94 protein-coding genes, 2 other RNA genes and 1 pseudogene are annotated in these 94655 nt (G+C 43.0%); 34 read left to right on the top strand and 63 right to left on the bottom strand.

All coding sequences use genetic code 11. The features are described from left to right. Window positions 1-375 precede the first annotated feature (375 nt). The 18 genes from murI to Q4486_RS13290 form a co-directional block, all read right to left on the bottom strand. Window positions 376-1221 (bottom strand): glutamate racemase, encoded by an 846-nt coding sequence (murI, locus tag Q4486_RS13375; protein ID WP_303519759.1) that lies wholly within the window; start codon window positions 1219-1221, stop codon window positions 376-378. Then, the gene (der, locus tag Q4486_RS13370) at window positions 1218-2654 is read right to left on the bottom strand and encodes a ribosome biogenesis GTPase Der (RefSeq protein ID WP_303418798.1); all 1437 of its coding nucleotides are present in this window, start codon (window positions 2652-2654) and stop codon (window positions 1218-1220) included. The genes murI and der overlap by 4 nt, the downstream gene beginning before the upstream one ends. A gap of 84 nt (window positions 2655-2738) precedes the next feature. Then, the gene (bamB, locus tag Q4486_RS13365; RefSeq protein WP_303418801.1) at window positions 2739-3890 is read right to left on the bottom strand and encodes an outer membrane protein assembly factor BamB; all 1152 of its coding nucleotides are present in this window, start codon (window positions 3888-3890) and stop codon (window positions 2739-2741) included. Then, window positions 3891-4547, bottom strand: a complete 657-nt coding sequence (locus Q4486_RS13360) for a tetratricopeptide repeat protein (protein ID WP_303418804.1) — start codon at window positions 4545-4547, stop codon at window positions 3891-3893. It lies immediately after the preceding gene. A gap of 41 nt (window positions 4548-4588) precedes the next feature. After that, window positions 4589-5830, bottom strand: coding sequence for a histidine--tRNA ligase (hisS, locus tag Q4486_RS13355; protein ID WP_303519761.1), 1242 nt, complete (start codon window positions 5828-5830; stop codon window positions 4589-4591). A 51-nt stretch (window positions 5831-5881) separates the two neighbouring features. After that, window positions 5882-6838: a RodZ domain-containing protein gene (locus tag Q4486_RS13350; protein WP_303418806.1), complete on the bottom strand. Its 957-nt coding sequence runs from the start codon at window positions 6836-6838 to the stop codon at window positions 5882-5884. Continuing rightward, on the bottom strand, window positions 6835-7602 hold the full coding sequence (pilW, locus tag Q4486_RS13345) for a type IV pilus biogenesis/stability protein PilW (RefSeq protein WP_303519757.1): 768 nt from the start codon (window positions 7600-7602) through the stop codon (window positions 6835-6837). Before pilW ends, Q4486_RS13350 begins: the two co-directional genes overlap by 4 nt. 33 nt (window positions 7603-7635) lie before the next feature. Continuing rightward, window positions 7636-8751 carry a 23S rRNA (adenine(2503)-C(2))-methyltransferase RlmN gene (gene rlmN, locus Q4486_RS13340; protein WP_303418812.1) on the bottom strand — a complete coding sequence of 372 codons (1116 nt, stop codon included), beginning with the start codon at window positions 8749-8751 and terminating at the stop codon, window positions 7636-7638. 74 nt (window positions 8752-8825) lie between these two features. Then, entirely contained in the window at window positions 8826-9233 is a 408-nt protein-coding gene (ndk, locus tag Q4486_RS13335) for a nucleoside-diphosphate kinase (protein ID WP_303519755.1), read from the bottom strand. A gap of 228 nt (window positions 9234-9461) precedes the next feature. Then, a complete protein-coding gene (iscX, locus tag Q4486_RS13330) occupies window positions 9462-9662 on the bottom strand; it encodes a Fe-S cluster assembly protein IscX (protein WP_303418814.1) in 201 nt (66 codons plus the stop codon). 10 nt (window positions 9663-9672) lie between these two features. After that, complete coding sequence (gene fdx, locus Q4486_RS13325; RefSeq protein ID WP_067869926.1) at window positions 9673-10011, bottom strand: ISC system 2Fe-2S type ferredoxin; 339 nt, start codon at window positions 10009-10011, stop codon at window positions 9673-9675. Further along, the gene (gene hscA / locus Q4486_RS13320; RefSeq protein ID WP_303519753.1) at window positions 10011-11888 is read right to left on the bottom strand and encodes a Fe-S protein assembly chaperone HscA; all 1878 of its coding nucleotides are present in this window, start codon (window positions 11886-11888) and stop codon (window positions 10011-10013) included. The genes fdx and hscA overlap by 1 nt, the downstream gene beginning before the upstream one ends. Before the next feature lie 9 nt (window positions 11889-11897). Beyond that, window positions 11898-12425 carry a Fe-S protein assembly co-chaperone HscB gene (gene hscB, locus Q4486_RS13315; RefSeq protein ID WP_303418820.1) on the bottom strand — a complete coding sequence of 176 codons (528 nt, stop codon included), beginning with the start codon at window positions 12423-12425 and terminating at the stop codon, window positions 11898-11900. A 20-nt stretch (window positions 12426-12445) separates the two neighbouring features. Beyond that, a complete protein-coding gene (gene iscA / locus Q4486_RS13310; RefSeq protein WP_303418823.1) occupies window positions 12446-12772 on the bottom strand; it encodes an iron-sulfur cluster assembly protein IscA in 327 nt (108 codons plus the stop codon). Window positions 12773-12807: 35 nt separating this feature from the next. After that, window positions 12808-13191 (bottom strand): Fe-S cluster assembly scaffold IscU, encoded by a 384-nt coding sequence (gene iscU / locus Q4486_RS13305; protein WP_303418826.1) that lies wholly within the window; start codon window positions 13189-13191, stop codon window positions 12808-12810. A gap of 30 nt (window positions 13192-13221) precedes the next feature. Beyond that, on the bottom strand, window positions 13222-14436 hold the full coding sequence (locus tag Q4486_RS13300) for an IscS subfamily cysteine desulfurase (protein WP_303519752.1): 1215 nt from the start codon (window positions 14434-14436) through the stop codon (window positions 13222-13224). A 19-nt stretch (window positions 14437-14455) separates the two neighbouring features. Further along, the gene (gene iscR / locus Q4486_RS13295; RefSeq protein ID WP_067869944.1) at window positions 14456-14953 is read right to left on the bottom strand and encodes a Fe-S cluster assembly transcriptional regulator IscR; all 498 of its coding nucleotides are present in this window, start codon (window positions 14951-14953) and stop codon (window positions 14456-14458) included. Window positions 14954-15108: 155 nt separating this feature from the next. After that, window positions 15109-15849, bottom strand: coding sequence for an RNA methyltransferase (locus Q4486_RS13290; RefSeq protein WP_303519751.1), 741 nt, complete (start codon window positions 15847-15849; stop codon window positions 15109-15111). A 169-nt stretch (window positions 15850-16018) separates the two neighbouring features. Between Q4486_RS13290 and Q4486_RS13285 the strand changes: the two genes are divergently transcribed. Continuing rightward, window positions 16019-16831 (top strand): inositol monophosphatase family protein, encoded by an 813-nt coding sequence (locus Q4486_RS13285; RefSeq protein WP_303519749.1) that lies wholly within the window; start codon window positions 16019-16021, stop codon window positions 16829-16831. A 59-nt stretch (window positions 16832-16890) separates the two neighbouring features. Here Q4486_RS13285 and Q4486_RS13280 read toward each other — a convergent pair whose 3' ends face one another. From Q4486_RS13280 to Q4486_RS13225, 12 genes are all read right to left on the bottom strand, one after another. Continuing rightward, a complete protein-coding gene (locus tag Q4486_RS13280; RefSeq protein ID WP_303418839.1) occupies window positions 16891-18186 on the bottom strand; it encodes an adenylosuccinate synthase in 1296 nt (431 codons plus the stop codon). Between the two features lie 39 nt (window positions 18187-18225). Further along, a complete protein-coding gene (locus tag Q4486_RS13275; RefSeq protein WP_303418842.1) occupies window positions 18226-19401 on the bottom strand; it encodes an ATP phosphoribosyltransferase regulatory subunit in 1176 nt (391 codons plus the stop codon). Window positions 19402-19465: 64 nt separating this feature from the next. After that, window positions 19466-19663, bottom strand: a complete 198-nt coding sequence (locus Q4486_RS13270; RefSeq protein WP_303418845.1) for a DUF2065 domain-containing protein — start codon at window positions 19661-19663, stop codon at window positions 19466-19468. Window positions 19664-19790: 127 nt separating this feature from the next. Next, the gene (hflC, locus tag Q4486_RS13265; RefSeq protein WP_303418847.1) at window positions 19791-20663 is read right to left on the bottom strand and encodes a protease modulator HflC; all 873 of its coding nucleotides are present in this window, start codon (window positions 20661-20663) and stop codon (window positions 19791-19793) included. After that, window positions 20663-21856 carry an FtsH protease activity modulator HflK gene (gene hflK, locus Q4486_RS13260; protein WP_303519747.1) on the bottom strand — a complete coding sequence of 398 codons (1194 nt, stop codon included), beginning with the start codon at window positions 21854-21856 and terminating at the stop codon, window positions 20663-20665. Before hflK ends, hflC begins: the two co-directional genes overlap by 1 nt. Window positions 21857-21988: 132 nt before the next feature. Then, window positions 21989-23293 (bottom strand): ribosome rescue GTPase HflX, encoded by a 1305-nt coding sequence (gene hflX, locus Q4486_RS13255; RefSeq protein ID WP_303519746.1) that lies wholly within the window; start codon window positions 23291-23293, stop codon window positions 21989-21991. 6 nt (window positions 23294-23299) lie between these two features. Beyond that, entirely contained in the window at window positions 23300-23542 is a 243-nt protein-coding gene (hfq, locus tag Q4486_RS13250; protein WP_067865939.1) for an RNA chaperone Hfq, read from the bottom strand. Between the two features lie 125 nt (window positions 23543-23667). Continuing rightward, entirely contained in the window at window positions 23668-24600 is a 933-nt protein-coding gene (miaA, locus tag Q4486_RS13245) for a tRNA (adenosine(37)-N6)-dimethylallyltransferase MiaA (RefSeq protein ID WP_368389443.1), read from the bottom strand. Between the two features lie 11 nt (window positions 24601-24611). After that, window positions 24612-26492 carry a DNA mismatch repair endonuclease MutL gene (mutL, locus tag Q4486_RS13240; protein WP_303519745.1) on the bottom strand — a complete coding sequence of 627 codons (1881 nt, stop codon included), beginning with the start codon at window positions 26490-26492 and terminating at the stop codon, window positions 24612-24614. A gap of 10 nt (window positions 26493-26502) precedes the next feature. Next, window positions 26503-27831: an N-acetylmuramoyl-L-alanine amidase gene (locus Q4486_RS13235; RefSeq protein ID WP_303418861.1), complete on the bottom strand. Its 1329-nt coding sequence runs from the start codon at window positions 27829-27831 to the stop codon at window positions 26503-26505. Between the two features lie 70 nt (window positions 27832-27901). Further along, window positions 27902-28366, bottom strand: coding sequence for a tRNA (adenosine(37)-N6)-threonylcarbamoyltransferase complex ATPase subunit type 1 TsaE (tsaE, locus tag Q4486_RS13230; RefSeq protein ID WP_303519744.1), 465 nt, complete (start codon window positions 28364-28366; stop codon window positions 27902-27904). Beyond that, a complete protein-coding gene (locus tag Q4486_RS13225; RefSeq protein ID WP_303519743.1) occupies window positions 28359-29888 on the bottom strand; it encodes an NAD(P)H-hydrate dehydratase in 1530 nt (509 codons plus the stop codon). The genes tsaE and Q4486_RS13225 overlap by 8 nt, the downstream gene beginning before the upstream one ends. Before the next feature lie 81 nt (window positions 29889-29969). Between Q4486_RS13225 and queG the strand changes: the two genes are divergently transcribed. Further along, a complete protein-coding gene (queG, locus tag Q4486_RS13220) occupies window positions 29970-31094 on the top strand; it encodes a tRNA epoxyqueuosine(34) reductase QueG (protein ID WP_303519741.1) in 1125 nt (374 codons plus the stop codon). A gap of 10 nt (window positions 31095-31104) precedes the next feature. Here the strand turns inward: queG and orn are convergent, their stop codons facing one another. Next, the gene (orn, locus tag Q4486_RS13215) at window positions 31105-31647 is read right to left on the bottom strand and encodes an oligoribonuclease (RefSeq protein WP_303418868.1); all 543 of its coding nucleotides are present in this window, start codon (window positions 31645-31647) and stop codon (window positions 31105-31107) included. 171 nt (window positions 31648-31818) lie between these two features. On the opposite strand from orn, the gene rsgA reads away from it, so the two are divergent. From rsgA to Q4486_RS13185, 6 genes are all read left to right on the top strand, one after another. Then, on the top strand, window positions 31819-32847 hold the full coding sequence (gene rsgA, locus Q4486_RS13210; RefSeq protein ID WP_303418871.1) for a small ribosomal subunit biogenesis GTPase RsgA: 1029 nt from the start codon (window positions 31819-31821) through the stop codon (window positions 32845-32847). Between the two features lie 46 nt (window positions 32848-32893). Then, the gene (locus Q4486_RS13205) at window positions 32894-34510 is read left to right on the top strand and encodes an HDOD domain-containing protein (protein WP_303519740.1); all 1617 of its coding nucleotides are present in this window, start codon (window positions 32894-32896) and stop codon (window positions 34508-34510) included. A gap of 112 nt (window positions 34511-34622) precedes the next feature. Continuing rightward, complete coding sequence (locus Q4486_RS13200) at window positions 34623-35435, top strand: sulfurtransferase (RefSeq protein WP_303519738.1); 813 nt, start codon at window positions 34623-34625, stop codon at window positions 35433-35435. Then, a complete protein-coding gene (asd, locus tag Q4486_RS13195; RefSeq protein ID WP_303418879.1) occupies window positions 35435-36322 on the top strand; it encodes an archaetidylserine decarboxylase in 888 nt (295 codons plus the stop codon). The genes Q4486_RS13200 and asd overlap by 1 nt, the downstream gene beginning before the upstream one ends. 88 nt (window positions 36323-36410) lie before the next feature. Continuing rightward, entirely contained in the window at window positions 36411-37427 is a 1017-nt protein-coding gene (locus Q4486_RS13190; protein ID WP_303519736.1) for a folate-binding protein YgfZ, read from the top strand. Window positions 37428-37522: 95 nt separating this feature from the next. Then, entirely contained in the window at window positions 37523-38770 is a 1248-nt protein-coding gene (locus tag Q4486_RS13185; RefSeq protein WP_303519733.1) for a GGDEF domain-containing protein, read from the top strand. On the opposite strand, the gene ung is transcribed toward Q4486_RS13185, so the two are convergent. From ung to prfB, 4 genes are all read right to left on the bottom strand, one after another. Further along, window positions 38739-39422: a uracil-DNA glycosylase gene (gene ung / locus Q4486_RS13180; protein ID WP_303519731.1), complete on the bottom strand. Its 684-nt coding sequence runs from the start codon at window positions 39420-39422 to the stop codon at window positions 38739-38741. The genes Q4486_RS13185 and ung overlap by 32 nt on opposite strands. A gap of 6 nt (window positions 39423-39428) precedes the next feature. Further along, window positions 39429-39872 (bottom strand): hypothetical protein, encoded by a 444-nt coding sequence (locus Q4486_RS13175; protein ID WP_303418889.1) that lies wholly within the window; start codon window positions 39870-39872, stop codon window positions 39429-39431. Window positions 39873-39962: 90 nt separating this feature from the next. Next, window positions 39963-41465: a lysine--tRNA ligase gene (gene lysS / locus Q4486_RS13170; protein WP_303418892.1), complete on the bottom strand. Its 1503-nt coding sequence runs from the start codon at window positions 41463-41465 to the stop codon at window positions 39963-39965. A 120-nt stretch (window positions 41466-41585) separates the two neighbouring features. Continuing rightward, on the bottom strand, window positions 41586-42680 hold the full coding sequence (prfB, locus tag Q4486_RS13165) for a peptide chain release factor 2 (RefSeq protein WP_303418894.1): 1095 nt from the start codon (window positions 42678-42680) through the stop codon (window positions 41586-41588). Between the two features lie 183 nt (window positions 42681-42863). Between prfB and nhaD the strand changes: the two genes are divergently transcribed. Next, window positions 42864-44315 carry a sodium:proton antiporter NhaD gene (nhaD, locus tag Q4486_RS13160; RefSeq protein ID WP_303519730.1) on the top strand — a complete coding sequence of 484 codons (1452 nt, stop codon included), beginning with the start codon at window positions 42864-42866 and terminating at the stop codon, window positions 44313-44315. A gap of 29 nt (window positions 44316-44344) precedes the next feature. Here the strand turns inward: nhaD and fldB are convergent, their stop codons facing one another. After that, complete coding sequence (gene fldB / locus Q4486_RS13155; protein ID WP_303418900.1) at window positions 44345-44866, bottom strand: flavodoxin FldB; 522 nt, start codon at window positions 44864-44866, stop codon at window positions 44345-44347. A gap of 64 nt (window positions 44867-44930) precedes the next feature. After that, entirely contained in the window at window positions 44931-45254 is a 324-nt protein-coding gene (locus tag Q4486_RS13150) for a phasin family protein (RefSeq protein WP_303519729.1), read from the bottom strand. Window positions 45255-45428: 174 nt separating this feature from the next. Here Q4486_RS13150 and gloA point away from each other — a divergent pair, with 174 nt between their 5' ends. The 4 genes from gloA to Q4486_RS13130 all read left to right on the top strand — a co-directional run bounded on the left by gloA (window position 45429) and on the right by Q4486_RS13130 (window position 48973). Next, window positions 45429-45821, top strand: coding sequence for a lactoylglutathione lyase (gene gloA / locus Q4486_RS13145; RefSeq protein WP_067865885.1), 393 nt, complete (start codon window positions 45429-45431; stop codon window positions 45819-45821). Between the two features lie 388 nt (window positions 45822-46209). Next, window positions 46210-47007, top strand: coding sequence for a tetratricopeptide repeat protein (locus Q4486_RS13140; RefSeq protein WP_303418907.1), 798 nt, complete (start codon window positions 46210-46212; stop codon window positions 47005-47007). Window positions 47008-47225: 218 nt separating this feature from the next. Then, a complete protein-coding gene (locus Q4486_RS13135) occupies window positions 47226-48470 on the top strand; it encodes a YeeE/YedE family protein (RefSeq protein ID WP_303519728.1) in 1245 nt (414 codons plus the stop codon). 44 nt (window positions 48471-48514) lie between these two features. After that, window positions 48515-48973 carry an RDD family protein gene (locus Q4486_RS13130; protein ID WP_303519726.1) on the top strand — a complete coding sequence of 153 codons (459 nt, stop codon included), beginning with the start codon at window positions 48515-48517 and terminating at the stop codon, window positions 48971-48973. Between the two features lie 49 nt (window positions 48974-49022). Here the strand turns inward: Q4486_RS13130 and lptG are convergent, their stop codons facing one another. Beyond that, window positions 49023-50111, bottom strand: a complete 1089-nt coding sequence (gene lptG / locus Q4486_RS13125) for an LPS export ABC transporter permease LptG (RefSeq protein ID WP_303519724.1) — start codon at window positions 50109-50111, stop codon at window positions 49023-49025. Then, entirely contained in the window at window positions 50108-51226 is a 1119-nt protein-coding gene (gene lptF / locus Q4486_RS13120) for an LPS export ABC transporter permease LptF (protein ID WP_303418917.1), read from the bottom strand. The genes lptG and lptF overlap by 4 nt, the downstream gene beginning before the upstream one ends. A gap of 226 nt (window positions 51227-51452) precedes the next feature. On the opposite strand from lptF, the gene Q4486_RS13115 reads away from it, so the two are divergent. From Q4486_RS13115 to Q4486_RS13105, 3 genes are all read left to right on the top strand, one after another. Next, window positions 51453-52949: a leucyl aminopeptidase gene (locus Q4486_RS13115; protein WP_303418920.1), complete on the top strand. Its 1497-nt coding sequence runs from the start codon at window positions 51453-51455 to the stop codon at window positions 52947-52949. Window positions 52950-52967: 18 nt separating this feature from the next. Then, a complete protein-coding gene (locus Q4486_RS13110; RefSeq protein ID WP_303418923.1) occupies window positions 52968-53402 on the top strand; it encodes a DNA polymerase III subunit chi in 435 nt (144 codons plus the stop codon). A gap of 267 nt (window positions 53403-53669) precedes the next feature. Further along, a complete protein-coding gene (locus Q4486_RS13105) occupies window positions 53670-56534 on the top strand; it encodes a valine--tRNA ligase (RefSeq protein ID WP_303519723.1) in 2865 nt (954 codons plus the stop codon). A 125-nt stretch (window positions 56535-56659) separates the two neighbouring features. On the opposite strand, the gene Q4486_RS13100 is transcribed toward Q4486_RS13105, so the two are convergent. After that, window positions 56660-57121, bottom strand: coding sequence for a hypothetical protein (locus Q4486_RS13100; RefSeq protein WP_303418928.1), 462 nt, complete (start codon window positions 57119-57121; stop codon window positions 56660-56662). A 704-nt stretch (window positions 57122-57825) separates the two neighbouring features. Between Q4486_RS13100 and Q4486_RS13095 the strand changes: the two genes are divergently transcribed. The 3 genes and pseudogenes from Q4486_RS13095 (at window position 57826) to Q4486_RS13080 (ending at window position 59793) form a co-directional block, all read left to right on the top strand. After that, window positions 57826-58482, top strand: coding sequence for a nitroreductase family protein (locus tag Q4486_RS13095; protein ID WP_303519721.1), 657 nt, complete (start codon window positions 57826-57828; stop codon window positions 58480-58482). A gap of 579 nt (window positions 58483-59061) precedes the next feature. Then, window positions 59062-59483: pseudogene (locus Q4486_RS15770) on the top strand (lysozyme inhibitor LprI family protein). 73 nt (window positions 59484-59556) lie between these two features. Next, window positions 59557-59793: a hypothetical protein gene (locus Q4486_RS13080; RefSeq protein ID WP_303519716.1), complete on the top strand. Its 237-nt coding sequence runs from the start codon at window positions 59557-59559 to the stop codon at window positions 59791-59793. A gap of 43 nt (window positions 59794-59836) precedes the next feature. Here Q4486_RS13080 and Q4486_RS13075 read toward each other — a convergent pair whose 3' ends face one another. Then, complete coding sequence (locus Q4486_RS13075; RefSeq protein ID WP_303519715.1) at window positions 59837-60817, bottom strand: DUF6635 family protein; 981 nt, start codon at window positions 60815-60817, stop codon at window positions 59837-59839. 188 nt (window positions 60818-61005) lie between these two features. Next, window positions 61006-61473 (bottom strand): DUF302 domain-containing protein, encoded by a 468-nt coding sequence (locus Q4486_RS13070; protein ID WP_303519714.1) that lies wholly within the window; start codon window positions 61471-61473, stop codon window positions 61006-61008. 274 nt (window positions 61474-61747) lie between these two features. Between Q4486_RS13070 and Q4486_RS13065 the strand changes: the two genes are divergently transcribed. Together Q4486_RS13065 and Q4486_RS13060 are read left to right on the top strand one after the other, a co-directional pair. Continuing rightward, entirely contained in the window at window positions 61748-64804 is a 3057-nt protein-coding gene (locus Q4486_RS13065) for an EAL domain-containing protein (RefSeq protein ID WP_303519713.1), read from the top strand. 435 nt (window positions 64805-65239) lie between these two features. After that, complete coding sequence (locus Q4486_RS13060) at window positions 65240-65863, top strand: LysE family translocator (RefSeq protein WP_303418944.1); 624 nt, start codon at window positions 65240-65242, stop codon at window positions 65861-65863. A 146-nt stretch (window positions 65864-66009) separates the two neighbouring features. On the opposite strand, the gene Q4486_RS13055 is transcribed toward Q4486_RS13060, so the two are convergent. The 7 genes from Q4486_RS13055 to Q4486_RS13025 all read right to left on the bottom strand — a co-directional run bounded on the left by Q4486_RS13055 (window position 66010) and on the right by Q4486_RS13025 (window position 71316). After that, window positions 66010-67158 (bottom strand): S8 family serine peptidase, encoded by a 1149-nt coding sequence (locus Q4486_RS13055; RefSeq protein ID WP_303519712.1) that lies wholly within the window; start codon window positions 67156-67158, stop codon window positions 66010-66012. A gap of 47 nt (window positions 67159-67205) precedes the next feature. Next, entirely contained in the window at window positions 67206-67607 is a 402-nt protein-coding gene (locus Q4486_RS13050) for a hypothetical protein (protein ID WP_303519710.1), read from the bottom strand. Window positions 67608-67924: 317 nt separating this feature from the next. Continuing rightward, window positions 67925-68485: a DUF2726 domain-containing protein gene (locus Q4486_RS13045; RefSeq protein WP_303519709.1), complete on the bottom strand. Its 561-nt coding sequence runs from the start codon at window positions 68483-68485 to the stop codon at window positions 67925-67927. A gap of 257 nt (window positions 68486-68742) precedes the next feature. Then, window positions 68743-69237 (bottom strand): M48 family metallopeptidase, encoded by a 495-nt coding sequence (locus tag Q4486_RS13040; protein WP_303418952.1) that lies wholly within the window; start codon window positions 69235-69237, stop codon window positions 68743-68745. Between the two features lie 54 nt (window positions 69238-69291). Continuing rightward, window positions 69292-69741 (bottom strand): NfeD family protein, encoded by a 450-nt coding sequence (locus Q4486_RS13035; RefSeq protein WP_303519708.1) that lies wholly within the window; start codon window positions 69739-69741, stop codon window positions 69292-69294. Next, window positions 69742-70659 carry an SPFH domain-containing protein gene (locus Q4486_RS13030; RefSeq protein WP_303418958.1) on the bottom strand — a complete coding sequence of 306 codons (918 nt, stop codon included), beginning with the start codon at window positions 70657-70659 and terminating at the stop codon, window positions 69742-69744. A 477-nt stretch (window positions 70660-71136) separates the two neighbouring features. Further along, window positions 71137-71316: a hypothetical protein gene (locus Q4486_RS13025; protein ID WP_303418960.1), complete on the bottom strand. Its 180-nt coding sequence runs from the start codon at window positions 71314-71316 to the stop codon at window positions 71137-71139. Window positions 71317-71594: 278 nt separating this feature from the next. Here Q4486_RS13025 and Q4486_RS13020 point away from each other — a divergent pair, with 278 nt between their 5' ends. Then, window positions 71595-72725, top strand: coding sequence for a methyltransferase (locus Q4486_RS13020; RefSeq protein ID WP_303519707.1), 1131 nt, complete (start codon window positions 71595-71597; stop codon window positions 72723-72725). Window positions 72726-72776: 51 nt separating this feature from the next. Here the strand turns inward: Q4486_RS13020 and Q4486_RS13015 are convergent, their stop codons facing one another. Next, window positions 72777-72971, bottom strand: a complete 195-nt coding sequence (locus tag Q4486_RS13015) for a hypothetical protein (RefSeq protein WP_156473682.1) — start codon at window positions 72969-72971, stop codon at window positions 72777-72779. Window positions 72972-73316: 345 nt separating this feature from the next. Next, complete coding sequence (locus Q4486_RS13010) at window positions 73317-73442, bottom strand: hypothetical protein (protein WP_269454615.1); 126 nt, start codon at window positions 73440-73442, stop codon at window positions 73317-73319. 578 nt (window positions 73443-74020) lie between these two features. On the opposite strand from Q4486_RS13010, the gene Q4486_RS13005 reads away from it, so the two are divergent. Beyond that, on the top strand, window positions 74021-74281 hold the full coding sequence (locus Q4486_RS13005) for a hypothetical protein (protein ID WP_067865815.1): 261 nt from the start codon (window positions 74021-74023) through the stop codon (window positions 74279-74281). Window positions 74282-74344: 63 nt separating this feature from the next. Here Q4486_RS13005 and Q4486_RS13000 read toward each other — a convergent pair whose 3' ends face one another. From Q4486_RS13000 to pdxH, 4 genes are all read right to left on the bottom strand, one after another. Beyond that, complete coding sequence (locus Q4486_RS13000) at window positions 74345-74533, bottom strand: YqaE/Pmp3 family membrane protein (RefSeq protein WP_303418968.1); 189 nt, start codon at window positions 74531-74533, stop codon at window positions 74345-74347. An 84-nt stretch (window positions 74534-74617) separates the two neighbouring features. Continuing rightward, the gene (locus Q4486_RS12995; protein WP_303418970.1) at window positions 74618-75085 is read right to left on the bottom strand and encodes a peptidylprolyl isomerase; all 468 of its coding nucleotides are present in this window, start codon (window positions 75083-75085) and stop codon (window positions 74618-74620) included. Between the two features lie 12 nt (window positions 75086-75097). Continuing rightward, entirely contained in the window at window positions 75098-75775 is a 678-nt protein-coding gene (locus Q4486_RS12990; protein WP_303519706.1) for an alpha/beta hydrolase, read from the bottom strand. Beyond that, window positions 75772-76419 (bottom strand): pyridoxamine 5'-phosphate oxidase, encoded by a 648-nt coding sequence (gene pdxH / locus Q4486_RS12985; RefSeq protein WP_067865802.1) that lies wholly within the window; start codon window positions 76417-76419, stop codon window positions 75772-75774. Before pdxH ends, Q4486_RS12990 begins: the two co-directional genes overlap by 4 nt. A 299-nt stretch (window positions 76420-76718) precedes the next feature. Between pdxH and Q4486_RS12980 the strand changes: the two genes are divergently transcribed. Continuing rightward, on the top strand, window positions 76719-77405 hold the full coding sequence (locus Q4486_RS12980; RefSeq protein ID WP_303418977.1) for a hypothetical protein: 687 nt from the start codon (window positions 76719-76721) through the stop codon (window positions 77403-77405). A gap of 87 nt (window positions 77406-77492) precedes the next feature. Here the strand turns inward: Q4486_RS12980 and Q4486_RS12975 are convergent, their stop codons facing one another. Then, window positions 77493-78512, bottom strand: a complete 1020-nt coding sequence (locus tag Q4486_RS12975) for a hypothetical protein (RefSeq protein WP_303418979.1) — start codon at window positions 78510-78512, stop codon at window positions 77493-77495. A gap of 42 nt (window positions 78513-78554) precedes the next feature. Further along, window positions 78555-79406 (bottom strand): alpha/beta fold hydrolase, encoded by an 852-nt coding sequence (locus Q4486_RS12970; protein ID WP_303519705.1) that lies wholly within the window; start codon window positions 79404-79406, stop codon window positions 78555-78557. Between the two features lie 233 nt (window positions 79407-79639). On the opposite strand from Q4486_RS12970, the gene Q4486_RS12965 reads away from it, so the two are divergent. Next, window positions 79640-80926, top strand: coding sequence for an efflux RND transporter periplasmic adaptor subunit (locus Q4486_RS12965; protein WP_303519704.1), 1287 nt, complete (start codon window positions 79640-79642; stop codon window positions 80924-80926). Further along, on the top strand, window positions 80919-84083 hold the full coding sequence (locus tag Q4486_RS12960; RefSeq protein ID WP_303519703.1) for an efflux RND transporter permease subunit: 3165 nt from the start codon (window positions 80919-80921) through the stop codon (window positions 84081-84083). Before Q4486_RS12965 ends, Q4486_RS12960 begins: the two co-directional genes overlap by 8 nt. A gap of 76 nt (window positions 84084-84159) precedes the next feature. Here Q4486_RS12960 and Q4486_RS12955 read toward each other — a convergent pair whose 3' ends face one another. Then, on the bottom strand, window positions 84160-84441 hold the full coding sequence (locus Q4486_RS12955) for a PilZ domain-containing protein (protein WP_303519701.1): 282 nt from the start codon (window positions 84439-84441) through the stop codon (window positions 84160-84162). A 349-nt stretch (window positions 84442-84790) separates the two neighbouring features. On the opposite strand from Q4486_RS12955, the gene dapC reads away from it, so the two are divergent. From dapC to Q4486_RS12920, 7 genes are all read left to right on the top strand, one after another. After that, window positions 84791-85987, top strand: coding sequence for a succinyldiaminopimelate transaminase (gene dapC / locus Q4486_RS12950; RefSeq protein ID WP_303519699.1), 1197 nt, complete (start codon window positions 84791-84793; stop codon window positions 85985-85987). Window positions 85988-86001: 14 nt separating this feature from the next. Beyond that, window positions 86002-86349: an ArsC family reductase gene (locus Q4486_RS12945; RefSeq protein WP_303519698.1), complete on the top strand. Its 348-nt coding sequence runs from the start codon at window positions 86002-86004 to the stop codon at window positions 86347-86349. Window positions 86350-86395: 46 nt separating this feature from the next. After that, entirely contained in the window at window positions 86396-87427 is a 1032-nt protein-coding gene (gene dapD / locus Q4486_RS12940; RefSeq protein WP_303519696.1) for a 2,3,4,5-tetrahydropyridine-2,6-dicarboxylate N-succinyltransferase, read from the top strand. Window positions 87428-87570: 143 nt separating this feature from the next. Further along, window positions 87571-88716 carry a succinyl-diaminopimelate desuccinylase gene (gene dapE / locus Q4486_RS12935; RefSeq protein ID WP_303419001.1) on the top strand — a complete coding sequence of 382 codons (1146 nt, stop codon included), beginning with the start codon at window positions 87571-87573 and terminating at the stop codon, window positions 88714-88716. A 13-nt stretch (window positions 88717-88729) separates the two neighbouring features. Continuing rightward, a complete protein-coding gene (locus Q4486_RS12930; protein ID WP_303519695.1) occupies window positions 88730-89560 on the top strand; it encodes a putative RNA methyltransferase in 831 nt (276 codons plus the stop codon). Further along, the gene (locus Q4486_RS12925; protein WP_303419008.1) at window positions 89557-89829 is read left to right on the top strand and encodes a hypothetical protein; all 273 of its coding nucleotides are present in this window, start codon (window positions 89557-89559) and stop codon (window positions 89827-89829) included. Before Q4486_RS12930 ends, Q4486_RS12925 begins: the two co-directional genes overlap by 4 nt. Then, window positions 89822-90205, top strand: a complete 384-nt coding sequence (locus Q4486_RS12920) for a hypothetical protein (RefSeq protein WP_303419011.1) — start codon at window positions 89822-89824, stop codon at window positions 90203-90205. The genes Q4486_RS12925 and Q4486_RS12920 overlap by 8 nt, the downstream gene beginning before the upstream one ends. A gap of 43 nt (window positions 90206-90248) precedes the next feature. On the opposite strand, the gene Q4486_RS12915 is transcribed toward Q4486_RS12920, so the two are convergent. Both Q4486_RS12915 and Q4486_RS12910 read right to left on the bottom strand, forming a co-directional pair. Then, entirely contained in the window at window positions 90249-91757 is a 1509-nt protein-coding gene (locus tag Q4486_RS12915) for a GGDEF domain-containing protein (protein ID WP_303519693.1), read from the bottom strand. Between the two features lie 248 nt (window positions 91758-92005). Then, window positions 92006-92434 (bottom strand): hypothetical protein, encoded by a 429-nt coding sequence (locus tag Q4486_RS12910; protein ID WP_303519692.1) that lies wholly within the window; start codon window positions 92432-92434, stop codon window positions 92006-92008. Window positions 92435-92538: 104 nt separating this feature from the next. Between Q4486_RS12910 and greB the strand changes: the two genes are divergently transcribed. Next, window positions 92539-93048, top strand: coding sequence for a transcription elongation factor GreB (greB, locus tag Q4486_RS12905; protein ID WP_303519690.1), 510 nt, complete (start codon window positions 92539-92541; stop codon window positions 93046-93048). A gap of 7 nt (window positions 93049-93055) precedes the next feature. On the opposite strand, the gene Q4486_RS12900 is transcribed toward greB, so the two are convergent. The 3 genes from Q4486_RS12900 to Q4486_RS12890 all read right to left on the bottom strand — a co-directional run bounded on the left by Q4486_RS12900 (window position 93056) and on the right by Q4486_RS12890 (window position 94514). Then, complete coding sequence (locus Q4486_RS12900; RefSeq protein WP_303419022.1) at window positions 93056-93991, bottom strand: sensor domain-containing diguanylate cyclase; 936 nt, start codon at window positions 93989-93991, stop codon at window positions 93056-93058. Between the two features lie 235 nt (window positions 93992-94226). After that, window positions 94227-94350, bottom strand: a non-coding RNA gene (locus tag Q4486_RS12895) — RtT sRNA. 40 nt (window positions 94351-94390) lie between these two features. Then, a non-coding RNA gene (locus Q4486_RS12890) (RtT sRNA) lies at window positions 94391-94514 on the bottom strand. Window positions 94515-94655: the final 141 nt, after the last annotated feature.

The raw sequence follows: 94655 nt of genomic DNA, 5'->3' as shown, positions 1-94655 counted from the left end.
CGTTATTTTGTGTTTTTCTGAATTAATTCTCAATCAATTCCAACACAACAATCAACTCTAAAACTTTCAAACTAACACCAACAAAACCAAAGATTTTCAAGGAGTTAATTCAACCTTTACTTAGGTCATTCAGCGCCGCTTGGCGGGCCTCCCTTAGCAAGGACGGCGAATTATAGACACTTCCTAAACAAGGTCAACAGGCAAAACTAAAAAACTGCAAAATAAAGACAAAAAAGCGACATTAAGCGGAAATCGGGGCGGAATTGGTTATGGAGTAATCAATCTAAGATCAGAACGCCCCAGAGACGGAGAAAAAGCAACCAAACATTACATAAAGCGGGAGACTAGAAGCACCATCAACACGATAAACACAACTTAATGAGCAAAGTGCTGTATATCGACTAATTGTATTTCTGAGGCAGGAATAGGATCAGAGAAAAAATGCTGCGCGACACGCGCAAAACGGGTAGGCCCATCAGTTACGAGGAATTGCACATCCCCTTTAAGCGCTTTCATATTTAATAGCTGGCCTGCCTCTAATCTGCTCGCCACCGCATTTGCTGTCGTCTCTGCAGAATCAACCAGACTTACCGTATCACCCATCACGTCTGCAATTACATTTTTCAATGCAGGGAAATGTGTACATCCAAGAACAAGCGTATCGATCAAAGAGTGGTCTTCACGCTTGAACGGCTCAAGGCAGGTCTCTACTATTTGCTTGACCAGATCACCTGTGTGCCAACCTTCTTCAGCCAGAGCAACAAACAATGAACAAGGATGAGCAACAACAGAAGCACTAGGGAGGCGTTTCAATATTGCATTTTGGTACGCTTGATTATTAACAGTACCTTCGGTAGCAATAACACCTATATGTTGACTCTGTGTAGCATCACAGCTAGCCTCCGCACCCGGCCCCACAACCCCGATAACAGGGATATCTGGATATAGATATTGAAGAGGTTCAATAGCCACCGCGGATGCAGTATTACAAGCAATAACTAGCATCTTTATTTTACGCTCAATTAAAGCCTTAGCTGCCTGCTCCGCATAACGCGTCACAGACGAGGCACTTTTTGTGCCATAAGGAACTCGAGCAGTATCACCTAGGTAGATAAGGTTCTCATTAGGTAAACGCTGACGAATAGCATTGAGAACTGTTAATCCGCCCACACCCGAATCAAAAACACCTATAGGTAAATGGGCATTATGCACTAAACTCATCGTTTAGCTTTTTTCTTCTTATTCATTTTTTTCAACTGCTTAACGTGATCCCTGAAGCGTTCCTTCTTCGCAAGCTGTCGCGAACTTAATGGGTTCACTTTACCCTCAAATGGGTTATCACTCGATTTAAACTCAAATCGAATAGGTGTACCTTTAATCCCTAATACTTTAATAAACTTATTTTCTAAATAACGCTTATAAGAACCAGGAAGTGATTTCGTCTGATTACCATGAATAACAATAATCGGAGGGTTTGAACCGCCCTGATGAGCATAACGTAGTTTAATACGTCGGTTATTAATGGCCGGTGGTTGATGATCCGCAACTATATCTTCTAAAAGGCGTGTCAACTTACTGGTCGACCACTTAGCCATTGCGCAATCATAAGCCTCTTCCACAGAGTCATACATATTGCCAACGCCACTACCATGAAGCGCTGAAATGAAGTGCATACGAGCAAATTCTGCGAACTCTAATTTACGCTCAATCTGTTCCTTAACTTCTTCTTTCTCATCAGCACTCATACCATCCCATTTATTCAACGCGATAACTAATGAGCGCCCAGTATCGATAACAAAACTAAGCATATGCATATCTTGCTCAGTGATACCATCTCGAGCATCAATCACCATAACAACCACATGGGCATCTTTAACCGCTTGCAGCGTTTTAACTATAGAGAATTTTTCTACCGCCTCACGAATATTCTTACGACGGCGTATACCTGCCGTATCAATTAGTGTGTAGTTTCGACCATCTCTCTCATAAGGTATATAAACACTGTCGCGTGTAGTCCCCGCTTTATCAAAAACGACTACACGCTCCTCTCCTAGCAAGCGATTCACTAAGGTTGATTTACCAACATTTGGCCGACCAACTACAGCAATTTTGATCCCTTTTTGTACTTGAGCCATCATCTCCAACGACTCTTCAGTCAACTCAGGAAGCTCTTCTAGTACATACTCAATCAAAGAGGTAACGCCACGACCATGCGCAGCTGCAATCGCTAACGGATGACCTAAACCTATAGAAAAGAAATCACCAATAACAACATCCGGATTCAAACCATCTGTTTTATTAACAACCAAATGACATGGTTTATCTATTTTTCGTAAATAGTTAGCAATAACTTCATCCGCAGGATTCAAACCGGCACGACCATCTACCAAGAACAAGACTATATCGGCCTCATCAATAGCTTGAAGAGATTGTTTAGCCATCTCATAATCGATACCTTGCTCATCACCTGTGATGCCACCTGTATCGATCACGATGTAATCTTGATCTTCGCCTAGCTGGCCCTCGCCATATTTTCGATCACGCGTCAGTCCTGGCAAATCAGCCACTAACGCATCTCTTGATTTAGTTAGACGATTAAACAATGTAGATTTGCCGACATTCGGTCGACCAACGAGAGCAATTACCGGAAGCATGAACCCTACTCCTGCACTATGCAGGTAAAAACAAAACGACGGCTAAATGCAAAGCAAGTAGCCGCCCGAATCGAACAATTTAAATTACTGTATGCTCAACGCAGCCAAGCGGCCACTGTTTGTCAGCACATACAAAACATCGTCTTTGACGATCATATCGCCATAAACACCAGAAGAATCTACTTTATGCCTTGCCACAAAATGCCCATCGGTCTGGGACATAAAATGCAGATAGCCTTCGAAATCAGCCACTACAACTTCATTACCTACAGTTGCCGGCGCAGTAATACCTCTATTAGCCAGTTCAGCTTGACGCCAAACACTCGCACTACTTGCACGATCGAAGGCCTGTACAGCATCATCAGCCTCACTGACGTAGATATTACCAAAACCTGCCGCCAATGAATGATAGCTCGATACATCTTGAGCCCAAACAACCTGAGCACGGAATGGATTGATCGCAACCAAACGCCCTTGATAACTAGATACGTAAAGCATACGGTCAACTAACAATGGACGCCCATCAATATCCACCATACGCTCTAATTCTGAGCGACCCTGCGGTAAAGCCACTCGGCTTTCCCAGATCGCTACACCTTTAGCATTATCGATAGCAACAAGCTTACCGCTGGCAAAACCAGCAAAAGTAACATCACTCGCAACAATAGGTGAACTTGTACCGCGTAAGGTTAAACGGGGAATTTGACTATCATACAACCAGCGCTGCTCGCCTGTTGAAATATCAAACGCGATAACCTTGCCATTAATTAGCTGAAATACGGCTAACTCTTCATTGAACTGGGCTGCTGCACTCACTTCAGAGTTGACATTAGCACGCCACAATTCAGCACCATCATCACCAGAAAGGACAACAACTTCGCCCTCATCATTAGCAACAGCAACTCGACCAAAACCAGCGCCGACACCGCCAATCACTGTAGTCTCTAATTCAACTTCCCAAACCTTCTTACCCGTTTCCAGATCAAAGGCAAAAACAGAACCATCTTTGTCGGCAGCAAATATATGCTCTCCATCGATCACAGGCCTAACTTGATGATATTTTTCACCTAACCCGGAACCTACGGAAGCAGACCACAAAACAGATACTTTCTTTTCAGCATCAAAAGACACCAAAGGATTTGCTTCAACCTCTTCGCCATCATCGCCCCAAAAGCCACAACCAGCGATAAGAATAGATGCGATACTAACTGCAGCTAGACGACATAGACTTTTCATTTAACTCTCCTGTGCAGCGAGATCATTCAACTTCATCTCTAACAACGGACGGCTGTTTGCAGCGGAAGCACTCAATGCCGCTTCATACGCTGCTTTAGCTTTAGCTATATCGCCTTTAGAGAGATAAAGATCGCCTTTCAACTCATTCAAACTGACATCATAACCCGCCGTTGGAATGCTATCGATTATGCTAATTGCTTTGTCAGCATCGCCCTGATCAGCAATAACACGCGCCTTGCGCATACTAGCTAACACATACATTGATTCTGTTGGCTGATGAGCTAAAACCCAATCTAGCTCTTCGACCGCTTTATCTAACTGACTTTGCTCAACAGCAACACGAGCCATGATAAGAGCAGCATAATTAGCATATGCAGTGCTATCGTATTCTGACTTAAGCTGACCACTGAGATGATTAGCTGTTGCTAGCTTTGCTTCATCCTGCTGAGGCCCTATTGCACCGACAACAGAGTCTAAAAGATTCTGATATAGAATAGATGCGTTTTCAGCCTGAACAGCTTCTTGCTGCTGCCAACCTTTCCAGCCAAGAACGGCCGCTAACGCTACTGCAATCCCTAGAATCAAGGATTTCCCATTCTCATCCCACCACGACTTTAGCGCCTGGACTTGTTCTTCTTCGGTGCGTAGCTCTGCCACCTTAAACTCCTGTGCCTATGTTCAAATTCAATAAATTAAGATTATGCGCTATGGCATTTAATAATCGTTTCTAGCATTTGAGATTCAGTTAGATCAAACACTGGTTCTTCTTGGTGCCAGATTGTACCGCAAAGCTGCTGATTATCAGACTCTTTTACTAACAGAACAATAGGCGCACCTGATTGTTGTGCTTTCTGCTTAATATTTTTCAATCCACCACAGTGGACCCGCACCCTTAAACTTGGGCACTGATCGCGTAAGCGATCAGCTAAAAGTACAACCTGAGACTGCAACCCTTTCTCTTCTGCTGCCACATAAAGATCAAACGGCAAGCGCACCTTTTCAGGTATAAGTTCCAATGTCTCAAGTAATAAAATTAGGCGTTCAACACCCATAGCAAAACCAACAGCAGGCGTTGGTCTACCACCCAACTGCTTCACTAGGCCATCATAACGACCGCCAGCACACACTGTACCTTGGGCACCTAATTTATCAGTCACCCACTCAAATACAGTTTTGCAATAATAATCCAGCCCACGCACTAAACGAGGATTAACCTCATACGCAATACCCGCCGCATCTAATATCGACGTTAATTCCTGAAAATGTTCTCGTGACTCAGCATCCAAATAATCACTTAATACGGGTGCATCATTCAAAAGCGCCTGCGTCTGAGGCGCCTTACTATCAAGAATACGTAGTGGATTAGAATCTAAGCGACGAAGGCTGTCTTCATCTAACTGATCTTTGTGCGCACTAAGAAATACAACCAATGCCTCTTTATATTCAGCACGCGCCTCATTACTCCCCAACGAATTCAATTGAAGAGTAACCGAGTCCAATAAACCTAGCTCTTTCCATAAGCGCGCACTTAACAAAATCACTTCGGCATCTATATCTGCATGAGGCATACCGAACGTTTCAACACCAATCTGATGAAACTGCCTATATCGACCTTTTTGAGGTCGCTCATAACGAAACATAGGACCTTGATACCAGAAACGCTGCATCTGATTAAATAGCAGACCATGCTCTTCCGCTGCACGTACACAACTGGCAGTTCCTTCTGGACGAAGCGTTAAACTCTCTCCGTTTCGATCCTCAAAGGTATACATCTCTTTTTCAACAATATCAGTCACTTCACCTATAGAGCGCTTAAACAAACTCGTTTGCTCAACAATAGGCATACGAACTTCACTATAAGCATAAGCGGAAAGTACATTTTTAACGGTGCTTTCAAGATACTGCCACACTGGCGACTGATCAGGCAGGATATCATTCATCCCACGAATGGCTTTAATTTTGGCCAAAACAACAACTCACACGACTATAATTTATTCAGAAACAGGAAGATTCACACGAACTACATTTTTATTACTATAGGGCGTTAGATCAAACGACTTACCATTGTAGGTGAAGTTACCTACCGCATCGGCTGCACCGATAAGAACGCTCAGAGGAGGCTTACCGGTCACATTAACACTCTGACCTTTACCCCTTAAGTTATTAAATAACTTTTTACCGTCGCCATCTTGTATAGATACCCAACACTCCGCAACAAAATCAGCAGAGACTGTAATTTCAGCATTGCTATCAGCGCTTTCAACACTCGCCTCAGTAGAGGCTTTATTTTCATCTATAGCTTGCTGCAGTTTCTCTTGCTCCTCTGCAGAAAGCTCTGGCTGAGTTTCCCCATCCTGCGCTGCACTAGGCTTGTTATCTACGCTTTCATCTAAAGGTCTATCATCTAACATAGGTAACGCTAATGTAGCCGTACCATCTTCCAGCACAGTGACATCACCCGCCTGTGAAGAGGAATCCGTCATTTCTGTCGTTTCACTTTCTGTAGATGATGTTAAGTCTAACGAGCCACCATATTGGGTCTGCCACCACCAAAAAGAGACACCTAAGATAGCCAAGACAAAAACCCATGTGAAGAGTTTCATCAAAGGGTCGCCCATTTTAACCTGCTGACGAACACGACTAACAGGACGAATAGCCCCTTTACTCGAACCTTCCCCATGAATCGCGACAAACTCTGCAACTCGCGCATCTATATCTTCCATGCCAAGCATTTTGAGATAAGCACGAATATAACCTTTAGCAAACACCATGCTTGGTAAGCCTTTTAAACTCCCAGCTTCGATGCAGCGAAGATAATCGGCAGGCAAGTTCAAATCTGCAGCCGCTTGCTCTATAGAAACAGAACGAGATTCACGAGCAGATGTCAGGCGCGCACCCCACTCTTCTGCCAGTAATTCAGGTTGACACTCTTGTTCTTCACTGTTCAACGCGCAGACTCCTCATACTGACGATACTCTTCTGAATTCGGATAAAGGTTTTTAAGGATTAAAGCAAAAGTCGCCGCACGGGTTGCCTCTCTATTATGACGAGCCAAACGAATACCCACCCAAAGACTTTTTGCATAATGATCAACACGTCGATTCTCTACTAAAGTAAGAAATCGATCAAAGTAATTTTCAGCTTCTAAGTAATTACCTTCAAGCAGATACAGCTCTGATAGCTCAACTAAGGATACCGGCCGATTTGCTGTGACTTGAAGGGCACGCTTAAACGCATGAACAGAGGCTTCTTTGCGATCTAACAGACGATAACAACGGCCTAAATTCTCAAACGCTTGAGATCGTAAGTTATAGAAAGGATCTTCAGTCGCTCTTGCTAACTCTTCACAGGCTTCAGCGTAACGCTCATTCGAAAAGAGAAAAGCACCAAAATTATTATGAACCATAGCCGAATCTGGCGCGACAGCAATGGCTTTGCGGAAATATGTCTCGGCCAGCTCACTATCACCTTCTAACTGGAAGGTCAGAGCTAATCCATTATATGCTTCAGCGTAACCACCATTAAGCTCTATAGCACGCTGAAATGATTGTTTTGCAGTTACCGTATCGCCATTTTGAAGGTACTGAAATCCCAATCGAGAATAAGCTTCATGAGCAACCGTATTATTACTCTCTGGTTGGGAACCTTTTGTCGTACAACCTACGACGACTAGCACCATAAATAGAGCGAGTACCAGTTTGATTCCTCTCACGCTTTTCTTCCCTCTTATTGTTATCGATGACGCTTACTCACGCCCTTCTTGCACTACAGGTATATATTTCTGGCTACGCCGCGTTCTATCTACAACTTGACCGACTAATTGACCACAAGCAGCATCAATTTCATCACCACGTGTGCGTCTTACCGTTGTAACAATGCCACCATGAACGATTATCTCTTTAAATGCCAGAATTCTTTCTTCTGTTGGGCGCTCATAGCCTGAATTTGGGAATGGGTTAAACGGTATAATATTTAACTTCGATGGCATACGGCGCAAAACTTTCAACAATTGCTTAGCATGCTCCGGTTTATCGTTCACACCATTAATCAATGTATATTCAACAGTGATAACCCTTTTATCACTAAGTTTACCTAAATAACGATTACATGCATCAACCAAATCATTAATAGGATAACGCTTATTAATAGGCACGAGAATATCACGTAAATCATCATTCGGCGCATGTATAGAAACAGCTAAAGAAACATCAGTCACTTCAGCCAGCTTATCTATTGCGGGAACAACGCCTGCGGTTGACAAAGTAACACGTCTTTTCGATAAGCAGTAAGCATTATCCTCCATCATCAACGTCATAGCATCAACTACGTTGTCAAAGTTCATTAGAGGTTCGCCCATACCCATCATAACCACGTTAGACACAACACGCTGAGACGTAGTGTTGTAATCGCCGTATGACCGAATAGCTATACGCAGCTGCCCAATAATTTCTGCAGCGGTGAGGTTACTATTAAACCCCTGCTTACCCGTCGAGCAGAAACTACAATCTAAGGAACAACCAACTTGAGATGATACACAAAGTGTTTTTCGCTCACCATCGGGTATTAATACTGCCTCGACACTAGAGCCACTTTCTGTACGGATGATCCATTTTTTAGTGCCATCTTTCGAAACTTTTTCTAACAAAACTTCAGGCTCACGAATTTCCGCTACTTCTTCAAGCTTGATGCGCAAAGCCTTGCTGATATTAGTCATCTCTTCAAAGCTAGACGCTCCAAGCTGATGAATCCATTTAATCACTTGAGTTGCACGGAATTTTTTCTCGCCTATTTCTTCAAAAAAAGCTTCCAGCTTTGCAGGTGACATGCCCAGTAAATTAACTTTTTTGGTGGATTCAGTCATAGATGACAGTGCTCATAATTGGGGTAGATCAATAGACCGCTCATATCCAAAGGCATAAGCGGCCTGGACGGTAATTACTTACCGAAGAAGTAAGCGATTTCGCGCTCAGCAGACGCTGGAGAATCAGAACCATGTACCGCATTTGCATCAATAGACTGTGCAAAATCACGACGAATAGTACCTTCAGCAGCTTCTTGAGGGTTAGTAGCACCCATAAGCTCACGATTTAATGCAATTGCATTGTCGCCTTCAAGAACCTGAACAACAACAGGACCTGAAGTCATAAATTCAACAAGATCACCAAAGAAAGGACGCTCTTTATGCTCTGCATAAAAACCTTCAGCTTCTTCTTTAGAAAGCTGCTTTAGTTGCATTTCAACAATTTTAAGACCGTTAGACTCGAAACGAGAAACGATTTTGCCAATAACATTCTTAGCAACTGCATCCGGCTTAATAATTGAAAACGTACGTTCAAGTGCCATGTTTAAAGCTCCAAAATAAAATAAAACAAAAAGAATTATCTGAAAACCCTTACAGTTCTGTTACACCGCATAGTTAACCGATATAAAACAATCGACAAACTGCAATAAGGCTTTCGGATGACCCCTACAAAAATCCAGCGCGCAATTATACGCTAGAGCGGCGCCAGAAAACAGCCATTAAAAAACAAGAAAACCCGGCATAACCGGGTTTTCACAATAAGTTGGAAATTAATCCATCTCTTCTATCCAGGCCATTTGTATCCCTTCTAGAATTTTCTCTCCACAACGATCAGGATCATCATCAAAATCTTCAAGATCCATTACCTTCTGATAAAGGTCAGGAAAGCCAATTGCCATAGGGTCTTGCTCAGGATATTTCTCTGATAATTCAATCGCGATATCTAATACATCTACCCACTTAAGACTCATATCAATCCCTTTAGTGACGTTCAGAAACCTGATTAATTGTATACTTAGGAATTTCGACCACTAAGTCTTCATCAGCTACAACCGCTTGGCAACTTAAACGAGACTCAGGCTCTAACCCCCAAGCTTTATCTAGCATGTCATCCTCAAGCTCATCAGATTCCTCTAAGGAATCAAACCCCTCACGCACAATCACGTGACAAGTTGTACAAGCACAAGACTTTTCACAAGCGTGCTCAATCTCAATTCCATGAGCAAGCGCAGCATCACAGACCGTAACCCCTGGCTCAGCGTCAATCACCTTACCTTCAGGACATAATTCATCGTGTGGCAGAAAGATAATCTGCGGCATCACTCACTCTCCCCAAGTTCATCAATACTGTGTCCTTGCAACGCTTTTTGAATGCTATGATCCATACGACGCGAGGCATATTCATCCGAAGCTTTTGACAAGGCAGCAACACCTCGCTCAATAGCCACCAGATCACTACCATTACGTAGCTCAATTAACTTTTCAATTTCACTTTCTAGTAACTTGTATTCATCAGGACTTAATAACTGCTTGCCATCTGCTACTAACGCATCCTGAAGAGAAACAATTAACCGATCTGCATCCACCTGCTGTTCACGCAATGCACGCATATCTTTATCTTCAGCTGCATTCAAATAAGACGCTTTTAACATCTCAGCAATTTCAACATCGCCTAAACCATAAGAAGGCTTAACCTGAATACTACTTTCAACACCTGAGGTAAGCTCTTTAGCATGCACACCCAACAAACCATCGGCATCCACTTGATAAGTAACACGAATCTTAGCAGCACCTGCTGCCATCGGCGGTATACCCCGCAAAACAAACCGCGCTAAAGAACGACAATCCGATACCAACTCACGCTCACCCTGAACAACATGAATCGCCATAGCCGTCTGGCCATCTTGATACGTGGTAAACTCTTGAGCGCGCGCAACAGGAATAGATGTATTCCTATGTATAATCTTTTCCGTTAACCCCCCCATAGTCTCAATACCTAGAGAGAGAGGAATAACATCCAGCAACAACATACCGCTATCAGGCTTATTACCTGCCAGCACATCTGCTTGAATAGACGCACCAACCGCAACAACGCAGTCTGGATCTATTTTTATATGAGGTTCACGTGCAAAAAACTGCTTTACCTCTTCCCGCACCAATGGCACACGAGTTGAGCCGCCCACCATCACAACCTCAAGCACATCTTCAGCTTCAACCGATGCATCTTTCAACGCCCTACGGCAAGCACGGATAGTACGCTTAACCAGAGGCGAGACCAATTCATCAAACTTTGCTCTCGTCACGGTAATGGACTGCTTACGCCCTTTAATTTCAAGATCAATGGTCGCTTCGTCAGTGCCACTTAACACCTCTTTCGCTTGTTTTGATTTTTCCATCAAATAGCGAGATACCGAGTTACCATCAATATCTATATCTAACTGTTGCGCTATCCAGTCGGCCAAAGCCAAATCAAGATCATCTCCACCCAGTGCACTATCACCACCGGTCGACAACACTTCAAACACGCCCTTATTTAGACGAAGTATAGATATATCAAAGGTACCACCACCAAGGTCATAAACGGCAATAACGCCTTCCTTTCCTTGATCTAAACCATAAGCAACAGCCGCAGCCGTAGGCTCATTTAACAAGCGAAGCACTTTAATATTCGCTAAGGTAGCCGCATCTTTAGTCGCTTGCCTCTGTGCATCATCAAAATAGGCTGGCACCGTAATAACAGCACCGGTCAGCTCGCCGCCTAATGCTTCTTCTGCACGCGCCACCAACGTTTTCAATATATCAGCAGAGACCTGAACAGGGCTTTTATTTCCAGCCGCTGTTTTAATGTAAGGCATACCACCATCATTAACATCAAACTGGTAAGGCGCTTCATCTCCAAGCGTCTTAAGATCACTAACCCCACGCCCCATTAATCGCTTAACAGAGATAATCGTGTTATCAGGATCAGAAGCAGCATAAGTACGAGCCTCAGCACCTACTAAATGATTCCCGCAGGGCATATATCGCACAACGGAAGGCAATAAATGCTGACCATCAATATCGGGGATAGTAACAGCTTCGCCACTTTTAACTGATGCGACAAGAGAATTGGTTGTCCCTAAATCGATACCCACTGCCAATTTATGCTGATGCGGAGCCTCGCTCTGCCCCGGTTCTGCTATCTGTAATAGCGCCATAGTATTGCGTTAACCATCCAGCCTGTCTTCAAGACGTTCTATCTCAACAACAAGCTTTTCTAAAAATTGCATTTTACGCACAGCTTCAGTAGCAGCAGTTAATGCTCCTTCCCGATAATCCTGTGCAAACTGTTCGCGCAAAGTCTTTAACATACCCTCAACTTCAGCTAGTAGATCTTCTAGCTCTGCATAAGGGTCATCCTGATCAGGAATCTCCTCAAGTCGCTCTCTCAACTCCATCTGCTGCATCAAAAACATCGGCGCAATAGGTGTAGAAGATTCACTTTCCGTATCGATTCCCTGCAACAACAAAAGATATTGCGCTCGCAACAGCGGTGATCGCAGCGTTGCCACGCCCTCATTAAGGAAGGACATATACTGCACAGACATACGCTGTTCACGATCAGATAGGTGAGCATAACGATCAGGATGAAGTGTTTTTTGTAATTCGCGAGAACGATCAGCCAATTCTGACTGATCTATATCGAAAGATACCGGCAGACCGATAAACTCAAAGAAATTTTTACTGATATCCATCATTCTGCCGACAAGAGAGTTTAGACGTTGAAGCTTTCACCGCAACCACATTCGCTAGAAACATTAGGATTATTGAATTTAAAACCTTCATTTAATCCCTCCTTAACGAAATCTAATTCAGTGCCATCCAAGTACAACAAGCTTTTCGGATCAATAACAATTCGAACATCTTGCGGACCATCAAACACTTCATCTTCATCCTGAACTTCATCTACAAATTCAAGGACATAAGCCATACCAGAACAGCCAGAGGTACGCACACCTAAACGAATACCCGCACCGTGGCCACGCTTCTCAATATAACGCGCAACATGTTCTGCTGCTGCATCAGTCATGGTAATTGCCATAAACGCCTACTTCTCCCGAACAAATAACTAAACAGCTACTTGCTCTTTTTTTCTTTATAGTCAGCCACTGCTGCTTTAATAGCATCTTCAGCTAAAACAGAGCAGTGAATCTTCACTGGTGGCAGAGCCAACTCTTCAGCAATAGCAGTGTTTTTCAATTCTGACGCTTCTTCTAAGGACATCCCTTTGACCCACTCAGTGATCAAAGAACTAGAAGCGATAGCAGAACCGCAACCATAAGTTTTAAATTTAGCATCTTCAATAATGCCATCATCGCTTACTTTAATTTGTAAGCGCATAACATCGCCACAAGCAGGTGCTCCAACCATACCTGTACCAACGTTTGCATCTTTATCATTCATTTTGCCAACATTACGAGGGTTCTCGTAATGATCAATAACTTTCTCACTATAAGCCATGACGACCTCCAAAAAACTTTCAGCGTTGAATTAGTGATGAACCCATTCAACTTTGCTCAAATCAACACCGTCTTGAAACATATCCCACAACGGTGAAAGCTCACGTAATTTGCTCACTGCTTCTTCAATCTGTGCCGCTGCATAGTCCACTTCCTCTTCTGTCGTAAAACGACCGAATGAGAAACGAATAGAACTGTGCGCCAACTCATCATTTAAACCTAAAGCACGAAGCACATAGGAAGGCTCTAAACTTGCAGATGTACAAGCAGAACCAGACGAAACAGCTAGATCTTTTAATGACATCAGTAATGATTCACCCTCAACAAAAGCAAAGCTAATGTTAAGGTTACCTGGAATGCGCTGCTCTTTAGAGCCATTCAGGTAAACCTCTTCCATACCGTCAATACCGGCTAGAAAGCGGTCACGTAGTGCAATAATTGCTTTAGTATCTGCCGCTAGCTCTTCTTTACAGATACGAGCAGCTTCACCCATACCAACAATCTGATGGGTAGGCAATGTGCCTGAACGCATGCCACGCTCATGACCACCACCATGAATTTGTGCTTCTAAACGAACACGCGGTTTACGGCGTACAAATAGAGCACCGATCCCTTTTGGCCCATACATTTTATGCGCAGAGAACGACATTAGATCAACTTTTGCTTTAGCTAAATCAATCTCAATTTTTCCTGCACTCTGAGCCGCATCTACATGAAAGATAATGCCCTTAGCACGTGTTAGCTCGCCAATAGCTTCTATATCAGTAATAGTGCCGATTTCGTTATTTACATGCATCAGAGATACTAGAATTGTATCTTCACGAATAGCATCTGCAACCGCTTGCGGCTCAATTAAACCATCAGAATTAGGCGTCAAATAGGTTACTTCAAACCCTTCACGCTCAAGCTGACGGCAAGGATCTAACACAGCTTTATGTTCAATTTTCGAGGTAATAATGTGCTTACCTTTCTTTTGATAAAAGTGTGCTGCGCCTTTTATAGCTAAGTTATCAGATTCTGTAGCACCCGAAGTCCACACAATTTCACGCGGATCAGCATTAATCAGATCAGCAACTTGACGACGTGCAATCTCAACAGCTTCTTCTGCTTTCCAACCAAAAAGGTGTGAGCGAGAAGCCGGATTCCCAAAGTTACCATCTACAGTCAAACACTCGATCATTTTATTCGCGACGCGTTGATCCACAGGTGTTGTAGCTGAATAGTCCAGATAAATCGGTGTTTTCATTTATTCTCTCCGAGCCTACTTATACAGACGCTTTATCTGAAAGCGCCAGAGTATCTGATCCCGTCATAATCTGATCTAAATTGACTCGATTCTGACGTTCTGAAATATTTTGCACATCTTTTCTAGCCACTAAATCAGCCAAAGATATACTTCTTAAAAAACCATGAATTTGGTCACTTAAATCGCACCACAAATGGTGGGTGAGGCAAATCTCGCCATTCTGACAATCGCCATGACGCTGACAGCCTGTCGCATCAACCGATTCATTTACTGCGTCGATAACTTCAGCAACATTAATAATCGATTGTTCACGATTAAGCTGATAGCCGCCACCCGGGCCTCGTACACTACGCACTAATTCATTTCTACGCAGTTTTGCAAATAACTGCTCTAGATATGACAAAGAGATTCCCTGCCTTTCTGATATATCAGCCAAGCTAATAGGCCCTTTACCTTCATGAAGAGCCAAATCAAGCATTGCTGTCACAGCATAGCGCCCTTTAGTCGTCAGTCGCATATTCTTTACCCCGATGCGAGTTAGCATTTGAGTTCATTATGCAATACCCGACTAAAAAGGTCAATTAAATAACCAACCTCTTTGGTAGGGCTTTACCTACTTTGTGCGCAAATTCTAACACGAATAGCGAACAACCCCACGCCCCAAATCAAAGATTACTTTTTAAGCTGCTTCTGAGTCGCTGTTAAAATACCACGCAACACATTCACCTCAACCTTATCCATTAAAGAGCGAAGATAAAGTCGACGAAGCCTAGGCATTAATTGACGCGGACGTTCCGGATCTAAAAATTCTATATCAATCAACGTCTGCTCCATATGCTCAAACAACCGTTCTAAATCAGCACTTTCTGCCAAATCCATATCCCACTCTGTACCCCATTGGGGCTTATGCGCTTTATTTTGCTCAGCATACAAAGAAGCCATACGTAACTCATAAGTGATAACTTGAACTGCAGCCGCAAGATTTAAGGAGCTAAACGCCTCATTAGATGGGATATGCACATGATGATGACATAAGTGCAACTCCTCATTAGTCAAGCCTCGATCCTCTCTACCAAAAACAATCGCGACTTTTTTATCTGTCATTATAGGAGAGACGATTGACGCCAATTCACGAGGATCAACAACAGGCCAAGGAATATGACGCCCTCGCGCACTTGTCCCAACTACCAACTGACAATCAGCAATCGCATCTTCTAAGGTTTCATGAATAACAGCACGCTCTAAAAGATCAGTAGCACCCGAAGCGCGAGCATCAGCATTAGGATGAGGAAACTTTTTAGGGGCAACAAGATGCAGCTCTTCAAACTTCATATTTTTCATTGCACGTGCCACCCCACCAATATTTCCAGGATGGGTCGTATTAACAAGCACGATACGAACATTAACTGACATCAAATTAACCTTAAAAGTAGGAAATACTCTATTTTAACAGACCTAGCGATATCAATTCAGCTATTAAGCACATCTAATCGACGACTTAATACAAGCTTTTATTCACGACACCCTCATCCTCAGGTATAATGCTCGCTTCAATTTTGTACAGTCTTTAGGTCCCCATCAGATGCAACCTATGGTTAACATTGCACTGCGCGCTGCTCGCGTCGCAGGAGAACAGATTACCCGCGCCGTCGAACGCTTAGATCTTGTAAAATCAGAACAAGCGGATGCAGCAAAATTAATCAGCGAAACATGTAAAAAAGCTGAATTAAGCATTACTCAGGCGATTCATAAAGCTTACCCAAATCACAAAGTGATCGGGGAGTATACGGGGGAGCATGCACCTATCGGCGAAGGCCCTGAATTTACTTGGACTATAAACCCAATTGATAGCCTATCCAATTTCTCCAATGGCTTGCCTACTTTTGCGCTTTGCATTGCGGGCCAACAAAATAACCGCATCGAACATGCGCTTATTTTGAATCCAATCACAAATGAAGAGTTCACCGCAAGCCGAGGCCACGGTGCTCAGCTAAACGGTAAGCGATTACGCGTAAGCAACCATAAAGGCATAGAAAATGCCTTGATTAGCACAGGTTTCTTTAATCGCAAAAGCGACAAAGACCACCTAGACACTTACTTAAATATCTTTCGTGACATCACCTCTACTGGCGGCACCATCTATAACGGCGGTTCCCCAGCACTTAATTTGGCTTATATCGCTGCTGGCCGAATCGATGGCTACTATCAAATTGGCCTAAACTACAGTGAAATTGAAGCAGGCCTACTCCTTATCCAAGAAGCTGGCGGACTTGTAGGCGATTTCAAAGGCAGCAATGATTTCCGCAAGAACGGCAATCTAATTGCGGGCAACCCGAAAATGTTTAAAGCCCTAATCAAAGCACTTCAACCATCACTGACTGATGATTTGAAATAAGCTTTTTTAGATACAAAAAAAACCGGCTAATGCCGGTTTTTTTGTATCTAAACGAACCCTTACACTTCGTAAGGGTTGCGTAAAATAATCGTTTCAATACGATCAGGCCCAGTAGAGATGATATCTACAGGTGCCTCAACCAGAACTTCAATACGCTTAATATAAGCGACAGCAGCTGCTGGCAGCTCATCAATTGATTGAGCACCAACCGTACTTTCACTCCAACCCGACATAGTTTCGTAAACAGGCTCTACTACTTCGTAGTCTTCACTACCACTTAGAGAAGTAACCAAATTACCTTCAGAGTCCTTATAACCTACACAGATATTAATCTCATCCATGCTGTCCAGAACATCTAACTTAGTCAAACAAAGACCCGATACAGAGTTGATTTGAATCGCATGCTTTAGAGCAACCGCATCAAACCAACCACAACGACGCGCACGCCCTGTAGTCGAACCAAATTCATGACCACGTTCTGCAAGACCTTCGCCTACATTGCAATGCAACTCAGTCGGAAACGGTCCACCACCCACACGCGTAGTGTAGGCCTTAGTGATACCTAAGATATAATCCAGATATAACGGCCCAAAACCACTACCTGTAGACGCACCGCCCGCCGTAGTATTAGAAGAGGTAACATATGGATAAGTGCCGTGATCAATATCTAATAACGATCCTTGAGCACCTTCAAACATAATATTCTTACCTGCTTTTCTCAGGTCATGAAGCATTGCTGTTACATCAGCAACCATAGGCGCAATCTGCTCACCCATCGCTAACGCTTCATCAAGAACGGTTTGGTAATCAACCGGCTCAACTTTGTAATAATGCTCAAGCTGGAAATTGTGATACTCCACAACCTCTTTTAGCTTAATCGCAAAGCGCTCTTTATCCATAAGGTCAGCCAAACGCAAACCTCGACGAGCAACTTTATCTTCATACGCAGGACCTATACCACGACCTGTTGTACCAATTTTTGCCTCACCACGCGCAAGCTCTCGCGCCTGGTCTAATGCAACATGATAAGGAAGAATAAGAGGACAAGCAGGGCTTAAGCGCAAACGCTCACGTACAGGAACCCCTGCATCTTCAAGACCTTTAATCTCTTTCAACAGCGCTTCCGGCGAAAGCACTACACCATTACCAATCATACACACGACATTGTCGCGTAATATCCCCGATGGAATCAGGTGCAAAACAGTTTTTTCACCGTCTATAACCAACGTATGCCCAGCATTATGTCCGCCTTGAAAGCGAGCGACTGCTGATGCTTGGTCTGTTAGCAAATCAACGATTTTGCCTTTACCTTCATCACCCCATTGGGTACCCAGAACGACTACGTTTTTGCCCATTGCTGCCTACTTGAGATTACTTAATAAATTTAATACAAGTTACAGATCGCTAACGATCCATTCACCATTACACCGCACTAACTGAGCGGTACACTTTGCTGCCGATTCAACACCAGACAACGCATAAATCACACAAACACCCTCGGAACGAAGCTGTTTCACTTTATCTAAAAGCGAAGCATCCTCCTCAGCTGGCGCCAAAACTACTTCAAGACTTGGAGCGACCTCTTTAGAGAGCTCAACCAGTCTATGCAAATCCGCACTAAAACCCGTTGCAGGACGTGCACGACCAAAATCTCGGCCAATTTCATCATAACGGCCGCCTTTAGCAATCGCTTGCCCAAACGCAGGAGTATATGCAGCAAAAACAACACCCGTATGATAGTTATAACCACGTAATTCACTCAGATCAAAATACTGATCCAAATCAGGGAAACGTAACGCAATGCGATCAGCTAATTGCTGCAAATACTCAATTGCATCGAGTACACGCTTCGGCGCTTCAGCAAATAATGTACGAGCACGAGACAGTACTTCAACACCACCGTTTAAACGTGGTAACGCTAATAAACACTGAGCAATGATAGGCTGCGCATCTAAGGAGGCTACAAACACTTCTAATTCTGGCAAAGCCTTACGGCTTAATATATCTAGATACTGATCTTGCTGCTGGTCAGTCAGCTCAGCTATTTCCATCAACCCAGTAAACACACCAACATGACCTAAATCTATACTCAACTCATGCTCAAGGCCTACCATTTGCATGGTCTCAACCATCAGAGAGATAACCTCTACATCACTCTCAATACCTGAGTGACCATAAAGTTCAGCACCAATTTGCAGAGGATTACGTGAAGCTAAAGGCTGTGCCGGCATAGCATGAACAACAGGACCGGCATAACAAAGACGTGTTACCCCCGATTCACGCAAACGGTGAGCATCTATACGTGCAACTTGAGGCGTAATATCTGCACGTACACCGATCAAATGACCACTCATCTGATCCGTAGCTTTAACCGTATTGAGTTCTAAATCACGACCAACACCGGTAAGCAGAGATTCTAGATGTTCAAACAAAGGCGGCATAACGAGCTCATAACCCCAATGTTCGTACAGATCCAATAGACGCCTACGTAAAATTTCAACGCGACGGGCTTGCGAAGGAAGAAGTTCTTGCACACCTTCCGGTAGCAGCCAACGATCTGCCAATGCCATGTGGTACTCCGTATATCTCAAAAAAACATCACACCGGGCAAAAACCCGATACTTCAATAAATCTTTAATGAACTACGTAGAGAAGAAAAACCCCTAGTAGCATACTGCCAAGGCCGATAAAACGTAGAGACCGGTCACTGACAAGCGCAAGCTGCTGAACAAGATTGCGCCAACGCTGTGGATAGAGGAATGGAATAATACCTTCGAGTATAAGCATCAAGCAGAAACCAATCACCAAACCATCAACTAATTCAGATGACACTACTTAATATCCCCAATCTTATCACACAAAAAAACCGGGCTTTAACCCGGCTGCCGTATTCTATCACGGAATCAGGGGAATGCCTTCCCCTGAACCGTTTTTTTGTGCATTTTCACATCAACATTTCTTAACGTACACCAGGTTGCCCCATGTACTTAAAGAAATCGCTGTCAGGCTTTAAGACTAGCACATCGCCACTTTGAGAAAATGACTCGCGGTACGCCTGCAAACTACGGTAAAACGAGTAGAACTCAGGGTTAGCAGAATAGGCTTTAGCATAATTATTTGCTGCAACCGCATCACCTTCACCACGAAGCTCTTCAGATTCACGATAAGCTTCAGCCTCAATAACCGTTCTCTGACGATCGGCATCCGCACGAATACCTTCCGCTAACTCTTTACCGCGAGAACGAAGTTCACGGGCTTCAAGCTCACGCTCTGAACGCATACGTCCATAAACAGATTCAGATACCTCTTGCGGTAGATCAATACGCTTAACACGCACATCAACCACTTCAACACCGAACTCTTGGATCGCAATTGCACTTAGCTTATTAGTCAGCTCACGCATCAATTCTTCACGCTCACCTGACACAACTTCAGTAACAGTACGTTCACCAAATTGATTACGTAAACCCGTGTCAACACGGTCAGATAACAATTGAGCGGCCTTCAGTGCATCACCCGAGGTAGCCGTATAGAACTTTTGCACATCTGATACACGCCATTTCACAAAAGAATCAACGATCAAACGCTTTTTCTCTAGTGTCAAATAAGCTTGCGGACGCGTATCCAACGTCAAAATACGAGAATCAAACTTTCGTACTTTGTTCATAACCGGAATTTTAAAATGCAATCCCGGTGCAACATCAGCCTCAGAAACCTCACCAAACTTCAGCAATACAGCACGTTCAGTTTCTTTCACTATATAAAGAGAGCTTTGAGCCAACAAAACAACAACAGCCAGTAAAGCTAGGCCTACCATAGATTTAGATTGCATTATCGACCCTCCCTACGCGTACTCTGTCTTATACGAAGCTCATTCACCACCTGATCAGTCACTTCTCTCAAGCTTTGACTATCTAAACGAACTGGCGAATTAGCATCTGCCGATACCGGACGGTTCTGCATGATTTTATCAAGCGGTAAATACATCATGTTATTACCACCCTCAACATCTACAAGAACTTTAGGGTTAGCAGCAAGCACTTCCTGCATTGTATCTAAGTACAAACGTTCACGAGTAACATCAGGAGCCTTTTCATACTCAGTCAACAGTGCCGTAAAACGCTTAGCATCACCTTCAGAGCGGGCAACAACCTGCTCCTTATAGGCACTCGCCTCTTCTAGCACACGCTGCGCCTGACCACGGGCCTCTGGAATAATACCATTAGCATAAGATTCAGCTTCGTTTTTAACTCGCTGCTCATCTTCTCGCGCCTTGATCACATCATCGAATGCATCTTGAACCTGGTTAGGTGCTTTAGCCTCTTTAATATTGACCTTAGATATACGCAGACCTGTACCATAATCAGTCATATAACCCTGCAAGCGTTCCTGCACTTGAATAGACAGCTGCTCACGACCTTGGGTTAAGATTGAATGCATATTGGTAGAACCAACTACATGACGAAGTGCAGATTCTGCAGCATTAGAAAGACTCGCTTCAGGATCTCTAACGGTTAGCACAAACCCTTTGGCATCAGTAATAACGTACTGAACCGTCATTTCAACATCCACAATATTTTCATCTTTAGTCAACATAAGTGCACGATGATCACGCGTGCGTACACGCGTTACGTTTACTTTTTCAACCAGATCAATTAACGGCGGATTCCACTGTAAACCAGGGCCAACAGTATCGTTATACTTACCTAAACGTAGCACTACACCTCGTTCTTGCTGATCGACGGTATATACCCCCATACCAGCCCAAATCACGATAGCAATAAGCGCAATAATCCAGAACAAGCCAGCACCACCAGAGGATGTACTTGAACCACCGCCATTTCCGGCATTATTTTTACCGGAACCACCGAATATGCCACTCAGCTTATCCTGCAATTTCCGCAATGCCTCATCTAAGTCCGGCGGTCCTTGATCACCACCCCCTTTATTTCCCCCTCGGTTATTATTACCACTACCCCAAGGATCTTTATTATCACCATTACCACCAGGCTCATTCCAAGCCATATGCCACTCCGTATAAACAACTAGTTAGCTAGATTAAAACACACAAATTCAATAAGTATTATTCGATTGATATTACTCAGCCCCTCGCAATACCCGAAGTATTCACAAAACAGCTCCAGCAATCAAATTAAATCAATAAGGATTGACCTCCATTGGGAAACAACGTTCCCGAGACATACCCAACCGACTCAAAATTTGTAACATATCTTTCTTTTGTATACGCACTTCAAGAACAATAGACCCTTTATCATCCATTTGCTCCGAAAGCACCGCACCACTTTCATATAACTTTGCTCTAAACTGCCCTTCGTCTGGCTGTAAAGAGACACGATCATGATAAACATCATCCGCAAGCAACTCATTCACAGCCTGAAATAACAGGTCATGACCTACGCCTGCAACAGCAGAAAGCCACACACGAATAGGCTTACCCTCTTCGTTACGATCGATTCTTGCTTCACGCCCCTCAAGCAGGTCTATTTTGTTATAAACCTCAAGCACAGGAACTTCATCGGCCCCGATTTCACTTAAAACGTGCTCAACTTCAGTTATATGCTCATGCCTGTCATCATCATGACAATCAATAACATGTAACAACAACGTTGCTTCAATCGTTTCTTGCAATGTTGCTCTAAATGCTTCAACTAACTTATGCGGAAGGTGACGAATAAAACCAACAGTATCAGCTAATATCGCAGACCCAACATCTTCAATTTCTATACGGCGCAATGTAGGATCAAGCGTCGCAAAAAGCTGATCAGCCGCATAAACCTCAGAGGCTGTAAGAGAATTAAACAGTGTGGACTTACCAGCATTGGTATAGCCAACCAGCGAGAGCGTTGGAACTTCGGCACGTTTTCTTGAGCGCCGCCCTTGATCTCGCTGTTTACGTACTTTTTCTAAGCGCTTATGAATAGACTTCATACGTGCCCGAAGCAAACGCCGGTCAGTCTCAAGCTGTGTTTCACCTGGACCTCGCAGACCTATACCACCTTTTTGTCTTTCTAGGTGGGTCCAGCCTCGAACCAAGCGAGTCGACATATGATCTAACTGCGCTAACTCAACCTGCAACTTACCCTCATGAGTACGCGCACGCTGAGCAAATATATCCAATATCAGCCCTGTACGATCAAGCACTCTACATTGAATTTCATGTTCAATGTTTCGTTCCTGAGCAGGGCTCAAAGCATGATTAAAGATCACAACTTCAGAGTTGTGATGATCAACCAATACTTTTAGCTCTTCAAGCTTGCCTTGACCAATAAAGAACTTAGGGTTCGGATGCCCAAGAGACCCGGTAAGAAATTCAACCGGATCTGCACCAGCTGATAATGCCAGCTCTTCGAGTTCCTTTGGACTTTCTTGGTCAGCAGCAGCTGCCAAATTCATGTGTACTAATATGGCGCATTCGCCACTCTTCGGTCGCTCAAAGAACAATTATTATCAGTCCTCAGCTTTCATTTCGTCAGCCGCCGGTAGTTTTACAGGGCGCGCAGGTACAACTGTAGAAATTGCATGCTTGTAAACCATCTGACTAACTGTGTTTTTTAACAGAATGACAAACTGATCAAACGATTCAATCTGTCCCTGCAACTTAATACCATTTACCAAAAAAATAGAGACCGGAATGCGTTCCTTACGTAACGCATTTAAATAAGGGTCTTGTAACGATTGCCCTTTTGACATTTTGCAAACTCCTTCCCAAGAAATATTTTATATTTTGTCGTTATAGTATTGCTGACGGCGCACAATTCGCCTCACTGTAGCCGAATTACAACTAATATACGGCATTTTTTCAGTCCAGCATGACATTATATAATGCCACCATCCACTAATTTCAAGGCATTAGATAATAGTTTTGAGTCATGGCTGTCCATCCAAGTAAGATTTTCCCAACTTCTTAGCCAAGTAACCTGTCTTTTTGCTAGCTGGCGCGTAGCTACTACACTTTTGAATTTCATAGTTTCAAAATCCCAAGTTCCAGCAAAATACTCCCACACCTGTCTATAGCCAACACAGCGTACGGCGGGCATTTGCAGCGTTAAATCACCACGATCCCACAACCCCCTAACCTCATCTATAAAGCCTTGATCCAGCATAATATCAAAGCGTTTTTCTATACGTTCATGTAGTTCAGAACGATCTTTAGGCATTACTGCCATAGGAATAATAGAAAAATCAGGTTGTTGTGCTTTTTGTTCTGCCCAGAGTTCACTCATAGGCCGACCAGTGATCTCATACACCTCAAGGGCACGCTGTAAACGCTGCGAATCATTTTTATTTAAGCGAGCTGCAGATTCTGGATCGACTTCAGCTAAACGACTATGAATACTCTCCCAGCCATTCAATTCAGCCTCTTTAAGAATTCGCTCCCGCACATCTGCATCAGCCTTCGGTAACGTGGCCAACCCATTCTTTAAGGCATGAAAGTACAGCATAGTTCCCCCAGTCAAAAGAGGAATTTTTCCCGCTGATCGAATTTCTTCAATTTGTGCCAAAGCATCACAACGAAATTCAGCCGCTGAGTACGCATCAAGGGGATCGCATATATCAATCAATTTATGAGGATAACGCGCCAACGTGGCAGCATCAGGCTTTGCCGTGCCTATATCCATTCCTTGATAAATCATCGCAGAATCAACACTGACTATTTCACAAGGCATATTATCGTAAAGCTGCATGGCAAGATCAGTTTTGCCTGAAGCTGTAGGCCCCATTAAAAAAACAACCGGTAAATTACTCAAATCACCCTCAACTACTGTCCACGCATAAATAATTTATCAAGGTCGCTCATCGTCATTTGACTCCACGTAGGCCGCCCATGATTACACTGCCCACTACGCTCTGTATTTTCCATATCACGTAGCAGCGCATTCATCTCTGGTATTGTTAGCTGCCGATTCGCTCTCACTGCACCATGACAAGCCATAGTTCCAAGTAACTCGTTAATATGCTGCTCTATTCGCTTACTTTCACCATAGACGAGCATATCTGATAATACATCTCGAATAAGCTGCTCAACATTACCTTTAGCTAAAGAAACCGGCACTTGGCGTACAACGATTGTCTCTTCACCCATACGTGCTAATTCAAAACCTAAACGCTTAAATGTATCTGCATACTCTTCAGAACAATCCGCTTCACGCTCGCTTACAGCAAGGCTCAAAGGCACCAACAAGGGCTGTGAGCGCACAACATCTTCTTCGTAAGACTGTTTCATACGCTCATACACAATACGTTCATGGGCCGCGTGCATATCTACGACAATTAAACCTTGTGCATTCTCTGCAAGAATATAAACCCCATGCAACTGAGCAACGGCATACCCCATCGGAGGGCATTGCTCTTGAGCATCATCATTTTCAGCGGCCTGCTGAGTATTATCAGGATGCAACGCAGCATAGCCGGTCAACTGATCATTAACCTGCCCCTGCGATGGTGGCTGTGGATAACTCGATCTATACCCAGAAAGAGATGCGGCGCCCTCCCCATAACGAACCGCAGATCGCTGAGTAAACGCCATTCTCCCCTGCTCATGCAACGGCTCTTGAACAGCTGAAACGGGTTGCAATCCCTGCTCAAAACCTACATTTTCAGCCGTTCGTTCACCACCCAGCTGATCTTGTGGCCGCATATCTGCAATTAATCTATGTAAAGTTCTAAATAAAAAATCGTGAACTAAGCGACTTTCACGAAACCGAACCTCATGCTTGGTTGGATGAACATTCACATCAACTAAGGAAGGATCAAGCTCTAAATAGAGAACATACGCAGGAAAACGACCATGATAAAGAACATCAGCGTAAGCCTGCCTCACAGCATGAGTAACCACTTTGTCTCTAATCATTCGGCCATTAACAAAGAAATACTGCAGATCCGCCTGACTACGTGAGAAGGTAGGTAAGCCAACCCAACCCCACAACCTTAGTCCTGAAGCCTCTGCAACAACATCAACATTTAAAGCGTTATCAATGAAGGCTGAACCACAAATATTAGCAACTCGCCGCTCTTGCTCTAACTGGCTATCTGCCTGCCGAAGTTGATGGATCACCTTTCCGTTATGTCGTAACTGAAAAGCCACATCAAAACGACTTAACGCAAGGCGCTTAACCACTTCATCTAGATGGCGAAATTCTGTTTTCTCTGTTTTAAGGAATTTACGACGGGCAGGTGTATTAAAAAAAAGATCCTTAACTTCAACCGTTGTCCCTTCAGGATGGGCTGCAGGCTCCATTGTAGCCTCCATATCACGCCCTTCTGTCTGTACCTGCCAAGCACTCTCTTGCGAGGCCTGCCGGGAGGTCAATGATAAGCGAGAAACGGAACTAATACTGGCTAAAGCCTCGCCGCGAAAGCCTAAACTTCCCACCGCCTCTAAATCTTCCAGCACCTGTATTTTCGATGTTGCATGCCGACTAAGCGCTAATGGTAGATCCTCTTTATCTATACCGGAGCCATTATCCCGGACACGCATTAACTTAACACCGCCCTGCTCTACCTCCACATCGACCTTATTAGCGCCGGCATCAAGGCTGTTTTCTAAGATCTCTTTTATAACTGAAGCAGGACGTTCAACAACCTCCCCCGCTGCTATCTGGTTAGCTAAACGCGGTGATAGCAAATGAATACGTGACATTAAAAATCCTTTAACTTGCGGGAATTCTTAGAACTTGACCAATTTTGATCGTATCATTTTTAAGGCTATTAACCTTACGAAGCGATGCCAATGAGACACCATTTTTTGAAGCAATAACGGAGAGGGTATCACCTCGTACAACTTTGTAGCTACGAGTATCCTTTGCTTTACGCTGTGCTATAAGCGTTAGAGCCGGCGGCTTCCGTTCAAAATGTTGCACAATACCTTTATAGATCGCATCAGCCATCTTCTTTTGATAACTTCTGGTTTTTAAGTTCGCAGCTTCACCCGGATTGGAGATAAACCCCGTCTCAACCAAAATGGAAGGAATGTCCGGTGATTTAAGCACTACAAACCCAGCCTGCTCTACATGGGACTTATGCATACGCGCAAAGCGCTTAATATTAGTATGAATGCCTTTCGCTATAGAGCGACTATCTTCTCGACTGGCCGTCATCGACATATCAAGCAGCACACTCGCTAATACATTATCTTTATCATCTAAGCTGACACTGCCCACACCACCAATCAAATCGGCACTATTCTCTTTGCTTGCCAACCATCGACCCATTTCACTACTCGCCCCTCTCGAAGAAAGTACCCAAACAGAAGCTCCTCTAGCTCGAGGGTCTTTGAACGCATCCGCATGAATTGAGACAAAAAGATCTGCATTATATTTTCGTGCCGCCGACGTTCGACCACGCAAGCTAACGTAGTAATCACCTGTTCGTGTCATCTGACCTTTGTAGCCAGGCGTTTGATCTAAACGTAGCTTCAACTCTTTTGCCATCGCAAGTACGACATCTTTTTCCCTAACTCGCCCACTCCCTATAGCACCCGGATCATCGCCCCCATGTCCCGCGTCAATAGCGATCACAATATCTCGGCCAGCTATCGCCTGCGGCTCAGCAGTTTTAGTCGCTTTAACTAAGGATTCTTTTTCATAAAGATCCAAGACCAAACGGTGGCCATATTTTTGATTAGGTTTAAGCTCAAAGCTCTTCGGACGCACCGCATGTTTAAGGTCTAATACCAATCTAAGTGTTTTACCGTTTTTACCGGAACGAATACGCTCAACCGGACTTTTTTCGAGACCTAGGCGCTCTAAATCTGCCGTTAACGTCGTATTCTCAATATCCAAAACGATACGTTCAGGGTTATTTAATGTAAAAACCTTATGCGTAGCAGGCCCCGAAAGATCAAAAACCAAACGAGCATGATCCGGTGCAAGCCAGATACGCACCTTTTCGACTTCCGCCCCTTGAACAAAAAAACTGCCAAGCGACAGGGCCGTACAAAACAACCAACTGACAACCCGCTTATACTTCGTTATTCGCATAAAGCCTAAAAAAACCCCTTCACAAAAAGCAAAACACCCTAACCCAACTTATGACCCAACATCTAATCTTTTAATCAACAAGCTTATCGGCCATGATCTGGCCTAGTTCAGTCTGCGGCGTCCAGCTTAACTGCCGACCATACCCCAATAACTCTATCTGCAACACTAAATCGGCCTTCGGCAACATACCACGACCTTTGTCTGGCCATTCAACTAAACACAGCGCATCCTCATCAAAATAATCACGAATACCAAGGTACTCTAACTCTTCAGGATCCGATAAACGGTACAGATCGAAATGATAGATATGTTTACCATTAATTTCATAAGGCTCCACCAGCGTATAGGTAGGACTCTTAACCGAGCCTTGATGACCGGCCCCTCTAATAACACCACGACTTAAGGTGGTCTTACCCATACCCAAATCACCTAATAAAAAAACAACTCCCCCATTTTCTGTAGCTTGGGCTATTTTGTAACCAAAGGCGACCATGGAATCTTCATCAGGCAGCTCAATCCGATACTCTTTACTCATATTGACCATTTATCACTTTAGGAATCGTTAAAAAAAGATCGGACGCCAACATCCCAACCTCCCCTTGAGACTGAGCAATATAATCAGCGGCTGTCGCATGCACATAAACAGCGATACGGGCTGCATTTTCAGGGCTCATCTTTTGCGCCATAAATGCCCCGCAAATACCCGATAATACATCACCCATTCCGCCAACAGACATCCCTGGATTACCAGCAGAACACAAATAGCTCGCATCACCCGCCGACACCAGCGAACCAGCACCTTTTAAAACTACAGTGCCACCACAAACAGTCTGCAACCTTTCAACCGCATCAAAACGGTCCTGTTCTATATCATTCACGGTTTCACCCAGTAAGCGTGCAGCTTCGCCCGGATGGGGTGTACATAGCCATTTATTACGCTGCTTAAGCTCAAATTTACTAAATAAATTCTTACTTACCATCAAATTCAACGCATCCGCATCTAGCACCATAGGCTTACCAGCCTCTAACGCGGTTAAGAGCATCTGCTCAGCCCAAGCGTTCTGACCAAGCCCTGGTCCGACAACAATAACATCTACTTTATCGAGTAAAGGTTGCAGCTGGGCGCTTGAATCAACCCCTTTAACCATAATCTCTGGACAGCGACTTAACGAAGCCAGCACATGTTCAGAACGTGTAGCCAGTGTGACTAAACCAGCCCCACTTCGCATAGCGGCTTCTGAAGCTAATAGAGCAGCCCCGCCCATACCATGGTCTCCACCAACAACTAATAAGTGACCAAATCGTCCCTTATGGGATGACTTTGATCGAGGCGGCAAACACTCACCGAGATCCTCTTCTGTTGTTCTAAAAAGATTAACAGGAACCGCTTCATAAACCTCATCAGGTACCTTGAGATCATCAAACAACAGTGTTCCACAGTAATCAACCGCTTGTCCCGTCAACAGGCCCCGCTTCATGCCAATAAAGCTTATGGTTATATCAGCATGGACCGCCACACCCAAAACCCGTCCAGTGTCAGCACAAAGCCCTGAAGGAGTATCAACTGAAATAACAGCTTTAGAGGAAGCGTTAAACTGCTCAATCGCAGTGTAAAATAAACCACGAACCTTACCAGAAAGCCCTGTGCCTAACATAGCATCAACTAATAGGCCGCCACGAAAGCTCATACCTGGCCTATAAAGTTCATAGCTAGGATAGATCGCTTGCAGTTGCTCCCACGCAGATAACGCCTCACCTTTAAGCGCTAAAGGAAAGCGTTCATCTCCTACGCAAACCAGTTGGACATCAAGCCCTTTCTGTTTAGCGAGCAAGGCAACAACAAAACCATCCCCTCCATTATTACCAGCACCACAGACTATTGTAATTGCAGTTACATTTGGGAAACGATCTAGCATTTCAGCAAAAACAGCATGACCCGCCCGCTGCATAAGGCGGATACCCGGAATACCAAACTCATTGATTGCCGTACTATCCAGCACACGAGTTTGTTCCGCTGTGTATAATGTCGCCGGAAGAACCGCTCTGTTAACAGACATCGCTCGAACCAATTATTTATGTAACGTTATGTTTTTAGAACATTATGAGGAATCTTCCCCGTAAAGGGCAAGCCTGAATATATGCCAGATAAACCATCACATACACTAGCAACGCTCGCACAGAAGATAAAAAGCTGGGCAAAAGAGCTAGGTTTCCAACAATGCGGTATTACCGATTGCGATCTGAGTGCGGAAAGAGCCCATTATGAACAGTGGATCGAAGCGGGATATCACGGTGAGATGGGGTACCTCAACAATCATTTAGACAAACGATTCTCAGCTGATAGTTTACTCCCTGGAACGCAACGCATTATCTGCGTACGCATGGATTACCTTCCACCTGATACTGCAGCCGTAGACCTGCTTGATGATGGTAAACATGCTTATATCTCTCGTTACACTTTAGGTCGAGACTATCACAAGCTCATTCGTAAGCGTCTAACTCAGCTTGGTAAAAAAATAGATGATGAAGTAGGTGAAACAGTCTTTCGAGCCTTTGTTGACAGCGCCCCTCTATTGGAACGCCCTTTAGCTGAGAAAGCGGGTCTCGGCTGGCGTGGAAAACATACACTTATCCTTAACCGCGAAGCGGGTTCCATGTTTTTCTTGGGCGAACTTCTGATCGATCTTCCTCTTCCTATAGATCAACCCAGTACGGAAGAGCATTGCGGGAAATGCACGGCTTGTTTAGATGTATGCCCAACACAAGCCTTTCCCCAACCGCATCTGCTTGACGCACGAAAATGCATCTCTTATTTAACAATTGAGCTAAGCGGATCTATTCCAGAAGAACTCCGCCCCAAAATGGGTAATCGCATCTTTGGTTGTGATGATTGTCAATTGATCTGTCCTTGGAATCGATTTGCCGATTTCACTCACGAACAAGACTTCCATCCTCGACAAAAGTTAGACAAAAGCGAATTAATTGAGCTCTTCAACTGGGATGAACCCACATTCCTGAAAAAAACTGAAGGCTCCGCTATCCGTCGAACAGGCCATATTGGCTGGCTAAGAAACATTGCTGTTGCTTTAGGTAATAGTGATGGCGGGGAGAATGTTATTAACGCACTGAAAGCAAAGCTATCCCATAGTTCAGAGATCGTACAAGAACATAGCTTATGGGCTCTCAACAGGTTAGCGACTAAAAGGACTGAAGGGGCATTGCCAATCCACACCCACTCCCGTCGAAATAAGATCAAATTCTAAGAAAATAAATTTACAGCTTAATAAAGTGCTCTCGGTAATACTTCAGCTCATCAATAGAATCACGAATATCGTCTAAAGCTAAGTGAGAGCCTTTTTTAACAACACCAGCAGCAACTTCAGGTTTCCAGCGTTTAGCTAACTCTTTCAGCGAGCTGACATCCAAATTACGGTAATGGAAAAAAGCCTCTAATTCAGGCATATATTTATCAAGGAAACGGCGATCCTGACCTATACTATTACCGCACATGGGAGACTCACCCGCAGCCACATACTGCTTCAAGAATGCAATAGTTTCTTGTTCAGCCTGAGCCTCAGTGACAGAGCTATCTTTTACTCTCTGGGTTAATCCAGACTTACCATGCTGATTAGTGCACCACTCATCCATACCATCTAATAGTTGATCACTTTGATGAATAGCCAGCATAGGACCTTCAGCCAAAATATTCAGATCTGAATCCGTCACTACAGTCGCAATTTCAATAATTACATCATTTTTAGGATCCAAACCGGTCATTTCTAGATCAATCCAGATCAAATTGCCCTTATTTTCCATTAAAAACCTCCAAAGTTGACGCAGGCACTGCACTTTCCCTTAGAATACCTTACCTTGGGCAGGTAAACAGGCCTTATTATTCTATTAAAATCATAAAATCGGGGATATTTAGTGATTCAGCCGCTACTCTTTAAGAACATACAGCAACTAAAGGCGTGTCACTAACAGCCTATGACAAAACGTAAACTTACCCGCCGTCAAAGCTGGCGCATTCAAAAGATCCAAGACGAACGTACTGCTCGTGCGTCCAAAAAAGACTCCACAATTGAGCAACAGCTCGATAGTAGCGAGCTAGGCCCAGAACAACATGGGCTTATTATTTCCCACTTTGGCCGTACTGTAGATGTAGAAGCGTCTGAAGGTGAGCATAAGGGCGACATAATCCGCTGCCATATGCGTACAAATTTAGGCCAGCTCGTTACTGGCGATCGCGTTATCTGGCGTCAAGGTAAAGATACCGGAGTCGTCGTTGCCAAACTAGAGAGAAAGAGCGAACTACTTCGTCCTAACCCATACGGAGAGATGAAGCCTGTAGCCGCAAATATTGATTTTATCGTTATTACTGTAGCCGTAGAGCCAACGCCCCATGCAAATTTAATTGATCGCTACCTCGTTGCCGCAGAATTAAGTGGTATAGAACCGGTTATCTTGCTTAATAAAACCGATCTTCTTAATACTGAAAATCGAGATAAAATTGAAGCTATGCTGCAACGCTACCGAGATATAGGCTACGAAGTATTACTTGCGTCCACCTCAAAAGAGCAAGGGCTTGCAGAACTTAAAGCTAAACTTGACCAGAGAATCAGTGTATTCGTGGGCCAGTCAGGTGTAGGTAAATCCTCACTAATTAACGCACTCCTACCCGGTATAGACCTAAAAGTCGGCGATCTATCAGAACAAACCAAAAAAGGTCGACACACGACAACCACCGCCCGCTTATTTCACTTTCCCGATGGTGGCGACCTAATAGATTCCCCAGGCATCAGGGAATTTGGTTTATGGCACATTGAGTTAGATGACGTTATAAGTGGCTTCAGGGAGTTAAAACCACTTGCAGGTCTATGTAAATTCCGTGATTGTAATCACGAAAAAGAACCTGGGTGTGCGCTGAAAAGTGCGGTCGAAGATGGCACAATTAGCGAGCAACGCTGGAAAAGTTACAAATATATTCTTTGCTCTATTGAGGAGCAAAACAGTTAAATGCAGTTAGAATTATAAATAATCAGCGAACAAAGGCGTAGTATAAATGTCGAATTCTCCATACGGTGCAGAGTCTTGGGTTAGCTACCTAAAAGACCGTCCTTTGCCTGTAAGAAACAGTGTACTTCGCCGACTAAAACGCAAATTATGTGATGCTTCAGCCCCCTTACAAGACCTAAAAAAAATAATAAAGTCAGACCCTGTCCTCTCTTTACACATGGTACGCAAAGCCGCTGAACTCCATGATAAGGTCGACTCAAAAGTCACGAGCCTTGACCATGCGATTAACTCATTGGGGCTCGACAATATTTCAACGGTTTCCGAAACAATCACCCCGCTAAGGCTAAATCCTTCAAGCGTGGCGCAAAAAATGTACTTCCGTTACATATCTGTTAGCCACCATGCAGCCTCTCAAGCTCAAGCTTGGTTAGCGCGGAAAAGTACATTGTTTGCAGAAGAAACCTATCTGGCTTCTCTCTTTTATGGCGTAGGGCATTGGTTTCTCTGGCAACATGCTGCCTTACATATGAGCCAAATTCAGATAAAGATACGAGAGGAACAGATTGACGTAGTCTTGGCTGAAACCGACATTCTCGGCTGCACTGTGCAAGAGATATCCCGCGGTCTCATTGAGAGCTGGGGGATTTCAGAATTAGCTGTCACCAGCTTAGAGCATGAAACGTCACCCAATAAGAAAACCTTGGCACAACTCCATCAAAGAGCATTAGGCGATCCACGTTTAAGCGCAGAGAGCCTTCGCGAAATCAACCATCTAGTACAAGAGAAGTTTTTCCCTGTAAAACTATCCAACTGGATAGCATTAACGACAAGTTTCGGCTGGAACAGCACCAAATCAATGAAAATAATCGACATTATTAATGATTATTTAAAAGCTGAAATTGCAGAAACGATCAATAGTTTACATATTACCTGCGCCCATTCATCACGCACATTCCATGTAGCAGGTACTATGGCTCTCGCTGCAGAGATGCTATTACTTCCATCAAACGAAACGATCAACTACCACATATCGTCTAAAGAAGAAAAGCTACTTTGTAGTTTAATGCCAACCACCAGCCCCACTATTATCGAGCCTTCCCTTCCCAAAAAACTCAACACTTCAGTACCTAACACAACAACAAAACCCGAATTTTTAGACAAATTTCTTTATGACCAAATATCTGAACGGTTTTCAAAAGGGTACGATGCCTATACTCAACCTAAGCACATTCTACGCGCACTTACTCAGGGGTTAAGCAAAGGGCTAGGATTTAATCGTGTGGCTCTATTACTCATAAACCATAGAACTCACTCTCTCAAGACAGCACTTAGCGTTGGCTTTACCGATGAGCACCCTATCCATAACTTTAAATATGATCTTGAAGTCCCGAGTCTTTTTAAAAAGCTAAGAGATAAGCCTGCCTGCATCTGGATAAAGCCAACCAACAAAGAACAGCTGCTGCCGATGCTACCGGAAACTTATCACAACTGGGGAAGTCCCAACGGTTTCTTGCTCATGTCCATATTCTCCAACAAAGCACCACTCGCTATTATCCATGCAGATTATGATATGGCAGGCACCGAAATATCTGAATTTCATTATGAGCTATTCAAACACTTATGCTCTGCGGCAACCGCCAACTTACAAAAAATAAAAACCTAATTTCAATAATTACATCAGGTTGGTTTGTTATAAATATCCATATAACCCGCTTTCCAGCGCTAAACCAACCCAGTATTATCCTTTTTTCTAATCAGTTTTTGGAGCGACCACAATGACACTGCCCCTATTGATTGAGGCTTCTGAACTACATCAACACCTCAATAATCCAGATCTATTAATTGTCGATCTCTCTAGTGAAGAGAATTATTTAAAAGGGCACATTCCAAACGCTATTAATCTATCACCCTCCTCTTTACTCTCTGGACAGCCTCCCGTTCCGAACAAGCTGCCATCTAACGACCAACTCCAACAATTATGTAAGGCAATAGGCTTAACAGAGAAAAGCCTTGTAGTCGCATATGACGATCAGAAAGGAGCTTTGGCAGGCAGATTCATATGGAGTTTAAATGTTATTGGCCACAACAACTGCTCAATGCTTAATGGGCAGATAACAAGCTGGACAACAGAAGCATTTCCGCTTGAAACAACAGCAAATCAAGCAAAAGCATCTACTTACAAAATTAGTATCAACCCAAAACTAATCGCTGACGTCGAGTTTATAACCCAACATCTACAAGACCCGAATCTAGCTATATGGGATGCCCGAAGTTACCCAGAATATACTGGTGAAAAGGTGATCAATGCCGCAAAAGGAGGGCATATTCCAGGAGCACACCACTTTGAATGGACAGATTGCCTTATTAGCGAAGATAATCTTCGGATTAAATCGGCTAATACATTATTATCTGCACTTAAAGAACAGGGCATAACCCCAGAGAAAACAATCATTACACACTGCCAAACACATCGCCGCTCTGGCTTAACCTATTTCGTGGCACGCTACTTAGGTTTCAACGATGTTCGCTGCTACGATGGCTCATGGTTTGAATGGGGCAATCTACCTGAAACACCTGTGGAGAAATAATGAAAAAGCTAAAAGAGACGCTGTTTATTCTTTTTCAGCATATTGTACCTCAGCACCTTTTATCTAGGCTGGTCGGAAAAATCGCTGACAGTACAACCCCTTGGATAAAAAACAGCTTTATAAAGTGGTTTTGTAATAACTACCAGATCAATATGACGGAAGCTCAGGAAGAGATTGCCACAAACTACCCTAGTTTTAACGCTTTCTTTACCCGAGCGTTAAAAGATGATGTTCGACCTATTGACCAAACACCGGGGGTTATTACAAGTCCTGCCGATGGCGCATTTAGCCAATTAGGTAAAATCGAACATGGACGAATCTTTCAAGCTAAAGGACACGCTTACGGCTTAACCACCCTTTTAGGTGGTGACCACGAGATAGCCGCTCCTTTTATCGATGGCGAGTTTGCCACTATTTACCTCTCTCCACGGGACTACCACCGTGTACACATGCCTATTGCTGGCACACTAACCCACACAACCTATGTCCCTGGTGATCTATTCTCAGTAAACCAAACAACGGCGGCAGGGGTAGAACAGCTATTTGCTCGCAACGAAAGGCTGATTGCTCATTTTGAGACCGAACATGGCCCTATGGCAATGGTATTAGTAGGTGCAATGATTGTAGCTGGAATAGAGACGGTATGGTCAGGCCAAGAAGCACCCCGCCTAAAAGCGCCTGAACACAGATCATTCAAGAATGAAACAATCCCACCTATCAAGCTTGAGAAAGGCGCAGAAATGGGCCGTTTTAAACTAGGTTCAACGGTTATATTATTATTCGGTAAAGACAAAATCAGCTGGCAAACAGGTTTAGATGCAAACAGCCCCATAAAGCTGGGCGAAGCTATAGGTTCACAAAACAGCGAATCAAAGAATCTGAATTAAATAACCTTAAAATATGTCTGCTGTTCTCAACTATTTTTTGGCGTAGACTGAGCACCTTAAACGATTACCTACAGGTATAAGAGTTACAATGAACAACCTACTAACCTTACTTGAAGAGAAAAAGATTCAACTTAACGCCGATAAAACTCGCGTATTAAGTAGTAGCGGTAAAAAAACGCAGGTTGTTCCTCTTATCCACCAACGCGTCCTTTCCATTAAAGGTCCTGAGACTGAAAAATTCTTACAAGGGCAACTGAGCTGTGACGTTAACAACGCTTTCAAGACAGGCAGCTCACTAGGCTCACACTGCAACATCAAAGGGCATATGTTAAGCCTATTTCGTCTACTTAAAGCAGGCAGTGAAGAAGCCTGGCTACGTATGAGCCAGGATATTTTTGAAAGCGCGACGGCGAACCTGAAAAAATATATGATTTTTTCCAAAGCTGAAGCTCAAGAAATTAGTCATACAATCTCAGGAATAGGCTTAGTCGGCCCAGGCGCTCAAACACTCATAGAACGCTGGTTTGGAAATAGCCCAAGTGAAACAAATAGTATCATCTCATTAAGTAACGGCCTTATTGTACGTGTTCCTGGAGATCGTTTTGAAATATGGATGGACGATGATGCAGTAACAGAGATAGTACGTCAGTTACCGGAAGAGGTTGGGATTGGCTCAACTAATGACTGGATCCTCAGTGAGATAGATGCTGGTATCCCTGATCTTAGAGCTGAAACCCAAGAAGCCTTTATTCCTCAAATGACAAATTTCCAAGTTTTCGCTGGGATTAGCTTCACTAAAGGCTGCTATACAGGCCAAGAGATCATTACTCGCCTACAACATCGCGGACAGCTAAAAAAGCCTATGTATCTTGCAGAAGTATCGACTGATCAAGAGCCGCAAGTAGGAGAATCAATCTCAGCGCCCAATAAACCTAATGCGGGACGCGTTGTACTTTCCGCTCAATGCGGTGAAAATAGATACAGAATATTAGCCGTTATCGTGAAAAGTTTAGCTGAAGAGAGCGCTTTATCACTGCACAACCAAGCAGTAGAGTTAAAAACACTCCCTTACACATTAGATCCCAAGCTTTTTCTCCCCAAATAAAAGTGCTCAATTAAATACCAACAGTTGACCTTGCCGTCAAATAGCGAGACACTTCTCAGCATGGGATTAAACAACGCAAAGGGAGATGCGCGGGGATGAAGCGTACAACGAACACCCCGACCATACCATTACTACTTATCGGTATGACCGCGATACTTAGTATTCTGCTGCTTCTCTATATTCATGTCATCTCAAAAAGCACCAGCCAAAAATATGTTCCTTGGGTTGATGCCTCCATTGAAATAAAACTAGAAACCGCCCTAGCCCACCTTTGGTTCGAAGAGATTCTATCAGGTGATAGCGTTCGCTCCATCGACTCAGTCTATCATCACATCACTATGGCTAAGTGGTATGCCACAGCCATACTCGATGGTGGCAAAAATGATCAAGGCACCTATTACCCACTAAAAAATACAGAGCTAAGAGCCAAAGTTAATAAGCTACTCTACTCTTTACAAAAATTTCATAATACAACAACCGTTCGCTACCAATTTCCTGACAAAAATTCAAAATCAGATCAGCAATTCGATGCTCTATTTATTCAGATTATGGAAGACGCAGACCTGCTTGAAATCGAATTAAAACAACATATCGCATCTGAAAACCATTCACAAAATGCACTTTTATTTATGTTATTTATTGCGATATGCACTATGTGCTTTATTTCTGCTTATTCAGTTTGGCGCTTTACCGATAACAGAACACGTTATCTCAAACAATTATCCTCCGCCCATAATCAGATATCAGAACAATATACCCAGTTAAAAACCCTTGCCCATACAGACCAACTGACGGGAATCCCTAATAGAAAAATGCTAGAAACATTTGCTAATCAAGCGCTTAGCAAAGTAAACAGAGGGGATAAATGGCTCTCCGTAACCTTCATAGATTTAGACTTTTTCAAACCGATTAACGATCAGTTTGGTCACAATGTAGGCGATAAAGTTCTTGTTAACTTTACTAAGGCCATCAAAGCTCAATTAAGAGAGGGAGATATTTTATCTCGCTTAGCGGGCGATGAATTTATTCTTCTTATCGAAGCAGACAGTGAAACTCAGCTTCACGAATCACTAAATCGCATAATTTCACGTGTGCAACAGCAATTATTACAACCGATTTTAACAACACCAGTAGATATACATGTTAGATATAGTGCAGGATCCGCCGTCGCTCCAACAAACTCCACTGATTTTGAAACCCTAGTTCATTATGCTGACATTGCCATGTATGACAGCAAGAAAAATGGCCGCGGGCAGCATCATTACTACAGTGAGACAAACAGCTACCAAGAAGAGTTAGCACTTGAGATTACTAAACCTGAGGCGGGAGCTGCCAGGTTATAATCGAACGCTTATGCAGCCTAAGATATTCATTCGCTTGACTAAAGTGCCTGCAACCAAAAAAACCTCGGTAAGAAGAGAGCGGCGATGGATGCGGCGCCTTAAGCACTAAATGTCGATCTGTATCAATACAGCCCCCCTTCTTTTGCGCATAACTTCCCCACAAAAGAAAAACAACATGTTCACATCTATCATTGATAACTTGGATGATTTTATCAGTGAAATGCTCCCAGCCCTTGCCTTGATGAGAACCGGCTGCACCCTGCTCTACCGTCAGCACACTATTCAGCAACAGAACACCCTGCTTAGCCCAATTTTCTAGATAGCCATGGGAAACAGGCTCAACACCCAAATCGCTCTTTAACTCTTTATAAATATTTACCAATGAGGGAGGTATTTTCACCCCCGGCTGTACGGAAAAACACAAACCATGGGCCTGTCCAGGCTGATGGTAAGGGTCCTGCCCTAAAATAACGACTTTCACATCATCAAGCGGCGTTGATTCCAAAGCATGGAACCAATTAGACGAATGGGGATAGATCACCTTATGCAGGTCTTTCTGCTCTTGTAAAAACTGTTTCAACTTCTGCATATAGGGCTGATCGAACTCATCAGACAATACATTCTGCCAGCTTTTTGCACGCTCTAAGACCATAACCACCTATCCCCCACAATCTGTAAGTTGCTTACCTTTACGCATAGACGAATCCATAACCACACGGCCATGCCAAACCGAAAAATACCTGACTTTACCGGGCGCATGGGATACTACACCAGAAATAATAATGACCAAAAAATATATACTAGAATTCGGCTGTTCAAACCACCAAATCATCGTAGATAGCAAAAACAGCTTAATACCTATAGCCGTACCCCTAAGCTGTAAAAGCCAGATGCCATCGGTATAAATCTCCAAACCGCTCATCACCAGACCACTCACAACGGTGAGATAGAGAAACAACTGCCAAGACTCTATAGGCTGATGATACAAATAAGCGCCCGCCAATCCACAAACACCAACCAGATGCAAAGTACGGCTAAGAATACTTATCCAGCGTTTTCCAGGGATGATCCGTTTTTTTATAGGAAAGAGCCAAGCCATCATATCCCTCATTAAATAAAACAAAAGGCGGCAAACAACCACAAAAAAGCCCTCAACGAGGGCTTTTTAATCTTTTAAATAACAGACTTTAAATTATGTCCGTGGGCGCATGGCCGGAAACAGAATCACATCGCGAATTGAAGGCGAATCAGTAAATAGCATGACCAAACGGTCAATACCAATACCTTCCCCCGCAGTCGGTGGTAAGCCATATTCTAAAGCATTGATGTAGTCATCATCATAATGCATTGCTTCATCATCACCTGCATCTTTTTCTGCCACTTGAGCACTAAAGCGCTCTGCTTGATCTTCTGAGTCATTTAACTCGGAGAAACCATTAGCAAGCTCACGGCCGGCAACAAAGAACTCAAAGCGATCTGTTACAAATGGGTTATCATCGCTACGACGCGCAAGCGGTGAGACCTCAGTTGGGTATTCAGTAATAAAGGTCGGTTGCTGAAGGCGATGTTCAACCGTTTTCTCAAAGATTTCGATCTGAACTTTACCTAAGCCCCAACTATCTTTAACTGCAATATCTAAACGCTCAGCTATTTGACGCGCTGCATGATCATCAGCCAAAGCTTCAGCAGTAATATCTTCATTAAAATGCAAGATAGAATCAAACACACTTAAACGCTGAAACGGCTTAGCCATATCGTATTCAAAGGTTTCAAGGACTTCACCTTCATCATTACGAACCGTATTGATGATTGTTGTTGTACCTAACACCTCTTGTGCCACAGTGCGCAGCATATTTTCGGTTAGGTCCATCAGATCATGATAGTCGGCATAAGCCTGATAGAACTCAATCATAGTGAATTCTGGGTTATGACGCGTTGATAGACCTTCGTTACGGAAGTTACGGTTGATCTCAAAAACACGCTCAAAACCGCCCACAACCAAACGTTTCAAATAAAGCTCAGGCGCAATACGAAGATACATATCACGATCTAACGCGTTATGGTGGGTAATAAATGGGCGTGCCGTCGCTCCACCTGGAATAACCTGAAGCATTGGTGTTTCTGCTTCAATAAAACGACGTTCGGTAAGGAAGTTACGAATACCGGATACAATTTTAGAACGCATTTCAAACACGTTACGTGAATCTTGATTAGTAATCAGATCAACATAACGCTGACGGTAACGAATTTCGGTATCCTGCAAACCTTTATGTTTATCCGGTAGCGGACGTAGGTTTTTAGTTAATAACTGGTATTCACCCATATCTACATAAAGATCACCTTTACCTGACTTATGTAGTACACCCGTAACACCAATAATATCACCAAGATCTAAACGCTTAGCAAACTTACGCGCTTCTTTATTGACATAAAACTGCACACGGCCAGTCATATCTTGAATCACGCCAAATGCGCCACGATTAAGCATTACACGACCAGCAATACTAACGGTAATCGCTGCTTCTTCTAGCTCTTCCTTAGTCTTATCGCCATACTGATCTTGCAAATCCTGAGCGTAAGAATCACGACGGAAGTTATTTGGAAATGCATTCCCCTCTTCACGAAGCGCATTTAGTTTTTCTCGGCGCTCTGCAATCAGGCGGTTCTCATCTTGCTTCTGATTATTGTCAGACATCGGTGGTAAACCTTTAAATTTGTTAACTAATAGCCCTACCCGAAAGGAAGAACTTAGCGGTTACAGTTTAAGGCGCAAAACCTATCCCTGTAACAAACGCTATAACCTCAAGAGATCTGTTTACAAACCAGCTTTTAAACTCGCTTCAATAAATAGATCTAGATCGCCATCCAGTACCTTGTCACAGTTGGAACTCTGCACATTGGTACGTAGATCCTTGATACGCTGATCATCTAAAACGTAAGAACGAATCTGGCTACCCCAGCCAATATCCGCTTTTGAGTCTTCTAATTCTTGCGCTGCTTCACTGCGTTTTAACATCTCCATCTCATAGAGTTTTGCACGCAGCTGCTTCATACAAGTATCTTTGTTCTGGTGCTGTGAACGCTGGCTCTGACTCTGCACAACAATACCTGATGGTTCATGGGTAATACGTACAGCAGATTCCGTTCTGTTTACATGCTGTCCACCTGCACCCGAGGCACGGTAAACATCAACACGTAGATCAGCAGGGTTAATATCGATCTCTACGTTATCGTCAATCTCCGGCGAAACAAATACCGAAGAAAAGGAAGTATGACGGCGGCCACCAGAATCAAAAGGTGATTTACGTACTAAACGGTGTACACCCGTTTCTGTACGAAGCCAACCAAATGCATATTCACCTTGAAAGCGAATCGTAGCAGATTTAATCCCTGCCACATCACCCGCTGAGCACTCTAACAATTCAGTTTTAAAGCCTTTATCTTCGCCCCAGCGAAGATACATTCGCAACATCATCTCAGCCCAGTCTTGAGCTTCTGTGCCACCAGAACCTGACTGAATATCCAGAAAGGCATTATTAGGATCCGCTTCACCAGAAAACATACGACGAAATTCAAGTTTCTGTAGACGTTCCATCATGGCCGCCACATCATTTTCGACTTCACCGACCGTATCTTCATCATCTTCTTCGACGGCCATATCCAGCAGGTCACGGGTATCTTCAACACCCGCAGTCAGATCGTCAATTGTTTCAACAACCATCTCAAGTGCTGAACGTTCTTTACCAAGCTGTTGAGCATTTTCTGGATTATCCCAAATAGCGGGATCTTCTAGCTCACGAGTCACCTCTTCTAGGCGCTCTTTTTTACCTTCATAATCAAGAAAACCGCGCAATTCGTTCGCGCGTTCGCTAATATCTTTTAAGGCATTGAGAATCGGGTTAATTTCCATGATAAAAATCGTAGACGGCCGTTTGAAAAAGTGCGGTATTTTATCGAAATTAAGCGTATAACACTACCAATTTCGACCCTATCTACGCTTTAATTGCCTTTAAAATGAAATTCTCGACTCAAACTAGCATCACACAGAAACAAAGATTTAGAATAAGTTTATTCAGTAACTACGGAATCAAAGATGCTTAGTAAAACCATCCTATTACTCTGCACACTTATTTTTACACCCCATCTATATGCGTCTACAGGCGGCACTCCCCTAATATTGTCTGATATGACCGGATCAATTTTTGGTATTTTGGCACTGATTATTTTTGTTATCGGTTATATTTTTGTACTCGGTGAAGAGTTTATCCACCTTCGAAAATCAAAACCGATTATGGTGGCGGCAGGATTGATATGGTTATTAACAGGTATCGCCTACTCTCTTAGTGGCGACGAATTCACAGCGGGATTAGCCGTAAAGCAATACATTCTCGAATATGCCGAGCTATTTCTATTTCTATTAGCCGCTATGACATTTATCACAACAATGGAGGAGCGCTTAGTGTTCGCAGCCCTCCGATCTTGGCTTGTTGTGCAAAGCTTCTCCTTAAGAAAGATCTATTGGATTACGGGTCTACTCGCATTTTTTATCTCACCTATAGCTGACAACCTTTCAACGGCATTACTCATGGGGGCTGTCGTGCTAGCCGTGGGTAATTCATACCATCATTTTGTTACTGTCGGTTGTATCAATATTGTTATTGCCGCCAATGCAGGAGGGGCATTCAGCCCGTTCGGTGATATTACAACACTTATGGTTTGGCAAAAGGGGCTGGTTCAATTTGAGGAGTTTTTACTACTTTTCTTCCCTGCATTAATTACTTGGTTTATACCTGCACTCATTATGAATAGAGTGATTGAGGATGGGCCACCATCCGGCGAAACAAACCTCCTTCATATGAAGAAAGGAGCTATTACAATTATCTTTATTTTCCTCTTCACAATTATTCTGTCCGTACTGTCGCACAGCATTTTACACTTGCCTCCCGTACTCGGCATGATGACTGGGTTAGGGATACTGAAATTATTTGGCTTCTACATCAGTAAACAAGCCCCCATCGTCCAAGAACAAGGGCATATTCACAACTTTCAAGCCGAAAATATGCAAAGCCACGAACAGAGCAAAGGCGATAACGCAGATGTGATCCGCCGTTTCAATATATTCAAAGTTGTTGAGCGCTCCTCATGGGATACACTTATGTTTTTCTATGGCGTCGTACTTTGTGTAGGCGGGCTCGCGACGTTAGGCTACCTTACACTCCTATCTGAATTTATGTATAACGGCTTAGGTGCCACAACGGCCAATATACTCGTAGGGGTCGCCTCAGCATTGATAGATAACATTCCTGTTATGTTTGCAGTATTGAGCATGGAACCCGATATGAACGTACAGCAGTGGTTACTCGTCACACTGACTGCTGGCATTGGTGGTTCACTTCTTTCTGTAGGTTCAGCAGCAGGGATAGCGCTCATGGGACAAGCTCAAGGGGTTTACACTTTTATGAGCCATCTGAAGTGGAGTTGGGCAATATTGATCGGTTATAGCTTTGGTATATTAACCCACCTGTATATTAGCGGGTTAATATAGGAAGCATCCATAACGCATAACAATCAACGTCAAAGCATATCAAACTCAGCGAGGACCTGTTGTGACCATTGCTCAACCCGTGCAAGGGTCTCACCATGCTGACAATCTTCATCGATTGCCAAACCAACAAACTGACGACCATCTTCAGTTAACGCTTTAGATGCATCAAAACTATAGCCTTCAATAGGCCAGTACCCGACCATCTCAGCACCTTGTGCTTTCAGAAGATCGTGGAGTAATCCCATCGCATCAAGAAACCATTCGCCGTAACCAATTTGATCGCCCAAACCAAATACAGCGCAGGTCTTACCTGCAACATTAGCGTTTTCTACAATCTCCCACAAATCAGCCCAATCTTCCTGCAATTCCCCAAAATCCCAAGTAGGGATGCCTAAAATAAGATATTGATAATCAGAGAGACCGTCTAAACCATCCGCTGCAATATCGATCCGATCAATTTTATCAAACCCTATATTTTCAGCGATAAGATCCGCAACGCTTTCAGTATTCCCCGTTGTCGAACCATAAAAAAGACCAATCGGTGCTGCCATTCTTTATACCTTACCCCAAATAAACAAAAAGCAGCCCTTGGCTGCTTTTATAAATGATAACAAATTACTTATTAAAAGCATCGAAAGCAGAATGTGCAATCTCTTCAATTTCCATTCTTGCATCTTGTAAAGCTTTCAAATTTTGATCACTAGCGCTTTTAATTGTTGTTTCCAAATCTCGTGCATAACTCTTTTGAAGATCAACAAGGTCGGTAGGCGACTGGCATCTCTGCATCTCTTGTGTCTGCTGTATAGTGGCTTCAATACAAGATTTAGTACACGCCATCTGCTGCCGAGTTAGCTCCTCCAACATTTTCGTTTGTATATTAACCAGTTCTCTAAAAGGCTCTATTGAATCTGATATTTTCTTATTCATGTCTTGGAACATAACAACTTCCTCTACCCTACCGCCAGAAGCACAACAATTTAACGCCGTTTATAATTCACATAATGTACGCATGATTTATTTCTTTAATCACTTATAATAAAGCACTCTATCATTGAAATGGCAAAGCTTATCTTGCCCTTATGATACCAAATAACAATATTAAGGATGTAGAAAATGCGCCTATTACACACTATGTTACGTGTCACAGATTTACAAAAATCAATAGACTTCTACACCAATATATTAGGAATGCAGCTTTTACGCAGCAAGGATTACCCTGAAGGTCGTTTCTCCCTTACCTTTTTAGGCTACGGTGACGAATCTGAGACCACAGCATTAGAATTAACTCATAATTGGGACACTGATAGTTATGATTTAGGTAATGCTTATGGTCATATCGCGATTGAAGTGGATGATGTATACAAAGCCTGCGAAAAAATAAAAAGTAAGGGCGGTGAGATCGTTCGTGAAGCTGGACCTATGAAAAACAGCACAACCATACTTGCCTTCGCAAAAGACCCCGATGGCTACATGATTGAGCTACTCGACAAAACACGGAACGACTAAGTCTCCCCCTCCAAACAGATGTAAAACATCAACTCTGCAGCGATCAGCCTTATCGCTGCAGAGAATACCTTTTACACCGATAAGAAACGCCGAGCAATCCCACCTCACTGACACTCCTCCTAACGGACCAAAACCTGCATTTAAGCACCCCTCAAATACCGAAAAGCCTTAATCATCGGTAATTACACCCTTACTTTTAGACGTGGATCATTATCAGGACAATAGCAACGATGTATATTAGAATCTACTAAACAACAAGGGCCGCGATTTTATAAATTGCATATAAAATTCACCTTTATCTTCATAAGATATGAAAATTTGTCTTCAATAGGGTTATAATTACCCACCTCTCTCGAATCCTAACGACATTTAAAGTGAGCGATACTCGATGAAGAAACAAATCCTTTTAGCTGCAGGTTTGATGCTAAGCATTAGCACAACCCAACTAATAGCGGCTGATCTAGGCAAAGGCACGATAGCTTTTGACAACAAAGATTACACTACTGCGTTTAATGAGCTGAATTCGTTGGCTAAAGAAGGCAACCAAGATGCTATGAACATGGTTGGCCAAATGTATGAAAATGGCTGGGGCGTTGATAAAGACATTAAAAAAGCCCGCCGTTTTTATAGCCGCGGTGCAGCTTTAGGTCATATGGGCTCCGTTAACAGCCTGCGAGCCTTAAAAAACCAAGAATACAAAAAAGAACTGGTTACAGTCCTACCTGCTGCAGAAGCGGGAGATGCTACAGCACAAAACCGTCTAGGAGAGATGGCGGAATTTGGCTACGGCATGAAACGAGATCCAAATTTAGCAATTCAGTGGTATAAACAAGCCGCTGACCAAGGCTTAATTGCTGCACAACATAATATTGGACGCTGCTACAATTTTGGCACGGGCGTAGAGCAGGACTTTGCCGAAGCTGAACATTGGTATCGTAAAGCTGCAGAACAAGGCCACACCGATGCAATGTTCTTTTTAGGTACTCTTTACTCCAATAATCATGGGGCACAAGCTGACCAGAACACTAACGTTTTAGCTTACGCATGGATGCATAATGCAGCAGAGCTTGGTAATCGCACAGCGGTGGCTATCGAGAAACGCCTAGTTATGAAGCTGAATGAAAGTGAATTAAGCGATGCAAAACAATTAGCGGCAACTTACCGCCAAGAGTACGTCGGCAAATAAACTTCATATCGACTTATTCGATAAAGGCGATCTTATGATCGCCTTTATTATTTTATAAGACCCTATTTACTTTAAAGAAGCGCTAAGCTGATTTTATTTCATTCAAGATCACTATTGATTGATGATATAATGATCAACTAACACTGATAGATACCCCCTTGATAAACAGGTACGATCTTTCACCCCAAGCCGCCACCCTTATAAGATGAATAAACCTTATGAATAGCGTGAAAACGCCCTCTACAGCTATGTTAAATATACCTTCTAATCGTACACGCAAAGCAGCAGTAGTTATCTTTGCAGCAAGCTTGTTTATCTATAGTTTGTATTGGCTAAACACCTATGAATCCAACAAGCTTATGTGGCTTATGTTTATCGGCGGACTGCTAGGCCTTTCTCTTTATCATGCGTCATTTGGCTTCACTACAGCTTGGCGCAACTTCATCATCAACCGTCGAGGTCGCGGTCTAAGAGCGCAGATGATTATGCTCGCCGTGACGGTATGCCTGTTCTTCCCTGCATTAAATGCAGGTGAGCTTTTTGGCGAAGAGGTTAGAGGTTATATCCGCCCATTGGGCTCTTCAGTCCTTATCGGCGCATTTATCTTCGGTATTGGTATGCAACTAGGTAACGGCTGCGCATCGGGCAACCTTTATCATGCAGGCGGTGGTCAAGTACGCGCTATACCAAGCATGATCGGCTTTGTAATAGGCGGATTATGGGCAACAGCAGACTATGAATGGTGGATGGAACTTCCCCAGTTCACCCCTATATCCCTAATTGAAAAAACCGGTGTTAGTGCTGCCATCATCTTAAACCTCGCCCTGTTTGCTGCAATTTCAGGGCTTACTATCTGGTTAGAGAAACGCACCCACGGGGAGATAGAAAAAGATAACCCATTAGCCGACACCAATCATTGGCGGCGCTACCTACAAGGCCCATGGCCTTTTATTTGGGGAGCACTCGCTTTAGCATTTTTGAACTTCGCCACACTGGCACTAACCGGCCGCCCATGGGCCGTTGCAGTAGCCTATCCGCTTTGGGGTGCAAAACTTGCGATGCTTCTCGAAATGGAACTAGAATTCGATTTTTGGACTTACTGGCTACAACCGGGAAGAGAAACAGCTCTAAGCCAACCCCTTACCAGCGATATTAATTCAGTAATGAACGCGGGTGTATTACTCGGTGCCTTTTTTGCCGCAGCAATAGCGGGTAAATTTTCCTTCGAGTGGCGCTTACCTTTGTTACATTGGGTCGCAGCCATTTTAGGTGGATTGATGCTAGGTTATGGCGCTACTATAGCCTTTGGCTGTAATATTGGCGCCTATTTTGGCGGCATAGCCTCTGGTAGCTTACATGGCTGGCTATGGTTGATTGCAGCCTTTGCGGGGAGTTATATAGGCAGTCACCTACGCCCCTTGTTTAAATTAGATAAAAAAACATCAATGCGTAGCTCGTGTTAAAAACACTTATCATTTTTAAATAATTAAGATTAAAGCGGTCCCCGATGTCACGTTCATTTAAAGAAACATATTCCGATATAAAAGTTGCCAGCCCAATCAAACGTTTAGGCGCTTTTGTCTATGACATGATGCTGATTATCGCGTTACTTATGGTTTCCACCGGTATTATCACTATGGGATTTAATCAGGGAGAGTCCGTCCAAGGCCCCCTCTTCCAATCCTTCCTTTTTATTTTGGTCTACCTGTTTTTATCTTTTTTCTGGATGAGAAACGGCCAAACATTAGGCATGCTTGCCTGGCGTTTACGGGTGCAAACCACAGAAGGAGAGCGCCTGAATGCAAAGCAATGCTTACTTCGATATATCGTAGGTATACTCTCCCTATTGGCGGGAGGTGCAGGATTTTTATGGATGTTCATCAACAAACAAAAAATGACATGGCACGACATAGCCTCAGGCACTCATGTTATTGAACTACCTAAGCGCGCTAAGATTTTAGAATAAACATGAATAAGCTGTGGCTTAGCTAAACAATCCACAGCTCATAAGTGAGTTACTTAGCTCTATTAAGTAACCAAAAACCAAGCCCAATACAGATCAGAATCGGCAACAACACAGCAACTAAAGGCGAAAACCCAAACACGGCACTGGTTGGCCCTAAAACATCTTGGCTTAGCTTAAAGGTCAAACCTACAATAATACCGGTTATCAAGCGCTGCCCTAATGTAACACTGCGCAAAGGACCAAAAATAAAAGACACTGCAACAATAACTAAGGCAAAAATAGCAACTGGAAGTAATAACTTACTCCAGAAAGCAACACGATATTGCGAAGAAGCTAATCCCTGCTCATCCAGATAATCCCCGTAAGAAAGTAGCCCAGCCATAGATAAATTGGTCGGTTCAATCATCACAACTTTAAGCAATTCAGGTGTCAAACCGCTCGGCCAAACCTCTTCTTTAAGTATGGATGTTTCCAACTGTGCCGTAGCTGGGTCACTGTCATCAACCCTGTTTGGAAAACGAGTTTCTTTAATATCCGATAGTAACCAATCTTTGCCATCATAACGTGCCTCTTTTGCAAAACTAGCACGTGCCAAGGTCAAGTCGTCATTAAATTCATAACGGGTCAAGCCACGTACAGAGCCATCAGGGATAACCGCATTAATATGCAAGAAGGTCATCTCATCTCTATGCCAAACATGGCTTGCATCACTAATCGCTGAATTCCCTGTAAGCATCACCTGACGATGGCTTTGCGCACTCTGCTCACTTTGTGGCACAACGAACTCACCCAAACTTAAGGCCATCACAATAATCAGCAGTACAGGTTTCATCACAGACAAGATAATGCCGAATGTTGAAATACCAGCCGCCCGCATAACCGTCAGCTCTGAACTAGAGGCCAAAATACCTAACCCTAACAAACACCCAATTAAGCTAGACAGAGGAATAAATTCATAGAAACGACGCGGCGCTGTTAACATAATGTACTTAAGTGCGGCAGCAAAGGTATAGTCGCCCGCAACGTCTTTCATCTCTTCGACTAACGCGAAAAGCATATCCAAACCAGCAACCACTAAAAGAACAATTAGAAAGCCCCCCAGCACATGACGGGCTACATAAAGGTCTAAAATTTTCATGAGCTCTTTTTCCAAGGCAGACGAATCGTCGGTAGAGGTATCTGGTTATATAACCGACTCCAGAACGCACCAAACAAAATCATATTGAAAGCAAAGGCCGCAAACACAAGGTGTACTAACCAGATCATAATAGGTGAACTCTGTCCCTCACCCACCTCACTCGTAATGCTACTAAGAACCGAGATGTAAACTAAATAGATAAGGATAGAGGGCACCAAACGGGCAAAGCGCCCTTGTCTAGGATTCACACGACTCAAAGGCACAGCCAAAAGCGTTACAACAATAGCTAATACAGGCAAAGATAAGCGCCAATTTAATTGCGCACGATATTTTGGCTCATCTGAATTCCAAAGTACCGATGTTGGCAAGGCTTCAATTTTATCATACCGAATTTCATTATCTTTCCGCGCGATTTCGCTACCATACTTCTGGAACCCTAACTCAACAAAATCACCAGAACCGGGCGAACCTTCATAACGAAAACCATCTTCCAAGACAACAAAACGCTGATCTCGTTCTTTATCAAGTAATGTATCACCACTAGCGGCCAAGGTGACTCGCGTACGGTTGTTACTTTTATTCTTATCGGAGATAAACGTCATACCGAGCAAACCATCGTTTGTAACGGAATCTGTATAAGTAACTCGCGCACTGCTATTTTGACGCTGAAAACGCCCCGGCACTAAGCTCTCCAACTCACTGCGACTTTCCTGCTCATCAAAAATCTTATTTGTTTCTGATGCACCATAAGGCGATATAAAAATGGCTAAGACGCCCACAATCAAAGCAACAAGCAACGCAGGCCCCATAGAGTAACCGATTAAGCGTCGGCGGCTCATTCCACAAGCCTCTAACACGGTCATCTCACTTTCAAGATAAAGACGTCCATAGCCCAACAAAAAGCCTAAAAATAAACCTAAAGGCAAGATTAGCTCAAGGAAACCAGGCAAACGATAAAAGATAAGGGAAAATAGAACATTAGGATCTAACTCACCAACAGCCGCTTTCGATAAATACCGAACAAAGCGCCCACTCATAATAATAAACAGCAGCACAGAACTCACAGCAAGCATGCTGAACAAAACTTCACGTGCTAAATAGCGAAAAACGATCACTCTATGTCCTTAATGAAAACTGTTACTGACCCAAAAATGGTTTATATTATTAGGCTTTGACAGTAAATAAAGCAGATTGCCACAAGAAATTGCCTACTTATTTTAAAAACCGATATGGAAAATCTATTTAGTATCAGGTCACACACCTATATAGTAGCCAACATTATCCTTTAATCTGCGGACAATGTCTTGTGCAGACGCATACACGCCTCAAGTTGGAGCCAATATGGATTTTGAAATTGTAAACGGTGATATCGCATCACTTGAAACCGAATGTCTAATCATCGCTGTAGAAGCAGATTCTACCCTACCCCCCGCAGCTAAAGCAGCCGATGAAGCAAGCGCTGGTTATATTAGCGAGATTTTAAAGGGTGGTGATATCAGCGGTAAAAATGCTGAGAGTCTACTACTACACAAAGTACCAGGGCTTGCCGCTAAACGCGTACTACTACTAGGCTTTGGCAAAGAAGATGAGCGTAACAACCGAAACTTCCGCAAAACAATCACTACGGCAATGGGCGTTGTTAAAAGCACAGGCGTAAGCAATATAACTTTTGCCTTAGATTGCACACTGACAGACGATACTGACCACTACCGCCAACTTCGCCATTTAGTTGAGTGGAGCGGCGCTGAGCTGTACACCTACGATGAAACTAAAAGCACAAAAGCTGACCCATTAAAATTAGAACAGATCGCTATTCTTGTTCCCGAAGAAAATGCCGATTTGGCAGAAACTGCTCTTTTAGATGGCACCGCAATTGTAAACGGCATGAGCATCGCTCGTGACCTTGGCAATTTACCTGGCAATATCTGCACACCTACTCACTTAGCCGAACAAGCCCTTGAGTTAGACGATGAATTTGACGACCTAACAACAACCATCGTTGATGAAGAGGAAATGGCTGAGCTAGGTATGCACTGCCTACTTTCTGTTGGCGCAGGCAGCGTTCAGCCTTCAAAGCTAATTGTTATGGAATACAAAGGTGGCCCTGAAGGTGAAAAGCCACACGTATTAGTCGGCAAAGGCGTTACCTTTGATACCGGCGGTATCTCCCTCAAGCCCGGCGGCGGCATGGACGAGATGAAATATGACATGTGTGGCGCGGCCAGCGTATTTGGAGCAATGACTGCTGTATGTGAAATGGCACTGCCAATCAATGTTGTAGGTATTGTTGCAGCAGCAGAAAACATGCCGAGCGGTAACGCAACTAAACCTGGCGATATTGTAACGACTATGTCAGGTCAAACAGTTGAGATCCTAAACACCGATGCGGAAGGTCGCTTAGTACTATGTGATGCACTAACTTATGCAGGCCGTTTCGAGCCAGCATCTGTAGTTGATATTGCAACCTTAACGGGTGCTTGTATCATCGCCCTAGGCCATCACGCAACAGGCGTACTAACGAATACTGACGACTTAGCTCAAGAGCTTATCGAAGCAAGTAATCAAGCCGCTGATAAAGCTTGGCAGCTGCCTTTATGGGACGAGTTCCAAGAACAACTCGATTCTAACTTTGCTGATATTGCGAACATTGGTGGTCGCCCAGGCGGCACTATTACTGCAGCCTGCTTCCTCTCTCGCTTTACGAAAGAGTATCGTTGGGCCCATTTAGATATAGCGGGTGTAGCATGGCACAGTGGTGGCAAAGCGAAAGGCGCTACAGGTCGCTGCGTTCCTTTGTTGACGCAATACCTGCTTAACCAAGCAGCGGAAGAAGAATAGAGTCTAGAGTTAAAATAGATGACCAGCAAAGCTGATTTTTACGTACTGCCTTCAACCGATCCCGATGCTCGGGGTCGTTTTCTTTGCCGTTTGGTTGAAAAGATCCGCGCCCTTGGACATGAGATATTTATCCAAACTCGCGACGAAAGCGAAGCCCAACGTATAGATCAGCTCCTCTGGGAGTATCGCCCTGAATCCTTTATCCCTCACAGCTTATTAAATGAGGAAGATACTGCAGGCGTAAAGATAGGCTGGGACGAACAACGCCCAGCCCATCACGATGTTTACGTTAACCTTAATTTAGAGATCCCTGAAGACGCGCTAAACTTTGATCGTATTCTTGAAATTGTTGTGCAAAGTGAGGACATACTTACCTCAACACGAAGCAACTACAAGCTCTATCAAAAAAACAATGTGCAAATAGATATGCATGATATGCGTAAAAAAGTCTGATGTAGACTGTCTTATTCAATGATCGAGAGCTAAACATCTGCAACTTACTCTAACCTGTAGAATAAAACCCACGTAACACACCACCCTCCCCTAAATCCCGTCCGTCCAAGCGCAGCATAAAAATAGATCAAAACATCTACCCCAATCCCTCGCCACTTATTAGTTTTAACCTGTATAATGCCGGGTTTATTTGTGCCTCCCAACCATTCAGGGAAGCCCACAACTGACTGATTTTCAGAAAATACTTTTCGGAAGAACTAGAGCGCCATGGAAACTACTTACCAGCCGCAAGAGATCGAAAAATCCTGGTACAAAACCTGGGAAGAAAACAACTACTTTGCCCCATCTGGCGAAGGTGACTCCTACTGCATCATGATTCCGCCGCCAAATGTCACTGGCAGCTTACATATGGGTCACGCTTTCCAGCATACGATCATGGATGCGCTCACACGCTACAAGCGTATGCAGGGCAAAAATACATTGTGGCAAGTCGGTACTGACCACGCGGGTATCGCAACCCAGATGGTTGTAGAACGTAAACTGGCCGCAGAAAATCAGCAAACACGCCATGACCTTGGCCGCGATGCGTTTATCGAAAAGATCTGGGAATGGAAAGAGGAATCCGGCGGCACAATTACTAACCAGATGCGCCGCCTAGGCAACTCTGTTGACTGGAACACTGAGCGTTTCACTATGGACTCGGGCTTTTACAAAGCCGTACAAGAAGTCTTTATCCGCCTCTATGATGAAGGCCTAGTTTACCGTGGTAAACGCCTTGTAAACTGGGATCCAAAACTACATACCGCCATCTCTGACCTTGAAGTAGAGAACAAAGAGACCAAAGGCAAAATGTGGTACCTACGTTACCCGCTTGCGGATGGCGCTAAAACAGCTGCAGGTGAAGATTTCCTTGTGGTTGGTACAACCCGTCCAGAAACCATGCTGGGCGATACCGGTGTAGCAGTTAACCCAGAAGATGAGCGCTATAAAGACCTAATCGGCAAAGAGATTATCCTGCCATTAGTGGGTCGCCGTATTCCCATTGTTGGCGATGAACATGCCGATATGGATAAAGGTACCGGTTGTGTAAAAATCACGCCTGCTCATGACTTCAACGATAACGAAGTCGGCAAACGCTGCAATCTACCTATGATTAATATCCTGACCTACAACGCTGATATTCGCGATGAAGGTGAAGGGTTTAATACCGACGGAACGCCTAACAGCGATCTTAATACAGCTATTCCAGAAAAATATCGCGGTATGGAACGCTTTGCTGCTCGTCGTGCAATCGTTGCGGATTTTGAAGAAGCCGGTTTACTGGTTAAGATCGAAGAAAACGATATGACCGTGCCTTACGGTGATCGCGGCGGTGTTGTGATCGAGCCGATGCTAACGGACCAATGGTTTGCCGATGCAAAAACACTGGCTAAACCTGCGGTCGAAGCGGTAGAAAATGGCGACATAAAATTTGTACCACAGCAGTACGAAAATATGTACAACGCTTGGATGCGTGATATCCAAGACTGGTGTATCTCTCGCCAACTATGGTGGGGCCACCGCATCCCTGCTTTCTACGACAATGAAGGCAATGTCTATGTCGCTAACGATAAAGAAGCAGCACGTCAGAAATACAATCTAGATCCCGAAACTGAACTGCGCCAAGACGATGACGTTCTTGACACATGGTTCAGCTCAGCACTATGGACATTCGGCACACTAGGCTGGCCTGAAAACACCCAGCGCCTGCAAACGTTCCACCCGACCGATGTACTGGTTACCGGCTTCGATATTATCTTCTTCTGGGTTGCCCGCATGATCATGATGACCATGCACTTTATGAAAGATGAAGACGGCAAACCCCAAGTACCTTTCAAAACCGTTTACGTTACTGGCCTAATCCGTGACGAAAACGGTGACAAGATGTCTAAATCTAAAGGCAACGTACTAGATCCGTTGGATATGATTGACGGTATCGAGCTACAAACGCTACTTGAGAAACGTACCGGAAACATGATGCAGCCACAATTGGCTGAAAAGATCGGCAAACGTACCGAGAAAGAGTTCCCAGAAGGGATCTCTGCCCACGGTACTGATGCCCTACGTTTCACCCTTGCTGCCCTAGCCTCTACAGGCCGTGACATCAACTGGGATATGAAGCGCCTAGAAGGTTACCGTAACTTCTGTAACAAAATCTGGAACGCAGCACGTTACGTATTAATGAACACAGAAGGCGAAGATTGCGGTCAGAACGCCACTGACGATAGCGGTATCGAGCTATCTTTAGCAGACCGTTGGATCAGCAGCCGTCTACAGCAAGTCGAAACCGAAGTGATCAAGCATTTCGACGAATATCGTTTCGATATGGCCTCTAAAACCCTGTATGACTTCATCTGGAATGAATACTGCGGCTGGTACTTAGAACTATCTAAACCTGTATTATGGGACGAAAATGCCTCTGCAGAAGCAAAATGTGGTACACGCCGCACGTTGGTTCGCGTACTTGAAGCGCTCCTTCGTTTAGCACACCCAATCATGCCTTACATCACAGAAGAGATCTGGCAACAAGTCAAAGGCTTAGCGGGTAAAGATGGCGAGACCATCATGAACCAGCCCTACCCTGTTGCTAACAATGACAAGTTCGATGCAGCCGCTGAAACGGAGATCGAATGGCTAAAAGGTGTTATTACTGGCGTACGTAACATTCGCGGTGAAATGGGGATCTCTCCAGCTAAAGAACTTTCGGTACTGCTACAAAACGGCGGTCCTGAAGATTTAACCCGCCTTAACGCTAACCGTACTTTCCTATGTAAATTAGCCGCCCTGGAAAGCATCACTTGGCTTAATGCCGATGACGAAGCGCCAATGTCTGCCACTCAATTGGTAGGCAAAATGGAAGTGTTAGTCCCTATGGCTGGCCTGATCAACAAAGATGCAGAGCTGGCTCGTCTACAAAAAGAGCTAGACAAACTACAGAAAGAGATTGGTCGAATCAAAGGCAAACTTAGCAATGAGAAGTTTGTATCCAACGCACCTGAAGCGGTTATCGCTAAAGAGCGTGAAAAGATGGCTGCCTCTCAATCTTCTTTTGATAAGCTGCAAGAGCAATATGCGAAAATTGAAGCGCTTTAATTAAGCACTAGATATTTAAAGCATAAAAAAGCCCAGACACTGTTCTGGGCTTTTTTTTTGGGGAAAAAGCCCAAATAGAGATTTAGGCCTTTTAGACGGTTAGAACAACCGTAAGTTACTTTAACCTACGCACTAGCGTTGATAAGTAACCCCGTTTCAGTACTACCTTGATTCGACGATAACAGCGTCATAAGCTCATCAAAGTTAACCGTTCCATCATCATTAAACACGGCAGAAATTGCGTCTTCACCATAATCTTCAGTTAACTTTGCTTGGAGCTCTTCGCTCGACACAGCGCCACCTGGTGGTGGCGGAGGGGGTGGCATAGCACCAGCTCCAGCCGCTTGGTTTGCTGGGTCAAAACTACTGAGCAATTCAGTCAACGCCGTTTCATCGATGGTGCCATCATCAGCCAATACACTACTCGCATCGACACCAAAACGGCTTTCAAGGTTTTCCACTAACTCTTCAGCAGAAATATTCCCATCTTCAACAGCAGAGACCATATTGAGCGCCATCTCATCCGCAGAGGGTGGTTTCCCCATCTGCTGAGGAGATCCCATGGGCTGTGTACCCGTAACGTTCATAACCTTCTCCTTAAACATAATTTTGTATAAAGCTTCGATAAATCTGCAAAGGCCATGCCCTATCACTCTATAGATACAGTTCTTTTGACTGCTTAATATTTCTTAACTTAGCTTTACACAACTTTACATAAAACGAAGAAAATACAGCTACCCAGCATTAAAAATAACAACACCTGTAACTCAGACCACCTTGAATAACCACACAAAGCGGCAACCTATTGCCACCAACGCAGAAAAACCAATAAGAAATGAATAATAAAACTAAACGACTTAGCAGAAACTTAATCGACACACTCTATTAAAAACTTGGAGTTTATCTAGAAAGCCTCACTACACCCGCCTGGAAAATGAGTTAAATATGCAAACGACACTAGAGGTATGGAAAGCCGAACTATAAAAATCATTTGGAAGCGTTCTCTACAGGAAGCTAACCCATGCGCGATAATCTTTCATCTTTTACCTTTGAGTTCTCTACAAAAATACTAAATCCCACCCTATAGCACCTTACAGGGACTTGCCCTTCACCGCTTAATTATCAAATAATATTTGATAATTAATCAAAAACTACCCTGTTTATTAATATTAAAAAAAGCCTATGATCCCTATCACTGAATGAAATAACCCTTATCGCTTAATTATCGTTAAAGGTTTTTTGAGAGGGTTAATCCCCTAATCTCAAACCCGGTTTATATCAAGGAACCCCCATGAACAGTCCAATTATTGACGATCTAGTATCAAGGCATACCTGTAAAAAATATGACCCTACTCGTAAGGTCTCTAAAGCGAATATGGAGATTATATACGAGGCAATGCGCTTATCTGCTTCATCTATAAATTCACAGCCGTGGAAATTTATCGTTATCGAAAGTGATGCCGCAAAAGAGCGCATGAGCAGCACCTTTGAGCATAACTTTCAGTTCAATCAGCCCCATGTATTTGATAGTTCTCACATGATTCTTTTTGCCCACAACCCTCGCTATACACGCGATCATTATGCCGAGGTTGTCGATAACGGCATTGAGGACAAACGGACCAAACCTGAAGACAGAGAGAGCGCTTTTGGCGGTTTCTTCTTTGCAGAGATGAACACCGATGAATCCGGTGATACCACCACTTGGACCAAAGCGCAGACCTACATCGCCCTTGGTAATACGTTGCATACAGTCGCAAGACTCGGCTTAGATTCAACACCCATGGAAGGTATTGATATTGAAATGGTAAACAAAGAGTTTTCCAAAGAACTCGATGGGTACGAATGCCATGTTGCACTCGCAATTGGTTACCGTCACCCTGAAGACGATTACAATGCAGCGATACCAAAATCACGTCGTAGATTTGATAGCGTGTTTACCATCCTTTAGGCATTGGTCCCCCCCTAGATTAAAGCCCCGCGACTGGTGTTATGCCAGTCGCTGCTATCTCCTTATTCCGATACCGCTCTCGCTCGAAGCTCTGGCTGCAGGAAGCCACCCCGTGAGCGATGGCTTTGTGCCCTATTTCCTTTTAGGCGTTCACTTATAAAGAGAAGAAAGTACATTCAGAGCAATTGCCTAAAAGGACAATTGCATCCCCACCAAGGCTAGGTTAAAAATACAGATAAATCATATGGATGTATGTCTGGCATAAGTAGATATACGGGGCTTTTATAACCAGCTCATGTATAACAATTACTCATACCTGTGCTTGGTTTTTCATGGAAGATATGCCGTCAATTCTTTAGGTTTCCTTCCCTTTCAAATATTTACATCTATTTTAAATCAATTACAGTAAGGGTATATACACACCTCCCGTATATACAAATACGATGGCTACAGAGAAGCACATGACGAAGAGCAAAGACTCAAAAGCTTCAAATTCTCTGTCCTTCTTTCAATTTTCGCAGATGGCGGTGTATCCACCGCTTTAGAAAACATACGGCTTATATGTAAAAAGAATATAATATGAAAAAAACACTGATCATTTCATTATTACTTGCAAGCTCACTAGATGCAGTAGCTGATCCTCTTGCTAAAGAAGAGCGTCATCCAATAGATGTTAATTTTGAGCACTGCTTATCCCTTGATAAAAACATGACAACCTATGGCATGGAAAAGTGCACAATTGAGTCAGCTAAGGAATGGGACGTAGAGCTAAATCAGGCTTACAAGGCTCTGATGCGCCCTCTAAAGAAAAGCTGAGAATGTCACAACGTGCATGGGTTAAATATAAAGAGTTGGAAATTGAAAGTATCTCCTCCATTTATAGGTACAGCTTTCAAAGCAAAAATGGAGGCACCATGTTAATTCCTATGCACGCGATGGATGAATTAGAAATCACCAAAAGTCGCACGCTGGAATTAGCGGGATATTTATCAATTCTATAACAAGAAAAGTCATACCAAACAGCGACATCCCTATTATATTCACACTACAAAGTAAAAAGTGGGGTTTAACAACATGGAGTTTTTTGCGTTTATTGGCCTTGCGATTGTCATTATCGGCAGCATTGGATTTTTAATTGCCGCCTTTAAGCAAAGCCTATTATGGGGACTAGGCTGTCTTCTATTTGCCCCTATATCATTTATCTTTTTATTTATGCATTGGCCCGAAGCTAAGAATCCTTTTTTGTTACAGTTGGCCGGTATTCTGGTTATTTTTCTTACAGCTCTGACCCATTCAGAAATCGGTATTTAAAGGGTTGGATAAAATGCTCCCTAGCTTAGGTAACTACCCTCACCTACAACAACCCCGACTTAATCAAATCAAAGCTTTCCAATATGCGTGCCACATACTGGTCTTTAGGGCGGAAACTACCCTGAGTCTGTTTGAGTAAATCATCTTCCATATGCTTAAGCATTTTGCGCAGCCGGAAACGATGTAACCCTGTTTTCGCTTGTATTGGGTCAGTGATAACACCAGATAAGGCGGCAAAAGATGCCAGTAATGTCAGCACAAACACTATACTCAGTGTAGTTAAGCCCAAAGATGGATCAGGTGGGAAAGCACCATAATAGAGCTCCCCCATGCTATGACCAAAAACAAAATCCGAGGCAGCTAATTGGATACTTAATGAATAGGCTAGCATTAGCGCGATACCTATGCCTCCGGGTGTGAATTTCTGGAAGGCAAAGGCTCCTAAGATAGTACATGACAGTGTGTTTGCAATATCAGCTGAAGCGGTTCTGGCAACTTGATACTGGGCTAGAGATTCAGTAACAATAGGTTGAAAACAGGCATGGAAGTGTTTTTCATCCACTTCCACATGTTCTGCACGTTGATAAATATTGCGCAATTCATCTGTGATATACCAGTTAAGGGAGTATTCGCCTTCACCCAAATCTCGCTCTGCTACTTTAAGCAAATCACTGAGAACCAGATCAGAAATTTGTTTCTGAACATCTGTGGTGAAACCGGCGGGAATAGCAGCCAATATTTTGCCTAACCGATCACCCCCTGAAAAACGACCTACCAAAAACTTAAACAAACTGATTAAGGTAAAACAGGGTGCCCAAAAAAGATTAACTGGGGCACGGAAAATATCTAACCCCCAAGCAATACGGTTGGTTTTTATAGCACCGGGATAATTAAAATGCTGGCTTACAAAATCAGGAATACGCGCCTGGCAAGATGCAAAGTAACGCTTGATACCACGCTCAATAGCTGGCTCGATCTCTCTCGACAAGTTCGCAATAGGTAGCGTTAGGTCTGAGTGTGACATAAATAACTTAGCCGAAGTAAGACCTTATGGCCATGATGATAAAAACCTTATTGAGTTTAAAACCCTTAGGTTAAGCCCTGATGAAACTCAGTAAATTTGTTTATATCTACATAAAGCAGAAAAATCGGCCAGCATTCAATACTGGCCGATTAATATGAATGGTTTGTATCTTAACTATCAGCTAATAATTACTCTGTAGCGGCCTTGGCAAACTTTGCCAACGCACCAGAAACTTTAGCCACCGCAGCATCACAGTCTTTAATATTATGGCGTGAAGCAAGGTAATGAGGATCGTTATAGCTCAACCATACGGCTCCATTTTCATCCTGCCAAACTAGTGCTTTTTGCGGCAGATCTATCGCCATAGTTTGGGAACATTGCATCAAAGGAGTACCTACCTTGGGGTTACCAAACAACACCACCTCAGTTTCACGTAACTCTTTACCAGCCTTTTTAGCGCCTTCCGTATGATTTATACGCGTAAAAACAGTCATCCCTTTACTTGTTAGTACTGATTCTAATTTATCCGCAGTTTCTTTTACGCCATGCGTACTTGGTACACTTACAAGACCGTTTTCAGCTGAGGAGCCATCCGCCGCAAACGAAAAATTACTAATACCTAGTGTAAGTGCAGCCCATATTAATGCTTTTTTCATATTAAAATTCCCTGTTAATCAAACGATGTTACGATCTGACTTATGACCAGATTAAGATCAATAAGTTTCAAATAGAAAAAACTATTTATAACCTAATTTCATATAAACTCATATGCGCCTTCCAAAATAATAGCGCTGCGGTATGCTATAGACATTGTGGTTATTTAGCGTCTTAGCATTAAGCAGGTAACCATCTGTTTTTATTAACTATTTGTTGTATCATAAAATATTTAGAATATAACGAGTGCACTAACCAAAATCGGCTTCACTTATTATGAATTTAAACTACACAGCCGACAAACAATCAAAATTCTATTGTTCCGCAATTAGACTCTTAATATTGCTGTGCCTTAGCCTGCCTGCTTTTAGTGCCAGTCAGATTGAATTCACGCCAGAAGAAAAGCTTTTTATTAACACCCACCCAAATATTCTTGTAGGTGCCGAGACGGATTGGGCACCTCTAGATTATATGCACAATGGTCAATACACCGGACTAGCCAACGATTATCTAGAACTTATATCAGAACGCACAGGGCTCAATTTTGAGATTATCAGCGGATTCACTTGGAATGAGCTGCTGACGATGCAGCTGAATCAGCGATTGGATCTTTTGCCCGCTATTTATTGGTCTCCACAGCGAGATCAATTAATGCATTACACCTCCTCTTATATCAAATTACGTCATTACGCATTTACTAAGTCTGATCGTGAAGATATTAAAAGCATGCAGGATCTACAAGGTAAAACCATCGCGATTCCAACAGGTTTTTCATACTTAGATACTTTAAAAAAGACCCATCCGAACATCACCATCCTTGAAGTTAAATCCACACTAGAAGCTATAGATGCGGTTATCACAGGGCAAGCCGATACGCTGGTTGAAAGCACTACGATTATCAACTACTACCTTAACGAAAATCATATCTACGGTTTAAAGCCCGCGTTTGCAGCCGAGTTCGACGTCGACCAAGTCTATATGGCCGCCCGATCAGGCTTACCTATACTTGCAACTATTATCAATAAAGTACTGGAGAGCATCACCCCAGAAGAAAAAAAACAGCTCACTGATCGTTGGGTTAATGTACCAATGACACTAAAACAGGGGCAAACCTCCAATCTACTCACCATTGAAGAACTACGCTACCTGCAACAAAAGAAAATGATTAAAACCTGTATTGACCCTAACTGGCTACCCTATGAAGGTTTTATTGACGGCAAATTTACTGGTATGTCAGCAGAATATATTGCTTACTTCTCGGAGCAGATCGGCATTCCGATTGATGTCGTAAAAACAGATACATGGGAGCAATCGCTCAAAGCTGTACGGCTTAGAGATTGCGATATGCTTGCCCTTGCTAGCAATCGCCCCGAACGTAGGAAATATCTATCATTCACCATCCCTTACCTAAAGACCTCACTCGCTTTAGCTACACAAAAAGAGGAATGGTTCTACTCCAATTTCAGTGAATTAGAGGGGAAGAAAATAGGTATAATCAAAGGTTACTCACCAGGAAAAGTCATAAAAAAACGGCACCCTAAAATAAACTTTACCGAATTCAATTCGATAAGTGAGGGATTAAAAAGCGTCAATCAGGGAAAGATTTTAGGCTTTCTCGACTCAGTGCCAACCTTGAGCTATCACATACAAACAGGCTTTATCGGCGAATTAAAAATTAGCGGAAAGTTCGACTACGATTGGAATTCAGGAATTGCAGCACGCAATGATGAGCCTCATTTAGTTACGATTTTTAATAAAGTTATTCAAGCTACTCCTGATAGTGTGCATAACCGTATACGAGGTAATTGGCTAGGTGTACGTTACGAAGAAAGCATAGATTATCGCTTAATTTGGCAGCTGTTATTTGGCTTCGCTGTTATCTTAACCTTAGTAATTTTAAGGTATCGCCAACTCAGTAAACATAGAAATGCTATAACCGATAAAAACACTGAGCTTGCGCAGATCAATGAACAACTTGAAACACAAAAACAAGCCGCTCAACATGTCGCCAGTCACGATATTCTTACGGGTTTACCGAACCGCTCACAGTTACTTTTACGGCTAGAGCATGCAATAGACTTAGCTGCACGTCAGGGAAGCCAAATTGCAGTGTTTTTTATTGATTTAGATAGGTTCAAATATATAAATGATTCTTTCGGTCACCACTTTGGCGATGCTTTGCTTTGCCAAGTGGGGAATCAAATGCTTGCGCGATTACGTAGCTCAGATACGTTAGCGCGTATAGGTGGTGATGAATTTGTTGTTATTTTAGAGACCTTTGACGATGAGGAAGCCACGGCACTCATTGCACAAGAGCTTATAGATATTATCCAGCACCCTTATAATGTTATGGGTCATGTAGTTAACATAAGTGCAAGCTTAGGTATCTCGGTCTATCCAAATGATAGTAAGGATGTACATACCCTTATTAAATACGCTGATATAGCTATGTACCGTGCGAAAGAGCTTGGCCGCAACCGTTTCCGTTACTATACACAGTCACTTTCAGAACGTACGGATAAACGTCTGAGAACAGACACTGCTCTACGAGAGGCCTTAGGCCTTGGACAATTCTCCCTGCACTTCCAGCCGATTATTGATTTAAACTCATGTACGGTAAGCCATGCAGAAGCCCTAATACGCTGGAACCATCCGGAGATGGGTATGGTTCCTCCTGACTACTTTATACCGATTGCAGAAGAGAATGGTTTAATACATGAGCTAGGACTGTGGGTCTTAAGTGAAGCATGTAGGTGCTATAAAGAATGGAAAGCAAACGGCCTCGATTTAAATAGAATATCGATTAACGTCTCCAGTATTCAGTTCCAAAAAGGGAATCTAACCGAAACCTTTAAGCGCATTCTGCAAGAGGAAGGTATAGAAGCCCAGCGCATTGATATTGAAATAACTGAACGTTATCTCATGGATCAAACAGAGCGTAATATCCATTACCTGAATACACTCAAAAAATCGGGGCATACCATTACCGTTGATGACTTTGGTGTTGGCTACTCCTCTATGAGTTATATGAAGCGCCTACCTCTAGATATTATTAAGATCGATCGCTCCTTCATCAGCGATATTCCTGAGGACAGAAATGATATTCAGATATCTCAAGCCATTATCTCCTTGTCTCACAACCTTGGCTACAAAGCCACTGCCGAAGGGGTAGAGATAGTCGAGCAGTTTAATTTCCTCAGAGAAGCGCACTGCGATTACGCCCAAGGCTATTATTTTAGCCCTCCCGTTCCCGCACATCAGTTTATAGAATGCGTTAAACAATTAAATACTCGTTTGATGGGTGAAACACCCCCTTTCAATATAGATAAATAGAAAAGATAAACCTTTCCCCAAAAACTGTGGATAAACTTGTAGATTAATTATGGGTATCCCCTGTAAACCCCTAAATACATGGTTCTCAAGAGACTGCTCATTTATTAACCCTATCCACCGAGGTCGTATTTAACCATTAATAGCAATATTTTTTTTAACAAATATGCATTTTATTCTTTAAACTAGGATTCTGTATAAAAAACACTCATACGCAGCTAGATTTCAACTGTTTTTTTACCCCCATATTCTGTGGGTAAGTATGTAGACAAATTATGGGTATCATCGGAAAGGCCTATTATAAAAGGCCTACAGAGAACTGGTTGTTTTTCATTCCATAGCATAACTTTGCAAATAATTTGCAATTATTATTGCTTTATACCTTACCCTTATAGTAATTCTATCTACCTAATACTTATGATGAGCACTGTCGATTAAATGTCATTTACCCTCCTCTATCTTTTTATCCCTACATTCTTCTTAGTGTCGATAACCCCCGGAATGTGTATGACCTTAGCGCTGAGTTTAGGTATATCAATAGGCGTAAAGAGAAGCCTTCATATGATGTGGGGCGAGCTGATAGGTGTTAGTTTAGTTGCAACATCGGCGGCCTTAGGGGTAGCTACCTTAATGCTTAAATATCCTGATGCGTTTCTTCTTCTCAAATTAGGTGGAGGAGCCTACCTATGCTGGATTGGTTATCAGATGTTCCGCTCAAGAGGAAAACTCGTTTTAACCGAATCGACACAAGAACAACCGGAGCTATCTCGATTACAACTGGCATCCAATGGTTTTCTCACCGCGGTCGCAAATCCGAAAGGCTGGGCTTTCTTTGTTACCCTTTTACCCCCTTTTATAGACTCAACACTGCCAATCGCGCCGCAATTAAGTATGTTAATCGCCATAATTCTACTGCTGGAGTTCATCTGTTTGCTGATTTACGCAAATGGCGGCAAGCTACTTCGGCAACTACTGATGAAGCGCGACAATGTGCGTTTAATGAACCGTATTGCAGGCTCACTTATGATTATTGTTGGATTATGGCTAGCACTAGGAAAGTAAGCCCAGCTCCAAGTTAAAAAAGAGCTCAATAACTAAGAACGGAAAGTTAGATCTTATGAAGTAAGATCCTTCCTTCTATAGCTGTTCATCCATTGATTTCGCAGTAATAGAAGGAAGGTCTAATGATTGTTCTGATAGAAGTCGTATCAATTTCTTGATACTGAAACCTCCCCACTCACAACCCAAGCAGAATCACCTGTACTATTCTGAGAGCGGATACGGTATTGATAAGTGCCCCCAAATACAGAGTCTTGATAACTCGTAGAATCGGCTGCCGCCGTCACAACGGAACGATAAGTACCCCATTGATTAGAGAACTTACGACGTTTCTCAATATAGAAACCCGTTTCATTTGTACTTTGATCGGACCAATTAAGCGTTACTGTGCCAGCACCGGCTATGGCAGTAAAGTTACTTGGTGCCGCAGGTTCTGTCGGCGTAACACTACCATCCAATGCCGCAATAGCTGCACCAGCATCTAAAATACCAGATCCACACTGAATACAGGATTCAGGAAATGCACGCGCCGTTGAGGTTAATATAGTTTTCACTTCAGCAGGCGTAATACTCGGCTTTTTCACGTAGAGTAAACCAGCCACTGCTGCCACATGAGGTGTTGCCATACTAGTGCCTTGATAATAAGCATACGTCGGAGCTGCTGGAACCGTTGTACCTTCATTTAAGGTAGAAAGCACGCCATCACGTGCACCTGTACTTGTTTCCCCACCAGGTGCGGCTAAATCAACAACATCCCCGTAATTTGAATAGTAAGCTCGACCACCGGTTCGGTTAGTAGCAGCAACACTAATTACATTATTACAACTAGCTGGCGTATAGTTTTCAGCATCATCATCCGAGTTGCCCGCTGCCACAACAATCGTTGTTCCAGCCGCAACCGCAGTATCTATCGCTTGCTGGTAGGTTGCATTACAACTACCCGCGCCACCGATACTCATATTAATAACTTGCGCTTTATTCGGGTTGTCCTCACCGGTCGCGGCCCAAACAATCGCATCTGCAATATCGGAGGTATAACCACCGCATTTACCCAATATACGTACAGGCACTATATTGATTTTGTTATAACCAACACCAGCAACACCTGCACTATTATTAGTAAAGGCGCTGATCGTGCCACTGACATGAGTTCCATGCCAACTACTATTAGCTGCAGAAGAACCAAAATAGCACTCGCCTCGACTACCCCAATCACCAGGATCACTTGGGTCCGCATCTCGGCCATCCCCATCATTAGATATGGACTGCGCAGTAATCATATCTGTACCACCAACCACATTAGCATCTAGATCGGGATGAGCTGTGATCCCCGTATCTAAAACAGCTAATTTACCACTGAATCACTACTATCTAATTGATTCCATGCACCATCGGCATTCATACCACCCAGCGGCTCAAAATAATGCCATTGCAGATCATAAATGGGCTTCTTTGCACCGATGATACCTTCGGTAGGAGGGGTCGCTAAATCATCAATAGCAAACATCATCTGGTCTGCTTCGGCGTATTTAATACCAGAGATAGCTTTCAACACTTTCAAGTAGGCTTTTAAACTCGAAAAGATTTCTCTTGAGGGAAGTCTAAATACATAGGAACCTTGAGAAGTTTTACGAACAAAGGCAAGTTTCTTATTAAGGCGTGTTGATAACGTTCTCGCTTGTGAATTCCCTCCAACATTTGCATTATCAAACTTAATGATAATCTGATCAGTAGGTTTATGCTCCACCGTAACAGCCGCTGCATTTAGCGATATGAAAGAGGTTAACCAAGCAATGCTAACAACCGAAGATTCCTGATTTTCATTTTAAATTCCTATAATCCCTTACCACATGGATAAACTCATTCGAATCTTAAAAGACCGCTCAGCAGTATCTTGGATCAACCAATCTATCCTCTATATCTTATAAGTTCAAAAACTGGTAGCGGTATTTGAGCTATTTTGAACAAAAATTGCTCACTACGGTTTTCAATTGAAGACTAAATAACTTGAAATTCATTAACTAGAGGCGAGGACACTAGCGCAGTGAGGTAAAAACGATGTATTTAGCCCCGCTGAGGGCGATAAACATCGACCATTTTCAAACTAAATTGCGCTTGGCTTAGTTCAGAATTAGCGGTATTAGGGGCAGAGATTGTACGTTCAAAACGCTCAATGATTTCGACTAAATTATAACCATTTTGAGGCGCGACTCTAAGTAAAGGTAAGCCCGCTTCATAACACAACTCCTCAATAAAGAGATCCTGTTGTTTATGACGCTTTTTATGATATTCATGATCATCTAATTCGACAGCGCAGATAACCGCGCTATTACTAACGGCACACACAATGTAATCAAACTGGAGAGATTTAAGCGGTTTAGTTACTTTCTTCTTAGCTCTATCTGATAAACCACTTTCCGCCTCAAATACATGTTCCATTGGTACTTTACAGATAACTCTATATTGCTCCCCTACTGCTTTTTCAAGAATAGAGGTAAACATACGCTCTTTTTGAGACAAGTTTGGATCGATTTCCTGCTTAGCCCTTACTTTCTTGAAAAAAACCAACAGTAGGATCAAGAAGATTACTAAAGCAGAAAGATATAGCCACAATTGTTCAATCACATTTTTAACCTTGTGCAAAATGAGGCGGCAATATTACCCAGTGTGTATACAGAAAGCATCTCAAATTTAAGCCAACCGCACCTGTTTCAAACAAAACCTATCAATTATCCTCGGAACTCTTCAGCTATCAGTAACGAGAAGCCTAACAACTATAAAATTACTGATAACTTAACAACAGGCCGAGATAGATCTCTATAAGGAGACCGCCCACTTAAAAGTGATCGAATCAAATATGTAAAAAAAGACAAACCATGTTGTTAAGCGTCAGGTGTATCTAGAAAGGTCAGATAAAGGCGAAGATCTAATTCATATTGATGATAGTTAGGCTCCATATATTCACAGAGCTGATAGAACGCTTTGTTATGATCCATCTCTTTTAAATGCGCCAACTCATGCACCACGATCATACGTAAAAATTCCAGCGGCATCTGTTTAAAACGAGAGTCTATCTTAATCTCTTTTTTAGCTTTTAACTTCCCACCATGCACACGGGATATACGGGTATGTAAGCCTAAAGCGTTCAGTGCAGATATTTTATCGCTGTATTGTACTTTGCTAAGAGGCGAAGATTTGCGCATATAGCTATTTTTAATATCTATAGCGAAATCATATAAAGCTTTATTACTTTGGAAGCTATGAATCCTTGGGTATTTTTTTTGTAACAATGTGCCCAGTTTATTTTGATCTAGCAACTCCTGCACTTGATGCTGAATGTGGCTAGGGTAATGGCTGATATATTTTAACCGATTCATTTTATCTTCAATTAGCCAAGCGTAATAAGTGATTCATTACGCTTGGCTGGGTCATTAAACTGCGCGAATATGAAGCACCATGCCTTCTGAGGCATAAACCTCTATCAAGGTTCCCGTTTTTAGGTCACCTTCTGCTTCTACTTTCCACAGCGTATCGCCAATCTGAATTTTACCTTGGCCATTGTCAACATCCGCCTGCAGGGTCAGCTTTCTACCAATCAACTGGGCAGCGCGGTTATTAATATTAACCGCTTCATCTGTAGTATTTTGACTACGGAAAAATTTCCAGAAAACAATAGAAGCAAGTACAGAAAATAGAGCAAATAGCAGAAATTGGATCTGCCAATCATGCACTAAATCTACAGCTAACAGAGCTCCAATCATAAAGGCCGAGATAGCTAAGCCGATTAAAAAACCTGCGGACCCTAAGGCTTCACCGGCCAGTAGCAACAGACCAAGAATAATCCAATGCCAATATGACAAAGTTTCTAGCTGTTCAATCATTTAAGATCCTGCTTTAGTATTTTTAAGTAGCTCACTGATACCTGCAATAGAACCAATCATACTGCTGGCTTCCAACGGCATCATAACCACCTTAGAATTTTCGCTTGCACCAATACCTTGCAATGCCTCAGTATATTTTTGTGCAACAAAGTAATTCAACGCTTGCGGGTTACCTTGAGAGATCGCTTCCGATACTACTTTTGTAGCTCTCGCTTCGGCCATGGCCAAACGTTCACGCGATTCCGCCTCACGGAAAGCAGCCTCTTTTTCACCTTCGGCTCTTAAAACAGCCGCACGCTTTTCACCTTCGGCTACCTGAACCGCTGCTTCGCGCTCACCTTCAGCGGTTAAAATAGCCGCACGTTTTTCACGCTCCGCTTTCATCTGGTTTGCCATCGCATCGACCAGATCAGTTGGGGGGGAAATATCACGAATCTCTACACGGGTAACTTTTACGCCCCAAGGGTCGGTAACTTCATCAACTTTATTCAGAAGGTGGCTATTAATGCTATCTCGGTTAGACAGCATCTCATCCAACTCCATTGAACCTAACACAGCACGAATATTTGTCATGACCAGATTCTGCATAGCACGGTATAGATCATTCACTTCGTAACTTGCTTTAGATGCATCATGCACCTGATAAAAACAGACAGCATCTGTTGTAACCTGAGCATTATCTGCACTGATAACTTCTTGCGGAGGAACATCTAATACTTGCTCCATCATGTTTTGCTTAGTGCCTATACGATCCACAAAAGGAATAATCAAATTCAGCCCTGGCGTTAGGGTTTTTGTAAAACGACCAAACCGTTCTATCGTCCAGTTGTGGCCTTGTGGGACCATCTTGACCCCTGAAAAAATCACAATCAGCGCCAGTACAACGACTACGCCCGCTGTCATCTCAAATCCAAACATTACAACCTCCATTTGTGGAACACTAAACGTCTGTACGCAGGTCCTATTACTCTATCTTTTAGGGTAATTGGCAACTATGGCATGTACAGCATCGATTCCCTTATTTTTTCATTATTACATGAACAAAGTACTACAGCCGTCTATGGTAATACTGATCAAGAATAACTGATAGGGAGCCTATAAAAAAATAGCTCTAAAGAAGCAGGAATAGATGAGAAAGGATTACTGAATGGAAATAGAGGGGGAGGAAGGAAGCAGAGATCATCTACTCCCTTTCTACAAATAATTGGCTAAACGCTAATTATTTTGCTTTTTTAAGCAATTTTTTAAGCCCTTTAAGCTTACCTTCGTGCTTAGCAATTTTAGCTTTACGTGCTTTGATCTCTTTTTTAACTGTTTTTGCTTTTACTTTAGCCATTATATAAATCTCCATTGGAATAATTAAATATGAACACAGCAATCATCCAGTGATAATTATCACTCTTCTTTTTGCTCATGCTCTTCTAGAAAACCACGTATAAAACGACGTATCTCACGTGCAGCGCTTGTATCTAATTCATCACACAGCGAAACAAACTCATCTCGTTGCTCACCATTAATACGAATTACTAATTGGCTGTTTTTTTTCTTCGCTTTCGTCTTCTTTTTTTCAGTCATACTGTGCGACCTCAAATATCTTCTGATAGGAAGAATACAGCAAATACAACGCATACCCAACGCACATCGAATGTATATACATATTTATATAGGTTTTAACCGTCAGGATCAAATGATTATGAAAATTTTCATGAAAATGAAACATATAAAAGCAACTCACCTTCTATACATAGGTCAATCTAAAGGGACCCATAATCCTCTTTAATTTCTAGGCGGCATTTGCCTAGGAGCTTGTGGTAAAATCGCGTTCATTTAAGATCCGGAGTCGGTAAAAAGAGATGGAAACACTTAGTAGCGCCTTTGGAGAGTTCCAACTATCACGCTTTCCTCGCCGAAGAAAAGAGCAACTTAGAGCCTGGGACGCAGCGGATGAATATATTCTTCAGCATCTTAGCGAAAATGAATTAATCAATAAGCACTCAAAGATACTCATCGTTAATGATCAGTTTGGCGCGCTGGCTATATCACTACATCAATTCCATCCAGAATCCATAAGCGACTCTTGGTTGGCCCATGCGGGCACTAAGGAAAACCAAACGGACAACCGAATCAGCCAAGAAGATATAACCCTTCATACGAGCCTTAATTACCCCAAACAGACATTTGACATAGTCCTTATCAAAGTACCCAAAAGCTTAGCTATGTTGGAAGATCAGCTCATCAGGTTAAAACCTCTTTTAACACAAGAGAGCACTCTTATTGCGGGAGCGATGACTAAAGCAATTCATACATCGACATTAAAATTGTTCGAAAAAATTATCGGTCCTACTAAGACATCTTTAGCTAAAAAGAAAGCTCGTTTAATCTTTCCCGCTATAGATAAATCACTTGAGATCACCAATTCGCCATACCCTTCAACTTACAAACTTGAAGGAACGCAGTATCAAATTAGTAATCACGCAGCCGTATTCTCTAGAGATAGCTTGGATATAGGGACTCGCTTTTTCCTACAGCACCTACCTGCCACCGATAAATATGAAACGATTGTTGATTTAGGCTGCGGAAACGGTGTCGTCGGATTAATTGCTGCGGAGAAAAACCCTAAGGCGGTAATCAACTTTGTAGATGAATCATTTATGGCTGTAGATTCAGCTAAAATAAATTTTACCCATGCATTCGGGCCTGAACGCACAGCGATATTTACACCGACTGATTGTTTACAGGGTTTAACTAAGAATAGTTTTGATCTAGTACTCAACAACCCCCCGTTCCATCAGCAGAATGTTGTCGGTGACTTTATAGCACAGCAGATGTTCCATGAATCTTACGCTGTACTAAAAAAAGGTGGAGAGCTCTGGGTTATTGGCAATCGCCATCTTGGTTATCATCTTTCACTTAAGAAAATATTTGGTAACTGTACAACCGTAGCCAGTAATAGAAAATTTATAATTCTTAGAGCCACTAAATAAGATATAACAATATGGGGTCGATAGAGCATCTACCGACCCAACCATTGACTATCAGCTACTTAAGGTCAGCGGCATAGGGATGAACTCCCCAACTTCATCGGGTTGCTGATCAAGTACAGCCTCCCATCCCTCTTCCCCTGGTTTCATCTCATCCGGTAAACCCCATAATTCACCACACCAATAGGCGGCAATCCAACGCTTACCATAACGGACTTTATAAAAGCCTCTTTCTCTACTGTTATTCACCATCGTCTCCTTTTTGCTCAAAATGCGAAAACCTCTCATTTATCACGCAAGAAGCAGTTTGAAGAACCTCTTGCTTGTAAAGGACTTATTATTTCAGAAATGTACAAGTGCTGACCTCTCATTAAATTTGGTCATTTCACTTATATAAATCAAGGATAAGTGTACACAATACGCTTAAGCTATAAACAGCATTTAGCCTAAGGTTTAATAAGCATGCAGGGATATACAAACTAAATAGACATATGACAAAAACAAAAAAAGACCACCAAAGTGATCTTCTTTTGCTGTAGTAAGAGAACTCTCTACCGAATCGAGGAAGGTGACAACAACCCCAATAGTATCCGCTTACTTCTTTTTATCTTCGTTCATCAAGCCGCGAACTTTAAAAAAACCCCAAGTCATAGCGGCGCTCATTACACCAATCATCAACAAGCTAGGAACCAACACTTCCATACTATATACATCAACCATCACGATACCCCCACGATTTGTTCGTAATTTTTTACTGCTCTGGTAAAGGAGGTTACCCCTTTACACATTAGCAAATATTGATACAGCTCAAGAAAGCCCCTCCCGTTTAATACTTGCTTAGCGTTTTATTGATCTAGTTCAATTTATTAGGTCTTTTACCCCAAGTGCCTAGCAGTTCTTTCTGACCTACCGATCCCAGATAATGCTGCAAATCAACAGCGACACTTCTCACACGCCCAACCTTCGAAAGCTTCTCCATAAGATAACCAGGTACTGAATAGCAAAACAGCTTGGCAACAAATCAAAAATAAATAACAATAATCCTTAATCAAATTTCAATCATTTTAAATAAAAATATGATTAAAATATTTCAAGATGACAAATAAAAAAATATCCTTTTATTTCAATTAGTTACAAACAACAAATACACCCCTTTTAAAACCTAGAAATAATTTATTTTATCCTTATTTTTCAATTAGTTAGACAACAAACAAATCAACTAAAAATTTGGTTATATTCAAAACTTGATTTATAATTATCATTATTAGTTTAAGATAATTTAAATAAGGAATATGATTATGCAAGAGAAAGAAATAAGACTTCTTTTTAAAGCGGGTGTATTTGATTCTTGCCAAGCAATACCGATCTCTATGGCACGGGGCTGGACACTAAAATTTGTCACTAAACATGAAGAGGTGTTTACACTTGAATTACAGCGTTCAAAAAAGGAACGTGAATTTAAAAGCTTAGATGGCGCAGCTGCCGTTGCTAAGAAGATAGGATTTGAGTGGTTAAAAGTTCAAATAGGGGATTTAGAATGGCAGGAAAAAGTAAAATAAAGATATAAAAAAGCCGTTTATTCAACGGCTTAGCTAGGAGTAAGAATCGATAGCAAAGCAATACTATCGATCTAATGCATCCTTAATTTTCTGATCAGTTTTATACTGGCTTAGTGCATACACTGACCAAATAGCGGCAGGAATCCAACCGACAATTGTGATCTGTAAAATCAAACAGATAATGCCGGCAATTGGACGACCAATAGTGAAAAACTGTAACCAAGGTATAAGTAAAGCTAAAATTAAACGCATGATAATTTCCAAATATTTACGGTAGCTTGAAGGTAATCGCTACTGCGTACGTCTGTATTTAAAAGATTATTAACTTTAAAAAGCTTACAGTTCAATACGTCCGGCAGACAGCTCATCTTCTGTTGCATCTCTGATGTCCATAATTTCCACATCAAAATTGAGTTCAAGACCGGCAAAAGGATGATTCGCATCAACCGTCACCTCCTCTTCATCAATTTTGGTAATTGAGACAAGCTGAAGATCACCCTGCTCATCCTCCATCTGACAAACCATGCCTTCAGCTAATTCAGTGAACCCCTCGAAAGACGCACGCTCAACCAATGAGACTTTGTCTTCATCACGCAGCCCATAGCCTTGCTCAGGTGACACCTTAATCTTGAATTTATCACCGACACTATGACCCAACATGGCCTGTTCTAAACCCGGCACAATGTTTTTATGTCCATGTAGATAAGGCAAAGGTTCGCCCCCACGGGAGCCATCTAATACTTCGCCATCAGCATTAACCAAGGCATAATGAAACTTAACAACTTTATTATTCGCAATCTTCATACATTCTCCGACTTAAAGCTTAAGCTGCTGAGCCATCCAGCAACCTAAGGCTTCGATCTCTTCCATCACGACTTCATGCCCCATAGGGTAAGTAGTCCATAACGCGTTATAATTCATGCCCTTTAATGTGGTCAGCGCTTGCTCGCCAAGCGCAAGCTGAACAACTTCATCTCGCTCACCATGAGCAACCCAAATAGGAATTTGATAATTACTCGATTGGCGCTGTAGTTTAATTTCCTCAGCTGTCGCCATATAAGTAGACAAAGCAACTAAACCAGCCAAGGATTTGGGATATGTTAAAGCGGCATGATAGGCAACTGCACCACCTTGTGAAAAACCGGCTAAAAGAATCTTATCCGCAGGAATGCCTTCAGCAATCTGCTCATCGATCAGGCGCTGTATCCTCTCGCTAGATGCAATCAATGTAGGCTTATCCACTTTACGGCCTACATTCATTTCTAAAATATCGTACCATGCCCGCATCGGTGCTCCGCCATTAACCGTTACAGGCATCACCTCTGCATGGGGAAATAAAAAACGTACCGCACTCGATTTAGGGAGCTTTAAGTAAGGTATTATCGGTTCAAAATCGTAGCCATCGGCACCCAATCCATGCAACCAAATAATACAAGCACTAGGCGTAGATTCTGGTTCAACGCGAACTAAGGTCGCTTCAGTTTCGCTACTCATGGTTGCAACCTCTGTATCTGCCAACCGCTCTCGGTCAGATTAAATTGAAAACGATCATGTAGTCGACTTTCTCGACCTTGCCAAAACTCAAACCGCGTAGGTTTTAAAATATATCCTCCCCACTCTTCAGGATGAGGGATCTGTCCATCTTGGTGTTGTTGCTCTAAACGCTGCACAGCCAGCTCTAATTCTTCTCTACTGGCAATAGGATGGCTTTGACAAGAAGCCGCTGCGCTTAAACGGCTTCCAAGAGGACGTTCCTCAAAGTATTTCTTTCCCTGAGAAAGCGATAGTTTTTCTACTCTGCCTTGAATTCGGACCTGTCGCTCTAAACCGTACCAGTAAAACATCAATTCCGCTTGAGGGTTTTCCGCTAGGTCAGCGCCCTTCTGGCTACGATAGTCCGTGTACCAGGCAAACCCCTCTTCACCAAAATGTTTTAACAATACGATACGTGCTGAGGGCATACCCGATGAATTAGCCGTCGCTAAGGTCATGGAAGTGGCATCATCAGGTGTGACTGAGAGTGCTGTATCCATCCATTCAGAAAACTGAACTAGAGGGTCTATATTTAATCCTGCTTCACTGAGAGGGGCAGCTATATATTCTCGACGGGTAGTGGTGAGATCACCTTTCGCTTTCATAAATATGTCTCAAGTTAATGTCTATGTTCAGTAAAAAATAAAGCGAACTATATCATTAAGGACCGCAGCAAATAAGAGCGATAAAAATAGCCACCAGCCCGTTTAATCATTCCGAGTAGATAGGGCAAGCTCAGTCCTTACACCTTCATACAAAGATTGTCTGCTCTGGCCAGCCAAACTTTTTTATATTCAAACATACACGCATGTTTATATGTTCTTATTCCTTGTTAGCTTGTACCTTATTCAACATTACCTATATAGTTGCTATTGTCACCCGCTACGCATCATTAAGGGAATTTATGCGTTTTATTTTAGTTATTATTTCGTTATTTCTAATTACTGGCTGTTTAGATAAAAATGCAAAGCCGTTCGAGGTCAAAAACTTAGCTAAATCTGACATCGATATGGTTGCAGACGTTAATATCAAAGAATGGCATAAACTGACAAAAGAACTCACGATCAAACTCTACAAACGTAACCCAAAGGAGCTTAGGAAAGTTGAAGGCATGACCCTTAGCATGCGTTTAGAGCAGCTTTTCCCAACAGAACGACTTCCCAATGGGTTCGCTGAACTTAATTACTCTGATGGCATTACAGCGGTGCCTTTAGCCTTCTCTGATGAGTTTGAAGGTGATCGTGTCTTTGCGTTAATGGCAGGCATTACAGGCATGCTTCATGCCGCTTATGATGGGAAGAAAGAGATTTTTATCTTAGACGATCTAGACCAACAGAAGCTTTATAACTCAGCACGCAACCTCGAATCTATCGCTTGGCATCTGAATAACCGCAAAGACCCATCTGGGCAACTCTATATATTAAGTAACGGCATCTCATCAGAAGGGATCAGCAATTACAGCTACGAGAGAATCCTAGGTAAACTTATAGGTATTCAAGATCTTATGGCGGATATTATTGCAGATAAAACTAGCCGAACGATTAACCGCGTTGTTCAAGGTGCGGCATCTATGACATTTTTACCTATTTAGCGAGCAGTAAGCATAGCGCTTTTTTACCAAGCGCTAGCCTATTATTTAGCTGAAAGGCTAAGCCTTCCACACCGATTCATGGAAAGCTTAGCTATTAGATTTTAACCCACAATGTTTGAGTGGGCTGTTAATCCTTATCTCTGAAATCTTATGGTTTTTATTCAAAAATAGGGATATATCGGCACGATCTGGCATCTCTTCCAACATATGCCGAGTCAACCTCTCGTAGTGCTGAATAAAGCTCTTAATTTGCTCTTCATTCATAATCCGCAAATGCTCGGTTGGCTGTTGAGTGTCATAAATATATTTGACTCGCTCCGCTAGCTTTTTCTCTTGTAGTGAACGCCACTCAAAAACCGCATCCATGCTCGGTACTTTTAACATAATAAGCACCTCTATCATGGAGAAAAGATCTTGATAAACACCGGATAGTTGCGCATTAACATAATCACGCCATAAACCACTGGGGTCTTTATCCCTTTCAAGCTCATTAATCGGTTCTAATAAAGCATCCGGTTTTTGCGGATCCGCACCGACACACCATCCTTCAAAGACGATAATATCAGCAGGCCCGACCCACTCTTGCCAAACCGCTGCTTGGCAACGGTCATCTGTAGATTTATCAAAAACGGGAATCTTAGTGACGGTATGCTCATCACTATTTTTTAACGAATTAAGAATCTCTATTCCCAACTCAACATCATGAGTGCCAGGCACCCCTCTTGTGCGTAATAGAGGGTGTACGGTTTCCGACAGCTCAACGCGCTCATCATAGGTTTTATAGAGATCATCTATAGAGAAACCAACAACTTTAAAATTAAAACCTTCAGTAAGAATCACTTCCAGTAAATTAAATAGGGTTGATTTTCCCGCCCCTTGCGCTCCGTTTATACCGATGACAAGCGGGCCTGTTTTCTGTCGTTTCCTACAAGCTAACCATGCTCCTAGAGGAACATAAATCGCTTCAAACATATCGACTAGCCCAATATCCACTTTCAAGGACTCAAGCGTTGAGGCAAAAGCTTTTTCTACTGCATCCACTGCATCTTTACGCTCTTGGTCACTTAAACAAAGCTGATCTTGTGGCCAACGTGTTAGTACGCTCATCTAAACTCCTTTATAGTCCGCTCAAATATAGTAGGCAGTGCTTTAATTATGTCTATGTTGTTCACGTAACCACATCTTAACTTTTTCAATCTGTGGGCGCTCCATCAAAGAGGGAACGTGCCCTATCTCAGGTATAGTGAATAACTCCAATTGATCATTCGCCTGCATGTCTCGTACCGTCTGTTCTGGCAACACATCCGATTCCTCACCCCAGATTAATAACTGAGGGATTTTAATAGCCGACCAAAAAGGCCAAAGGTCAACATCATCACTACAACTATGCTTGGCGGCTTCAGCGATCGCGGGATCATAGTGCAAGGCATATTCACCATTACTCTGTAAACGTGAGCCATACTTTGCTAGATGACGCCACTGCTTATCAGTTAGATTGTTAAATGACAGATAGGTGCTACGCATATACTGCTCAACATCCGACAAGCTTTGAAAATGCTTATCACCTAGGTATTCGGCAATACGCTGTAACGCAGTAGCTGGTACAAAAGCGCCAATATCATTCAGCACTAAATGTTTAATCGGGGAATCAGGCAGGGCCGCTAAACAGATCCCGATAATCCCACCCATCGATGTCCCAACCCAATCCACTGTATCTACATTTAGACGGGCCAGTAGAGTCGTCATATCACTTAAATACTGGGGAATATCATAAGGTTGACCTGAAGGTAGCCAATCGCTTGCTCCTCGCCCAACAATATCAGGGCAGATCACTCGATATTCGCGAGACAGGGCTAAAGCCAACTCATCAAAATCACGGCTATTACGCGCTAATCCATGCACACACACAAGCACACGAGCATTATCACGACTACCCCATTCGTGATATACCATATTGTGAAATCCAGTTGCGTTTAAGCAGCGTACACTATCAGTATGCATACAAACTCCTTTTCATGGTCATAATTAATAGCACGTTAGCACAATCTAAAGCGGCAACGTGAACAATCACAATATTCGGTGGTCTTACTAACTATTCCATAAACATCGATACTAAGTACATGGTTTCAAAGATTGTAGATATACGAAACGATAAATGATCATTAATATAGGGTTCGGCTAATATTAGCCCGTTCACATAATAAACATGCTTACTGCCTGAATACGGAAATGACATGACCGAAGTGAAAGTAAAACAAAACACCCACTTAAAATGGATTCTACCTCTACTTATTATTGGGGCCGCCATTGCCGTGTTCGCTTTCCTGATGATGACCAAGCCTCAAGCACCCTCCCGCCCTACGACGGAAAAGATATGGAGCATAAGTACAGTGCCCGCAGCGTTTGGGCTCCATAAACCCGTACTTACACTTTATGGCAAAGTAGAATCCCCACGTGTCAGTAAAATAACCGCAGCAGTCACTGCATTTGTCAAAGAAGTTTATACCGATGAAGGACGTGCTATTAACCCAAATGAACCTCTGGTCCAACTTGACGATAGTGATGCACAATTACTAGTACAACAGCGACAAGCTGATGTTGATAATACTATCGCTCAGATTGAGACTGAAAAGGTACGTCACAACGCCGATCTTAAATCTCTGAAAATAGAAAAGAACTTACAGCAACTACGCCTCAAAACCGTTCAACGCTATGAAAATCTAATCAAACGCAAACTAACAAGCCAAGAACTACTGGATTCAGCCCGTCGTGATTATCAACAGCAAGCTTTATCTATTGCTCAACGGGAACAATCAATAGCGGACCATCCAAATCGTTTACGTCAATTAGAATCCCAACTCATGCGTACAACGAGTCTTTTAGACGCAGCTAAACTAGACCTTTCGCGCACCAAAATCCACGCGCCTTTTAGTGGCCGAGTAGCCAGTTTAAGTGTATCCCCGGGGGATCGCGTTCGTGAAGGGGACCCTATTGTTGAGCTTTATAGTTTAGATCGCTTAGAGGTCCGTGCACAAATTCCTAACCGTATTCTTCCTTTATTGAGAAATAAAAACTCATTACAAGAGATTGCTGCCATCGGCACGATCGACAATCGCACCATTGAGCTAAATCTAGAACGTATTGCCGCGGCAGTTAATAGTGGACGTGCAGGGGTTGACGTTTTTTTTAGTATAAAAAAACAGGATTATCAACCGGAGTTAGGTCGCTCTTTGGCTATTAATGTCACACTCCCTGCAACTAATGAAGTCATTCCCGTTCCCCCTACCGCGCTCTATGGTTTAAATAAGGTATATAAGGTCGTGGACGAGCGTTTAGTATCGGTTCAAGTCGAACGTATTGGGGATAGCACTGACACAGACAACAATCCCATGGTTCTAATTACCAGTCCTGACCTTCACCCAGGGGATTCTATAGTAACAACACAGCTACCCAATGCGATTACCGGTTTACGCGTTAAAGAGTTTACCTCCCCTGAAACTGAGGGGCTAAAAGATGAGTAAGTATGAAGGTTCGCTGCAAAATATAACCGCCTCTTTCGCAGCCCATAGAGTAGCTGCCAACTTATTTATGCTGCTAATGATATTGGCGGGCGCTTGGGGCATAAAAAAGCTTAATACTCAGTTCTTTCCTACCTTTGAGCTAGATGTAATAACAGTACAAGTCATCTGGAGTGGTGCCGCTGCTGAGGATATTGCCAGCTCTATTATTTTACCCATCGAAGAGGAACTTAAATCTCTTACTGGCATAGATACCCTCTATTCCACGGCTCAACAAAGCTCCGCATCTATTCGTATCGAGGTTGATGAAGACACCGACGTTGATTTTCTGTTAGATGAAGTCAAACAGAAAATAGATAGTGTTCGTAATGAATTACCTAGTGATATTGAGGAGCCTTTAGTTCAGCGTGTTATTCGCTACGAGCAAATTGCTAGCTTAATTCTTAGCAGTAAAAAAGGCACATTAGAGGAGTTACGAACCTTTGCACACCGCTTTGAACAGGAGCTTTTAGCACTAGGTATTAACAAGATAGATTTTATCGGCCTACCTGACCAACAGATCAGCATCGAGTTTCCGGCAGCTCAATTACATGAGCTGGATATGACCATGGGGCAAGTCGCTGAGAGCATAAAATTAAGAAGTTTAGATCTGCCGGCAGGCACCGCAGCGAAAGGCGATGGTTCACGGCAAATACGCAGTTTAAATCAACAACGCGATGTAGAGGGTTTTCGACAGCTTCCCATTATTACTGATAAAGACGGACGTTTAATCCGTCTAGGCGATATTGCCGAGATCTCGTTAAAAGCCAAAGACAGTCAAGTACTACTGCAATATCAAGGCGAACCTGCAGCGATGTTACAGCTTCGCCGCACAGAAACCCAAGACACCCTTAAATCTGCAGAAATCCTCAATAATTGGTTAGAAAAAACGCGCCCTACACTACCCGCTGATATACAAATGATCGCCTATGATGAACAGTGGCAACCGGTCAAACAACGTATCAACCTTCTCTTAAAAAACGGTATTAGCGGTTTAATCTTAGTTATTTGCATCCTTTTCCTCTTCCTCAATGCCCGCGTTGCCTTTTGGGTCACTATTGGTATTCCGGTTTCATTTATGGCTACCTTAGCGGTACTTTATGCCATTGGTGGGAGCATTAATATGATCAGCCTATTTGGGTTGATTATGGCGTTAGGTATTATCGTTGATGACGCTATTGTTGTAGGTGAGGACACCTTAACTCATGTCCAAATGGGAGAAAGTGGATTAAACGCCGCCATTGGTGGAGCACATCGCATGCTCGCCCCTGTAATGGCCTCATCCTTGACCACTATAGCCGCCTTTTTACCTTTACTAATGATTGGTGGGACTATTGGGAACATCCTTATAGATATACCCACCGTAGTCATCTGCGTTATTTTAGCCTCATTAGTTGAATGCTTTCTCATTCTACCTGGCCATCTTCACCACAGTATTAAGAACATAAAAGATTTACATCCATCCAAACTACGTGTTCGACTAGACAACGGTTTTAACAAATTTAAAGATGGACCTTTTAGGAGACTCGTTACTAAAGCGGTAGAGTTCCGCTGGACAACCATAGCAACCGCACTAGGAATGTTTATTTTAGCCATAGCACTGATTCTTGGTGGTAAGGTCAAATTCACTTTTTTCCCTGCGGTTGAACGCGACACAATGACAGCCAACGTGCAGTTCAGCGCAGGAACAGACTCAGCAACGGTAGATAAATTTGTCCGCCATTTGGATATCACCTTGCAAGAAACAGACAAAGAACTTGGTGGTGATAATATTAAAGTTGCTTTTCAGCGTTTACGTAGCGCCTCATTCTCGCGCACGTCACAATCAGGTAATAGTGGCGACGAATTTGGCTCATTATTAGTCGAATTACAGCCCGGCGACGATCGTCAAATCAGCACCACAGAATTTAACCGAGAGTGGCGCAAACGGATCACCGTCCCCGCCGGCATTGAAAAGTTCACCATTGATGTGGCAACAAGTGGACCTCCTGGAAAACCTATCGAGGTCAAACTCGCAGGCAATGATATCCACGATATAAAGCAAGCCTCTTTGGATCTTCAGTCACTGTTAAAAAGCTATGTAGGTTTAAGTAATATTGACGATGACCTGCCTTATGGCAAATCACAACTAATCTACGAACTAACCCCCGCCGGTAAAACCGCAGGGTTGACCTTAGATGCGGTAGGCCGCCAACTACGTGCAGCATTTGATGGTTTAGAAGTGCAAAACTTCTATCAAGGCCAAGACGAAATAGAAGTACGCATTCAGCTACCAGAAGAGGAAAGAGATCGCCTTAGTATTATTGAACAACTCCCCGTTGTACTACCGGATGGAGGCACGACACCACTGAGTAATGTTGTAAGCTTCCGAGCCAAACAAGGGTTAGATACGTTAACCCGTGTCGATGGCCAACTATCCATTAAAGTAACAGCGGATTTAGATGAAGCCATTGCTAATGCGGATGAGATCATCACCGATCTAAAATCCAACAAACTTGATCAGATACTTGCTCAGTACGGTGTTTCTGCAAGCTTCGAAGGTAAAAACAAAAGCCAGCGAGAAACCTTAGATGATATGAAACTAGGTTTAATGCTAGCTTTAACATTAATTTTCATAATCTTAGCTTGGGTCTTCTCCTCATACAGTTGGCCTATTTCTGTAATGCTTGCTATCCCTCTAGGCCTGACTGGCGCTATTCTTGGTCATGCTTTTATGGGGATGAGTATGACAATCCTGTCCCTATTTGGCTTTTTTGGTCTCTCCGGTATTGTGATCAACGACTCCATCGTATTAGTCACTTTTTATCAGGGCTTGCGCAAAAAAGGGGTCGCCATCAAAGAGGCGTTGGTTGAAGCAGCTTGTCAACGTTTACGGGCCGTACTATTAACATCACTCACCACTATAGCTGGACTCACTCCCATCTTATTTGAAACCTCGCTACAAGCGCAGTTTCTAATTCCTATGGCGGTGTCCATTGTCTTCGGCTTAGCTTACGGTACTGCGCTGATCCTGTTATTTGTCCCTGCAACCCTAACCATTATTGAATCAACACGTGGCAGATTAAATATGAAAGATCACAACACACCGGTCACAGCAGATAAGCCAGAGCTAGGAGGATAAATCTGGTTATATATCCATTAAGTTAACTGTTCAGAAATATACTGTTGAAGTAACGCTAAGGCTCTATCATCGATACTCAACAAGGACAATCCCAACTGTATACAGCCTTGGGATTGTCGACGCTGATAAACCACTCGACAATGACAGTGTAAAGGTTCTGATTCAGGCCAAAATGCAGGGATAACTCCAAAGGAGCACCATCAACCAGTGGCCGCAGTAACTCTACCTCCTTACCGCCTTCAACTAACATCCCTCCCAAACTAAGATTTATCAACCTAACGTCAATACTAGATCCAGCAAACATCTGCACTTCAGCTGGCAGATCCGTATCTATTCGAGGGTAAGTTCGTCTATCCACATACATAACAATGCCTTTATAAAAGTCGAAAAAATATACTGACCTAAGTTACACATAAAACATCACCATTCAGTAACAAAAACCAACCTATATTTATCTTCATATTGCAGCATAGTGTTTTTTATAAGTTAGGCAAAAGATCTTATAAATCAAAGTTAAAATCAGTGCTCCCTATAAAGGGCAGAGAACATAGAAACCTTTTCAAAAAATAGCGTTCAATACGCGGCATTTAGTTAAACTAATATAACGTCGTCTATTCGCAGATTCGGGATAGTTAAGGTATAATTTCGCCCCTATTTTCTGTATTTCCATTTTCATCTATCGCCCACATAGGAACTCAAGGATCAGTATGAATCGCGACCTTAGCCTGCTACAGCCTTATCCTTTCGAAAAACTCACTGCACTAAAGGCAGAAGTGACTCCACCGGCTGATTTAGATCATATTGCGTTGTCTATTGGTGAGCCTAAACACCCTTCACCACCGTTTGTGCAAGAGTGTTTAATTAATAATATGGAAAAACTAGCAAACTACCCAACCACCAAAGGTTTGCCTGAACTGCGCCAAGCCATTGCGGATTGGTGCACCCGTCGTTTCAAGCTTACAGAAGGTAGTCTGAACGCAGAAGACAATGTCTTACCCGTAAATGGAACCCGTGAAGCGATTTTTGCATTTACTCAATGCGCTGTAGATCGTTCACCTGAAGCATTAGTTTTATCACCTAATCCCTTCTACCAAATCTATGAAGGTTCAGCATACCTCGCGGGTGCGAAGCCTTATTATCTGAATTGCCTAGAAGAAAATGGCTTTATTCCAGATTACGATGCAATACCTGACGACGTATGGCAGCGCTGCCAATTACTATTTATCTGCTCCCCAAGTAACCCAACGGGTGCAGTCACCGACTTAGAAACCCTGAAAAAACTGATCAAACTTTCAGACCAGTATGACTTTATTATTGCCTCTGATGAGTGCTATTCAGAGATATATCTAAATGAAGAGCAACCACCTGTAGGGCTTCTTCAGGCGTGCGCCGAGCTAGGTCGTGACGATTACAAAAATTGTGTAGTTATGCACAGCCTATCTAAACGCTCAAACTTACCAGGATTGAGATCTGGCTTTATTGCTGGAGATACAGCATTAATAACCCCTTTCCTCTCCTATCGTACTTATCATGGTTCATCTATGCCGATTCAGCATCAACTGGCATCTATAGAAGCATGGTCCGATGAAGATCACGTTTTAGATAACCGAGATCAGTATCGACACAAATTCGACGCCGTTATAAAAATCTTAGAACCAGTAATGGATGTAAAAAAACCAGAAGCCAGCTTCTACTTATGGGCAAAAACACCGATTGCCGATGATAAATTTGCACAAGGCCTATTTGCATCACAAAACGTTACTGTACTACCTGGCAGCTATCTATCTAGAACAACTGACAACATAGTACCCGGCGCAGGCTATGTACGTATGGCCTTAGTTGCAACAATGGATGAATGCGTCGAAGCAGCACAACGTATTCGTAGCTATATTGAAGCACTATAAAAGGTAGGCAATTGATGATTACGATGTACGGCATACCTAACTGCGACACGATCAAAAAAGCGCGTAAATGGCTAGAAGCCAACCAGATAGAGTACCGCTTCCATGATTACCGAAAAGATGGTTTAGACGAAACCCAATTAAAAAACTGGGTATCAGAATTAGGTTGGGAAACTTTACTTAATAAGCGTGGCACTACATGGCGCCAACAACCTGAAGAGATAAAAGACACGATTAATGAAGCATCAGCTATTAGCTTGATGCTTGAATACCCTGCCATGATAAAACGACCGTTAATTGATACAGGAAGCGTTCGCTTGGTAGGTTTTAAAGACACTGAATATTCCGCTCTGTTTGACATATAAGTCACAGAAATAACGAATTTAAAAATTTTAAGAATCGGAGATCAACATGGCTAATTTTGCATTCGGCTTAGGTGTAGGAACAAAATCCTCAGCGGGCGAACTACTCGAAGTTTATTACAACGCACCCCTACTTAACGCTGATGATGCCATCGTAAATGCAGTTGCAGAAAAAATAGGCTATCAAGGTGGTAATGCTGCAATTGAAATTAAAGAATCTCAACTTAAAGATCTTGAAGCAGCCTTTTTATCAGTGAATGCAGAAGCACAAGCGGAAGTTGTCGAGATTTTAGAAGGTACAAGCCAAGCATTGGTTTTATGTATTCTGGAAACCGATGAAGCACCTTCTTCAACCGCTGAAGCTTACTTAAAACTAACCCTACTTTCACACCGTCTAGTGCAACCACACGCTATTAATTTAACCGGTATTTTCGGTCTACTACCGAACGTTGCATGGACAAGCGAAGGCGCGATCTCTTTAGATGACCTACCAAAGCGTCAACTTGCAGCCCGCGCCCAAGGTCGTATTTTAAGTGTTACTTCTGTAGATAAATTCCCTAAAATGACAGATTACGTTGTACCAACAGGTATTCGTATTGGCGATGCTATCCGTGTTCGTTTAGGCGCTCACGTAGGTGAAGGCACAACGGTCATGCATGAAGGTTTCGTGAACTTCAATGCAGGCACACTAGGCGTCAGCATGATTGAAGGCCGTATCTCTGCGGGTGTTGTAGTAGGCAACGGTTCCGATCTTGGCGGCGGCTGTTCTACTATGGGTACACTTTCTGGCGGTAACAATGTTGTGATCTCTGTGGGTGAAAACTGCCTACTAGGCGCAAATGCTGGCCTAGGCTTACCTATGGGCGATCGCTGCACCTTAGAAGCAGGCCTTTATGTCACAGCAGGCTCTAAAGTCACTATCCTTGATGACCAAAATAACGAAGTCAGCACAGTGAAAGCTGCTGAACTAGCAGGTAAGCCTGATCTATTGTTCCGTCGTAACTCTCAAAATGGCCGCATTGAAGTTAAAACCAACAAATCTGCCATCGAGTTGAACGAAGAGCTGCATAAGCACAACTAATAAACCCGGTCATTCAATCACTGATTGTATAAACAATCTAAACTGATAGATGACAGTGGTTAAGCGGTAATATTTAGAAGTGCGCCATAGGCGCACTTCTTATTACTAGCACTAAATTTTAAAAGGCTACACGGATCACAATTATGACCCAGAAACTTTCAGCAACAATCGAACTTGCCAAAGACCTCATTAACCGCCGCTCAGTAACACCGGAGGATGCAGGCTGCCAAGATATGATGATTGAGCGATTAGAAGCGCTAGGGTTTAAAATTGAACGTCTACCTTTTGAAGATGTGAAAAACTTCTGGGCACGACGCGGCGATTCCGGCCCAGTATTCTGTTTTGCTGGCCACACTGATGTTGTACCTTCAGGTCCAGAAGAACGTTGGGAGTTTCCGCCATTCGAAGCAACTATAGAACAAGGTATGCTTTGTGGCCGAGGCGCTGCCGACATGAAAGGCAGTATCGCTGCTTTTATGACTGCACTTGAACGCTTTATTGAACATCACCCTGATCATCAAGGCTCTATCGCATTACTGATTACCAGTGATGAAGAAGGTCCTTGGATCAACGGTACTACTCGCGTTATTGACCATTTAGAAGCGCGTAATGAAAAAATAAAATGGTGCATCGTTGGCGAACCATCCAGCACCACTCATGTCGGCGATACAATTAAAAATGGCCGTCGCGGCTCTTTAGGCGCTACCCTGAAAGTTCGTGGCGTACAAGGTCATGTAGCCTATCCCCATTTAGTTAAAAACCCTATTCACATGGCCGCTCCTGCACTCGCAGCATTGGCCTCTGAAGTATGGGATGAGGGAAATGACTTTTTCCCACCAACTAGTTTCCAAATATCAAACATTAATGGCGGTACAGGTGTTACTAATGTTGTACCTGGGCATGTCGACATTATGTTTAACTTCCGCTTTTCCACGGAAGTTACCGCTGATGAACTAAAAACACGTGTTGGTAACATCCTTGATAGCCACAATTTAGAATGGGATATAGATTGGGTGCTTTCCGGCAATCCTTTCTTAACCGCCGAAGGGGACTTAGTCGAAGCCTGCCAACAGGCCATTTCAGCCGTTACAGGCACTAAAACAGAGCTATCTACATCCGGCGGTACTTCTGACGGCCGTTTTATCGCCCCTACAGGCGCTCAAGTAGTTGAATTAGGCCCGATTAACGCAACCATTCATAAAGTTGATGAACGGGTTAGCTGTAAAGACTTAGACACACTGTCTGATCTCTATGAAAACATCATGGCTCATCTGTTAACTCAATCTTAAAGGTCCCGCTCAGATGCCACTCACTTGCCCTGTTTGCAAATCACTGCTCATTTTGCAGGATAAAAGCCTTCGCTGTGAAAACAACCACAGCTTTGACGCAGCTAAACAGGGCTACTGGAATCTTCTTTTAGCCCATAAAAAACGCTCAAAAGATCCAGGAGACAATCCTGAGATGGTACAAGCGCGTAGAACATTTCTTGAACTAGGGTTCTATGAGTCCTTATCCAATGAGATAAATAAGCTTGCCGTAAAAGCGTTAGCGAGTGTCGATCACCCTCAGATTCTTGATATGGGCTGCGGCGAAGGTTACTACACAACACGACTACAAAATGCGCTACTTCAAGCACATAAAACTCCATCGATAACGGCACTCGATATTTCAAAGCATGCAGTGAAAGCCGCAAGTGGAAAAAGCAAAGCCATAACTTGGCTTGTAGCATCCGGCGCAGATATTCCTTTGCCTGCAGAGAGTTTAGATCTACAACTTGTGCTTTTTAGCCGTTTAATGCCTGAAGCATTTGCTAAACCAATGAAGCCCGGAAGTACCTTAATACTTGCTTGGCCAGGGGAACAGCACTTAATAGAGCTACGTCAGCTGATCTACCAAGAGATCAAAACGAGCCATTTTGATCCCATCAGTACATTGAGTGGACAGTTCGATCTCAGCCACAAGCAACAAGTTACTTACCCTTTTCAATTAGAGTCCAACAAAGAAATTACAGCCCTATTAGCCATGACCCCTCATAGTCAACGCTTGCCCCCAGAAGCTAAAGATAAAATCTGTCAGCTAAACACTCTGCCGCTTACCTTAGATGTTAATCTAGGGGTCTTCACACGGCGATGAAAAAAAAGCTTAAACATTGGCTCTATAAACGGGCTGATAACCCTAAACAAAATCTAATCCTGCTGGGCATTGGTTTTGTTGTGTTCTTTTTAGGCATGTTAATTCTAGGAGCGGCAGAATTCGTATTAAAAAGCTCCATATCGCAGGAGATTCTTGCACTCATTGGCTTGATCATCCTATCGGCTGGCATCATACTGGCAGCGATTGGCTACATAAGCCTTAGCGTTTTACGCATTATCCGTTTTATAAGCGATGACAAACATGACTAGTACACGACACCCTGATATCGAAATCTATATTAAAAACTGTTCGTTCGAAACGATTCAGGAATGGCTAGCATCACAAGCAGAAAAGATAGATTATATTTCATCCAAAGGAACAACCCACCAGCTTAACTTGCGCTTCTCCGGTAATGATGTAGAGACAATGATTCATGAGCGCGCTGCAGGAAAAGCATGGACAAGCCTCTGGTTAAAGTCTGACAAAAGCCCTTGGGCAACAGATCTTGAATGCGCTCACGCAACAGCCACCGCACTAAACACACAAGTTCGATGCATCGTTTCAAGCTGGGAAGATGGTGATGATCCTGATGAATATTGGAAGATTGAAAACGGCGTAGAAGAAAAGATTCAGTGGCAAACCTAAGGCCGGTTTTGGCTGCAATTTCGCACAAAGATTAAGCATTATTTTACCGATCTAACAGCGTCAAATCCGTATCATGCGAATAAGTTACAACCTGATTTCGGCCACGATTTTTCGCCTCATACAGCGCATCATCTGCACGCTTCAGCAACGTACTTAAAACATCATCTTGATCAGGATAAAAGTGCGCCTTACCTATACTAACAGTCACACCGAAAAACTCACCATTATACTCAAAACGAAGCTCTGCGACCTTCCTACGTAAGCGCTCCGCCACAAGGTAAGCGGCATCCATACTCGTTTCAGGAAGCAAGATAGCAAACTCTTCACCGCCAATACGCCCAAAACTATCGACTTCTCGCAGTTCACCATTACAAGCGTTCACAATCTCCAGCAAAACGCTATCACCAAAAGCGTGGCCACAACTATCGTTTACACGTTTAAAATAATCAACATCCAACATGATGATGGTTAACGGCAAATTGTAACGCCGGCTCATCGCACAAGCACTCTCAGCTAGCTCCATAAAGCAACGCCGATTATAAGCATTAGTTAACGAATCCCTGTTCGCAAGTTCCCTCAACTCCCCATTACTTGTTTCCAGTGCCAACGATATTTCTGCTAACTCGCGAGTACGTACCTGAACCTGATGATTAACTATACTGTTTTGCCGTACCAAAGCGCCAATAATGGAGAACAGCGACAGAACTAAAGCACTACCACCTATATGTACAACAAGACCTAATATATTATTTTTCCAGCCCTTATACCCTTCTTCAACGTCCCAGTAAAACCCCCAATGAGCATCCCCTGTTCGCATCTGATAATGGAAGCTTTCAACACTATCCGACGCCTTTAAAGAACCTATCATTAAATGCTCAGTAAATTGGGTCTCGCCATTTTGGGAACGATCCTCTACAACTCTGAGCCTTAAACCATCCGAGACATGAAGCACTTTTAAGTCCGCAAAAAGACCACTTAAATTAATTAAAGAGAGCAAAACACCTGTGTGCCTATTATTTTTAACACTAAAAGCGAGGACAACAGATCGGGTCCCTTGGTCCGTAATAAAAATAGGACTCAACACAACCTGAGAATGCTTAACTAAAGCCTGCTCTACTGCTGTCGCAATGGCAGGATAGGTCATCAGATTTATATCTTTGGAAAAAAGGCCATCAGTGTCTGTACTGTAACGCACAGCGACCTCCATAGATGGGGTGTCACCATTAATAACGCTCACATAAGCCATCCCAGCCAAAGGCGTTATTGATTCAGCCTCGATCCCTTTCAACAAATCTATACCTTTAAAAAACTCCTCTTCAGTAATAAGCTCTGACCCATAAAATAGTGTTGCCATCCCCCTTAGCTGTGAATAAAACAGAGACATCCAACTTAGACTAGTATTAGTCGCTTGATAAGTTTCCAACTCTGCCGTTTCAAGCCAATCTTGGGATGCGTGTTTATTTAAAGCGAATCCCCACCAGTTAACACCAATAAGAGAGATCAGACAAAAAATCACAAAGATAGTTAACTTTAGAGTTCTCGGTTTTTTCACTACACCTAAGCCTAATTTATATATAGAAATTCATATAAAAATCCTATTTAAACCGATAAAAGTCAGCCACTCCCGCAACATAAGCAAGATAACTTTATCGATTATTCAAAAACCTATTCTTTACAAGGTAGCAGGCTTTTGTCGTTCCCACCAAGAATTGCAAACAGAACATAGAAAAGCCTGAGTTAAAAACTCATAGAAAAGGACAGAAAAGACATTAAATACGACGAACGGGGAAACTTAATAGCTTAGGCGGCAGCTCGAATCTGTTGTTTAGAGCTTTCAATTTCACCAATAAGTAACTGCCCTGTCGACATCAAACCGACTTTGGCATACTCATCGGACGCCTGAGCCTGCTGACGAGGTGTATGGCTATGACTATAGATATAACCATTAACGTAAGCGAAATCTCCTACCAGCCCCTCATGCACGGCAACATTTAACCTTTCAGTTACTTGCGCATTATATAATTCGTTTGGATCTGGGTAGGTACTTTGGACTTCAGGAAGCTTAAAGTCACCGGTGCCTTCAGATGTGGACTCCGGTTTAATAAGCGCTTGATTAGAATGAATCAAACTCAGCAGCATAGAGAATTGCGCACCACTACCACTCTGAACCGCTTGGCTCAAAGTAGAGGTATAGCCCTCAATTCGATTGATAATCTGCTCGGTTCGCATACTGCTCGCTAATAGGTAAAAATAAATACTGATTTCTAGTCCCAATTTTATCGACCAAAGGCTAGAATTCTTTACTATAAAATCATAAAAAATAAGGATAATTTATGGGAAGGTGGCGTCCACCACAGCCTCGCAGCTCGAAATATATTACCGCTGAAGGCTACGCTCGCTTAAATGAGGAGCTGAAATATCTATGGAAAGTAAAACGGCCTGAAATTACGCAGTCGGTAAAAGAGGCTGCAGCCCAAGGTGATCGGTCAGAAAATGCTGAATATATCTATGGGAAAAAGCAGTTACGTGAAATTGACCGTCGAGTTCGCTACCTATCTAAACGCCTCGAAGATATGGTCGTAGTCGATCGGGCACCGGAGCCATCGAAACAAGACACGGTTTTTTTTGGGGCTTGGGTAACACTTCTGGATGAAGCTGAAAATGAACGAACACACCGCATCGTAGGACCGGATGAGATTGGCATCGAAGCTGATTTTATCTCCATAGATTCACCATTGGCGCGTCTTATTTTAAAAAAGCAGCTAGGAGACGAAATTTGCCTAAAGAAACCCGATGGAAGTGAAGTCTATTACGAAATTGTAGGGATTAGATACACCCCCTAAAAGTCGGTTACGCATTTTTATTTTCATACATCCGCCGATCAGCCTCCTCAACCCAATACTCTAATGGCTGCGCGCTATCATCCATTAATACCGAGCCAATACTTACACGAATATCGTCCTTAGTTATTCGGTCGGCTACTCGCTGAGCAATTTGAGTCAGCTGTTCAAAATTGCGTATCGCAACCAGCATCACAAACTCATCACCCGATAACCGAGCGGCGATATCACTCTCCCTTACCGTCTCCTCCAAGGCTTTACCTAAGCGCCTTAACGCTTGATCACCGGCTAGGTGCCCATAGACATCATTAACCCTCTTAAGACCATCCATATCCATATACAGAAGCCCCAGCGACAATTCCGAGCGTTTGGCCAAGGCAATATATTGCTGAGCTACGGAATAAAACCCCCTCCGGTTATAAAGCCCAGTCAGCTCATCGGTCATAGCAAGATTGGAAATCATTTGATACTGCGATAGGATTTTAAGATCAGCCTCAATTAAATCTCTTAACTCACCCACCAGATCAACATAATCCTTTTGATAATCAGTGGCATTAAAATCCATCACGCAAATGGTGCCAAAAGGCTCTCCTGTCGGCCATTTAACAGGCAAGCCAAGGTAGGAACAAAATCCATCGTCACTCACCTCTGGATTAGTGTCCCAATAAGGGTCAGTTGACGCATCAGGAACGTAGAGCAACTCCTGCTGCTCGACAACTTTTTTACAGAAAAGATTAGTATCCGGAGGAACTGTCACGCCAGCATCATAAGGATTCGATGCCTGACCACTTGAGATCACGACTTGGAACCCTTCTGGTGCATACTGAACAATAAAGCCTGCAGGCGCGTTAAAGACACGTGCCATAACATCAATTGTTTTTTGCCACTTAGCTAAAGGGACTGTACCTTCACTCTCATCTAACACCCACTGGTCAGGGGTAAGCATCGCCATTCCTTATAAATACAACTAGAACAACTATATGACTCGTAAATCAACAAATAGTTTATTACTTTTAAATATATAAAGAGATGCTCAATTAACAAGGTTTCTATTAGACTAAAAAAATATAACCTCGACACATAAACCAAAAAAAGCAACTAAGCGATAAGCACTATAGAAAATCCATTCTCGGGACCCAGTTACCGTAAGCATAAAAACCAGCACAAAATTAGATACTTAGTAGTGGGCCGTACAGGATTACTGCTGCCCTTCGGGCCATCGTCGCAAGCTCCGATGTTTTCTTATGACTGCGTCATGCGAATCGAACCTTTAACGGTTCTCATCCTGTACTCGTGCATTTTCTACAGACATAAAAAAACCAGCGCAGGGCTGGATTCTTATAAGTGGTGGGTCGTACAGGATGACTATTGCCCTTCGGGCCATCGTCGCAGGCTCCGATGCTTTCTTATGACTGCGTCATGCGAATCGAACCTTTAACGGTTCTCATCCTGTACTCGTGTATTTTCTACAGACATAAAAAAACCAGCGCAGGGCTGGATTCTTATAAGTGGTGGGTCGTACAGGATTACTGTTGCCCTTCGGGCCATCGTCGCAGGCTCCGATGTTTTCTTATGACTGCGTCATGCGAATCGAACCTTTAACGGTTCTC

The sequence above is a fragment of the Neptuniibacter sp. 2_MG-2023 genome (assembly GCF_030547495.1).
Lineage (GTDB): Bacteria > Pseudomonadota > Gammaproteobacteria > Pseudomonadales > Balneatricaceae > Neptuniibacter.
This window is presented reverse-complemented; position numbering and strand designations above follow the sequence as displayed.

What these genes read in the sequence shown, in the direction of transcription:
- Q4486_RS13010 (WP_269454615.1), bottom strand. Translation starts at nt 73,442, where the DNA reads ATGGTTGATGTATATAGTATGGAAGTGTTGGTTCCTAGCTTGTTGATG.
- murI (WP_303519759.1), bottom strand. Translation starts at nt 1,221, where the DNA reads ATGAGTTTAGTGCATAATGCCCATTTACCTATAGGTGTTTTTGATTCG.
- der (WP_303418798.1), bottom strand. Translation starts at nt 2,654, where the DNA reads ATGCTTCCGGTAATTGCTCTCGTTGGTCGACCGAATGTCGGCAAATCT.
- hflC (WP_303418847.1), bottom strand. Translation starts at nt 20,663, where the DNA reads ATGCAATCTAAATCTATGGTAGGCCTAGCTTTACTGGCTGTTGTTGTT.
- dapC (WP_303519699.1), top strand. Translation starts at nt 84,791, where the DNA reads ATGAATCGCGACCTTAGCCTGCTACAGCCTTATCCTTTCGAAAAACTC.
- mutL (WP_303519745.1), bottom strand. Translation starts at nt 26,492, where the DNA reads ATGTCACGTATTCATTTGCTATCACCGCGTTTAGCTAACCAGATAGCA.
- Q4486_RS12980 (WP_303418977.1), top strand. Translation starts at nt 76,719, where the DNA reads ATGCGTTTTATTTTAGTTATTATTTCGTTATTTCTAATTACTGGCTGT.
- Q4486_RS12920 (WP_303419011.1), top strand. Translation starts at nt 89,822, where the DNA reads ATGACTAGTACACGACACCCTGATATCGAAATCTATATTAAAAACTGT.
- Q4486_RS13235 (WP_303418861.1), bottom strand. Translation starts at nt 27,831, where the DNA reads ATGCGAATAACGAAGTATAAGCGGGTTGTCAGTTGGTTGTTTTGTACG.
- Q4486_RS13035 (WP_303519708.1), bottom strand. Translation starts at nt 69,741, where the DNA reads ATGATTGAACAGCTAGAAACTTTGTCATATTGGCATTGGATTATTCTT.
- iscR (WP_067869944.1), bottom strand. Translation starts at nt 14,953, where the DNA reads ATGCGACTGACGACTAAAGGGCGCTATGCTGTGACAGCAATGCTTGAT.
- Q4486_RS12975 (WP_303418979.1), bottom strand. Translation starts at nt 78,512, where the DNA reads ATGAGCGTACTAACACGTTGGCCACAAGATCAGCTTTGTTTAAGTGAC.
- Q4486_RS13070 (WP_303519714.1), bottom strand. Translation starts at nt 61,473, where the DNA reads ATGAAAAAAGCATTAATATGGGCTGCACTTACACTAGGTATTAGTAAT.
- Q4486_RS13115 (WP_303418920.1), top strand. Translation starts at nt 51,453, where the DNA reads ATGGATTTTGAAATTGTAAACGGTGATATCGCATCACTTGAAACCGAA.
- Q4486_RS12945 (WP_303519698.1), top strand. Translation starts at nt 86,002, where the DNA reads ATGATTACGATGTACGGCATACCTAACTGCGACACGATCAAAAAAGCG.
- nhaD (WP_303519730.1), top strand. Translation starts at nt 42,864, where the DNA reads ATGCTTAGTAAAACCATCCTATTACTCTGCACACTTATTTTTACACCC.
- Q4486_RS13030 (WP_303418958.1), bottom strand. Translation starts at nt 70,659, where the DNA reads ATGTTTGGATTTGAGATGACAGCGGGCGTAGTCGTTGTACTGGCGCTG.
- asd (WP_303418879.1), top strand. Translation starts at nt 35,435, where the DNA reads ATGAAAAAGCTAAAAGAGACGCTGTTTATTCTTTTTCAGCATATTGTA.
- Q4486_RS12965 (WP_303519704.1), top strand. Translation starts at nt 79,640, where the DNA reads ATGACCGAAGTGAAAGTAAAACAAAACACCCACTTAAAATGGATTCTA.
- Q4486_RS13095 (WP_303519721.1), top strand. Translation starts at nt 57,826, where the DNA reads ATGAACAGTCCAATTATTGACGATCTAGTATCAAGGCATACCTGTAAA.
- lysS (WP_303418892.1), bottom strand. Translation starts at nt 41,465, where the DNA reads ATGTCTGACAATAATCAGAAGCAAGATGAGAACCGCCTGATTGCAGAG.
- Q4486_RS13225 (WP_303519743.1), bottom strand. Translation starts at nt 29,888, where the DNA reads ATGTCTGTTAACAGAGCGGTTCTTCCGGCGACATTATACACAGCGGAA.
- hfq (WP_067865939.1), bottom strand. Translation starts at nt 23,542, where the DNA reads ATGTCAAAAGGGCAATCGTTACAAGACCCTTATTTAAATGCGTTACGT.
- pdxH (WP_067865802.1), bottom strand. Translation starts at nt 76,419, where the DNA reads ATGAAAGCGAAAGGTGATCTCACCACTACCCGTCGAGAATATATAGCT.
- prfB (WP_303418894.1), bottom strand. Translation starts at nt 42,680, where the DNA reads ATGGAAATTAACCCGATTCTCAATGCCTTAAAAGATATTAGCGAACGC.
- Q4486_RS12990 (WP_303519706.1), bottom strand. Translation starts at nt 75,775, where the DNA reads ATGAGTAGCGAAACTGAAGCGACCTTAGTTCGCGTTGAACCAGAATCT.
- iscA (WP_303418823.1), bottom strand. Translation starts at nt 12,772, where the DNA reads ATGGCAATTACCATGACTGATGCAGCAGCAGAACATGTTGCGCGTTAT.
- iscX (WP_303418814.1), bottom strand. Translation starts at nt 9,662, where the DNA reads ATGAGTCTTAAGTGGGTAGATGTATTAGATATCGCGATTGAATTATCA.
- Q4486_RS13100 (WP_303418928.1), bottom strand. Translation starts at nt 57,121, where the DNA reads ATGAACGTTACGGGTACACAGCCCATGGGATCTCCTCAGCAGATGGGG.
- greB (WP_303519690.1), top strand. Translation starts at nt 92,539, where the DNA reads ATGGGAAGGTGGCGTCCACCACAGCCTCGCAGCTCGAAATATATTACC.
- Q4486_RS13020 (WP_303519707.1), top strand. Translation starts at nt 71,595, where the DNA reads ATGGAAACACTTAGTAGCGCCTTTGGAGAGTTCCAACTATCACGCTTT.
- Q4486_RS13140 (WP_303418907.1), top strand. Translation starts at nt 46,210, where the DNA reads ATGAAGAAACAAATCCTTTTAGCTGCAGGTTTGATGCTAAGCATTAGC.
- Q4486_RS13040 (WP_303418952.1), bottom strand. Translation starts at nt 69,237, where the DNA reads ATGAATCGGTTAAAATATATCAGCCATTACCCTAGCCACATTCAGCAT.
- dapD (WP_303519696.1), top strand. Translation starts at nt 86,396, where the DNA reads ATGGCTAATTTTGCATTCGGCTTAGGTGTAGGAACAAAATCCTCAGCG.
- hflK (WP_303519747.1), bottom strand. Translation starts at nt 21,856, where the DNA reads ATGGCTTGGAATGAGCCTGGTGGTAATGGTGATAATAAAGATCCTTGG.
- Q4486_RS13185 (WP_303519733.1), top strand. Translation starts at nt 37,523, where the DNA reads ATGAAGCGTACAACGAACACCCCGACCATACCATTACTACTTATCGGT.
- iscU (WP_303418826.1), bottom strand. Translation starts at nt 13,191, where the DNA reads ATGGCTTATAGTGAGAAAGTTATTGATCATTACGAGAACCCTCGTAAT.
- ndk (WP_303519755.1), bottom strand. Translation starts at nt 9,233, where the DNA reads ATGGCACTTGAACGTACGTTTTCAATTATTAAGCCGGATGCAGTTGCT.
- Q4486_RS13200 (WP_303519738.1), top strand. Translation starts at nt 34,623, where the DNA reads ATGACACTGCCCCTATTGATTGAGGCTTCTGAACTACATCAACACCTC.
- hscA (WP_303519753.1), bottom strand. Translation starts at nt 11,888, where the DNA reads ATGGCGCTATTACAGATAGCAGAACCGGGGCAGAGCGAGGCTCCGCAT.
- Q4486_RS12970 (WP_303519705.1), bottom strand. Translation starts at nt 79,406, where the DNA reads ATGCATACTGATAGTGTACGCTGCTTAAACGCAACTGGATTTCACAAT.
- rlmN (WP_303418812.1), bottom strand. Translation starts at nt 8,751, where the DNA reads ATGACTGAATCCACCAAAAAAGTTAATTTACTGGGCATGTCACCTGCA.
- Q4486_RS13285 (WP_303519749.1), top strand. Translation starts at nt 16,019, where the DNA reads ATGCAACCTATGGTTAACATTGCACTGCGCGCTGCTCGCGTCGCAGGA.
- tsaE (WP_303519744.1), bottom strand. Translation starts at nt 28,366, where the DNA reads ATGAGTAAAGAGTATCGGATTGAGCTGCCTGATGAAGATTCCATGGTC.
- fdx (WP_067869926.1), bottom strand. Translation starts at nt 10,011, where the DNA reads ATGCCGCAGATTATCTTTCTGCCACACGATGAATTATGTCCTGAAGGT.
- Q4486_RS12995 (WP_303418970.1), bottom strand. Translation starts at nt 75,085, where the DNA reads ATGAAGATTGCGAATAATAAAGTTGTTAAGTTTCATTATGCCTTGGTT.
- Q4486_RS12910 (WP_303519692.1), bottom strand. Translation starts at nt 92,434, where the DNA reads ATGCGAACCGAGCAGATTATCAATCGAATTGAGGGCTATACCTCTACT.
- ung (WP_303519731.1), bottom strand. Translation starts at nt 39,422, where the DNA reads ATGGTCTTAGAGCGTGCAAAAAGCTGGCAGAATGTATTGTCTGATGAG.
- hisS (WP_303519761.1), bottom strand. Translation starts at nt 5,830, where the DNA reads ATGAATGATATCCTGCCTGATCAGTCGCCAGTGTGGCAGTATCTTGAA.
- Q4486_RS13300 (WP_303519752.1), bottom strand. Translation starts at nt 14,436, where the DNA reads ATGAAAACACCGATTTATCTGGACTATTCAGCTACAACACCTGTGGAT.
- Q4486_RS12960 (WP_303519703.1), top strand. Translation starts at nt 80,919, where the DNA reads ATGAGTAAGTATGAAGGTTCGCTGCAAAATATAACCGCCTCTTTCGCA.
- Q4486_RS13105 (WP_303519723.1), top strand. Translation starts at nt 53,670, where the DNA reads ATGGAAACTACTTACCAGCCGCAAGAGATCGAAAAATCCTGGTACAAA.
- dapE (WP_303419001.1), top strand. Translation starts at nt 87,571, where the DNA reads ATGACCCAGAAACTTTCAGCAACAATCGAACTTGCCAAAGACCTCATT.
- Q4486_RS12900 (WP_303419022.1), bottom strand. Translation starts at nt 93,991, where the DNA reads ATGCTTACCCCTGACCAGTGGGTGTTAGATGAGAGTGAAGGTACAGTC.
- Q4486_RS13135 (WP_303519728.1), top strand. Translation starts at nt 47,226, where the DNA reads ATGAATAGCGTGAAAACGCCCTCTACAGCTATGTTAAATATACCTTCT.
- Q4486_RS12930 (WP_303519695.1), top strand. Translation starts at nt 88,730, where the DNA reads ATGCCACTCACTTGCCCTGTTTGCAAATCACTGCTCATTTTGCAGGAT.
- orn (WP_303418868.1), bottom strand. Translation starts at nt 31,647, where the DNA reads ATGGAAAATAAGGGCAATTTGATCTGGATTGATCTAGAAATGACCGGT.
- bamB (WP_303418801.1), bottom strand. Translation starts at nt 3,890, where the DNA reads ATGAAAAGTCTATGTCGTCTAGCTGCAGTTAGTATCGCATCTATTCTT.
- Q4486_RS13060 (WP_303418944.1), top strand. Translation starts at nt 65,240, where the DNA reads ATGTCATTTACCCTCCTCTATCTTTTTATCCCTACATTCTTCTTAGTG.
- Q4486_RS12925 (WP_303419008.1), top strand. Translation starts at nt 89,557, where the DNA reads ATGAAAAAAAAGCTTAAACATTGGCTCTATAAACGGGCTGATAACCCT.
- Q4486_RS13275 (WP_303418842.1), bottom strand. Translation starts at nt 19,401, where the DNA reads ATGGCATTGGCAGATCGTTGGCTGCTACCGGAAGGTGTGCAAGAACTT.
- rsgA (WP_303418871.1), top strand. Translation starts at nt 31,819, where the DNA reads ATGACAAAACGTAAACTTACCCGCCGTCAAAGCTGGCGCATTCAAAAG.
- Q4486_RS13175 (WP_303418889.1), bottom strand. Translation starts at nt 39,872, where the DNA reads ATGATGGCTTGGCTCTTTCCTATAAAAAAACGGATCATCCCTGGAAAA.
- Q4486_RS13150 (WP_303519729.1), bottom strand. Translation starts at nt 45,254, where the DNA reads ATGTTCCAAGACATGAATAAGAAAATATCAGATTCAATAGAGCCTTTT.
- Q4486_RS13065 (WP_303519713.1), top strand. Translation starts at nt 61,748, where the DNA reads ATGAATTTAAACTACACAGCCGACAAACAATCAAAATTCTATTGTTCC.
- Q4486_RS13205 (WP_303519740.1), top strand. Translation starts at nt 32,894, where the DNA reads ATGTCGAATTCTCCATACGGTGCAGAGTCTTGGGTTAGCTACCTAAAA.
- Q4486_RS13075 (WP_303519715.1), bottom strand. Translation starts at nt 60,817, where the DNA reads ATGTCACACTCAGACCTAACGCTACCTATTGCGAACTTGTCGAGAGAG.
- Q4486_RS13000 (WP_303418968.1), bottom strand. Translation starts at nt 74,533, where the DNA reads ATGCGTTTAATTTTAGCTTTACTTATACCTTGGTTACAGTTTTTCACT.
- gloA (WP_067865885.1), top strand. Translation starts at nt 45,429, where the DNA reads ATGCGCCTATTACACACTATGTTACGTGTCACAGATTTACAAAAATCA.
- fldB (WP_303418900.1), bottom strand. Translation starts at nt 44,866, where the DNA reads ATGGCAGCACCGATTGGTCTTTTTTATGGTTCGACAACGGGGAATACT.
- queG (WP_303519741.1), top strand. Translation starts at nt 29,970, where the DNA reads ATGCCAGATAAACCATCACATACACTAGCAACGCTCGCACAGAAGATA.
- Q4486_RS13110 (WP_303418923.1), top strand. Translation starts at nt 52,968, where the DNA reads ATGACCAGCAAAGCTGATTTTTACGTACTGCCTTCAACCGATCCCGAT.
- Q4486_RS13025 (WP_303418960.1), bottom strand. Translation starts at nt 71,316, where the DNA reads ATGACTGAAAAAAAGAAGACGAAAGCGAAGAAAAAAAACAGCCAATTA.
- Q4486_RS13080 (WP_303519716.1), top strand. Translation starts at nt 59,557, where the DNA reads ATGGAGTTTTTTGCGTTTATTGGCCTTGCGATTGTCATTATCGGCAGC.
- lptG (WP_303519724.1), bottom strand. Translation starts at nt 50,111, where the DNA reads ATGAAAATTTTAGACCTTTATGTAGCCCGTCATGTGCTGGGGGGCTTT.
- Q4486_RS13280 (WP_303418839.1), bottom strand. Translation starts at nt 18,186, where the DNA reads ATGGGCAAAAACGTAGTCGTTCTGGGTACCCAATGGGGTGATGAAGGT.
- Q4486_RS13130 (WP_303519726.1), top strand. Translation starts at nt 48,515, where the DNA reads ATGTCACGTTCATTTAAAGAAACATATTCCGATATAAAAGTTGCCAGC.
- Q4486_RS13290 (WP_303519751.1), bottom strand. Translation starts at nt 15,849, where the DNA reads ATGTCAGTTAATGTTCGTATCGTGCTTGTTAATACGACCCATCCTGGA.
- Q4486_RS13005 (WP_067865815.1), top strand. Translation starts at nt 74,021, where the DNA reads ATGCAAGAGAAAGAAATAAGACTTCTTTTTAAAGCGGGTGTATTTGAT.
- Q4486_RS13190 (WP_303519736.1), top strand. Translation starts at nt 36,411, where the DNA reads ATGAACAACCTACTAACCTTACTTGAAGAGAAAAAGATTCAACTTAAC.
- hscB (WP_303418820.1), bottom strand. Translation starts at nt 12,425, where the DNA reads ATGGATATCAGTAAAAATTTCTTTGAGTTTATCGGTCTGCCGGTATCT.